Genomic DNA, 83,052 nt, shown 5'->3' with positions numbered 1-83,052 from the left:
GCATTTGCAGATGCAGAATGGAGTATCGCATTACTTCGCTATTTCAATCCATTTGGTGCACACGAAAGTGGGCGTATCGGAGAAGATCCAAATGGAATCCCAAATAATTTAATGCCATATGTAACGCAAGTAGCAGTAGGTAAGTTAAAAGAATTAAGTGTATTCGGAAATGACTATCCAACGAGAGATGGAACAGGAGTCCGTGATTACATCCATGTTGTGGACTTAGCAAATGGTCACGTAAAGGCGCTTGAGAAAGTACTGAGTACAACAGGAGTAGATGCTTATAACCTGGGCACAGGCATGGGCTATAGTGTACTAGAGATGGTTGAAGCGTTTGAAAAAGTTTCGGGCAAGAAAGTCCCTCATAAAATTACAGAGCGTCGCCCAGGTGATGTGGCAGTATGTTTTGCTGATGCATCGAAAGCAAAGCGTGAATTAGGCTGGGAGGCAAAACGCGGATTAGAAGAAATGTGTGCAGATTCTTGGAGATGGCAGTCTGAAAATAAGACTGGATATCAGAAAGTTAGTAACTAGAGAATAGGTTATAGGTGCTAAAACTTTCATTGAGTTATCAATATAGTTTGGCTTAAAAATTGAATTAGATGTATAATGTATTTTATATTTTGTAGTCATAATAATTTGATAGCGGTACCTGAAGAAAGAAGGTTAAAAGCATGAAAAAGAAAATCTTATTTTGGATATTAGGAATCATAGGAGTATTAATTATAGGTGGAGGAGCTTACGCTTATAATATATATTCTTCTGTTTCAAAAACATTAGATGAAGTTCATAAACCATTAAAACGTGATCAAAGTAATAAACAAGAAGAAAAAATCAATAAATCTGAACCTGTTTCAATTTTACTATTAGGTGCAGATGAGCGTGGTGGAGATAAAGGACGTTCAGATTCTTTAATGGTCATTACATTAAACCCTAAAAACAATTCAATGAAAACAGTAAGTATTCCTCGTGATACATATACAGAAATTGTTGGAAAAGGTAAAAGTGATAAAATTAATCATGCGTATGCATTTGGTGGCGTAGACATGTCTGTAGCGACAGTAGAAAAATTCTTAAATGTTCCAATCAATTACTATATTGAAGTAAACATGGAAGGATTTAAAGATATTGTAGATGCAGTAGGCGGGGTCGATGTTAATAATGATTTAGAATTCTCCCTGGAAGGGAAACACTTCCAGAAAGGGAATATTCACTTAACGGGTGACCAAGCTCTAGCATTCACACGTATGCGTAAAGCAGACCCACGAGGTGACTTCGGTCGTCAAATGCGTCAACGTCAAGTGATGCAAGCTGTTATTAAGAAAGGCGCAAGTTTCTCTTCTTTAACAAGTTATGGTGATGTATTAACAGCAATTCAAAAGAATGTGAAGACAAACTTAACGCAAGATCAAATGTTTGATATGCAAAAGAATTATAAAGATTGTCTGCAGAATAGTGAAGATATTCAAATCCCAGGTGACGGCCACAAAGCTGCTGATGGTATTTGGTACTACTATGTTCCAGATGCTGCAAAACAAGATTTAACGAATAAATTAAGAGCACATCTTGAAGTGACTAAGTAGTATGTAATAACCCAACTCCTTTGGAAGGAGTTGGGTTTATTTTTGCATGAATTTATATTAGTATTATATATTGTGAGATTAATAGATGAGGTGAATCGATGAATAAGAAAGCAGTGCTTGTCCTTGTTGTTTTTGTATTGTTTGTTGCTTCGATTGTGAGCGGTAAATTGTACTGGAATAAGAAGATTGCGAATGCAACAGGACAAACGAGTGAAGTAACGAAAACAAAGGCTGAAGTGAAAGATATCGGAGCAAAGAAAGAAGAGAAAAAGGAAGAGAAAAAACAAGATGCGAAGTCATCTTTTAATGAAGCATACGCGAAGAACTTGCCAGATGCAGTGAAAGAGAAGTTAAAGAAAGCTGCTGAGGATAAAAAGGCAGTAAATCTTGTTATTGTTGGTGATGAAGCTTCTTCATCTGAAAAAGGTGCTTGGGCAGCTAAGTTAACGACTAATTTAGAAACTGCTTATGGTAAAGGTTTATGGAATGTGACTGTAAAGGAATATAAGGGTGAAAGTACAGAAGAGTTAATCGCGAATAAGCGTGATAAAGAGATTGCGAAAGAGAATCCAGATGTGATTTTATTTGAGCCACCATTTATTACTGATAACGGTAAAACTGGTAATGGGAATTCTGTTGCGAGTACACAGAAGTTTGTTCAAGCACTTTCTACTAGTGCAAAGGGCGCTACGATTATGATTCAGCCATCAAATCCAGTGTATGGTGCGAAAAATTATCCGAAAGCGATTGAAGCATTAAAACAATTTGCGACGCAAAATAATTATACATACATTGATCATTGGGGAGCATGGCCGGATGCATCGACAAAGGCTATCCTACCATATTTAAAAGAAGAATTTGGTTTCCCAACTGCTAAAGGTCATGAAGTTTGGGCACAATATGTAACGGATTATTTTGTAGCTAAATAATAAAAGGGTAGAGGGTATCGTCGACAAAATATGTTCGACAATACCCTCTCTTTTTTTATAGGATTTTTGCTATACTAAACTGTACTATAATACATGATGGAAGGAGGAGAGTAATGAAAATACTTGTGGTTGATGATGAATCGAGTATTCGTAATTTGATTCGGATGCAGTTGGAGATGGAAGGTTATGAAGTATTGGCAGCGGCTGATGGGAGAGAAGCTTTAGAGCGATGGAATGAAGGGCCGGATGTATTGATTTTGGATGTTATGCTTCCGGATACGGATGGGTATGAGTTGCTTCGTTTGTTCCGTGAGAGGGATAGGGATATTCCGGTGCTTATGTTAACGGCAAAGAGTCAGATGAATGATAAGTTGCTTGGCTTGCAGCTTGGTGCTGATGATTATGTGACGAAGCCGTTTAATTATGCGGAGCTTATTCTTCGGGTTAAGAATATGGCGCGGCGTGTAAAGAAGACGGAGACCGCTGTAAGTCATGAAGTAATTGAGGCTGGAGAGATAGTGATTTGTCCTAAGGAAAGAAAGGTACATGTGAGTGGACAAGAGATTCAGTTAACGTACCGAGAGTTTAATTTATGTCAGTTATTTGTTTCAAATCCGCAGCGTGTGTTTATGAGGGATGAGTTACTTGAGAAAGTATGGGGGTTTGAGTATATCGGAAATACGAGAGCAGTTGATATTATGGTGCAGAGACTTCGAAAGAAGCTTGGTACGAGCGGAGAATATATTAAGACAATTTATGGCGTTGGCTATAAACTGGATTGTTGAGTGGTGATGGTATGTCTTTAAAGCGAAATATGGTGTTTGGAATAGTTGGGCTGTTAATTCCGATTTTTGTTCTTTTATATGCAGTTGTTTATATTACGTTAGAAAAGAATATGTATCATAACGCAGCAGATTCTTTAGAAAAGTTAAGTGTAGAAGCACAAATTTATACGATGAATTATTTAGAGAAGGAAGCAGAAGTGGATACGCTTGGTCCTAATTCACTTTTAATTGCGTCGTATTTAGCGAAGCGTATGGATGTCCGTGTGCAGATGATCGGGAAGAATGGCGATGTTGTTGCAGATACAGAAAAAGGAGCATTGCTTCACCGTAACATCGACATTGAGAGTTCCTTGAAGGGAAAGAAGTCTTACGTTTTTGAGGAGGCGGATCCAGCTCCTATTCTTTTGTTTTCAAGCCCGGTTTATTATGGAAACGATGTCATTGGAAGTATTCGTTTTATAAATGAGTTAACGGGTGAGAAGGAAGTTTTAACGAATGTGAGCTGGACGTTCTTAATGACATCTCTTTGCCTAGTAGCAACCGGTATTTTCTTTGCGATTCGTTTGGCGAAGTCTCTTCATAAACCAATTGATCAGTTGAGACAAATGGCACAGCGGCTTGCGAATGGTGATTATAAGAGTAAGATTGAGTTAAATGAGTACGTGGAAATCGCTCAGCTTTCAGCATCTTTTAACGCGATGGCTGATGGAATTGAGCTGCATATTAAGCAATTGCAGGAGGAGAAAGAGAAGCAGAAAGATTTCCTAGACCGCATTACGCATGAATTAAAAACACCGCTAACGGCAATTATCGGTTATGTTGATTTAATTCCGAAGTTACAGTCGAAAGAAGATGTACAGGAAAGTCTTCGTTATGTGGCTGTGGAAAGTGAGCGTTTATTATCACTTGTAGAGGAACTGCTTAAGTCTTCGAAATATGGGACGAGTACGTTTGAAGTGTCACCTACAGTTGTGAACATAAAGGAATTGGCAGAAGAAGCCGTTTCAATTGTGAAACCTCGCCTAAATCAGTTTGAAATTGAAGTGATAAATGAGTTAACGGATGTACATGTTGTTGCGGATTTTGATAAGACGAAGCAAATTTTCTTAAATGTGCTTGATAATGCAATTAAGTATAGTGATGCTTCGCACATTCGTATGAATGTAATTGTAAATGAGCATGAGGCGAAGGTTTTTGTTCATGATGATGGGATCGGTATAGACGAAGTGGTGCTTGCAGAGTGGAATGAGTCTCCGAAAGGAAAGGCACTTCCTTCTAGTTACGGGAATGGTTATGGTTTATATATTTGTCAGGAGATTATGAATAAGCAGGGCGGAAGCATGCGGATTGAGAGTAGTGAAGAAATAGGTACTACAATATTCATTACATTTTTGCTTCCGAGAAGGATGGAAGACATAAAAAACTTGAAAGCGGTTAAATGATACATTTATGAAACAATTATGCGGTATTTTCGAAACAACGTTTTTTTATCTTGGAGGTAGGCAGAAATGAAAAGGCTATCATTTCAAATTCTTATGTTTGTCATTTGTATGATTGTTTCTCTTGTTTTGTTTTATGTTATGGAGAAGCAAATCTATAATCGAATCAACATTGTAAATGATAAACAAGCCGTTTTACAAAGGGTGAATGAATCTCTTCCAATTGAAGTGAAAGTAAGACATGAAAAGTGGGGAGAAATCGTTGTAACGGATGAAGTTCGTTTGCATACGATTGTTTCATTCTTTGACCGAATTCGAATAGAACCAGGGGACGTTAAGAGCCAAGAACAAGTATTTACTGGAGAAGTAACGTACTTGAATGGACATAAGCGTACTTTTGCAGTAGGTGACTTGTTCCAGTATGGGGAAAATGTATACGGAAAGAATGGCATGGATCCGATGATTTCAGCACTTCAAACGTATTTATTAAGCCTGTATTACACGCCAGAGCGTATTAGTGATTTCTTTGCTTCGGCAAAGGATATCGTAGTACGTCAAGGCGATGTGGTACGTACTATCAATCTTACGCACATACTTGATTCTATTCGGTACGCAAAGCAAATTACAGATTACGGAGAAATTCAGAAGTTATTACAATCGCAGAATGAACCGATTGCTTATATTACAGCTTATAAAACAGGTAAGCGTGTAAAGAATGATCGTGAAGATATTCTTACGATTTCTGTGTATCCATCGTACTTTGTTGTGCAATATCTCGGTGATAATAACGGGAATGTCATGTATATGAAAGGCTCTCTAGCAGAGTTATTCGTAAAGGAGAATGCGTCATGAGAAAGATAGCCTTTTTCTTCTTTTTGCTAGTAATTGGAGGAGCGATGTCTAGTTGCTCTCGAGATACAACCTCTATTAAATATAGTAAAAATGGTCTCCCTATTTTGGATGATCGTCATATTGTTGCGTATGTAGCGGCTCGTGAGGAAGTTGGTGAAGCGTTACTTTCATCATTTTGTAAGCCACGCGGATGTACGTATGAATTTATTCGTCTTTCAACAGAAGAACTTCTTCGTAGAGTGGAAGAAGAAGCTGGAAATCCGAAGGCGGATATTATTATTGGCGGTACAGTAGATGCGCATCAAATGATGAAGCAAAAAAATCTTTCTATTCCTGTGATAAGCCAACATGCAAATCGTATTTCAAAAACTGTTAAAGATAAAGATGGTTATTGGTACGGTTATGAAGTGGAGAAGCTGGCAATTGCGATTAATAAAGAGCGGTGGAACGAGGAAATAGCGCCGCTCGGTCTCTCGTATCCATTAAGATGGAAAGATTTATTGAATCCAGTATATAAAGGAAAGATTGTCATGCCCGATCCAAATGTTTCAGGTACAGCATATACGTTTTTCCAGTCACTTATTGATACGTTAGGTGAAGAGGAAGCGAAGGAATATGTGAAGAGTCTGGCAGAACAAGTTGGAGAAGTAACAGTGAATGGTTACATCCCAGCAGAACTTGTTGCGAGTGGTGAATATATGATAGGCATCAACTTTATGGGAGATCAGAGAATGCTTCAAAAACAAGGCTTTCCTATTTTAAGTAACGAACCTCAGCAAACAGGGTTATCTGTTAATGCGATTTCTAAACTAAAACGTGCACCGAGTGGTATTATTGCGGATTTATTTATTGATTATTGTTTATCAGAAGAAGCGGGTCACATTTTAGAAAAAGTGTCGTTTGGCGTACCAACGATGTTTGCGAAGAATGAGAAAGAAATAGAAGGTCAGCCGGTTAGAAGGACGAACCAAAATATATCAAATAGCGGGATAATCGAGATATGGAATAGACAGCGTCTCTCTCTGAAGTGAGAAAAGGAGACGAAAATATATGTTTAAATGGCTCAAGCCAGCACCTGCAATTGAAAGATTGCCAGCGGATATGATCGACCGTGTATATCGATTACTACGTATTCGTGTGTTAATCGGGATTTCAGTTGGATATGCTGCTTATTATTTAGTTCGTAGTAACTTTACGTTATCAAGTACGTACTTAGTACAAGAATATGGTTTTAGTACAGCTGAAATTGGTCTACTAGGTTCAGTAATGGCAATTGTTTATGGATTTAGTAAGTTCTTTATGGGGAATTTATCAGATAAAGCTTTCGCCCAGCGCTTTATCGCAGTCGGTTTATTCTTATCAGGGCTTGTAAATATTTGTTTTGGCTTTGCATCATCATTTGGGATGATTGTTACATTACTTGTTGTTAATGGTATTGTACAAGGTATGGGAGCACCACCTTGTAGTATTGTTATGACGAAATGGTTCTCAAAGAAAGAACGTGGTACGAAAACAGGTCTTTGGAATATTTCACATAACGTTGGTGGAATGCTTGTGCCACCACTTGTCGGAATTGGTGTAGGTATTTTTGGTGAAAACCATTGGCAAGGCGGCGTGTTTATTTTCCCTGCAATTATCGCAATGGTAATTTCAGTTCTTGTTTGGATTAATGCGAAGGATACACCAGAATCTGAAGGTCTTCCTCCAATTGATGAGTATCGTAATGACTATGAAAATCTTGAAAAAGCAGATAATGCTAACAAGATGTCACCAAAAGAAATTTTAATGAAGTATGTAGTGAAAAATAAATTTGTATGGTTCTTATGTATTGCGAATGCTTTTGTTTATTTAATTCGTTTCGGTGTTATTAACTGGGTACCACTTTATTTAACGACAGTTAAAGGATTTTCAAAAGCAGAAGCGCATGCGGCATATGCAATCTTTGAAGGTATGGCAATTCCAAGTTCATTAATCGTTGGTTTTTTAAGTGATAAATTATTTAAAGGAAAACGTATGCCATTATGTATTATTAGTATGGTTGGCGTTGTTATTGGTACGTTTATATATTGGCAAGCAACTAGCGTACTTGTTGTAAGTATTGCAGTTTCTATTATCGGTTGTTTAATTTATGTACCACAGTTCTTAATTGGTTTAAGTGCGATGGAATTAGTACCGAAATTTGCAGTAGGTACGACAGTTGGTATGTGTGGTTTATTCGGTTATGTAGGCGGAAGTCTTGTAGCTAACGCAGCAATTGGTGTTATTGTTGATCGTTCTGGCTGGGATGGTTGTTTCATCTTACTATTAACAGGTGCGGTTTTATCAACAATTTTCTTATTTATTGTTCAACGTGGACATGAGAGAAAAGATCCTAAAGTAGCGTAATATTTTGTTTGAAAAAGCTATCCAATTGTGTGTGATTGGATAGCTTTTATATTAGAAAAAACAAACAGTATGTAAAATTGCAGTTTAATATATAAATGATTTTTGTTAATTAATATAATTTTTTTAGATTTAATAAACCAATTACGTACATAGTTAGACCGAAAAATCCGCCGCCACAGATGAAAATTACAACCTTAAATAAAGAAATAGAGATTTCTTCTGAGCCTACATAGGGAAGGATATAATTCATAAAAACAAACATTTGAAAGCCCCAAAGCACACCTGCTTTTAAGCCAGCTTTTCTTAATTTTTTCTTGAGTTGTAAATATTCTTCTTTTGTTGCACATTCAGTATCACTTAAACCTTTTTTCTTGAATTTAAAGGCTAAGTAATTAGCGTAAATCATATTAGATAGAAAAATAAATATTGTCCCTATAGATATTGTGTGATTCATAGTATCAACAAGTAACATAATAAGCATTACCAACATATTTAACCACCACAAACCAATTCCAGCTACAGATAACTCTTTATTAATTTCTTGTTTTTGATATTCATCTCTCTCACTTAGTGTTCCAACAAAACTATTATAAACTCTTTCTTTCCATTCAATTTTCATCATTTAATCTCCCTCCCAAAATAGACTATTTAAATCTGTTTTTAGTGCTTTTGCTAATTCGATACATAAGGCTAAAGAAGGGTTATATTTATTGTTTTCAATTAAATTTATTGTCTGTCTCGCCACATTAACTTTTTTAGCTAACTCTAGTTGCGATAGCCCTTCAGATTTTCGATATTGTTTAACGTTATTCAAATATAACCCTCCCATTGATGGTTGTAGACCCCGTGTACCGAAATGTCATTTATATGTGACATTTTATAATTGAATAGATGAAATGTCAAATATATATGACAAAATAGTGATGGTGCAATTAGGAAAATGATTTTAATGATTCATCTTGGCAAGAAATTTGTTAATAAAGAATGGCTTCCATTCAATTAAAATTGCCCTTTTTCCTTTCCTTAAATCTATCTTAAAAGATATAATGTCATATTTCTAATCATTGGAATTTTTGTTACAATATAAATGGATGTGTAAAACTTTGTAAAAATAATGTAATAATATGTAATCTGTTTTCAGAAAGTTTTATACAATTTTTATATTAAACTATTAAGTTATAAAAGGGAGCGAGAATATGTTACCAAATACGGTTCGTACTCCAAACAAGAAGAAGAAATGGATTATTATTGGGGTTATTGCACTAATTGTTATTGTAGCGGCAATTAATATTTTTGTTATGCAAGGGAAGAAGAAGGGTGCATCAACAAATGCTGATGCTGTAAGTTTTGAGAAAGTGACAGAGCGTAAGCTGAATAATACGAAGTTAATTTCTGGTCAGGTGAAGCCTGGTAATATTGAAAGCTTCTATGCAGATCCGGCCAAAGGGAAAGTGAAAGATATTGAGGTAAAAGAAGGACAAGAGGTAGAAAAAGGTACGAAGTTATTCTCTTATGACAATGAAGAGATTAATCTTCAAATGAAGCAAGCTGAGCTTGATCAGAAGATGGCGGATATGCGTTATGATCAAGGGAAAAAGAAGATTGATTCGCTAAAGAAAGAAATTAAGAAGGCGAAAGATAGCGGAGCTGGGAAAGAAGTAACGGATCCGATGGACGAACAAGTAAGTGAGCTGGAAATTGCTCAAAAGACAACTGATCTTGAGAAAGAAAAAGGAAAGTTGCAGAAAGAAGAGTTAAGTAAGAAGCAGAAAGAGCTTACGATTTATAGTAATTTCGCAGGTGTTGTTCAAAAGTTAGATAAAGATGCGGCACAAAGTTCATCTCAAGCGTTAGGTGGTCAAGGAAAAGCGTTTTTACAAGTAGCTTCTAAAGATCCATTCCAAGTTCAAGGTACGTTAACTGAGCTTCAGAAGTCACAAATTCAAAAGGATCAAACATTCACTGTAACTGCAAAAGCAAATAGCAAGAAGAAGTGGACAGGTAAGATTACAGAGGTAAGTGAGTTCCCAACGAGCGCAGAGATGGCGCAAGCTGGCGGCGTGGGTGAAGCAACTCAAAATATGTCTCAGTATACATATAAAGCAAGCCTTGATAGCCAAGACGGTTTATCTCCAGGTTACCACGTTTCTCTGCAAGTAAACTTAGAGAATAAGACGATGATTGCTGTTCCAAGTAAAAGCATTGTAGAAAAAGGCGATGATGCATTTGTTTATGTTGAGGAAAAAGGGAAGCTTCGTAAACAAAATGTGAAAAAAGGTTCTACTGATGGAGACTGGACAGAGGTTGTAGAAGGCGTAACAGTGGGGCAAAAGGTGGTTAAAAATCCTTCCGACGATGTGTATGACGGAATGGAAGTGAAAGAGAAATGATTACGTTAAATAATATTGCTAAAACGTATTATCAAGGAAAATTGGCGGTGCCGATTTTGCATGGTATTAGTTTAACGATTCAGAGCGGTGAGTTCGTTTCTATTATGGGGCCATCCGGTTCTGGTAAGTCAACGCTTATGAATATTATCGGTTGTTTAGACCGTCCAACAGAAGGCGAATATGTGCTGAATGACGTGAATATCTTAACAGCAGACGAGTCAAAGCTTGCTTTAATTCGTAATGAATATATTGGATTTGTATTCCAGCACTTTAATTTACTGCCTCGTCTTTCCGCGGTGGAAAATGTTGAGCTTCCGCTCGTATATGGTGGTGTGAAGAAAGCGGAGCGTCGCAAGCGTGCTTTGGAGGCGTTAGGTAAAGTTGGATTGGCAGATCGCGTGCATCATTTACCGAATGAGTTATCAGGTGGACAGAAGCAGCGTGTAGCGATTGCAAGAGCGATTGCAAATAATCCAACGTTCATTATGGCCGATGAACCGACTGGTGCACTTGATACGAAGTCTGGTGAGCAAGTTATGGATATTTTCACGAAGCTTAATGCAGAAGGCACGACGATTGTTATGGTTACGCATGAAGAGGAAGTAGCAGCGTATTCTTCCCGCCGCATTGTACTGCGGGACGGGAAAGTTACAGAAGATAGAAGGTGTGCGGTATGAGTTTACTAGATAGTATAAAAATTGCCCTCTCTTCTATTTTAGCTCATAAATTGCGTTCAGCTCTTACGATGCTCGGTATTATTATCGGGGTAGGTTCAATTATTACTGTTGTTGCGATTGGGCAAGGCGGGGAAGCTGCATTGAAATCGCAGTTTGTTGGGGCAGGTAATCAAACGGTTCCGATTCATTATAGTGCAGATATAAACGATCCTTTCGGTATGGGAATGGTAGAAGCACCGAAGATAACTGAAGAAGACATTTTTGAAATTAAAAAAATTCCAGAAATCGCACATGTGGTAACAACAAATTCAACCATGGAACCACTTGATATTGAAGATAAAAAAGAAATGGTGAGTATTACTGGATTAGATAGTGAGTACTTTGCAGTAAATAAAGTAAAGTTGTTAAAGGGACGTTCTTTACAAGAATCAGATGTGGATCAAGGTAATAACGTTGTTATGATTAGTAAACAAATGGAAGAAAAGGTGTTTAAGGATACCAATCCAGTCGGTAAAATTATTGAAATGAAAGGTCAACCGATGCAAATTATTGGTGTCTACAAATCAGATAATGAGTTTATGGGAATGGGACCATCAGAAGCGCTAGTTCCAATTTCATTATGGCCGACACTGTATGGAAAAGATGAAATTCAAAATATTTCTGTTCAAGCAAAAAATGTAGATAATCTAGAAAAAGCAGGTAAAAAAGCTGCAGATGTTTTAAATAGTCGTAAACCAACTGATGCAACTGGTAAATATGAAGTTATGAATTTAAAAGAAATTCAAGAAGGTATTTCGAAGATGACCGGTATTATGACAATGATCATCGGTGGTATCGCTGGTATTTCATTAGTCGTTGGTGGAATTGGTGTTATGAACATCATGCTTGTATCTGTAACGGAGCGTACGCGTGAAATTGGTGTACGTAAAGCACTTGGAGCAACGCGTAGTAAAATTTTATTACAGTTTTTAATTGAAGCAGTTATGTTAACACTTCTAGGTGGTTTGATCGGAATTGGTCTTGGGTATGGCGGAGCATATATCGTTTCTACATTCGCAAAATGGCCACCACTCGTTTCATGGGAAGTTGTCGTTGGAGGCGTACTGTTCTCGATGACACTTGGTATTATTTTCGGATTAATTCCAGCGAACAAAGCTGCGAAATTAGATCCAATTGAAGCATTGCGTTATGAGTAATTAATAGTGTAGTAGAACTACACATTACCGTTCTAGTGGGCGGTTCGTAGCCTCTTGCGAGGAAGTGAACCGCCCGTTAGAACGGGTTATATAAATAGAAGGAGGCGTTATAATGGAAGCAAATATTAATACGCAAGATGTAGGTGCAAAGAAGCCATCATTATTAGGAATGATTACTTCTCCAGGTGAGCAATTTGAGAGAATGAAGACGAGTAATGCAGTTTGGGGTGCATTTTGGCTACTCGTTTTAATAGCTGGGCTTGTTGGTGGATTTGCTGCTTATGTATATTCTCTAACACCTGAAGCAATTGAGCTTAATAAAGAATTAGGTGTTACTGTTTCAGCTGCAATGACATATGGTATGGGATTTGGGATAATTGCTATTAGTATGGCATTCGTCTTTCTACTTAGTGCTGTGGTGTATAAAGTGTTAATGGTGTTTATAAGCAATGATACTTCTTATAAAAAATTATTAGCGATTACTGTATATTCAAGTGTTATTTCATTACTGGGTTTATTAATAAATACGATTTTAGCATATATCTTAGGTGGATCGGGTCAAGAAATGTACACTGGTCTAGAACCGATTTTTACTTCAAGTAGTGGTGTTGTAAAAGGTATTGTAAGTAAATTTGAAGTGTTTACAATTTGGGGATATGCAGTTACATGGCTAGGTCTTCAAATTACAGCAGGTTTAACTAAAAAGCAGGCAACAATTATTACTATTGTTTTCTTTGTTTTAACTCTCGGAATGGGTGCTTTACAAGGTATGTTCCAATAAGGAAATAAAATAGAAAAGGTGACTCTTCAAAGGAGTCACCTTTTTTATTTTTACCCTTACTTCAAATACCGCCAACAAAATTTCAAATACTACATAGTGTAATTTCAAATTCCGTCGGTAGTATTTGAAATTACTCACAGTGAAATCTTTTCTTTATTTTTATATTGTGAAGGTACCGCGGAATACTAGAAAGGTATACCTTTTAGAAACGGGTACTGTGTGAAGCCAGCGACTTTTAAAGAGGCAGTTGTTTTGTATGAAGGGATGATTGTAAATCAAATAAAGAAATTAGGTATTCGTAAAGATTATGAAGAGTATTATCAATGTGGTTTAATTGGTCTTTGGCATGCGTATGAAAGGTTTGATGCAAAGAAGGGGTGTTTCCCTGCATATGCAGTTGTAACGGTGCGAGGTTATATATTAGAGAGATTGAAGAAAGAGTTCACAGTGCAAGAAAGGTGTGTATGTGTAGGAGAGTATGAGGATATCTTTCATTTTGAAGATGTTGAAATGAAGGTGAAGGATTTTATGAGCGTGCTAGATGAGAAGGAGAAGTATATTATTTTTGAACGCTTTTTTGTAGGAAAGACGATGGGGGAAATCGCTTTAGAGACGGAAATGACATATTATCAAGTAAGATGGATGTATCGGCAAGCACTCGAGAAAATGCGAGATAGTGTAAGGGGATAAATATTAATATAAGAATGGAAGGCAAGAGATGTTGCTTTCCATTCTACTTGTTAGTTTAATGTAGTAAATGCAACAAGGGGTTTTTAAATTGTAGTGAATCTTGCATGTTCATACGAGATAGTATGTATCCAGCTTTTAATAATTGTTGCTGCAATTTATGGGGACTAATAGATATTGTTGTAGTAGTGCCATTTGAAAAATGTATTTTAGCCTCTTTAATCTTTTGGCAAAACTCTATATCATGTATGTGGTTATAAAATAGCCATATACAGTTTGGAGATGAAGGAGATTCTGTTGGAAAAGTACAAATGTATTCCCGATGATTAATTGGAATTGGAACGTTTTGTTTGAATCTAAAATTTGTTTGGACTGCATTACGCCTACCTTGATAAGTAGAATGAACCTGGGTTAAGCAAGATTTCTTAATGAGTTGTAGTGCGGTTTGGCAGGAACAAAGATCATTTCCGCTACTGTCAATAATTTTTGTACGGTAATAAGGGTGATTGTATGGAACAAGCATCATAGTAGAACTAGAAATAATAATGTTATTTTCATCATTCATGATTTTAAGTCCTCCCTTATAAAATTAATATTTCGAATATAATTATATACGGAATAAGTAAATTTATTGTTAATATTTTGTTTTGTATTGTAAATCTTGTTTATTCGTTTACAATCAATAGTTGATAGTCTTTCTAATTTGCATCGCTTGTACATATATATGAAAATAGAAAAGAGTAGGCGGTGATATAGTATGAAGAAAAAGTATATTATTATGGCTTTAGTTGTCATTCTCCTAGTATATTTAGCAAACAGTAATCCGAGTAAAGGAGAATATACAGAATGGGCAGCGAAGCAGTTTATGAAGCGTAATGATGTGAGTAAGAAGCTAGATGAAGTTCAAAAAGAGAATGAAGAGGGTCTCCTTGGCGACTTGGCATCGGCCGGTAAAAAGTTAGCGAAAAAGTATGTTGAGCCACAAGTTGGGTTATTAATTGATCATTATACGAAGCGAAATGATTATATATTCTTCTCAACATATACGACTGAGTTTGATATAGGGGAAGAACATTATAAGTACGTATGCGTCGGTTTTTCAAAGATTTTTATTCCGATTGAAATGCCGAAGAAAAAAGACGAATCTGCAAAATGATGCAGATTCGTCTTTTTCATTTTATAGAGTAATTGGAACTTCAGATACATTTTTTTCTACAAGGCGAGCTCCCTTTTTTCTTGTATTTTCATCAATGGATGAAAATACAGATGAGGCAAGGATTGTATCCATGACTTGATTTACGACTTGTGCATCGATTGGTGTGATGGGCGTATCGATAGAAAAAACGACTGTTTTTCCATCTTCTTTCGCGAAAATTAACTCTAGTACTTGCATGTGTTATTCCCTCCTTTGTATTTATCCCGCTATTTACGGGACTCGGGTCTGCTGGTTAAATTGTGGCTAATAATCAGCGGGGATGAATAAAATCCCCACTGATCCGAGTTTTACTTTATAGTTTAGAAAGATCTGATGTGCTTACAAGTTGTACAGCGTGAAGTGGTGATGCTTGTAAGGAAGCAAGAGCATGAGCTACGTTGTGTACTTGATCTAAGCTCGCATTTGTTTTAACACGTTTAAATTGTTTGCTCTTGAAAACTGTTTTGCCGTTCTTATCTAATCCGTTGTTTAAGACAAGACGTAAAGTTAAATCCATTACGATTGTTTCAATTGCCATGTGTATCACCTCCTTTCATTTTATAAATAGGGTACAAATGTCATGTTTTGGCGTGAAATTTTTTCTTTTTTTTGGTACCCTTAAAAGATTAAGAGAGGAGAATTCTGGATAATGAATCGTAAATGGTTATTTTGGATTCCTGTATTACTATGGATGGGGCTGATTTTCTATTCTTCGGCACAACCATATAAAAAGCAGGATATGCGTTCAGATATTGAACAATATGTAAATGTTGAATTTGTAAAAGAGCATTTTTCATGGGTATCTATCGATTATGGTGGAGGAACCCCTGTTAGTATTGCGAATAAAGGTGTAGGCGGATTTATTGAGTTTTTCCTTCGTAAAGGTGCTCATTTTATGGTGTTCTTTATGCTAGGTTCATTGATTTATTACGCTTTTCATCGATCAGGTCATTCGAGGAAAAGATGTTTTATATATGCCCTTCTTTTCGTTGCGGGTTATGCAACATTTGATGAGATTCACCAATGGTATACGGGTGACCGTACACCAATGTGGCAAGATTCATTGCTTGATACGTGCGGCGGATTAACGGGAATTATAATAAGTAATTGGTTTTGGAATAGAAAAAAGCGCTAATCTCATTTCGAGATTAGCGCTTTTTTGCGGGTAGTAAAACTTCCGGTAACCGACCTGATTCAAGTTTCACTTTATACACCAAGTAATTCTTTTAGTTCGTCTGTTGATAGTTCAGTCATCCAGCTATCGCTTGTGATGACCGCATTGTTTAGAGATTGTTTTCTTTCTAGCATTTCATCAATTTTTTCTTCTAATGTTCCTGTAGTAATGAGTTTGTGAACATGAACAAATCTTTTTTGACCAATGCGATATGCGCGGTCTGTTGCTTGATTTTCCACAGCTGGATTCCACCAACGATCGTAGTGAATGACATGGTTGGCAGCAGTTAAGTTTAATCCTGTTCCGCCGGCTTTTAAGGATAAGATGAAAATGTCATACGTTCCGTTTTGGAACTCCTCAATCATCTTGTCACGATCTTTTTTCGGTACACTACCGTTTAAGAAGAGGACACGCTGGCCAAATTGTTCTTCTAGCACACGTTTTAGCATGTTTCCCATGCCGATGTATTGAGTGAAGATGAGGCAACTTTCATTTTGATCTTTTATATTTTCGATGAGCTCCATTAACGTTTTTGTTTTCATAGAGCGTTCAACGACATTTTGTGGTTCTTCTTCTTTTAAATAAAGAGCAGGATGATTACAAATTTGTTTTAGCTTGTTCAACATAAGTAATATAAAGCCGCGTCTTTCAATTCCGCTTAATCCTTCTACATTTTGCAGTGTATCTTGAACAAGTTGTTCATATAAGGAAGCTTGTTCACCAGTAAGAGGACAGTAAGCTTTTTGTTCTTGTTTATCTGGTAAATTTAATGCAACTGTTTGATCTTTCTTCGTTCGGCGCAGTAAAAATGGTGAGATAAACCGTTGAACTTGCTGGATTTTTCCTTCATCACGATCTTTTTCAATCGGTGTGACGAAGCGGCGTTGGAATTGTCCTAAGCTTCCGAGATATCCATGATTAATAAAGTCGAAAATGGACCAAAGTTCAGCGAGGCGATTTTCCATTGGTGTACCAGTTAAAGCGATTTTGTGATTTGCTTGCAAGTTTCGTACTGCTTTCGACTGTTTCGTATGTGGGTTCTTAATATTTTGTGCTTCATCCAAAATAACAGCATCCCAGCATAATGAAGTCAGTTCTTCCTCATCGAGTTGAGCCAATGCATAAGATGTTAATACAACATCTGCTGATTGAAGGAAATCTTCAAATGAATTGCCCTTATCTCTATTACTTCCGTAATGTAATTGGACACGTAAATTCGGTGCGAAACGCTCAAATTCTTTTTGCCAATTTCCAAGAACAGATGTCGGCGCTACGATTAATGCAGGGCCTGTTTTGAGATTGTTTTCTTTTATATATAGTAAGTAAGAGATTGTTTGAATACTTTTCCCGAGTCCCATATCGTCAGCTAGCAATGCTCCAAATCCAAGCTTTCGTAAATATAATAACCATTCAATACCGTGTTGTTGATAGGGACGAAGTGTTGCGTTTAGTGAAGTAGGGACATCTACCTTTGGAATATCTCCAATATGAAGCAGCTTTTGGAATAGTTCCTCATAATATCCATCTAGTTCGATTTCAATATCAGTAAACGGACTATCATCTTCTACAATTTCTGTTTCAGCCGTATTTGATAAATGTTGCTGCAGGACATCTTTCATCTCTAGTCCGTATTTATCGGCACGGTTCATGAGTTTCCTTACTTCTTCGATAAAGGCTGGATCTAGTCGCATCCATTGACCGTTTATATTAAATAGACGTTTGTTTTGTTCAACGAGCTCGAAAAATTCGCTTTCTGATAAATCAATGCCGTTCGTCGAAATGCGCCAGTCAAAATTAACGAGCGTATTCATACCGAAGAACGATTGTGTTTGTGCTGTATTTTGCTTCAACTGGACACGTAATTTCGGTTTTGTTGCTTTTAAATTTTGCCACCATGATGGTAGTAAAATTGTAATGCCGGCTGCAAGTAATTCGTTGCTTGCATCTGTTAAGAAGTTCCAAGCTTCTGTTTCAAAGAGCTCATTTCGGAATGTATCTCCTTCTTTTAACCACGGTATGAGCTTACTAAAACCTTCTTGTGTTTCTGTAATCCGTTCTTCGTAATCGTGCCATCTTTTCGGTAAGGAATCGATGTTTTCATATACATATATGCGATGAGCTCCGCGCTTTGGTGTCACAATTGTTTCAAGCTTCCACATTTCAAATTCTTCTTGTGGTTCTTGTAGTCTTAGTCCGATTGTAAACGGAAGATCATCTTCAATATAACCAATTTTTCGAAGCCAATCTTCTTCATGTAGTGCTGTTTCCAATTGTCTTTTCGTAAAGTCGTAATGTTCATATAGCCTTTTGGCATCTTCCCAGCCGTCATTCGAGCGATTATCTTGTAATATGCTTTCATTAACTGCTGCTGAGAAAAGAGATGCTAATGTGTCATCTTCAATTGGTGTATTTTGAACTTTCCAAGATGGTTGTTTAGGCCAATGAGTCATATCTGGTACGAAGCTACCACTTGTAAAGGCGTCCCATAATTCATTTGCATCTTTCGTAAGTGCTGTAATAGGTCCGTTTATTTGCATATGTGCAAATGAATTCATTGGTTTGTTTGCAATGTATTCAAAGGCTTGTGCATTTGTTAGTAGCACACCTTGTTTTCCTTCGAAGGTTGCTTCTTTTAGAGAAGTACCGTAGAAAGAAGTGGAGTGCCATGTGAATGCATTTCGTTTCCAACTTGTTACGGATAATGGAGTACCGCTGTCATCTTCTCCCCAAAGGAACCAACCTTGACTAACATGCTGGAGCCTAATTGTTACTTCAGTTTGATTGATCATCGATTAATTTTCCTTTCCGTAATTCCTCTTGTAGTGCACGCAGACGTGAATGGAGATTGGCGATGTGAATAATGAAAGCATCCCATTCATCGGTGCGTTTTAATCGTTTATACAATGTACGTAATTTCTTTAAGTAACGAACTGCGCGTTTATATGATTTACGATTTCGTTCTTCAATCGCCTCTACAGCAGCAAGATGGTAAAGAGGAAGTGCCACTTCTGGCGCTTCTTTTTCAATATCTTTCAGTGGCTCTTTCAACAGCTCAATTGCTTCAAATCCATATAGGAGATGAAGCTCTGCCCATGTACGATACTGTTTTTTCGCGAGTACGTACTGTTCATAGTTTGTGAAACTATACGGTAATAGTTCTTGTAAGATCATTTCGAAACCAGCTTGTTCATTTGTATGTGTTGCATATGTTTCATACATGATTACAAATAGCCGAACGACATCTTTTATGAAAATCGTATTTTCGTGATCTTGGATCGTTTTCTTTACTTGTTTATACGTAAAGGAAAGCCAGTTTTTTGCACGATCCCAATGCATGGCACTTAATAGTTCTTCTAACCAATAGAAGTATAGACTCACAACAGAAGCAGGCTGTTTTTTTAGTAAGTTCATCGCTAGTAGATCTTCGTCATTTAAAAAGAGAAGATGAGAAGACGCTAACGCTTTGGATAGTGGATTGATTTTCGTATCAATTCGTTTTTCTTCTTCTTGTATTTTCTCTTTATTGTTTAAAAGTTCACTCCATATGTGACGATAAATGAAAAATCGCTCTTGCGTATAAGCGTCGGTAGAGAAGAATACTTCATGAACGAGACGAGCTGTTTCTTGCAAAATTATTTCAGACTCTGAAGGAATCGCTTCTGATTGTAAGTCCCGAACGATGGATTCCACTTTGTCTACAAATAGGCGAATGACATTAACAGGTTGGTGATAAGAATACGTTTTGTTAGCTTCGAATGCCTGAATTTCTTCTAATAATTTTTGAAAGCAGTACAGTGCTGCGTGTAACCTGAATAATTCATGTATCGCAATGACACGCGGAGCTTTCCGCTCAAGTTTCGTATAGAAATCTGTAAAGATACTCATAAGAAAATACATTTGTTTATAAGTAAGCCGAGCTTGTTCTTTTTTAAATGAATCATATTCTTTTTCAAAATATGATTGCCAACTTTTATAATCAGTTTCTTCAAAAGCTGATGATTGCAATACTTGTCTTGCAGTTCGAATAGGAGGAAGGGAAGGTTTCGTATTATTTTTAAATAAAGTTAATACATCTCCTACTTGCCCGAAACTAGACGCTGCAGATAGTAATACAGCGAGCATATGCTCACATTGTGTTGGTGCGAAGCAATCACAATAGCTTTCAGCGACGTTACGAATCGGAATATGAACGCTATACACGTTGCCTTCCGCATCTACAGTTCCTGATAGTGTATAACCATCAAAGTCAACGTTATAGACAACACCACTACGATATAGGTGCCGAGCTGTAGCGACATGTTCCTGATCAGCTGTTTGCTGTGGATCTAGTCCTTGAACGAACTCATTCGCAATCATCATAATTTCATCTTTCGTAATTGAGTGTTGCAGCATAATATTCCTCCGTACACATATTTCTTTCCTTTACCATTATAAACAAAAAATGCTCAAAACAGAAAAAATGAAATTTGGATTACATAACTTGAAAATCATGGTAATATATAAAATGTTAATTTCGTATATTACTATATATTTATAGGAGGGGAAGTTGTGTCAGATTTACAAGCGAAGTTTGGTAATGGTATGAACAAGTTGCAAGAGGGAATTGAGCAAGGAAAGATGAAGTTGCAAGTTGCACAAGAGGTTGCACAACTAAAGAAAATTACGCAGGAGAAGTTACAAGTGAAAACTGAAATTTTGTTGGAGCTTGGTCAAACTACATATATGCAACTGCGCAATGATGAAGTTCGAATAGAGGTATTGAAAGGAATTGTAGAACCGGTACAAGAGCTTGATATTGCTATTTATAACATGCGTAAGCAAATTGCTAATTTGCAGAATCAAGGTCAGAAAGGGCAGTGTAGCTGTGGTGGCTCATTATCATTAAATGATAAATTTTGTGGACAGTGCGGGAAAGAAAATGAGTTACTCCTTCAAACAAACAATGTTGAAAATGAATCATGTTCTTCATGTAGTGAACAAATCGCAACAGAAGCTATATTCTGTCCAGTTTGTGGTATGAAGCAAAGTAAGGAGTGAGGAACATGTATTGTAAAACTTGTGGTTTAGAACAGTCTGATGTATCAAATTATTGTACGCATGATGGGTCTAGTACAGGTGGTGTAGCGAGTCATATTATATTAGCGCCTAAAGACTCAAAATATTGCCGAACTTGTGGAGTGGAAAGTAAAGAAACTGCTACATATTGTGAGAAATGCGGCGATTCCTTACTAGTAGGTATTACGAAAAAAGAAATGAAAACGAAATTACCAGACCAGGGTGTACAACTAAATGTGGGTTCATCTGGAATTGCTTTGAAAAAAGGCTTACTTGGTGGTGGTCTGGCAATTATATGCATGTTTTTGGCTGGCTGGATTAGTAGTTTAATTATCGATGCAGCGATGAATGATTTAATGAGAACGATGGTTACAAATACGAACGGTATGCTGGATATGACTACTATTAATCAATCTTTCATTGGCATAGCGCCATTAATTTTAATGTATCATTTAGTGGGTCTTGAAGTCAGTGGAAGTGGTACATACATAATGTCATTTATTCTTCATGTCCCATTGTTCATTTTATTAACTATTCCAGCACTTATATTAGGTGGAATTGGCTTTTTTGTAGAGAAAAAAAACCCGTCTATTGTTTGGCGTGAGAAGCTAGTAACAGCATGTATTATCGGTATTGTATATGGAATTTTCTTATGTGTTATAAGTTTTGTAGCAAGTTCTTCTACGACGATTTCTCAATTCTATGAAACAATGACAATTAATGTTAGTTATTCTCATATTATTAGTTTGTTGTACGGTATTATATTTGGTTTATTATTTAGCTTTATTGGCATGAGTATTGCAGCGGGACCACATCGTATGCTTTCCGCAATTAGTCAAAGTGTTCCATATGCAGCATCTATTTATTATAGTGTAGTAACTGTTTTAAAAGGATTAATCATTACATTTGGTATTATACTTATTACGATTTTATTTAGTAGTTCAAAATCAATGGGACCAATTGATTTCCCTGAGAAAACATATAAAGCATTAATTTCATTAGAAGCAACACCGTATATGTGGAACATGGCTCACTTTGCTCCAACTGCAATTGAATGGGCGAACATGGAGAAAGAAATACAGAACTATCCAAGAGGAAAAGGGCCCTTACATTTATCATATACATCAGGCATATCATTAAATGGTACGTCTTTAAAAGATGTGGCAATTGCTAATGGTGCTTCTGTTAAAGAAATTAAATATATGGATGATTTCAATTCCTACATGCATTGGTGGGGTTTATTAATTTTAATACCATGTATCTTACTATTTAGAGCTGGAATGAAATTAGCTCAATATCCAATGAAAAATATATATGTAACGATTGCGATGTTTAGTGCGGTTTATACTGTGATGATGCTTTGTGTAAATGGATTAGCAAAAATCCAAATCGAAGCTTCAGGTAGTAAGGAAATTATGAAGGAATTTACGGGGATTTCTGGTCCGCTATTATCGATTCAAAGTAGCACAATGTATTTAATAGTAGGTAGCTTTATTCTTTCTTACGTATTAGTGTTTGCTGGGATGAAGTTGGTAAAAAAATAAGGGGGAGAATCGCTTGAAGTTTTGTGGAATATGTAATGAAAAAGTTGCAGACCATTTAAATTTTTGTCCAGAGTGTGGAAGTAAGATAGAAGAAATAGCTGATCAAACAGCTTCTTCTCGTTCAGAAATACAACGGGAAACAAAGCCGGTGAAAAGTAAGAAGAACATATTTTTACTGCTAGGTTTTCTCGTTATTTTTGCTATATTGTTCGGAGCATATAAATTTGGTGCAAGCAAGTTTTCAAAGGAAAAACAAGTAAACGTTATGATTGAGGCGTTTCAAAAGAAAGATGCGAATGCAATTGATGAGTTTGTAAAGGTAGATGATCCGAGCTTAAAGATTAAGGCAGAGGATATTAAGGCGTATATCCGTTATTTAAAAGACAACCCTTCATATAATAAAGAGCTGCTGTCTTATTTACAAAGAGAGACAGTGGATCAAAAACTAGCAAGTGATAAAGCATCGTTTAAAGATGGACAAATTATAGAAGACGGAAAAGAATGGTTTTTATATCCGAAGTATAAATTTAGCATGAAATCTTATTATATGAATGTAAGTACAACTGCGAAGAATGCAGAAATATATGTGAATGATAAGAAAGAAGTAGAATTGTCTAATGACAAAACTTCAAAAGAAATTGGTCCATATTTTCCGGGTTCTTACGTTGTAAAGGCAAAAGCAAAGTCAGAGTTAACTGAGTTAGAAACAGAAAAAGAAGTAGATTTAGCAGATGAAAAAAGTGCGAAGGTAGATGTAAATTTATCATTAGAAGGCAATTATGTAACAATTTCCTCTGATGAAAATGATGCAAATGTAGTTGTGAATGGTAAGAAGCGTGGGAAGTTAAGCCGCGGAAGTTATAAACTTGGTCCTGTACCAACAGATGAAACGGTAGAAGTGCATTTAGAGAAAAATGCTGAGTTTGGCTTAATTAAATCAGAAAGCGTTAAAGTGGGAGATCAAAGTACATATTACTTAAGATTCCCGAAAGAAACTTCGAGTTCGGCCGTTGGAGACTTTGTAAGAAATCACATTTATAATAATGTACGTGCCATTTCGTTAAATGATTTTAGCTTGATTGAAAGTGATTATGATAAGAGTGGGAAATCTTATAAAGAAGATCGTGATTATCTACAATATTTAAATAAAAAAGGAATTACAGAAGACTTATTAACGATGGAAGTTCGTAATGTAGAGCGTCAAAGTGCTACGAAATATAAAGTAACGACATATGAAGAATACCGTATTCGTTACGGGGATGGATCTGTTAAATTTAAGAGCTTTAGTAATGACCACATTGTAACAGTTAATGGGAATGGAAATATACTATATCATTCTCTTGGTGCAAATAATACGTTGAAATCAGAAGATGTATCTGGTCCAACTCGTTAATATGAGAGAAGCTGTTCAATATTTGAACAGCTTCTTTTTTGTAGCTAAATCGATATTTCGTGTCGAACCGTTGATATATTTTTTTACAATTATGAGTGCGTTTCCTTTAATATCGCTTGTACATAGGGATCATGTAATATTTGCTCTATAATTGGCAACATGTTTTTTTCAAATGGAATGTCGATAGGAAATGGCTTTTGAGATCCTGGTTTTATTCCATATTGCACAATTTTGTAATGTGTATTGTTTTCAGACTTGAGCACAATTAGCTTATAGCGATTATCATCGCCAGCGAGTGAGAAATCAATAGAAGTAGCGTTATATGTTACTTCATCTTTATATATGTACGGTTTTGGCGTACCAATCCAGTCTACTTTTGCTTGTATATTCATGGGCATAGCCTCCTTATATGTATTATAAATAAATAAAAGCCAGCTCTCAATAAAGAGAACCGGCTTGTAATTTAGCAGTCATTGGTTATTTTAAAATTTTCACTTTAACAGTTTTGCGTCCCCATTTTTGAGCAGCGCTATCTGATCCAAGTAAGATATCGATACGGTTACCTTTAATTGCACCACCAGTATCTCCAGCGATAGCTTCTCCGTAACCTTCTACCCATACTTTAGATCCTAATGGGATTACTTTCGGGTCAACAGCGATCATTTTCATGTTTGGATTCGCAGTTAAATCATGACCCATTGCGGTTAATACACGGCCGCCATATGTGCCACCGTTTTCGCTCGGGTGAGCTGTATATGCTGTAGCTACAACTGTTAACTCACGACCACCAGATGGTTCGCTAGTTTCAGCAGCTTTCACAGCAGGCTTAGCAGCTGGTTTTGCTTGTGCTGCAGGTGTTTGAGCCTTAGCTGGTGCTTCAGCTTTAGCAGGAGCAGTTGTTTCTTGTTTCTCAATTACAGGTGCTGTACCTGTTAAGAAAGGAACATGAACATAAGCTGTTTTCCCGTTATATTCAAATTGTAACCACTCATTTTGTACTTGGTTCGTTGTTTCGATTACATCGTCTTTCTTCAACTTTCCAAGAATTTCTGAGTTTGTGTTCGCTTCAGCACGTACGTTTAATACGTTAGCTGTTACGTAGTAGATGCTTTTTGTGAACTCTGCACTTACGAATGCGTCTTTACCGTCTAAAGTAACTTTTGACCATCCGTTCTCTGTATTTTGAACATCTATTTTATTACCGTTTAGTAATTTACCGACAACTTTTGATTCCGTAGTAGGGTTTTCGCGTACGTTTAGTACGTCTGTTGTTACAACAGTTTCTGCATTAGCAGATGATGTGAAAATCCCAAGACCAAAAACTGCTGCTGTTGCTATACCAATTAATTTTTTCATGATAGCCTCCATTGCGTTTGTTTTCGTGTCCTCATTATAGCAACAGATTTTTTCGGATTTGGGGAAAACACACAATTACAAACCATTCGTAATAAGTCGTTAACATCCTGTAATATAACAAAAAATATAGGAAAGCGTTTTTCATTCTATATGACTCATAGGTTTCTAGTTATATTCAAAATATTTAATACAACATGTTTTTTTCGACGTAAATAAAAATGTTACAGTAATGTTACATGATGTTTACTAAACGATTACATTCCTTGAGTATTTTACCGTTTTATGGGTAATATAGTTATATAAACATAAACATTTTGTTTGTGAAGCTATAAACACGTGCTATATACTAGCAAAAAAACCGCATAATTGTTACAAAACGAAAGGGTTGTAAGGAAGAAATTCGCCCTTTTTTACATATGTAACACATCCTTTTTTAGGAAAATACATTCCTATCCGCGTTTTTCTCACACAATTTGACAGCAGTATTTCTAACTTGTAGCTCTTGCAGAGTGAAAAGGTTATACGAAAGGTAAGGCTGTCCATAAGAATTCGAATTGGTGAAGGTGAAAGTAAGAAAATCACCGCAAAATTATAGTTTTCTATCCGATTTTACATATCGGAATTTATGTTATTTACAAAAACGAAACCTACGAAGGGGGATTTGATGAGGAAACTGACAAAAACATTCATCGTTTCATTAACATTATGTATTGCATTTACAATTTGGGGGATTATTCCCGAATCTATTATTGGAAAAGGTAGCTTAGGAAATGTAACAACCGCAATTCAAACTGCATTAGTTAGTAAGTTTGGGTGGTTTTATATTATTTCCGTTTCTATTATTTTAGGTGTGTCTATCTTTTTAATTGTTTCGAAATACGGTTCTATTCGTTTAGGTAAAGATGATGACGAACCTGATTATAGTTATATGACATGGTTTGCTATGTTATTTAGTGCTGGTATGGGTATCGGCTTAGTTTTCTGGGGCGTTGCCGAACCATTAAACCATTTATACGCACCTCCGTTTGGAGAAGGTGCAACTGAGGAAAGTGCGCGCCTTGCACTGCGTTTTTCATTTTTCCATTGGGGGTTACATCCTTGGGGACTATATGCGTTTGTAGCGTTATGTATTGCTTATTTTACCTTTAGAAAAGGAAAAGCAAGTACGATTAGTGCGACAGTAGGTCCGTTATTTAAGGGCGGGGAACACGGACGTATTGCTCATTCATTTGATGTGTTAGCTGTTTTCGCAACTGTGTTTGGTGTTGCAACGTCATTAGGTCTTGGTGCAAAACAAATTGCAGGTGGTGTTAGCTATTTAACATCTATCCCGAACTCATTAACGACACAGTTGGTTATTATTGCAATCGTAACAGTTCTTTTCATGTTATCTGCACAAACAGGTCTTGATAAAGGAATTAAATATTTAAGTAATACGAACATTATTTTGGCATTTGCACTTATGATCATTGTATTATTTGCAGGTCCAACAAACTTTATTATGAATTACTTCACTTCAACAATTGGTTCTTATATTCAAGAATTGCCAAGCATGAGTTTCCGATTAAGTCCTTTAGATGAAGGCGGAAATCAATGGATTCAGTCATGGACAATTTTCTATTGGGCATGGTGGATTGCGTGGTCACCGTTCGTAGGTACGTTTATTGCTCGTGTTTCACGAGGTCGTACAATTCGTGAGTTTGTTATCGGTGTGTTACTTGTACCGACTGTAATTGGTGCACTTTGGTTCTCAGTTTTCGGTGGGACTGGTATTCATATGGAGCTATTTGGTGATGCACATATCTTCGACAAAGTGAAAGAAATGGGAACAGAAGTAGGATTGTTTGCTATGTTTGATCAGATGGGCAGCTTTGGATCAGCTTTATCAGTTTTAGGTATTTTACTTATTGCAACATTCTTTATTACATCGGCAGACTCTGCAACATTTGTTTTAGGAATGTTAACGACACATGGTAGTTTAAACCCACCAAATCGTATTAAAATGATTTGGGGTATCGTTCTAGCCGCGATAGCTTCTACCTTATTATATATTGGCGGATTAGAAGCCTTGCAAACAGCAGCTATCATTGCAGCATTCCCATTCGTCTTTGTTATTTTCTTTATGATGGCAGCATTATTTAAAGAGTTACAAAAAGAAGGGCGTATGAAGCGTCATTAATAATAGAAGGAAAAGGGCTGATTTTATATCAGCTCTTTTTTTAATCCCTCTATTTGTTGGGCTGCCTGTAAAAGTCCGATTGGTGATGGCTGATTAAAGTTTCACTTTAAATAGAAGGAATTTGAAATGCGGGTAGGGAAATAAAATACTTTACCATATAAGTAGTATGCCTTTTATACGAAGAAAAAACGATGGGTTTCGACAATATTCGATATCTTACGAATTCTATTCGTATTTTTGTCAAAAATATGTCGGAAATGTGTTGTCACTTTTATGTATATGTGCTATATTATTTCCTGTAAGCGATTTCAAATAGTTTTAAAGCGCATTCAAGGGGGACATCTAGAATAATGAAACGTTACGAAAGAAAGTGGAAGCATATTTGTTTGAAACGTGTGGCACATCGTAGTGTCCAAGAAAGCACGGAACCTAAGACTGAAACGCGCAAAGAACAGCAAGAGAAGCAATTGGTTCTACAAAAATAGCAATCACTTTTTCGTATATAAATGAAGGTCGATCGTTCGTTGGGGGATGGACGTGAAATTACTTTCAGCTAAGGGGTATTGTCTGATATATAATTTATACGGCAATAAATAAGCACAGAGCATACGGCGCTCTGTGCTTATTTTTATTTATCTTTTTTAAATCGAACTGTCTTATCCCAGCCGATGACTTGTTTCTTGCTCTTTGCACGTAAATATAAGATTAAGCTGCGAATAAATAAGTACGTAAAGAGCTGTGCATACGTAAAGTACATAATAACGCTAATAAAAATATTAGTCGGTGTAAAGGTTCGTTCGACACTCTGGGCACTAAATAATTGTGAAACATATGTAATATATGCGACATACCACATAAATAGTAGCGGAATGCTATATTGAATTTGGAATATCCCGAGTAGCCCAATTACAAACCAAACGTTTGAAATGATTAGGAATAGCCAAAATACAACATACACTAGAACTTGTTGTAAGGAATGAACGAGCAGTTTTCCTTTAAAGAAACTTAATGACGAGAACATTTTTTCTAAAATGTATAAATTTCCTTGGAGCCAACGTGTACGTTGTTTAATAAGAATTTTTAAATGCTCTGGTTCTTGTTCCCAAGTAACTGATTCTGGGACGATTGGTAAGAGATAACCTTTTTGTGTAATTCGTAATGTTAATTCAGCATCTTCTGCAATTGCATAAGGGTCATAGCCACCAAGCTCTTCTAGTGCTGAGCGACGAAGAAGCATATTTGTTCCTGTTAGTGAACCCGTTTGGAATAGTAACCAGCGTCCAGATTGCATAAGGAGCTGGAAGATTTGAAATTCCAGCGAAATCATTCGTGTCAGCCAGTTTCTTTTTTCGTTTACAGTACGAACATGTCCAACAGCTCCAACAGCATCCTCAGTTGTTTCAGCGTGCTCTACAAGCATTCGTAGTGCGTGTGGTTCAGGTTGGTTATCTGCATCATAAACACAGAAGTATTCACCATCTGAAATACTAAGGCCGTAGTTTAATACGCGTGATTTACCCTTCGGTTCACCGGATGGAACACGAATGTGACGAATATGGGCATAAGCTTTGTCGAAATCATCGCCGATTTCAGGTGTTTCATCTTGAGAGTTATCATTTAATAAATAAATGGTTAGCTTTCCTGGATATTCAATCTTCGCCATCGCCTCTAAAGTATCTTTAATAACGACCCCTTCATTATGAGCAGGTATGAAAATATCGACGCTCGGATAATGTTCTAATGTACGATCTTTTCGTTTACTATTTCGGTGAATTAAGCCCGCGATTGTTAAGAAAGAGTAGTAAACGAGTAAGCCAGAGAATAGAAAGGCCGTAAAAATAAGTACATATTTAATTGAAAATGTGATACTGATCCAAAAAACGAGTACGCAAAACAGAAGGAATAAAAGAAGTATAACGAGAGTCATCATAACAATGTCTGTCCTTTGTTTCCAATTTGCTCGCGTGAAATTTTTATATCTTGGATTGCTTCAGCTGCAAGCCATTTTTCTAATTTTGGCTGTAGACGGTTCATTACTATATCTGCACCAGCCTCATTTGTGTTCTGTAATAAAATAACTAAGGTACTCTCATTATATTCAGCAGCAAGGTCAAAATCATTCCTTACCGTTTCAACTAATAAGGAAGCTACACGGTCCATAACACTTTCCTTCGTATAATTACTAAAGGAAGTGAAATCAAAATAAACAATAACGCCTGTTTCATTACGACGATTCATTGCAGTCGTTAATAACGCTTGGCGTCTCTCGAATTCTTGTCTTGTTAGTAATTTTGATTCTCCAATATATTGTTCTAATGTTCTCACACGCTCAGTTAAAGTTTTATTTTCATGAATCACTTTTTTCAATAGGTGAGTTGTTATATATACAATGAAGAAGTTAGCTACCATCAGGAAGTGGGTAATGATATATTGCCATTGATCTGATGTACTCCATAAATGAAGCCATGCTTGATAAAATAAATAAAATACGGAAATAATGGTTCCTAGTATGAAGAAAATAAATGCTGTTTTGTCAGCTAAAAATAAGAATAGTACATTTACGAGTACGTATATTATTGTAAAAATGAGCGCATGCTCATAATTCGTCACATGTACAGTAGTAAAATAAAATACAATTTGTAGAATCCACATAGAGAGGATTTTATAGAACTTATCTTTCACAAAACTTTCCTCCTTAAAGCTATTTCATCCATAGATACTTGTAGTATGCGCAATTATTAAGAAATTGACTATATCGTTAAATTCTTTTGAAGGGCAACAACAAGTAGTATTTCTATTTTCATCAGAAAAATAAAAAGATCTAAACATTATTGTATCATAATGTTCTCATGTTTGGGATAAGGTGCTTGATAGATATATATAATACGTTTGGATTGCATGAAAAAAGTCTTCTCTTGGAGAAAGAGAAGACTCTGTATAAGTTTATAGGAACATCATACCTGCAACTGCTGCGTTTAAGAAGTTCGCTAATGTACCAGCGATAACTGCTTTAATCCCTAATTGTGCAATTTGTTTACGGCGAGTAGGAGCTAGCGTTCCTGTTACACCTAATTGAATTGCGATAGAAGAGAAGTTTGCGAATCCACAGATTGCGAATGTTAAAATTAGATTTGTTTTGTCAGAGAACTCTGCCATATGTGGTCCTAAGTTTGCGTATGCAACGAATTCGTTGATTGCAAGTTTTTGACCGATAAAGCTTGCTGCTTGTACAGCTTCACCAGGAGAAACCCCGATTAAGATTGCGAATGGTGATAATAAGTAGCCGAAGATTAAATCAAGGCTAAGTTTAATATCGAACAGAGAACCAACCCATCCTAATAATCCATTTAATAAAGCAATTAATGCGATGAAAGCCATTAACATTGCTGCTACGTTAATAACAAGCTGCATACCTTCAGATGCACCGCGTGCAGCTGCATCGATAACGTTTGCATCTTCACGTTCTGTAGAAAGTTCAACGTTATTATCTACTTTTTCTGTCTCTGGCATGATTAGTTTTGCAATTAATAAGCTTGATGGAGCTGCCATAATTGCAGCTGCTAATAAGTGCTCTAACGGAATACCCATTGCTGCATAGCCGACAAGAACTGATCCGGCAACAGCTGTCATACCGCTTACCATAATAGTGAAGAATTCACTATTTGTTAAGCGTGCTAAGTAAGGTTTAATTAAGATTGGAGCTTCAGTTTGTCCTAAAAATACAGTCGTTACTGAGTTTAAGCTTTCTGCTTTAGAAGTGCCAAGAAGTTTACTTAATGCACCACCAACGACGCTAACAAATTTCTGCATAATACCAAAATGATATAAGATTGCTACTAATGAACTAATAAATACGATTGGAAGTAGTGCTTGAATAAAGAATACAAATCCCCAAGGTCCTTTTGCGTTGACTAAATCCCCAGCAACGAACTTAATTCCCTCGTAAGAAAAATTAATTAATCCTTGAACACCGTCAGCAGCGTGTTTTAAACCTGCTTTACCAGCATCCCATCGTAATACGATAAATGAAAATGACATTTGTAATGCTAGCGCGATTAAAATTGTGCGCCAATTAATAGCTTTGCGGTTGGAAGATAGTAAGAAAGCAATTGCTAATACCCCAATCACGCCGCCAATTCCCCATAAAAGATTCATGCAGTGTATGCTCCTTCCTCATAGTAAAAACAGTGTATAAACCAGTTGTCTATACGTTTACGAATATAACATCTTAAGTAACTTATCATAATGGACATCGGAGGTCAAACGTCTGATGAAAAGTTTAAATAAAAAGAAAATTCTTCAAAAAAACACATATAAAATAAATAGACATGAAATAGGTTATGTTTTTTATGAAAATATATACATTATGATAACGTTATGCATTGTTTTTGCAGAATAAAGTGTATGAAATGGAAGAATAGATACATTATTTTTGTAGAGGGAAAGCTAGGGGAAAGGGAGTAATGTGTTGAAATCGTACAAAAAAGCCTTCTAGTAAACTAGAAGGCTTTGAAACTATTAATTAAGGTGCTTTCGTGTATCCTAAGAAGTGGCTCTTCCAATAAGAGTTACTTAATGAAGCGATTGCTACACCTTTATCTCCAGCTTGGATAAATGATCCGCCCCCAAGGTAAATACCCATGTGAGAAGGACCTGATTTATAAGTGTTTTGGAAATAAATTAAGTCACCTGGTTGTGGATTTGAAGTTTGTGGTAGGCTACTCCAATATCCCGCAACACTTTGACGGCTAATGTTATGACCAAATTTCTTAAATACGTGGTAGATGTAGCCACTGCAGTCTACGCCGTTAGCAGAAGTTCCGCCCCAAACGTATGGTACACCTTGCATTGATTTTGCATATGCAAGTACGGAAGAACTGTCGCCACTATTATTGCCTGTATTATTATTGTTATTGTTTTGATTGTTATTTTGGTTATTGTTAGGCTTATTATCTACTGCGCCTCCAACTGGTGTTTTAGATAGGTAACGTGTTCCGATATAACCAGTTTGACCGTTGTAGTTAATTTTGCTCCATCCAGAGTTTTCAGAGATTACTTGAACCTTCTGACCTTGTGGAAGTGCACCTATGATTCTATAATTTGTACCTTCGCCGCTACGTACATTTAGTGCAGAAGCATTAATGTAATAGTCGCCAATTGCACCTTGGTTAGGTTTTTCAGGTTGTTTTGGTTGCTCAGGAGTAGTAGTGCCACCTTTAACGAATTTTACAAATTCGCTACTAACAAAGCCTGTTTTTCCTTGGTAATTTACTTTAAACCAACCGTTTTCAGATCCAACTACGTTTAATGTTGTACCGTTTAAAACGCCACCAATTACACTATGGTAAGCAGCAGGGCCTGTACGAACACGTAAAGATGTAGCGTTAACTACGTAAGAACCGCCAGTTTGAATAGTTCCATTATTATTGTTTTGCTCTTGTTTGTTGCCTTCTGTAACGTTTTCGTTAGAACCGCCTTTTGTTACGTAGTCTTTGCTTATATAAGCAGTTTGTCCTGCGTAATTGATTTTGAACCAATCTTGAACTTCGCCAACAACTTGTACTACTTGTCCTTTTGTAACAGAACCTACAGTTGTGTGAGAAGTGCTAGGACCTGTACGAACGCGAAGGGAAGATACATTTACTGTATAGTTTCCGCTTGCTGGTTTTACTTCTTGGTTGTTATTATTCGTATTGTTGTTTGAAGAACCTCCATTAGAAGAAGCGCCAGATACGAATTCGCCACTTACATAACCTACTTGTCCATTATGGTTAATTTTCACCCAACCATTTTCTTGTCCAATTACGTTTAATGTTTGTCCTGCATATACACGTCCAGAAACAGAACTAGAAGTGTTAGGAGCTGTACGTACACGTAATACATCAGCAGTAACTTTATTGTTTCCACCTGTGCTTACATTGTTGTTTGTTGCTCCACTTTTTGATACAAATTCGCCACTAACAAAGCCTGTTTTTCCGTTAATGTTAATTTTGAACCAACCATTTTCTTCGCCAATCACGTTTAGTGATTGACCGTTATAAACGCGTGAGATGATGTCGTGAGAAGTGCTTGATCCCGTACGAACATGTAATACGCTCGCGTTTACCTTATAAGATGAGTCGTTTGATGCAGAAGCTTGGACAGTTGTAGCAGCTTTTTGTGTATTTTGTTCAGGTGCAGCTTGAACACTATCAAGTGTAGGTGCTGCTCCTCCTGCTACAGACACTGCCGCAAGACCGGCAAGATACTTTTTCATAATTTGTCGATTCCTTTCTGTCTGTAATGTAGTGAAGAAATATTTACCAACTGTTAAAAATTCTAAAGAGCATGTCGATTACTGTCAAGACTTATGTAGGAATCTGAATATGACAAAAAGATTACAAGAAAAAATCAAGGCATAAATTTACACCTTGATTTCCATTTAAATGCATATATTGAATATGAAAGGACAGAAATGATTCGTGTTTAAGAAGATGCCATATTGGATTGTAACAAGATTTGATTAAAAGATTTTTGCAGTTTTTTGGTGATAGGCCCAACTTGCCCATCTTGAATCGCGGTTCCATCAAGGTGGGTCATTGGTAAAATTTCAATCGTTGTGCCTGTAAAAAAGCATTCATCTGCTTGATAAACGTCACGAACGCTGAAAAGTTCTTCCTGTACAGGAATGTGAAGAGTATTCGCTAAAGAAAGGACATATTGACGAATAATGCCATTTAGAATAAGGTGATTGGCTGGATGTGTGTAAAGAGTTCTGTTTTTAATTAAAAAGAAGTTGGAATGGCTTCCTTCCGTTACGATACCATTCCTTACGAGAAGTGCCTCTTTACAGCCTTTACGTTCAGCTTTCGTAGCAGCTAGTACGTTTGGTAATAAATTTAATGATTTAATGTCACAGCGTAGCCATCGAGTATCAGGTTCTGATATAGCGCGTATACCATATTCAATCCATAATGCTGGTCTTTCTTTTTTTGTAATATAGGCATAAATTGTCGGAGGGGTGTCATATGAAAATACATGTGTGCGAGCTTGTACACCGCGAGATACTTGCAAATAAATTGTGCCATCTTCGTGGAAATGGTTTCGTTCAATTAATTTGTAAAGTAAAGTGATGAGTTCAGCTTTTGAGAAAGGGAGCGATAATTCTACTTGTTCCATGGATCGATATAATCTTGTTATGTGCGGATCTAATAAGTGAAAGTTCCCTTTATATAGGCGAATAACCTCGTAGACACCATCTCCGAACTGCGAACCTCTTTCTTCAAGTTCTATGTACGTTTGTTGTTTTGTTGTATCAATAACTTCATCATTCCAAAGTACAAATTTTTCGTATGCCAATTTCCGTCCCATCCTTTCGTAAGTACGTAAATAAAGTGAAACTTTCATTCATGCTTACATAAAAGTCATTATAGTAATTTTTATGTAAGCAATTCCCTACATATGACCGTATATGTATTTGTAAATCATAGAGAAGTAAGGACGATTTCCCCCGCATTAACGGGCAGTAAAACTCCCATTTGAAAATTTGGTTAGCAAAGAAGTGAAGTGGGCGAATAACTGCCCGATTGGTGAGGGCTGATTAAAGTTTCACTTTACAGCATTTTGTATATACAAATTCGAAAATAAGAAATGAGAATCCTGCTTTTAAATAAAAAAAAGCAACATTCTTATGGAATGCTGCACAAGGAGGGTAGCTATCTTTCATAGGGACATTGTCTCGTTGAATGTTTTGTGTATGGAAACAAAACATGTTGAAAGACAATTATAAGAAAGTAGAAACAAAGGATTTACACATTTCTTTAAGGGATCTTACGAAAGATGAGAGATAAGAAATATGTAGAACCTTGTTTACATATTTTATTATAGAGATTCTTCATTAACCCTATGTGAATATTTGGTAAAGGTTCTGTAATTTTAAAGTTAATGAATATAAGCAGTTGTATGGAAGAAAATAAAAAAAGAGGCTGAGATTACTCAGCGCTCTTCTTTTCTTCTTTAATAGCTGTTTTTACTTCACCAGTTTTGATCTTATTACTTTCAGAGAAGCGAAGTAAGTCACCTTCAATGATTTTATCAGACATGTTCAATTCATTTTGGGCACGATCAATTAGTGGTTGAGATTCTTCTTTCGGTAATTGTACAACTTCGCCAGTAGCACGGTCATAGAATGTACTGTTTGTGTACATGTATTTATCTGTAACGAAGCTACCGTCACGAAGAACAACAAATCCTTTATTATCAGGTGAGAATACATCATGACCGAATCGAACGTCATTTGTAGAATCTACACCAAGTAAGTTTAGAATAGTTGGTTTAATGTCAATTTCACCAGTTGGTTTCGAAATTGTTTTACCTTCTTTTTGACCTGGAACGTGAATAAACATCGGTGTTTTTTGTAAGTTCATATGGTCAAATGCAGTGATTTCTTCTTTTCCTAAGAACTGTGCCATTGCACGGTTATGGTTTTCAGAAATACCGTAGTGGTCACCGTAGAATACGATTACTGAGTTGTCGTAAATACCTTCTGCTTTTAGACGCTCAATAAAGTGTTTCATTGCTTCGTCTAAGTAACGAGCAGTTACCATGTAACGGTCAAATACTCCATCACCAGAATTATATTCGTCGATTAATTTTGTACTGTCATCGTAAGTGAATGGGTAATGATTCGTTAAAGTAAGGAAGCGAGTATAGAATGGTTGCTTCACTTCTTTCAACATATCAATAGATTGATCGAAGTATTCGATATCTTTTAATCCCCAGTTTAATTTTGTTTCCGGCGTAATCTTGTAATCAAGCTCGTTGTAGTAACGATCATAACCAAGTGCTGGATACATAATGTTACGGTTCCAGAATGTTGCGTTGTTTGCGTGGAATACCGACGTGTGATACCCTTGCTGACGTAAAATTTCTGGAGTTGCTGTATATTCATTGTTACCGTGTGTGAAGAATACAGCACCGCGGTCTAGTGGATATAAAGAAGTATCTACTAGGAATTCAGCATCAGATGTTTTACCTTGCCCAGTTTGATGGAAGAAGTTATCAAAGTAATAACTTTCTTTCGTAAATTGGTTTAAGAACGGTGTAACTTCTTGTCCGTTAACTGTTGCGCCAATTAAGAATGTTTGTAATGACTCAAGAGAGACAACAATTACGTTTTTCCCTTTTGCAGTACCGAACATATTTGGATCTGGTTTACTTTGTGTTGTTTTCACGTAGTTTTCTGTTTCTTGTAATTTACTACCGTCAGCGAATGCTTTTTGTGAACTTGATTTCGCTTGTAAGCCAAGATCGTATACTTGGTGTACATATAATCCTAAGTTTTTAACAAGCATAACGCGGTCGAATGAACGTGTTAATAGTTCTGGGCGTTCAGCTTCTGCAAGCCCTAAGTTTGCGAAGAAAATAGCAACTGTTGATACGAAGTATAGAGAACGCATCGGGCGTGCTACACGCTCTGTAGGTGCAAAGTTTTTCATTTTCTTCAATAGAACGAAGAATACGATAATGTCTGCGAATGCAAGAATAATTTTGTAGTTAAATAATTCTTTCACACTAGAACCTAAACTTCCGAAGTTAGATGTTTGTCCGAGTACTGGTAAAGTAACGAAGTCATTGTAGAATCCGTAGAACATTACGTTACCAACAAGAACGATTGTTAAGACAAAATTAATTCCAAGTGCTATATAGTTACGTTTTTTCCCTTTTGCAAATAATGCAAGACCAACAAGCAGTAATGATGCTGCTAATGGGCTAAGGAATAAAATGAATTCTTGCATGAAAGATTCAAGTTTTAAATCAAAGCTTGTGCGTGTAATAATGTAAGTTTTCAGCCATAAGGCTAAAGCTACGAATACAGTGAAACGCACATTTTGAAATTGCGATTTCAAGGTTTCTTTCATTCATTTCCACCCTTTCTCTATCAGGCTTGGTCGATTTTGGAGCGAAAAATGCTAAAATAAAAAATACATAGTTTTCTTGGCCATAATTAAAGGTTCTATATTCACCCATATACGACTATAACTATGCATACCCTTTTGGTTTCTTTTGTTGCTCATAAGCATAACGTCATTTCTGTATTATACAACAAAATTCATTTCTGAGAAACACTATAACATTTTACATTTTTTGTATAAGGTTTGTCACTACCAGAGAAAACTTTAACATTCGTTTATATGTCCGTCAACTAGAAAATATAACAAAGATAGAGCAGGATGTTAAGTGGAAGTGAAAATTTCTTTGTTGAGAAATAAGAAACGAAGATGGATAAGGGTTATCTAGAAATCTATTATATGAAGGAAATCGTGTAAAAATTAACGAACACTTGTTCTTTTTTGGTTTGTTTGTTACAATGAAAGTTCATTGATAGGTTTTGTGTAATTTCCATGAACTTTTACTGATAACATATTGTAGCTTATTTCTTTTTAAAAATAGGGAGGCTTTTACATGAAACAAAAATTTTCAGTTGAAGCGTTTTGGAAGAAAGTAAAACATGTTGCAAAGCAAGCAGGGCAGTCGGTCATTTATGCAAGTTTATTACTGTTTTACGTTTTGCAAAGACCCGATGTTCCAAAACGAGTGAAAATTATTGTAATTGGAGCACTTGCTTATTTTATTGCACCGATTGATGCGATTCCAGATTTCGTTGCTGGAATTGGCTATACGGATGATTTAGGGGCGTTAACGGCCGCACTAATACAGGTGTCGTTATACGTCAATGAAGATGTGAAAGATAAGGCACGAGTGAAGTTGGCAGAATGGTTTGGTTCGGATATAGACACAACATTTATCGATCAGAAATTAGGTCAATAGGTGAAATCTGTCATAAGGTGACAGGACGAACGTAAGCGAGGAAGTGCATTATGCCATCAGGAAGAACGCATACGAAAATAAACTTAATATCCCTTCCGGTTGTTTTGTTTTTGCTCTTTTCGTATGGATTAACAAATTTTGATTTTTTATTAACTTTTGCAATTGGTTTTTTAGTAGGTACTTCATTTTTAACACCAGATTTAGATACGTACAGTAATGCTTATAACAAATGGGGTTTCTTACGTATATTTTGGTATCCTTATAAGAAAGTAATGCCACATCGATCTTTCTTTACGCATACGATTATACTTGGTGATGTGATTCGTATTGCGTACATGTTAATCGTCTTTTCTCCATTTTTATTCCTATTAAATGTAATCGCACTGGATGGTAATTTAATAGAAATTGCGAAGAAACATGAGGTTGAAATTGTAACGTTCTTAATGGGAATTGTTGTGGCAAGTACGCTCCACATTATAGCGGATAAGGTGAATACACGCCGAAAGAAAATGATGAGAAAAAAGAAGAAACGCAGAAGGTAAAGTGAACTAATCTGGAAAAGGACCCTTGCAATTTGCAAGGGTCCTTTTTTAAACAAACGTTTGTTTAAAATTAAGCTTTCAGTACTTTAATTCCTTTTACAATGTTCCAGATGAAGTAGTATAAGCTGATGATTCCGCAAATAGCTAAGACAATCATTGCTCCAATTCCAAGTGTTACATCTGGTTGGTCAGATCCTATGCCCATAATTCCTAAAATGGTTAAGCCGATAAATGTAGCGATACTTGGAATGATGTGTGTCCATAGAGCACGTTTTGCGTGTGGCTTTGTTTCAGCGTCTCCTACAATCCAAACGATAATAGGGAATAAGATAGGGGCAAATAGTACACTAAAGTACGATAAAGCAGCTAATATTTTGTTTCCATTCATATATATCACCTCATAAATAATGTCCGTTGTTATACTATTATTATGCAATAATTTTTGCAAGCTTTCTATCGATGAACATTACAGGAACATGACGATTTTGTAAGATTTTTTTGTTAAATGATAAAATTTTCAAAAAAATCTTTTTTAATGGAAATTGTTATGGTACAGTATAAATGAAAGTTGTTGAAAACGTTTTCTTAAACGTTTTTTTATTTTTAGACTTAAAGGTATGATGACCTGATAGTCTATTGATAAGGTTGTATTTATTTAAAAGGGGATTCTTTAGGGGGAGAGGACAATGAACACATGGACACAAGTTTATGATCCGTTCGGTAATATTTGGATTTCAGCAGCAGTAGCACTTATTCCGATTATCTTTTTTTTCTTAGCTTTAGCGGTTTTTCGCATGAAGGGGTATGTGGCAGGATTTATTACAGTTGTACTTACAGTTTTAGTAGCGTTATTCGCTTATAAAATGCCGTTCACGATGGCAATGGCAGCAACCGGGTACGGTTTTTTGTACGGGTTATGGCCAATTGCTTGGATTATCCTTATGTCGGTATTTTTATATAAAATTTCTGTAAAAACAGGTCAATTCGATGTGATTCGTGCATCGGTATTATCGATTACGAACGATCATCGTCTACTCGTTATTTTAATTGGATTTTCATTTGGAGCATTTTTAGAAGGAGCGGCAGGATTTGGGGCACCAGTAGCGATTACAGCAGCGCTTCTTGCGGGTCTTGGGTTAAATCCTTTATACGCAGCAGGTCTTTGTTTAATTGCAAATACTGCACCAGTGGCGTTCGGAGCGATGGGAATTCCGATTACAGTTGCTGGACAAGTAACTGGTATTGATCCACATAAAATTGGACAAATGGCTGGACATCAATTACCGTTCTTATCATTATTTGTTCCATTCTTTATCGTATTTTTAATGGATGGATTTAAAGGGGTAAGGCAAACGTGGCCTGCGTTACTTGTAGCGGGTAGTTCATTTGCGATTACGCAGTTCATTACAGCGACATTTTTAGGGCCGGAACTTCCGGATATTACGTCAGCACTTGTAAGTTTAGTGAGTTTAGCACTGTTCTTAAAAGTTTGGCAGCCGAAAGAAATTTATCAATCCGGGCAAGCAAATAATGAGGTAGCGGCAACAACGACAGCAGCATCGATGCCGAAATTAACGTTTGGAAAAGTAGTGAAGGCATGGTCCCCATTTATCGTATTAACGGTTATGGTAGTCATTTGGAGCCAAAGTTTCTTTAAGGCATTATTTGCTCCAGGAGGGGCTTTAGAAAGTCTTGTATTTAAGTTTGAAATTCCAGCTCTGCATAATCTAGTAATGAAAGCAGAGCCAATTGTAAATAAACCAACGCCTTACGAGGCAATTCTGAAGTTTGATGTATTATCGGCAACTGGAACAGCGATTTTAATTGCTTGTATCATTTCCATGTTTATTTTGAAAATGAATGTAAAAGATGCAGTAGTAACATTTAAAGAAACGTTAAGCGAATTAAAAATGCCAATTCTATCTATCGGATTCGTACTAGGGTTTGCATTTATCGCAAACTATTCTGGTCTATCTTCCACGTTAGCGTTAGCATTAGCCGGAACGGGCGGACTATTCCCGTTCTTCTCACCATTCTTAGGCTGGATTGGCGTATTCTTAACAGGGTCTGATACGTCAGCAAATGCACTGTTCTCGAATTTACAAGCCATTACAGCGCAGCAAGTTGGTGTATCTGAAGTACTTCTCGTTGCAGCAAATACAACGGGCGGTGTAACAGGAAAAATGATTTCTCCGCAGTCGATTGCGATCGCTTGTGCAGCAGTTGGTCTTGCTGGAAAAGAATCAGATTTATTCCGCTTTACAGTGAAGCATAGTTTATTCTTCGTAATTATTGTTGGTATTATGACGTATGTGCAGGCGTATTATTTAACGTGGATGATTCCGTAAAGAGCAAAAGAAATAAACTTTTCATTTTTCAGATTATCGTGTATGATGGGAAAGTATTGAAAATTAAATCAGTGATAAACTAGGGGTGCCTAACGTATGCGTAGGCTGAGAGAGAAGCGCGTGAACTTCTTAACCCTTTGGACCTGATCTGGCTCGTACCAGCGTAGGGAAGTTAACGGCTTTACATAATGATGTCTTTATGAGCCAGGTCCTTATTTTTTTATGGACCTGGCTCTTTTTATTTTGGCATACGCTGGCCATATCTCGTCCTTGTCACGTACAGGGGGGCAACAAAGGTTATGAAACAATCTGTTTCATCTGAGCAAATTGAATTGAAATTGAGTTTACCGGGAAGTAAGAAAGTATATGTGGATGGGCCACGCGCGGGTATGAAAGTGCCGATGCGTGAGATTGAACAAAGCGAGACGAATGGCGTTCCGAATCCGCCAATTCGTGTGTATGATACGAGCGGTCCTTATACAGATCCTGCGTATAAAGTGGAGCTGGAAAAGGGGTTGCAGGCGCCGCGCCACTCTTGGATCCTAGAACGCGGGGATGTAGAAGCATACGAAGGGCGCGAAGTGAAACCAGAGGATGACGGTGTGAAGGTAGCTTCGAAACATACACCTGTTTTCCCGCAAATGGGTCGCAAACCGCTTAGAGCGAAGCAAGGTGCAAATGTTACGCAAATGCACTATGCACGTAATGGCATTATTACGTCTGAGATGGAATATGTTGCGATCCGTGAAGGAGTAGAGCCTGAGTTTGTTCGTAAGGAAATTGCGGAAGGTCGAGCTATTTTACCAGCAAATATTAACCATCCGGAAGCAGAACCGATGATTATTGGACGTAACTTCCATGTGAAGGTCAATGCAAATATCGGAAACTCTGCTGTATCTTCTTCTATCGCAGAAGAAGTAGAGAAGATGACGTGGGCAACGCGCTGGGGTGCAGATACGATTATGGATTTATCTACAGGTAAAAATATTCATACGACACGTGAGTGGATTATTCGTAACGCGCCTGTACCAGTTGGAACTGTACCGATCTATCAAGCGCTGGAGAAAGTAAATGGAATTGCAGAAGATTTAACGTGGGAAGTATATCGTGATACGTTAATTGAGCAGGCGGAGCAAGGCGTTGATTACTTTACGATTCACGCTGGTGTATTGCTTCGTTACATTCCAATCACGGCAAAGCGTACGACAGGTATCGTTTCACGCGGTGGTTCGATTATGGCGCAGTGGTGTTTATTCCATCATAAAGAAAACTTCCTATATACTCATTTTGAAGAGATTTGTGAAATTATGAAGCAGTACGATGTTTCGTTCTCTCTTGGAGATGGATTACGTCCAGGGTCTATTGCAGATGCAAATGACGAAGCGCAATTCTCTGAACTTGAAACACTTGGTGAATTAACGAAGATTGCTTGGAAGCATGATGTGCAAGTTATGATCGAAGGACCTGGACACGTACCGATGCACTTAATTAAAGAGAATATGGAGAAAGAGCTTGATATTTGTCAGGGCGCGCCATTTTACACGCTTGGGCCACTAACGACAGATATTGCACCAGGTTATGACCATATTACATCGGCGATTGGAGCTGCGATGATCGGTTGGTTTGGAACGGCGATGCTTTGTTATGTAACGCCGAAAGAACATTTAGGTTTACCGAATAAAGATGATGTACGCACGGGTGTTATTACGTACAAAATTGCAGCGCATGCGGCTGATCTTGCGAAAGGACATAAAACGGCTCATCAGCGTGATGATGCACTTTCAAAAGCACGTTTCGAATTCCGTTGGCGCGATCAATTTAATTTATCTTTAGATCCTGAACGTGCGATGGAATATCACGATGAAACGTTGCCTGCAGAAGGGGCAAAGACAGCTCACTTCTGTTCCATGTGTGGACCGAAGTTTTGTAGTATGAGAATTTCACATGATATTCGTGAATATGCAAAAGAAAATGATTTAGAAACGACAGAAGCAATTGAAAAAGGAATGAAAGAGAAAGCAGAAGAATTTAAAGAAGCTGGTAGTCATTTATATCAATAGCACGTTACACCTCTTTACTTGATTGATCACATTGTAGTACCTAACTTTATTATAGAAGAATCCCCATTTGCTAAGACGGTAGCAAATGGGGATTCTGTTATTTAGAGGGCGAAGAAGAGGTGTACCCAGTAGAATAAGAGGAATAGTGTGACGACTGTTGTGAGCGGGATAACGATAAGGGATACACTTAAATAGTCTTTCCATTTTACTTTAATTTTGTTTTGTTTCAGAATATACATCCAAATGAGTGAAGCTAGCGTACCAATTGGTAGTAATAGTGAACCGATGTCACTACCAATGATGTTTGCGAGATAGATTGTTTTTAATGTGACTGGATCTAGTCCCATTTCTGTTAATGTGATTGTACCAATCATAAGGGCAGGATGGTTATTGAAGACGTTAGAGAGGATGGATACAAGTCCGCCCATCGCAAAGCTAGCATAGAGTAGATGCTGATTCACAACTGGCTCGAGCCATTGTACAAGTGCAGCTGTTAATCCTGCGTTGTGGAGTCCGTAAATAATGACGTACATAGAGAAGGCGAAAATTAAAATGTGCCACGGTGTCTTTTTCAAAATGTCGACAGGATTTGTTCGTAAGTAGTACCATCTCCAAATGAGAAGAATGAGTGAACCAAGTACCGCAACGATTTCAATTGGGATGGATAAGAAGGATGCAACGAATAGAAGACAGCGCATAAGGAAGACAAAACCTAATACTTTTAACATGAATCTTGTCCGTTTTTGTTTCGTATCAACAGAATTATTTCCTTTTAGTGGATGGAAGTTTTTCGTGAAGAAAATTTCTTCAATATCATATGAAGAAACAGGTAATTTTTTCGGAAGTTTTTTCTTCAAAACTGTATACATGAGCCATGACATAAATAATAAGCCTAATGTTGCAGGTACAAACATCATAGCAGTATGCATATAAAGAGTCATATTAACGATATTTAATGCAATTAAGTTTACAATATTACTTACACCAATTGGTGCACTAGACGCAGTAGCGATTAAAGCACCACTTAATAAATAAGGAATTTGTTGATGTGGTTTTAATTGAAGGTTTTTTAGAAGGAGAATTAAAATGGGAGTTGTAATTAAAATACTACCGTCATTATTAAATAAAAGAGTCATAAGAAAACATAATAATTGAATATACCAGTATAGACGGCGTCCAGAACCTTTCGCTAGATTTGCCAGTTTCGCTGCGGACCAATGGAAGAAGCCGAAGCTTTCTAATATAACTGCCATAACTATGGTCGCTAATATTGTTATGGAGGCCCCTCCTATTTTACTAACAATATCTATGACGTCTGGTTTTGATACGATTCCTGTAATGAGGATAATACCAGCGCCGACCGCTGCTGGCCACGCCTCATTTAAACCTCGAGGCCGCCAAAAGATAACAATCATTGTTAAGAAGAATACAATAATAGTAATCCATATTTCAATGCTCATATTTTGCCTACCTTTCTATTTTCCCTTAAACAGATGTAGCTTGTCTCAAGTTTATATTGGTAGTATATTCAGCAAAAAATAAGAAGAACTAGACGTATAACGAGATGAAGCGAATATGTGTTTTTCAAGCTAAAGGACAAGTGTCACTAGTAGTGAAATAACTATTGTGATAGGAGTCTATAAATTGATTGGGCAGTAAGGTGGGAAATGAGATTTATATCGGCGATTTTTAAAATATATCGACTTAACAACAAAACATAACATAACAAGAGGAGTCTATCCCAAAATGCCCTTTGGAACAGACTCCAAGGCTATATTATTTTTCCTTCAAAAAAGTGCGATCCTTCAAGAATAAATTCCAGAAGAAAATAAATCCAGGTAGTAAAATTGCGATTCCAATTGCGTATAGAATGAGCAGTGCATAGAACGTTTCTTTCGTTGTAAAGCTTGTAAATACAGTTACGTCAGGATAAATAATATACGGTAAATGCGCGACCCCGTAAGCATAGCTTGCAAATGCATATTGAGCGACGACAGCTAAAACAGCAATGCGAGGGAATCCTAGTGTGCTATACTTCTTGTTTGTCCACCAAAGGGACGAGTACCCGATAACGAATAAAACGATAGAAACGGTAAACCATGGGAATTGCTTTATTAATCCTTGCATAAGCCAGTGCGTTTCTGGATCCATTACAACGAGAGCGATAATCGCCGTAACAAGTGTTGCAGGGCCAAGTATGATGGCATTCCTTCTATAAAGTTTGTATGCATCTTCTGAACCTTGCTCTCTCGCAAAATCAGCAAGAAAGAGAGAGGAGAGAAATAGTTCAGACGTTAGTCCAAATAGCATATAACAATAGATAACGGGGCTAGAAAGAAGTTTTCCATACAGGAGTACTTCTTTTCCTTCAGACATTGTAATATAGGCTCCCTCTGTAACGGGTAAAACGGTAATTAATAGTGCTGGAATTAAGAGACCAGTAATACCTGAAATAACCCGAAGAAGGTACTGATATTTTGGCAAGGAGTAAGCAAATACCATAAATGTACTACGTACTGCAACGAGTACTAAAATTAACATAACTGGTACGAACATAACGGTTGCAAGGGTAAAGGCAGCTTTCGGGAAGAAGCCGAGAAATGCGACAACTACGAAAACGAGAAACGTATTTGTTACTTCCCACGTTGGTGATAAGTACCGATTGGCAAGTTTGGCAGCGAGCGTTGGATGTTTTGCGTATACCATGCCCCAAAAACCAGCTCCAAAATCGATGGACCCTAATATACTGTATACGAAAATAAGGGCCCATAAGATGATGATTGCAATACTTTCCTCATGCACGAGAATCGCCTCCTTGGTGTTGTAAATCATTCTTTAATGGATGTCTTCTAAAGAATGTCCGTAGAACAATGACTGTTAAAATAGCGAGTCCAATATATAAAATGATAAATAAAACAAATAAAGGACCGACGAAATCAGCGCGAGTAGAAGCATCGACTGTACGTTGCATACCATAAATTGTCCATGGCTGACGACCGCTACAACTGAAAATCCATCCGAATTCAATACCGAGCATCATAATTGGTCCGCATGCGGCAGCCCCCCAAAGTAGCCACTTCGGCAGTTCCGTTCCTTTTTTTCGGTAAACGAAGTACCAATATAAGAGAGCAATTGCTGCAACTGCAAAGGTAAACGCAGCAGTGCCGACCATTAAGTTGAACAGTGTATGTGTATAAAATGGTGGCCATGTTTCTTGTGGGAATTCATTTAGACCTTTTACGACAGTGCTAGGGTCTAGTCCCACTAATAAGCTAAGCATGTTTGGAATTTCAAGTGCATAGTTTAGTTCAAGTGTATTAGGATCCACAACCCCGCCAATGGATAGCGGTGCGTGTGATGTTGTTTCAAATAAAGCTTCAGCAGATGCAAGTTTTTCAGGTGAGTGTTTATGTAGGGCGATTGCCGATTCGTGCCCTGAAAGCCACATCGTAGCGCCTGTAATAAATGTCACGACAAGCCCTAATAGTAGCCCCTTTTTATGATAAGCTACTTCACGTTCACTTAAATTCTTCTTTAATAACTTAAATCCAGCAATAGAAGCAATGACAGCCGCACCAGTTGCATAAGCCGTAATAACGACATGGAATGCACTTGTGCCAAAACTCGGATTAAAGAAAGCTTTCCACGGATCAACGTTAAAAACAGATCCATCTGGATTCATTGAAAAGCCTGCTGGTGTATTCATCCATGTATTTGCTGATGTAATAAGTACGGCGGATGCCGTGGCACCAAGCATGACGAAAAATAGCGAAATCAATCTCATAAATGGAGGAAGTTTATCGGCTGCATATACGTAAATCGACATGAATAAAGCCTCCAAAAAGAAGGCGAAAATCTCAATTTGGAAGGGAACAGAAATAACTTGCCCAACAATTTTGGCGAAACCAGGCCAAAGAAGTGAGATTTGCACACCAACTATTGTTCCAGTTGGAATTGCTACACCGAGAAGAATAGCAAACGCCTTTGTCCATCTTTTCGCCATAATGGCATAGTCGGAGTCTTTCTTCCAGTGATAGAGTATTTCGCTTATAAAAATCATTAATGAAAGTCCAACGCCAAGTGTTGCAAAGATAATGTGGAATGCTAATGAAGAACCAAAAAATGCTCTTGCTAATGTTACCGTATCCATATGTAAACTCCTCTTCTTTTTTGCCATTATTTTCTGATTGAATTGGAAGATTTATTCAAAAAAACTACCAAAAATATATATGTATTTAAAAAGTGAATATGATAATATAATGTTGTAATATTTTGAATAGAAAGAAATAAATAGTTGCTCATGTTTTGTTTGTTTTTTGCACAGGAATCTTTTATAATCTTTTATGCGAACATAAGTTCTGTTTTTCAAAAAAAGAAGTTTATGTGAAATGGAGAGGGTGTTTTATGTATCCTGAAGTCATTAAAAAGATGGCATTTTCAAAAGAGCATAGAGATTTATTATTGAAGCTATATAATAAAGAGATTACACGTCGTGAATATGATCGACTTGTACAATCGCTATATAAACCTTCTAAAGAGGTTTGCGAGGGATAGAAATGGGGGAGACAATCTAATAGATTGTCTTTTTTAAATTTATGTATGTTCTGATAAAATTAAGGTTAGCCTTACTAGGGAGGTGAAAAGATTGCGGAAACGTTTATATATAGGGATTGGAGTTATCTTCTTAATCGCTTTAGGTGGAATTGTATTTTGGTCAGCTTTACAAGGAAACCGTACAGAGAATTTTATTTTAAGACATATGGTGAATGAAAATGGAACGCTTGCCACGTATCGTTTAGTAGATACTAAGGCAGGTACGGGTGAAGCAAAGGGACGTGAAGCTTTATCAGAATCGGCAGGATTATGGTTACAATATACACTTGATAAAGATGACCAGGCGTTATTTGATGAGCAAGTAAAGGTTATTCAAGATAATTTCGTATATAAGAATCATATCGTTTTATGGAAACTCTCTGAAAAGGGAGAGAGGCAGTCAGCTACAAATGCACTTATAGATGATCTTCGTATTATAGAACAATTATATCGTGCTTATGAAATGTATAAGGAAGAGCGTTATAAAAACCTTGCCGATCAATTAAGTGATGCTGTACTTCGTTATAATAAAAAAGATAATTATTATGTTGATTATTATGATGCAGATGCAGGGAAACAAAATAATTTTGTAACAACATCATACATAAATCCACGTGCATTCTCCTATATGAAGAAGTACGACAAAGTTTCTGCTCAGCAATATCAGGAAGTCGTTCAATTTTTAGCTGATTATCCAAGGCATGGCTGGGCATTCCCGAAAGAGTATAAAGAAGATGGTACATTTACGTACGATAAAGAAGTGAATCTTATTGACCAATCATACGTTGCATATCATCGAAGTTTAGGTGGTCTTTCATCAACTGCTTATTTGGAATTTATAAAGAAGAAATTCCAGGAGGATGGAAAGCTATACGGTCGTTACAATTTAGAAACGGGAAAACAAACTGTGAATTATGAATCGCCAGCCGCATACGGATTAACGATTTTGTACGTACTACAAACAGGTGATAAAAAGTTTGCGAAAGAATTGTATGATCATATGGCCACATTCCGAAATGATAACGTATTTAGTAGATATTACGGTGGATATGTAACAGGTGAAAATAATAATACGCATATTTTTGATAATGTACTACCACTTTTAGCTGAAATGGAATTAAAAAAGAGTGAACAATAAAAGGTGCCACCATATGAGGGTGGCACCTTTTATTTGTTGATATAATTTTACGTCCTAATATTAGAAAAGTAGTCAATCACGAATTCACGGAATTGCTGAGCTGTTTTTGATAAGTATCGTTTTTTTGACCAACTTAATCCGATGGTTCGCTTACAAGCGGGTTCAATAATACGCAACTTGTTTGCTGCTAAAGTAGAGTTTTTTAATAAAGTTAAACTTGGAACAAAAGCGATGCCGAGACCTTGCTTAATGAGGTCGCTAATCACGGTCGGTTCATCTACTTCAAAAGCAATATGCGGAGTGAAACCAGCTTCTTTACAAAATTCATCCGTTAAGTGCCGAAATCCATAGCCAGTATTCATACTAATAAACGGTTCGTCTTTTACTTCATGCAGGTGGATACTTTCGCGGTTTGATAACCGATGGCCTGAAGGAACGACTAAGAAAATTTCTTCTGTAATAAGTGGTTCCCAAACAATTTCTTCTCCTTCAACTGGTACAGAGGAAAGACAAAAGTCAATTTCCATATTTTCCAGTTGTCGTTTCATAGAAGGAGTAGACGCAAGAAATTGCTGGAATCGAACATTAGGATGTTCTAGTAAAAAAGAACCTAGTAGTTCTGGTAATATTCTTGGAATAGAAACGGCCATTGTAATAGAGCCTTGTTGTAATTCGGCTAAATCTTTAATTTCTCGTTCCCCTTCACTTAATTCATGAAAAATACGTTCTACTCGTTTTAAAAATACTTTTCCGAAAGAATTTAAAGTAATCTGTCGGCCTTGGCGATCAAATAAAGGGACGCCTAAATCCTTTTCGAGTCTAGCTATTGTTTTGCTGAGTGAAGGTTGTGCGATATGCAATTCTTCAGCTGCCTTTGTCATATGTTCTAGTCGTGCGACTGTCTGAAAGTATTTTAACTGGAGCAGTTCCATTTCGAATCCCCTTTCTATAGACCAAAAGGAATGAATTGATAATTAAAGATGTATTATACAGTATGGAAAGTGACGTGTATAGTAAATCTGTTAAACCATTCGAAGGGTGTTAAATTAGAAGAGGAGTATGTTTCATGAAGGGAATTAAACTTATATTTAAAGATTGGAAAGCGATGTGGCACCATAAACATGGACGTATCGCTTTAATTTTTTTATTAATCGTTCCGTTAATTTATTCAGGATTCTTTTTAGCTGGATATTGGGATCCGTACGGAAAATTAGATAAATTACCTGTTGCGGTTGTGAATTTAGATAAGGGTGCTGCGATGGATGAAAAAACAATTCATGCAGGAGACGATTTTGTTAAAGATTTAAAAGAGAATAAGGAATTGGCTTTTCATTTCGTATCAGAAAAAAATGCTGATGAAGGGTTAAAAGAAGATAAATATTATATGGTTGTTACGATTCCGGAAGATTTCTCTAAAAAGGTAAGTACACTTATGAATGAGAAACCAGAGCCGGCACAATTGCAGTACAAAGTAAATCCAGGTAAAAACTTTGTAGCGGCTCAAATTGGAACGACAGCTGTTGAAAATATGAAAACAAAAATCTCGAATAGTATTACGAAATCATATACAGAAGGTGTTTTTTCAAAGTTTCAAGATTTGGCACAAGGGTTGAGTGATGCAAGTAACGGTGCTGGGAAGTTACATGAAGGAACGACCGATGCAAAAAATGGAGCAAGTCAGCTTGCAGATGGTATTCATGGTTTAAGTGACGGGACATCGAAATTGAAAGAAGGAAGTGACAAGCTTGCGTCTAGCCAATCTGCCTTAACGGGGGGAGCAAATGAGCTGAGTCAAGGAGCGACATCACTTCATAGTGGTATGGAGTTATTAGCACAAGGTGAAAAAACGTTACAATCAGGAGTTAGTGAATTAAGTGCTGGTACAAATGAATGGGTGAGCGGAAGTGAGAAGCTTGCTGAAGGCCAAGTAAAAGCGGATGGTGCGGCTAATAGTATGAAACAACAATTAGAAGAGTACGTGAAAAATCATCCAGAAGTGCAGCAAGATCCCGCTTTTCAAAAAATTGTTGCTACGTCTAATGGACTAGCTAAAGCAACAAGTACTTTAAATAATAGCCAACAACAATTGACACAAGGTGCGAAGAAGCTTACTGAGGGTCAACATAAGATTGAAGAAGGCATGAATACATTCGGAGTTAAGTTAAATGAAGCTACTTCTGGAACGAAAAAGATAGCAGATGGTGCATCGAATTTAGCTGATGGATTTACGAAGTGGGGAAATGGATTTACATCATTGCAAGAAGGTGTAAATCAGCTTGCGAGTGGTGGAACGGAGCTGAATAACGGTGCTAGTAAATTAACAAATGGACTTGTTAAACTTGATGATGGTGCGAAAGAACTTTCTACGAAATTAGGAGAGGGCGCAGAGAAGATAGCGGATGTTCGTAATGATGATGCACGCAATACGATGTTCTCAGAGCCAGTTCAGTTAGTGAAGTCAACAGTTTCTGACGTTCCTAACTACGGTTCAGGCATTGCACCATATTTCTTATCACTTGCATTTTATGTTGGCGGAATTATGGCATCGAATATTTTACCTCTTGGCCGCAGACAAAATATGAAGGTAAGCGGAACGGTACATTTTATTAATAAACTAGGATTGGTATATTTAATTGGACTCATTCAAGCGCTACTCGTAGATGTAGTTGTGCTAGGAGTTATGAGATTAGAAGTTGCAAGTGTGCCACTTTTTGTTTTATCAAGTATTGTTATTTCCTTTACGTTCATGACATTTATTCTTATGTTAGTCACAGTATTTGGTCTTGTTGGAAAGTTCTTAGCGGTAACGCTTCTTGTCCTGCAATTAGCGACGAGCGGAGGTACTTTCCCAGGAGAATTAAACATAGCTGTTCTTAGCAAAATTGGACAGTTTCTCCCAATGTCTCATTCTCTTAGAGGATTACAAGATGTTATTTCTTTAGGGGATTGGTCGCAATTACAAATGCAAATTTTAATATTGTTATGTTATCTCGTTGTTGCCGGTGGAATTGCTTGGATCACGAGCCATATACAGCATAGAGAAACGAATGCAGAACAAGTTTCTTAAAATGAAAGAAGCTATCCGATTTTTTCGGATAGCTTCTTTTTTATTTACGTTCCATTACTGCAAAGTAATTATTTTCATTATCAGCAAAGTTGAATGCTCTACCAGTAGGTAAATCTACAACCTGTCCAACTGTGACATTTTTCTCAGAAAGATCTTTATACAGTTGATCTAAGTTATTAGAGAAGAACATAAGTGAAGGTGTATTTAAGTTTAATTCAGGTTGCATCTTCGCAATTAACGCTTTATCGTGAAGGACGATGCTTGTGCCTCCTTCTTTCGTTGGTGCAATTTCAATCCAGCGAAAGCCTTGTCCGTTATTTTCTTCCGCAATAATTTGGAATCCTACTGTCTCAGTCCAAAATTGTACTGCTTCATCTTGATTATTTACATATAACATAATTTGTCCAATTTGATTAATCATAGGTGTGTCCTACTTTCTTTTCTTGTATGGAATTCTATTATATCAAAGATATGGTTTGAATACTTTTTTGTGATTTTTCCGAAGTACAATCTTAGCCCATTTCATATTTGTCGTAGGGGAAGGCCCTGTAATCCATGTATGAAATGGTAGTGTACTGCAAATGACCATTGCTGAAATCGAGATTGTGGCCGTTATTGTAAATAATAATAAGCTATACAATATTGTGTTTTCTTGCAGCGTGAATAAGGAAAGAAGTTTTGTGCATAGTTGCAAGAAGAATAAATGAGCTAAATAAGCACCATACGTGTAATTTCCAATGAAACGTAACGTTTTATATAAGAAACCACGATGCTGTACTATCATAATAGATAACACATACAGTATGATAATTTCGCATACGATATATAAAAACATAGATGGTTTTAAATAGGTAGAAACAGTTAAATGAATAGAGTTTGCTCCGTAAAAACTAAACAACTCATAATTGATGAATAAAAATAAGATGAAAAATAATATTGTTATAAGCGGGATATGTTTCATGACGAATAGACGCCAAGTTTTTAGTGCTACAGCGGCAATGCCGCCCATAACGAAATAGAATGAGTAGAATAGAAATGATCGATCTGTATAATGTAAAATTGTTGAACTTGTTAATTTTTCTCCATTAAAAATATAGTGAGAAGAGAACCACATTAATAGAAAATATAGGCAAGCGAAAAAGGTCATATATTTATATATGTCTTTTTTATTTTCTGTTCGTTTTTGAAACCAATAAAAAAGTGTGCATAGTAAAGGGAACAATAAGTGAATTTGGAACATCATAATAACGTACCAAAGATGGGGCGCGGCTGTTCCAAGTAATAAACTTTTTATTCCGCCTTGTAATGTAATAAGATCATTTGTTGTTAATAAGTAAAGAATAGACCAAAAGAAATAAGGAATGAGTAAGTGTGTCGCTTTTTCAGAAATATATTCTTTATATACTAATTGCTTCGTATAGTGACGAATTAAGTGAAATCCAACTATAAATATGAATGCGGGTGCTGAGAATTTTGCAAGATTAAATAGCATACCCATAATGAGGGATTGCTCAAGTAAGACATTTCCTTGATTCATTGTATATAATAAGGAACTTTGCAAAACGACAGCGAGAAATGCAATGCTTTGCAAAACTTTAAATTCTGGTGCGCTTTGAGTCATTAGGTCCATCTCCTTTTCCATACATGATTATAGTACGGAGAATGGATAATGGATGTGGAATATTTGTGAAGATTGTAACAAATTTGTGGCGAGAGGGAATAAGTGTTATCGAATAATCAATAAATAACGATAGAAAGAGGATGCTCGTTTAGAGCATCCTCTTTCTATCTATTAAGCAAATTTGTTTTTGATCCAATTCTTACCTTCTACAAGGCGAGCTGTCATTACGGCACAAGCGTTATCTCCTGTTACGTTTAACATCGTTGCAGGTGGATCAATGATTGTACTAATTGCTGCGATAATTGGCAATGCTTCTGGCGGGAAGCCGTATAGAGAAACGATTAACATTTCACCAATCATACCTCCGCCTGGAATAGCACCCATTACTGTTCCTACTAATAGAGAAACAACAAGCGCGATTGCTAATGTTTTTGGTCCTTCGAATTCCATGTTGAAAATACCGAATAAGAAAGCAATTTTTAATACGCCACCTAAAACAGATCCGTCTTTATGAAGAGTAGATCCGAGAAGGACAACTGTTTCACGAACGTCTGAAGAAATACCCATTTTCTTCGTTGCTTCTAAGTTCGCTGGAATACTTGCGGCACTACTACAAGTTGCAAGTGATGTAACTGTAGGAGAGACCATGTTCTTCCAAAATAATTGTACACCTTGCTTGCGACCCGCAAGGTATGCATAGAACGTGAAGAATACAAAGAAGTAAATTAGAGACGCTGGATAGTATACCATTGCTGCTCGGAAATAAGTTCCAAGAAGTTGTGGTCCGAATTCACCAACTAATGCCGCGAAGTAAGCAGCAAGTCCGATTGGAGCGTAGTACATAATGAAAGATACAACTTTCATTGAAATTTCTGCACCAGCTTGTAAGAATGTAGCGAATGGTTTTCCTTTTTCACCAACTGCTGAAGTTGCAACCCCCATTAAAATAGAGAAGAAAATAAGAGCTAACATATTTTCACGAGATAGTAACTTCGAGAAATCAGATACTGTTATAATACCGACAATTTGATCCGCAACACTAACAGCTTTTTCAGCTTTATCGGGCTGCGTTAGTTCTAATACAACACCTTGTGCTGGCGGGAATACTTTCACGACAATAATCATAAAAATAGCAGCTAAAATACTTGTAAATAAGAAAGTTCCAGCCATACTAGACATAATTTTACCGAAACGTTTTAATCCATCCATATTAGCAATAGATGACGCGATGCTAAAGAACACTAAAGGTACAACAATCGTAAACATTAAGTTTAAGAAAATGTCACCAAGCGGCTTTAAAGCAACGGCATCGGCACCCATGAAATAACCAATGAAACCACCAATTAGGATAGAAGATAATAAAATAAGCGGAAAGCGATATGCCTTCATAAATATATCCTCCTATCAATTAAAAAAATCATACTGAATTATTATAGCGAGTTAGAGTCCTCTTTACTAGGAGAATAATGATAGATGGAATAGCGTGAAAACCGAGAAATTTTTGTTTTTAAGCTCGGCATACAGCAGGAAATCTAGACATATATATTTGTAACCTAGTGGTGGCAAAGGATGCGCCGTAACTTAGGTTTGGAAAAAGGGGGAGGGAAGCGGAATGAATATTTTGCTTTGCTGTGCAGCGGGAATGTCTTCCAGTTTGATTGTTACAAAAATGGAGAAAGCAGCAGAGGCAAGAGGGATAGAGGTAAAGATTTGGGCAGTATCAGGTTCTGAAGTAAATAGTCACATAGATGAAGCTGATGTACTTTTACTTGGACCACAAGTACGTTATTTATTACCGAAAATGAAAGAGTTATGTAAGGAGAAGGGAGTACCTGTTGATGTCATTCAATCGGTCCATTACGGGCTTTGTAATGGAGAAGCTATCTTACAAGCAGCTTTGTCAATGAAACCATGAGGAGAGTGGGATAGATGATACGGTTTTTAGAGAAATATGTAATGCCAGTAGCGGGAAAGGTTGCAGAGCAGAGGCATTTGCTAGCAATTCGTGATGGACTTGTATTGACGATGCCTTTCTTAATTATAGGATCATTTTTCCTCATCATTAGCGCTTTACCAATACCAGGTTATAATGATTTTATGGCAGGTTTGTTTGGGGAGAATTGGCAGAGGGCTTTGGGGTATCCAGTTAGTGCAACTTTTAATATAATGGCTTTAATAGCTGTTTTTGGAATCGCTTACAGGCTTGGAGAATATTATAAAGTGGATGCTTTAGCATCCGGGGCATTGTCGCTTGTGACGTTTTTACTTGCGACGCCATTTCAAGTTGCATATATTATACCAAGTACAAAAGAGAGTGTACTTGTAGAAGGTGCTATCCCAGCTGCATTAATGGGAAGCCAAGGGTTATTTGTAGCAATGATTATTGCACTTATATCTACTGAACTTTATCGGTTTATTGTACAAAAAAAGATAATTATAAAGATGCCAGAGACAGTTCCGCCAGCTGTGACACGTTCATTTGCCGCGCTTGTTCCAGGATTTATTGTTGTAACGGTTATTTGGATTTTACGCTTAATTATAGAAAATACTTCTTTTGGCAGTATCCATAATATTGTGGGGCAAATTTTACAGGAACCACTTAGTGTACTTGGTGCTAGTCTTTGGGGCGCAATAATAGCTGTTATTCTCGTTCATGTTCTTTGGTCATGTGGAATTCATGGAGCTACTATTGTTGGTGGTGTAATGAGTCCGGTTTGGTTGTCGTTAATGGATCAAAACCGAGTTGCTTACCAAGCAGGGCAAGATATACCAAATACGATTACTGCACAGTTTTTTGATTTATGGGTTTATATGGGCGGATCTGGTGCAACGCTTGCTCTAGTTGTCGGAATGTTACTATTTGCACGAAGTCAACAATTAAAAAGTTTAGGGAGATTGTCAATTGCACCTGGTATATTTAATATTAATGAGATGGTAACTTTTGGTATGCCGATTGTAATGAATCCACTGTTACTAATTCCATTTATATTAGTTCCAGTTGTGTTAACAATTGTTTCTTACTTTGCAATGGAATGGGGATGGGTCGCACGTCCGAGTGGGGCCGCTGTACCTTGGACGACACCTATTCTTTTTAGTGGATATTTAGGATCGGGCGGGAAAATTTCAGGTGTTATTTTGCAACTTGTTAACTTTGCGCTAGCATTCTTCATTTATTTACCGTTCTTAAAAATATGGGATAAACAAAAACTGGCGGAAGAAAAGGGGGAGTAAAGAACTAAAATGGATACGATAGAGACGAAAGCTTTTCATTTAATCTTGCATGGGGGAAACGCGAGAAGTTGTTCAATGGAAGCAATTGATTGTGCGAAGCGTGGGGAGTTTACAGAAGCTGAAGCTAAATTACAAGAAGCACTAGAGGAATTAAAAGAGGCGCACCGTGTACAAACGGAGCTTATCCAGAAAGAAGCTGGTGGTGAAAAGACCGAAGTTACTCTTTTAATGGTACACGCACAAGACCATTTAATGAATGCAATTACGGTGAAAGAATTAGCGAGTGAGTTTGTAGAGTTATATAGGAAGATGTCGGTGGATGAATGAACCTTGCTTATGCAAGGTTTTTTTATTCCGCATTAACGGGCAGTAAGACTCCCACCTCAAAATTCAATGAAAGCAAAGACGTTAGGTAGGGGATCAACTGCCCGTAAAAGCCCGATTGCTTTAACTAAATAGTGGGTTAAAATAATGAGTTGTTTTTCACTGAAAAAGTTTTTTTAGTGTTTTTTCATATTAAACATAACTAGACAACTAAACACTAATCTATTTTCATACAGTTATGTGTTAAAAGCTTGTTGTTTTATAACACACTGTGTGTTTTTTGAGTAACACACTAATTGAAAGCGTTAACACACAAAGAAAATGCTCGAAAAAGCACTGATTTTAGTGCTTTTAAAAAGTTGGCACGCTAATTGCATTAATAAATAGTGTAAAGAAAAATAAATAAACATAAATTTTTTATACTACACAAGGGGGATTTTCAAATGAATATTTTATTATGTTGCTCAGCAGGGATGTCTACAAGTTTACTAGTTACAAAAATGGAAGCGGCTGCAAAAGCTCGCGGTCTAGAAGGAAAGATTTGGGCTGTATCTGGGGATGCAGTAAAAAACAATATCGACCAAGCAGATGTGTTATTACTAGGACCACAGGTTCGTTACATGCTCTCTTCAATGAAAACGCTTGCTGACGAGAAAAATGTTGGAATCGACGTTATCAATCCAATGCACTACGGCATGATGAATGGAGAAGCAGTTTTAGATCACGCATTAACACTTAAAAAATAATTAGGGGGGAAGTAAAATGCAAAAGTTTATTGCATTTATGGAGAAGTACATGGTTCCGATTGCTGGTAAAATCGGATCGCAACGTCACTTAGCTGCGATCCGAGATGGATTTATTGCAGTTATGCCACTTATTTTAGTTGGTTCGATGGCAGTACTAGTTAATGGTTTACCAATTCCAGCATTCCAAAATTTTATGAAAGATTTATTCGGTGAAACTTGGACACAAATTGGAGCTGGTATGTGGACAGGGTCCTTCGGGGTATTAGCTCTGATGGTGGCGGTTACCATAAGTTATAACTTAGCAAAATCTTACGGTGTTGATGGATTGTCAGCAGGTATTATTTCGTTTGGTGCATTAATTATTCTTACACCAACAACACCAAAAGAAGCTGGAATAAATATGCTTTGGACAGGCGCACAGGGTTTGTTCGTTTCACTTATTGTCTCCATACTCGTAACGGAGATATTCCGCTTCTTTGTTCAAAGAAACATTACAATTAAAATGCCTGACGGTGTACCACCAGCAGTAATGAAATCTTTCGCTGCTTTAGTTCCAGCATTTGTGATTTTAACAGGTATTGCAAGTATTCAATTAGCAGTAAAACTAGCAGGTACAAGTGTTCATGAGTATATCTTTAATACATTACAAGTTCCATTACAAGGTTTAGCGGGTACGTTACCAAGTGCAATCTTTATTGCGTTATTAGTACATGTACTTTGGTTCTTCGGTTTACATGGTCCAAATATTGTTGGTGGTATTATTGAGCCACTTTATTTACCAGCATTAGAGAAAAATATTAAGTTATTCCAAGATGGAACATCTGCATTTGATGTTCCAAACATTATTACAAAACCATTCTTTGATACTTTCGTATATCTTGGTGGTTCTGGTGCAACATTAGCGTTTTTAGTAGTTGTATTAATTGTAGCGAAAAGTGCACAATTACGCGGTGTATCTCGTCTATCAATTGGACCTGGTGCATTTAACATTAACGAACCAGTAATCTTTGGTACACCAATCGTATTAAATCCAATTTTATTCATCCCGTTCGTATTAACACCTGTTGTGTTAGTTATTACATCTTATACAGCAATTTACTTAGGATGGGTACCAAAAACAGTAGCGATGGTTCCATGGAACGTTCCACCAATTATTAGTGGGTATCTTGTAACAGGTTTACATCCTTCTGGTGCGATTTTACAATTATTCAACTTTGTTGTTGCAATGGCGATTTACTTCCCATTCGTTGTCGCATGCGATCGTTCAGTTATCCGTACTGAGAAAGCAGCACAAGGAAATAACAACTCTGTACCTATGTAACATAATAATTGTTCTCACAGATAACATGATCTGTGAGAACAATTACCTTTATATCATGTTCAAAAAGATGATACTCATCTACAAGAACACCAAACTATCATTCATAAAATAATAATTTAATAGACATGTTCAAACTGAAGGGGTATTTTAATCGGTTGAACCTTATAGAGAGGGCGGTAATTATGATGACTACAGCAGAACAAATTCCATTCCAATTAATTTTAAATAGTGGTAATGCACGAAGCTTTGCGATGGAGGCACTTCAATTTGCCAAACAGGGGAAAATGGCAGAGGCTGATGAAGCGATGGTAAAGGCGAAAGAAGCGATTAATGAAGCGCATCATTTCCAAACAGAGCTCATACAATCAGAAGCAAGAGGAGAAAAAACAGAGGTTAGTGTCCTTTTAATTCACGCACAAGATCATTTAATGAATGCGATTACAGTAAAAGAATTGGCAGCAGAATTTATTGACCTTTATAAAAAATTAGAAGCGAAAGGGGAATAAAGCATGACTGGAATTAAAATTGCTACAATCGGCGGTGGATCTAGTTATACACCAGAGTTAATTGAAGGATTTATTAAACGTTATGATGAGCTTCCTGTTCGTGAAATTTGGTTAGTAGATATTGAGGCAGGAAAAGAAAAGTTAGAAATCGTTGGTAACTTAGCGAAACGTATGGTGAAAAAATCAGGTTTACCAATTGAGATACATTTAACATTTGATCGCCGTGAGGCATTAAAAGATGCTGACTTCGTAACAACACAACTTCGCGTTGGTTTATTAGAAGCACGTGCAAAAGATGAAGCAATCCCGTTAAAATATGATGTAATCGGTCAAGAAACGAATGGTCCTGGTGGTTTATTCAAAGCATTGAGAACGATTCCTGTTATTTTAGATATTTGTAAGGATATGGAGGAACTTTGTCCGAATGCATGGTTAATTAACTTTGCAAACCCAGCTGGTATGGTAACAGAAGCTGTCCTTCGTTATACAAATATCCAAAGAGTAGTTGGTCTATGTAACGTTCCAATCGGAATCCGTATGGGTCTTGCGAGATTACTTGAAGTAGATGCAAGTCGTGTACACGTTGACTTCGCAGGTTTAAATCATATGGTATACGGACTAGATGTATACTTAGATGGCGTAAGTGTAATGGACCGTGTGTTAGAGCTTGTGACAGATCCAGAAAAGCAAATTACGATGGAAAATATCGCAGCGCTTAACTGGGAACCAGACTTTATTCGCGGACTTCGTGCAATTCCATGTCCATACCATCGTTACTACTACAAAACACGTGAAATGTTAGAAGAAGAAAAAGAGGCTTCTGTTGAAAAAGGTACACGTGCAGAAGTAGTAAAACAATTAGAAAATGATTTATTTGAGTTATATAAAGACCCGAACTTAGATATTAAGCCACCACAATTAGAAAAACGTGGCGGAGCTTATTATAGTGATGCAGCATGTAGCTTAATTACGTCTATTTACAATAATAAAGGTGATATCCAGCCTGTTAATACACGAAACAACGGAACAATTGCAAGCTTACCACATGATTCTGCTGTTGAAGTGAACTGTATTATTACGAAAGAAGGTCCAAAACCAATTGCAGTGGGAGATCTTCCAGTACCAGTTCGCGGTTTAGTACAACAAATTAAATCATTCGAGCGCACAACAATTGAAGCTGCTGTTACAGGGGATTATCATAAGGCGCTGCTTGCTATGACAATCAATCCACTTGTACCATCAGATAAAGTTGCAAAACAAATTTTAGATGAAATGTTGGAAGCACATAAAGAGTATCTTCCACAGTTCTTTAAAAAGGTAGAGAAGTAAAAGCGGCGCTATTTAGCCCGCTTTTTTTATTCTATTAGGAGGTATTAGGATGATTAAGTTAATTGTAAATGCAGATGATTTCGGTCTTACAGAAGGTACAAATTACGGCATTATTGATGGGCATATAAATGGACTTGTAAATTCAACGACGATGATGATGAATATGCCAGGAACAGAGCATGCGGTACGCTTAGCGAAAGAATACAACCTACTCGGAGTAGGCGTACATCTCGTATTAACAGCAGGGGAACCACTGTTAAAGGATGTGCCGTCACTCGTAGGGGCAAACGGGTCGTTTCATAAACAAAGTGTTGTAAGGGAAGGGAATATAAATCCAGAAGAAGTTGAGAGAGAATGGACTGCTCAAATTGAGAAGTTTTTATCTTACGGATTAACACCAACTCATTTAGATAGTCATCATCATGTGCATGGTTTACCGATTTTACATGATGTTCTTGAGAGATTAGCGGCTAAATATAATGTTCCGATTCGTCGTTGTGAGGAAGATAGAGCGGTGCATCCATTTTCTGATGTGTTTTACAGTGACTTTTATGCGGATGGTGTGACGGAAGATTACTTTGTGAAGTTAAAAGAAAGAGTACAAGGTGAACAAACGGTAGAAATTATGGTTCATCCAGCTTATATTGATCCAGAGCTTGTGAAGCGTTCTTCTTACGTAATGGATCGTGTGAAGGAATTGCGTATTTTAACAGAGAGTGAGTTGCCAGAAGGAATAGAACTTGTGAAATTTTAATAGAAAAAACGACGGCTACATCATGCCGTCGTTTTTTCTATTTATAAAATGGACAGAATATATCCGCCAAAGGCTCCGAGTATAACGATAACCCAAGGTGGTGTTTTCCAAAAAGCTAGTAAGCAAAAAAGAAGCGAAGCGAAAACGAAATCTGAAGCATTTATAATTGTACTCGTCCAAATGGGATCGTAAAAAGCGGCAATTAAAATACCAACAACTGCGGCGTTAACACCAAGTAGTGCGCCTTGTATGAATGATATTTTTCTCACACTGTTCCAAAATGGTAAAACACCAATAACGAGTAAGAAAGCAGGGAGGAAAATCGCAATTGTTGCGAGTGTTGCCCCAAGCGTCCCGTTTAACACTGCTCCTATATAAGAGGCGAATGTAAATAGTGGTCCTGGTACTGCTTGTGTTAATCCGTATCCAGCTAGGAACTGTTCTTTCGTCATCATTCCGTTTTGTACGAACTCACCTTCAAGAAGAGGCAGCACGACGTGTCCTCCTCCAAATACAAGTGCGCCAGAGCGATAGAAACTATCAAATAAAGCGATGTAATAAGAGAACGGTCTTAATATTGGTAGCAGTAGTAATAGTCCAAAGAATAAGACGAGACAAGAAACTGCTATCTTTTTTGAAATAGGTACTTTTATATTTTGAGATTGGCTAATTGGTTGGTTGCGATATAAAAACCAGCCGATAAAGCCACATATTATAATGAGGATGACTTGTGTCCAACTACTTGGCCATAATAAGGTGATTGCGGCAGTTACAATCGCAATCGTCGCACGGTTGCGATCTGGAGTTAACTTTTGCGCCATTCCCCATATGGCATGAGCGACAATAGCGACTGCTACAAGTTTTAGTCCATGAATCCAGCCAGCACTTCCAAGATCGAACTGATTAAGGAATGAGGCGAAGAAAACTAAAACAAGTACAGACGGTAAAGTGAATCCAATCCATGAAATAATAGCTCCTAATAACCCGCCCCTTAATAATCCAACCCCTATACCGACTTGACTGCTGGCAGGACCAGGAAGGAATTGACATAGCGCTACTAAATCTCCATAGCTTCGTTCATCCATCCATTTTCTTTTTTGCACGTATTCGTGGTGAAAATAGCCGAGATGAGCGACAGGACCGCCGAATGAAGTAAGTCCTAATTTAAATGAGACGAGAAAAATCTCTAATAATGTGTGAAAGATGTGTTTGTTTTTTTTCAAAATAACCTCCTATAATGTTTTTCTATGTGCATTATACAAGAGACTTTCAATCTACAGGAACGATTTTAATGTAAAGATTTTGTGAATCTTTTCTTTGTAATTAAAATTGAAAAAGTCATAAATGATTATGTCTAAACCATAAAGTAGTAGAAGTAGTGCTGGGAAATTTATATAAGGAGAATGCCTTATGACAACACATTTCTTTGCCAGGTTAAAAGGTAAGAGGGAAGTGCCTCCTGTAAATACAGAAGCTTTTGGGGTAGCAGAGTTTATTTTTAGTGATGATTTAACGAAATTGCATTACAGAGTAATACTAAAAAGTATAGAAAAGGTTACATCGTGTCAAATTCATTTAGGGAAGTCTACTCAAATTGGTCCTGTTGTTTTATATTTGTATGGTCCACTGGAGCAAGGGATTAGTTTGAACGAGGGAAGTATTACTGGTGTAGTGAATGTAGAGGATTTTGAGGGACCTTTACAAGGGAAATCATTTGTACATTTACTTCAAGAAATTATTCAAGCAAATGTATATGTTAATGTCCATACGAAATCACAAAAAAGAGGAGAAATAAGAGGGCGAGTTAGAAAAGTAAAGAAGTAGAGGAAAAGGCTGTCCATATGTTGGAACAGCCTTTTCTTCTTAATATAAGGTGCTAGTTTTAGCGATTATTGTCGGTAAATCGATATATTTTGAAAATCGCTGATATAACTCGCGTTACGGTCGATATTTTTAAAAAATGCCTCGATTAATTTTTCGCAGGCTGATTTTTAATAAAGAAGTCCATAACGTAAAATACTTCGTCATCAGGTATTTGTATTTCAAATGTATTTTCAATTGGTTGCAATGCTTTTTTTACTTTCATATACATCCAGTATTCATCTTGTCTTCTTTTCTCTTTATCAGGGTGAGGAAGAAGGCTTTCTCCTTTTTGAAGACGGTCAACCATACAGCTCATATGCAGAATAACACCCATTAAGCTATCAGGAGTTAGCTGTAAGGAGATTAATTCTTGAATTGTATTTAATGCGTAACGAATTGTTTTGATAAGTAATGCCCCATCGTTACGCTGCATTTGTTGTTCAAGAATATCCGCCATTTTTGCATATGTTTCTTCATACGTAATTAATTCTTGAATGGGCTGAATCGCTGTGTAGTTTACGATGTCTTGGAAATGATATGTTAAGCACGGCACTTGCACATCGAAATTCGTGACGATACAAATGATGTTACGCTCTTTTTTTATGTTCTCGATCATTTTCGTTAAATCTTTTTCATGCACGATACTAATCGGAATAATTTCAATTAAGTCTTTATCAAATCGTAAATAGTTCTCTAACATTTTTTGAATAGCTAAAGCACTTCCTTCACCAGTTAAACAAGCTGTTAAAATAACAGATTTCATTGGAGAGAGAGGTTTTTTCTTTTCTTCTTGTACGTTTAAGTAAAACGGTGTTAAATTTTTTACTGTTTCATATAGCGCATCTAATGAATAACCGAGCTGGGCTTTTCGAGCTGCTTCTAGTGCGTGTGGTGTGCTCGTCATCGAGAGAACACGTACAGGAATTTTGAACTCCGTTTCTAATATGTCACCGATATAAGCAAGTGACCCCATATCGACAAGTAAGAGAAGCCCATTTACATTTTGTAGTGTTTTCATATACACTTTCACACGTTCTAAGAAATCTTTCGGTGATTCGTGTAACGGCATATCAATACCGGTTACTTCCTCAATGCCGAGAAGTTCGTTTGCAACGTTTGCCATTTCAGTTGCGATGCCATTACCGTGTGCTAATATTAATACTTTTACTTCTGTTTGTGAGGCAGGAATTGGATCAACAACGAAGAACATTGTTAAAAAGCCAGCTTCATCAATAGGCATTGTTATTTGTAATTCTTCTTCCAGTAGTTGAATGCCTTGCATAGCTACGGAAAAGGCTTCTTTATATTTCGTACGAATTTGATTTAATTGTGGGTGATGTATTTGTTTTCCGCTTTGTAAACGTTGTAGAGTTGTCTGTACATGTAAACTTAAAGCGAGAAATACTTTTTCATCAAACGTCTTAGATAAATACTTTTCCGCAAGTTCCGCTATTTTTTCACATACGGAAACGATATTACGATCCACAATTTTAAAAACATTTTCATGGCTTGTTTTTTTTGATATTTGGTTAAAATATTGTACGAAAAAGCTTTGAACATCATTTTCTATTAGTAATTCTAATTCTTCCTCTTCAATACCGCGTGCTTGAAGTTCTTCGTATTTATAATCAATATAATCGTAAATAGAAGAACGTTTTTCATCTTCTGTTTTATGATTACTCCAACCTTCATCACCTGTAAATACAAATGTTTCATTTGGTATTTGGTATAAGTGACGGCTCTTCCTTTCAATGAACAGCCCTTCTTTCATATACCAAGGTAAGTCTGTACTTGAAACATAGACAGAATCACGTTTCTTTGTCACGAATTCAGAATAGGCTTTCGCACAGGCAATTTGTACATCTGTTTTTAATTGACCAATGTTATTGGGACAATTGTAAAAGACGAAAGCACGCATTGCATTCGGACTAACGTGAATTTCTTTTCGCAGACGAATTGCTTCATTTGTAAAAAATAGCTGTAGTAAAGCAAAGCGTTCTTTATGTGTACGCTCACGAAGTGGTGGCAGCGTGACAGTCATCGGTATACGTCTTGTAAATGTTTTTAATAAAAATGAATTTGGTTCTTCTGTTGTTGCAGTAATGATTAATACTTGTGCTTTACGCTCGTTTTCTGTTTCTCCAAGGCGTCGGTATACTCCGCGGTCAATAAAGGTGAAAAGCATTTCTTGTCCCTCTGGAGGCAGGCGATGGACTTCATCTAAGAAGAGAATCCCTTCATGAGCTTTTTCAATTAACCCTTTTTGATCACTTGCACCTGTGTAAGCTCCTTTTTTAATTCCAAATAACTGTCCAAGTAGTAGTTGTGGATTATTTGCATAATCAGCACAGTTAAATACGATAAATGGTGCATCTTTGGGAAGCTGTTCAACTTCAATCGCATATTCGTGCATTAAAGAAGCAAACATAGACTTTCCCACTCCTGTTTCTCCGAGCAGTAAAGTATGCATACCGTTTGGAGGATAGAGAATAGAAGCTTTCGCTTTTTCAATTGCGATTTTAAGGCTTGTATTTTCAATTGCAAATGTATCTAATGAAGTTACTTCTTTTGAATGCGTTTCCAACGAAGCGTTCGTTTCTATGTAAAAACGAACAGGACGCGTATTTGTTTTTAATAAACGTTTGTCTTTTACAAGTTTGTTTAAGTCGCTACTTACATTGGCGCGATCTAGTTGCAACAGGGTAGCTAGTTCTGATGCGGTTACACCTTCTGTATAATTGCCTTTTTGTATTGCGTTAAAAATGAGATCTATTCGTTTCATTTCTATTCACCTCGAAACTTCATCACTATCTAAAATTTTACACAAAAATGGGAAGGGTGGGAAGAGAAAAATAAAACAGCTTTAGTACATAAGCACTAAAGCTGTTACAATCTTGTGTCTTTCCAAAAATTTACCTTAAGATGAGAAGAAGGATTATAGGGAAGAAGTTTGTATCCTTGTGACTGTAAATAATCAATTACTTGTGGCAGTATTTGTACGGTTACACTCGAATCATGCATTAAAATGACTTCTACTTGTTCATCACTTTGATTACGTACTCTTTCGAGTATGGCAGAAGGATTGTCATAGCTTTTCCAGTCGTATGTATCGATTGTCCAATCCCACATTTTATACTGGGCCGATACAAGTGCGTCACGGTAATTCTTTTTTAAGTAAGGCATACTACCATACGGAACGCGAACGAGATGTGTATTTAATTTCGTAACTTGCTGGACAATGTTTTGTGTTTGTTCCATTTCTGTAATTAAAGCAGATGGATCGCCAGTGTAAAGGCGTTTTACATCGTGTGACATACTGTGAAGTCCGATATAATGTCCGTCTTTAATTAATCGCTGCATTGTTTTTTTATAATGTGGTACTTTTCCACCAATAACAAAGAAAGTTGCTTTTCCGTTCTTTTCTTTTAAGATGTTTAAAATTTGTGTAGTATATTTGTTTGGTCCGTCATCAAATGTTAAGTACGCGATTTTTTGGGTAGAAGAGGTAGTTTCAGTATTTGGATGATGTTCAGCAGGGGTAATTGTAGTTGCTCCTGCATGAGATGACGCGTACATAGTAATCGTTAAAAATAAAATAGTGTATTGAAATACTCGCTTGATCATAACATTCACCCTCAGTTTGACAATCAAGATGTAAAAAGAAAATATAATCCTTTTCTTATTATGTATATCTTTCTCCAATAGTGGAACTCTCAAACAAGCTATATTTTGGAAATGTAAAATAATGAATAAAAAATAGCATCCTCTTATAAGAAAGAGGATGCTATTTGAATATTTCATAATGGTAAAGGCTATACTACAATTAGTCTTCGCGTTTTTTCACTTTTTTATAAAAGGAAATAAGTGGTTTGTAACGTTCATGTACAAGCCCGATTATTTCAGCAATGATTTCTGTGAAGAAAATCAAAGCGAAAAGAAGAATAATGGATAACCATAACGTTGCACTAGTGAAAATAATGGCATTTACACTAAAGAAAATACCGAATGCGTATATAATTAGTACCGTTTTGCGATGAGAGAATCCCATTGCAAGTAAGCGGTGATGTAAATGCGATTTATCTGGTGCTGAAATAGGTTTTTTATTTACGATACGACGGATGATTGCAAATATCGTATCAAATATAGGTACACCTAAAATGATAATTGGAACGATAAAACTGAATAACGTTACACTTTTGTATAATCCAAGCAACGATATAACAGAAATACAGTATCCTAAAAATAGTGCTCCTGTATCTCCCATGAAAATTTTTGCTGGATGGAAGTTGTAGAATAAAAATCCAATTGTACTTGCTAATATAATTAATGCGAGTGGCAAGATAATAGCTGTTCCAGTACCCCATGGGCTAGTGAAGGCCATATATGCTAGCGTTGCAAGTACGATAGATGAAATCCCAGCAGATAATCCATCTAAGCCGTCAATTAAGTTGATTGCATTCGTAATACCTACAAGCCAAAATACTGTGATTGGATAAGCAAGCCATCCAAGTTCAGTATCCCCAAGGAATGGAATATATAATACTTGCACTAATAATCCACTTTTTACAATCATAATGGCAACTAACAGTTGTCCACCGAATTTTACTCTCGCAGATAACTCGTACATATCATCTAAAATTCCGATGATTACAATGATAATCGCACCTAGCGTTATCGATAACATTCTTTGCTCATATAAGCCACCGACAACAAATCCTACAGCTACACCAATAAATATTGCTAACCCGCCAAGACGTGGCATAATCTTTTGGTGCACTTTACGTGCGTTTGGCTTATCTGTCGCTCCTATTTTAAAAGCTAATTTAATAACTAAAGGAGTAACGACGAGTACAGTGATAAAAGATGCCAAAATGGCATAAATCACTTGTGAGTCCATTAATACCCCACCCTTTATAGTCTAACGTAATTTTTTTTTTGAAAATATATTTATCTGAAAATTATGATGTTTATTTACAGGCTCATAACATATGGTATCACAAAAAGATTAGAATTCAATCTTTTTTTCTTTTTACGGTTAATGGAAGCGGATAGAATATATGACAATTGTATATAGAATATTGAATCATATGAGAAGGTTAATCGTACTGGACTTTGGAATATGACATTTCCTCTTTTTCTTCGATAGTGAATACTTTTAGTTCAGTATTATAAGTGTTACACGTAGAAATGAGTAAGTTTCGTGTTAAAATGTGGGAATTTATCTCACGTCAACTAGTAGCCCCATTCCTACTAATTAAAATTTTACTTTATCCCACATTAACGGGCAGTAAGACCCCCACCTCAAAATTCAGCAAAGCAAAGAAGTTAGGTGGGGATCAACTGCCCGTAAAGGCCCGATTGGTGAGGGCTGATTAAAGTTTCACTTTATATTATAGTGCATTTAATTTTACAAAAACTTTAAAAAGAATGAGAGAAGTAATTCATATAATGAAAAAGGAAAAGAGTTTTCTCATTTTTAATGTGAGAGGGGGAAGCACAGGGAGAATTCTATATTTCATATCTTTTCTATTGTATGTTCCTGTGCGAAAAGGAAATGAAAATTACGATAGTAGGTACTGGATATGTTGGATTGATTACAGGAGTAGGATTGGCAAAGTTGGGGCATTCAGTTACATGTTTTGATATAGATGATGAGAAAATTGAACGGATAAAACAAGGGGATTTACCTATTTATGAGGTTAGATTACATGAATTAATAAATCATGCATATGAGAATAATGCTTTAACTTTCACATCAAATAAAGAAGAGGCATTTGAGGATGTAGAGTTTATATTTATTGCAGTTGGAACACCACCTTTATTAGATGGGACGGCGGATTTAACGTATATTCAGAGTGCTTGTAACGATATTGGATTATATGCGACGAACGATATTATTGTTGTTACGAAAAGTACAGTTCCAGTAGGTACAAATGATGTAATGAAAGGATGGATTGAGGAGGAGTTAAAGGGGAGGTATACATTACATATCGTATCGAATCCAGAGTTTTTGCGTGAAGGTTCAGGAATTTATGATTTCTTTCATGCAGATCGTATTGTAATTGGAGCGGATAGTGACGAAGTAGCAAGAAGAGTAGAGAGTTTGTATGGTGAATTACGCTTAGAAACGTATATTACAGATATTAAAAGTGCAGAGATGATTAAATACGCGTCGAATGCCTTTTTAGCTACAAAGATTAGTTTCATTAATGAAATTTCAAATATATGTGAGAAGGTAGGCGCAAATGTATTGGATGTTGCTAAAGGGATGGGAATGGATAAGAGGATCGGTGCATCTTTTTTAAATGCAGGTATTGGATACGGGGGATCATGTTTTCCAAAAGATACGAAAGCGCTGGTGCAAATTGCGGGAAATGTTGCTCATGATTTTCGTTTGTTAAAAGCGGTTATTGAAGTAAATAATAAGCAACAACTGCTATTGATTGAAAAAGCGAAAAAAGTCATGAACATGAATAAAAAGCGGATTGCAGTTCTTGGCGCATCCTTTAAACCGAATACGGATGATATTAGAGAGGCATCATCTCTTATTATAATAGAAGCATTAATTAATATAGGTGCAGATATTGTTCTTTACGACCCAAAAGCAATTCAATATGTGAAAAATATATTTGGAGATGCTATACAATATAGTAGATGTATAGATGTATAGATGAATCGATTAGAGATGCGAGTGCGGTTTTTATCGTAACAGAATGGGAAGATATTCAAACTTATCCGTTAGAAAAGTACGTACAACTTATGAGGGAGCCTATTTTATTTGATGGGAGAAATTGTTATACTGATGAAGATGTTAAGAAACAAAAGATAGATTATTACTCGGTGGGAAGAAAAAGTATTTGTAATAGAAAAGTTTCTGTTATGCGTTAAAAAGGGATGTACTCATGCATATTTTTATATGTCATAATAGAAGCTGTAATTAGTGAAAGAAAAGAGGCAATCACATGACTGAACGTTTAAAAGTAATGACAATTTTCGGGACACGTCCAGAAGCAATTAAAATGGCACCTCTTGTATTAGAGTTGCAAAAACACCCAGAAAAAATTGAATCGATTGTGACTGTAACAGCACAGCATCGCCAAATGTTAGATCAAGTATTAAGTATCTTTGGAATTACGCCAGATTTCGATTTAAATATCATGAAAGACCGCCAAACTTTAATTGATGTTACAACGCGTGGTTTAGAAGGTTTGGATAAAGTAATGAAAGAAGCGAAGCCGGATATTGTACTTGTACATGGTGATACAACAACAACATTTATTGCAAGCTTAGCTGCTTTTTATAATCAAATTCCAGTAGGTCATGTTGAGGCGGGCCTTCGTACGTGGGATAAGTATTCTCCATACCCAGAAGAGATGAATCGTCAATTAACAGGTGTAATGGCGGATCTTCATTTCTCACCAACAGCAAAATCAGCAACGAACTTACAGAAGGAAAATAAAGATGAGTCACGTATTTTCATCACAGGAAATACAGCGATTGACGCGCTACAAACGACTGTAAAAGAAACATATAGTCATCCTGTACTAGAGAAACTTGGAAATGATCGTCTTGTACTTATGACAGCTCACCGTCGTGAAAACTTAGGTGAACCGATGCGTAATATGTTCCGTGCAATTAAGCGTCTTGTTGATAAGCATGAAGATGTACAAGTTGTGTACCCAGTTCATATGAACCCTGTTGTTCGTGAAATAGCAAATGAAATTTTAGGTGAACATAACCGTATTCATTTAATTGAGCCGCTAGATGTAATTGATTTCCACAATGTTGCAGCTCGTTCATACTTAATGTTAACGGATTCTGGTGGTGTACAAGAAGAAGCTCCATCACTTGGGGTACCAGTTCTTGTTCTTCGTGATACAACAGAGCGCCCTGAAGGTATTGAAGCAGGTACGCTGAAATTAGCAGGAACAGACGAAGAGACAATCTTTGGTCTTGCTGATGAGCTGTTATCAGATAAAGAAGCTCATGATAAGATGGCGAAAGCATCTAACCCTTACGGTGATGGTCGTGCATCAGAGCGTATTGTAGAAGCGATTTTACAACACTTTAATAAGTAAATAAAAAAAGGCCCAATCGGATAGATTGGGCCTTTTTGTTACGGCTGATTGCGCATAATCCACTCTGCATGAGCATTTGTAGAAGGTGGCGGATCAGTTGGTGTTTTATTTTGGTTTGTCTCTTTTTTTGTTTGTTCGTTAGAGTTAGAACTTGAATTTGAATCAGGATTTGAGTTGTTTTTTGTAGTTGGATTTTTTGCTTTTTCTCCTAATTCTTTTTCAATTTCGTTACGCACCGTTTCTACACTGATTGGATCTGGAAGGAAGTAATAAATACCGCCTATCTTTTTGTCTTCGCCTTCAAGCTTTAACGTTTGCATTGTAGAAGGATCAAATCCAGAAAGTTTATTGTAAAGAGCAAGTCCGTCTGAAATAGGAATGTCGGTTTTTATATATTTTCCAACGACAGCTGTTAAATCTTTAATTTTAAATACAGTAGAGGTGGAGTTTAGTTTATGAGCAACAGCGGCCAGTAATTGTCTTTGTCTAGCAGCTCGACCATAATCGCCATTTGGATCTTGCTTTCGCATACGGACGTAAGCAAGTGCTTCTTCACCGTTTAAGTTTTGCTGTCCTTGCTTAAATTGAATTTTTTTGTAGTAATCCACGTCAGAGCGCTCCCAGAAATCGAAGGGTACGTCAACAGTAACACCGCCAACAGCATCAACGATACCTTTAAAGCCTTGGAAATCAATTTTCAGATAATGGTCTACAGGAACTTTTAGAAAGCCTTCGACAGTTTTGATTGCCATTTCTTCTCCGCCGTAAGCATGGGCAGCGTTAATTTTGTCTTCCTTATTTTTGCCAACAATTTTAACTCGAGAATCACGAGGAATACTCATAAGTGAAATCTTTTGCGTTTTTGGATTGACTGTTGCAAACATTAATGAGTCTGTACGACCATTTTGACCATCTGTCGCATAATCTTCTATACCCATAATGAGAATTGTAAAAGGTTCCTTTGTAATTTCTACATCTTTGTTTCTTAAATCCGATTTTTCACGAGTAAAACCACTATACATCCCCATAAGAGAAGAGTAAGAATTTAACACATAAACTCCTATACTGCCAAATAAAAATGCGAAAATAAGGAAGAAGAAAAGTTTCCTTCTTCGCTTCTTTTTTATTCTGCTATTTTGGAGATGATAATAACGTTCTTCCATATATAATCTCCTTAGTTCGTTAGTCCATTTGTAGGGAAGTAATTCACTACATTAATCTTTGAAGGTGATAAATGGGTTATGCTTAGATAACATCTTGTTCTAAGTACAACATATCTCCTTCTGTAATTGTACATTTCCCGTTTGTTAATTCAATCATCCAATCTGTAAATGCTTGTTTACCGTCTTCTTCTACATACGTATCAAATGTGACATTTTCTAGATAATGTATATCTTTAATAGCATATTTTGAATTGCGTAATTCATTTTCCGCTTTGCCAAGTAATGTGTAATCAATCTCGGTTTGCATCACACGCATTAGTTTTCGCTGGACAACACCGACATGATTAATGCCTTCGCTTGTACACTTTCCATATGCACGAATTAAGCCACCTGCGCCAAGTTTAATGCCACCAAAATAGCGTGTTACGACGACGACGGTATCTTTTAGTCCACGTTTTTTAAGTACTTCTAGCATTGGTACGCCAGCTGTACCGCTAGGCTCACCGTCATCATTTGCCTTTTGAATATGATCTTGTTCGCCAATTAAATAAGCGGAACAATTATGTGTTGCATTCCAATGTTGTTTTTTTATTTTTTGTATAAATTCTTGAGCCTCTTCCTCAGTCGTTGCTCGGCTAATATAACAAATAAATCTTGATTTTTGAATGACGATTTCGTGTTCGCCGTAGTCTTTGATTGTTAAATATTGTAATAGCACTTGTGTACGCCCCTATCTATCAAAATGACTAGTACTTTCCATTTTAAAAGCGAGTCTTTTTATATTCAAACATTTTTTCTAAATATGCTGAAGTTTTTGGTGAGTATTTTATCTTTTTGTTGTAATTTGTCGAGATGGTAGGTATAATTTCAACCGGCATTTTCATGTATGGATGCACCATTTGTAGTTTTCGTGTAAAATTAGGAAATAAAACTTTTTATAAGGCAGGTACGAAAATGAAAATAGCTATTGTTACTGATAGTACGGCATATATACCGAAGCAAATTCGTGATGAACTCAATATATATATGATTCCATTAAACGTTGTGTTTGGAACAGAATCTTATCAAGAAGAAGCTGAAATTTCAGCAGATGATTTTTATGTGAAAGTACGTGAACAAGAGGAACTTCCAAAAACTTCTCAACCAGCAATCGGAAAGTTTGTTGAGCTATATGAAGAGCTAGCTAAAGATTATGATGCAGTTATTAGTATTCACCTATCAAGTGGAATTAGTGGTACATATCAAACATCAACGACAGCTGGACAGATGGTAGAGGGTATTGATGTATATACGTATGACTCTGAAATTAGTTGTGAAGTACAAGGGTTTTATGTGCGTGAAGGTGCAAAGTTAGCAAGTGAAGGAAAGAATCCAAAAGAGATTATCGCTCGTTTTGATGAAATGAAGAAAACGATGGACGCCTATTTTGTAGTTGATGATTTACATCATTTGCAACGTGGTGGTCGATTAAATAGCGCGCAAGCTTTCATCGGCAGTCTGTTACAAGTGAAGCCAGTTTTATATTTTAGAGATAAAATCATTATTCCGTTTGAAAAGATTCGTACACGTAAAAAAGCATTAAAACGTATCATTGAAATTTTTGATGAGCAAGCAAGTAAAGGTGTACCTATGGAAGCAGTTATCATTCATGCGCAACGTGAAGAGGAAGCGAATGAATGGAAGAAAGAATTAGAAGCAAAATATCCTCACGTCACAATTCGTACAGGTTATTTTGGAGCTGTAATTGGTACGCACTTAGGTGAAGGTGCATTAGGTCTTGGATGGTATACGAAGTAATAAAGATATAAAAAGCTCTCTTTTTAAGAGGGTTTTTTTACGGGTATGTTACGTTTAGTTGACAAGTTAATATTTGGAAATGGTAAAATGTACGTAAAATAAAATAATGAGGAAAGTTTTATAACTTACTTTTTACAAGAAACTATATTATAATAGAAGAGAGGTGAAACATATGGAGCATAATTCTTGTTTATGTCCAAAGTTTGAGTCAGCTTTTACTTTGCTTAGTAAGAAATGGACTGGCTTAATTATTAAATCTTTGCTTGAAGAGTCGAAACGTTTTAGAGAAATCGCAGATATTATCCCAAATATGAGCGATCGTATGTTGTCAGAGCGTTTGAAGGAATTGGAAAGCGAGGGCATTGTAGTTCGTAATGTCTATCCAGAAGTACCAGTTCGAATCGAGTATGGCTTAACTGACAAGGGAAAAGCGTTAGAAAGTGTTATGGATGAGGTCCAAAATTGGGCTGAGAAATGGATGAAGTAGCATTTCATTTGTATTCGTATATTTAATAAAACGTAAGGGATTCCTTGCGTTTTTTCTTTGTTTACAGAAGTGAGAAAAGTATATAAATTTCTACACATACATACAAAAATATACGAATTTTGCGCTAGAGCTACAAATAATATTACATTTGTTTTACAAAAGCGTAACATTAGCAAAAAAAATCCCGAATTATGGTATAAATTTTATAGGTTATATACGGAAAAAGAAAAAAGAAAGCGGTGTAAAAAATAAAATGAAAAAGCTAAAAATGGCATCTTGCGCATTAGTTGCAGGGTTAATGTTTTCAGGACTAACACCAAATGTATTTGCAGAAGATAAAATTTCTGACGTGAAATCACAAATTAACACACAAAATGACACTTTACATAAACAACAACAAGAACGTGATGAATTACAAAAACAAATGAATGACTTAAACAAAACAATTCAAGGTTTAGATAAATCTGTTCAAGAGAATGCTGCAAAGCTTGATGAAACAACGAAAAAAGTTTCTGATACTGAGCAATTAATTGAAAAGAAAAATAAAGATATTGCAGAATTACAAACAAAGATTGCAAAACGTGAAGAGTTATTAAGAAAGCGTTTAGTTGCACTTCAAGAACAACCAAATACGAACGTTGTAACAGAAGTTCTTGTAAACTCTAAAAACGTTGCAGATTTAGTTGATCGTTTAACTTCTGTTTCTAAAATTCTTGAGTCTGATGAAGATATCATGAAAACACAACAAGAAGACCAAGCTAGTGTGAAAAAAGATGTTGCAACGGTAAAAGAGAAACAAAAAGAATTAAAAGAAGCACAAGCTCAAATTGAAACTGCTAAGAAAGAACTTGACGCTGAAAAAGAGAAAAAAGCAACAGCGGTAAACGATTTAAGCGGTAAAATGGATACAGTTGTAACTACAATGACAAGTACGGAAAGCCAATTAAAAGAGCTTGAACAACAAGCATTAAAATTACAACAAATTGCTGAAAAAGAAGCGCAAGAAAAAGCTGCACAAGAAGCTGCTGCTCAAAAACAAGCAGAGCAAGCTGCACAACAACCAGCAGCGGCTCAACCAGCACCAACACCAGCTCAACCAGCAGCTCCAGCAAATAATGCTGTACAAGCTCCAAAAGAAGAGTCTAAAAAAGAAGAGCCTAAAAAAGAAGAAGCGAAAAAACCAGCTCCAACTCCAGAAGTACCAGGTGATACTAAAGGTGGCGGTAGACAAGATGTTGTCGAAAAAGCTAAAGGTTTAGTAGGTCTAAAATACGTATGGGGTAGTGCGTCAATTTCAAACGGTGGTTTTGACTGCAGTGGTTTAATCTCTTACGTTTATGGTTTAGGTCGTCAAGATACTAGAAGCCTGTGGAGTTCTGTACAAAAGATTAGCGCATCTGAAGCAAAACCAGGAGATCTTATCTTCTTACAAGGTACATATAGAGAAGGTGTATCTCACGTTGGTATTTATATTGGTGGCGGTCAAATAATTCATGCTGCTGATGAGTCAACAGGTGTTACTTACGGTAGCGTAAATAGCTCTTACAATCAAAAACATTTCTTAGGTTACGGAAGATTATAGAATTATAATTCAATAAAAAACGTGTATAAAGTCGATAGCTTACTATTTTATAAGTAGGTTATCGGCTTTTTTGAGTTTTTACGGGATTTGAAGAAGGTTTTATAGTAGTGCTGGAGGTGATTGTTGATGCTAGCGGGGAAACAGTTGCTATTAGACGAACTTTCTTCAGATTTACAGAGGGAATTAAATGATTTGAAAAAGAAGGGAGAGGTCGTGTGTGTACAAGGTGTAAAAAAGAAGGCTTCTAAATATGTATGTCAGCGCTGTGGAAATATAGAGCAGCGGCTATTTGCGTCGTTTTTATGTAAAAGGTGCAGTAAAGTGTGCGCATATTGCCGGAAGTGTATAACGATGGGGAGGGTAAGTGAATGTGCTGTACTTGTTCGTGGGATTGCTGAAAGAAAGAGAGAAAAGAATTTAAATTTGTTACAGTGGAACGGGACGTTGTCTACTGGTCAGAATCTGGCGGCACAAGGTGTTATAGAGGCTATTAAGCAAAAAGAATCATTTTTTATTTGGGCTGTATGCGGGGCTGGGAAAACAGAGATGTTGTTTTACGGTATTAACGAAGCGCTTCAAAAAGGAGAAAGAGTTTGTATCGCAACGCCGAGAACGGATGTTGTTCTTGAATTAGCACCGAGATTGCAAGAAGTATTTCCATATATAAAGGTAGCGGCTTTATATGGAGGGAGTGTGGATAAAGAAAAAGATGCAGTACTAGTCGTTGCGACCACGCATCAATTATTACGTTATTATAGGGCGTTTCATGTCATGGTTGTAGATGAGATAGATGCTTTTCCATATTGTGCAGATCAAATGTTACAGTACGCGGTAAAACAAGCGATGAAAGAAAGAGCGGCGCGTATTTATTTAACTGCGACTCCAGATGAAACGTGGAAGCGAAAATTTAGAAAAGGTGAACAAAAAGGTGTTATTGTTTCTGGACGATATCACCGTCATCCTTTGCCAGTTCCTTTATTTTGTTGGTGCGGGAATTGGAAAAAAAGCCTCATTCATAAAAGAATTCCTCGAGTTTTACTACAGTGGTTACAAACATACTTAAATAAAAAATATCCTATTTTTTTATTCGTTCCCCATGTGCGATATGTAGAAGAAATAAGCCTGTTGTTAAAATCATTAAACAAGCGAATTGAAGGTGTACATGCAGAAGATCCGGGGAGAAAAGAAAAAGTAGCAGCTTTCAGAAAGGGAGAAATCCCATTATTAGTTACAACGACAATTTTAGAGCGAGGCGTAACGGTGAAAAATTTGCAAGTCGCGGTTTTAGGGGCGGAAGAAGAAATATTCTCAGAAAGTGCACTCGTACAAATTGCGGGCCGAGCCGGGCGGAGCTTTGAAGCACCGTATGGAGAGGTCATTTATTTTCACTATGGTAAGACAGAGGCGATGGTGCGCGCGAAAAAACATATTCAAGGTATGAATAAAAATGCCAAAGAACAAGGATTGATCGATTAATGCATTGTTTACTTTGTGACGAGTGTTTTGTAGAAAAGGTTAGTTGGTACACTTTTTTGTAAAGTGTCATAGAAAATATATATGTGATAGATGTGAGCAGAAACTTTCCTATATTATAGGAGAAATTTGCATGGGATGTGGGCGGCCTTTAGAATTTGTTCCTGCCTTATTTCAAGAAGACGGTATTTGTATAGATTGTATAAGGTGGATGAAAGAGGAGAAGTATCGTCCTTTTAAAAACCGTTCGTTATATATGTATGATGATGGGATGAAAGAAATAGTAGCGCAGTTTAAGTTTCGGGGGGATGCAGAGTTAGTGCGCATTTTTTATCGTCCTTTTCGAAGTTTATTTCAAAAGCATTTTGCCAATGTTTCAACCGTTATCGCTGTTCCGCTTAGTAAGGAAAGGGAAGTTGAACGTGGTTTTAATCAAGCTGAGTTATTAGCAACTTGTTTGCCTGTCAAACTTTCTTATCCATCATTAAGAAGAAGGGAAACAGAAAAACAAAGTAAGAAGACACGTAAAGAAAGGGTGTCAGGAAGCAATCCTTTTTATTTTCAGGGAAAAGAGATGTTTCATGAGCAACATGTTTTAATCGTGGATGATGTGTATACGACAGGAATTACTGTTAGACAAATTGGAAGCCTTTTGTATGATCGAGGAGCTAGAGAAGTTTCTTGTTTGACGCTTTGTAGAGGTTAATATGTGAATGTCGAAAGGAATAATAAAAAGACGACAAATCTTCTTTGACTAAAAGTCTTGTCATTCGTTATAGTCAGAATATGGGGTGAATGCCCTGATTTTTAGAGTGAAGGGAATGGAATGAACATGCAAGGACGAGTGAAATGGTTCAATGCAGAAAAGGGATTTGGATTTATTGAGCGCGAAGATGGTGATGATGTATTTGTCCATTTTTCTGCTATTCAACAAGATGGGTATAAGTCGTTAGAAGAAGGGCAACAAGTAGAGTTTGACATTGTAGATGGAGCACGTGGACCACAAGCAGCTAATGTTGTGAAACTGTAGGGGATATTGTTTTGGGAAGAGAAAGCTGCGTTTGTGGCAACGTTATATATATGTAGTAGAACCTCTTGTTTTTCGCAAGGGGTTTTTTGTTATAGGGTAAGTTGTCAAAAAGTTGTTTCTTTTCTGTAACGAATTGTCCACAGTTATATTCGTTATTCACGATGTTAATAGGATAAAATAAAGATAGAAACGATGCATCTTTTCATTTCAACAAAAAACGATAAAAAAATCGCAATTCCACTAATTTTTTTAAAAAAGTTAGAAGGAATTTTTAAGCCAGTGTCGAAATTATAGTACATAGGCTTGAAAGGAGGAATTCATCTATGAAATTCAACATTCGTGGTGAAAATATTGAAGTAACTCCAGCATTAAAGGAATATGTAGAGAAAAAACTAAGTAAGTTAGAGCGTTATTTTGATACATTCCCAGAGATTAAAGTTAATTTAAAAGTATACTCTGACAAGCAACGTGTCGAGGTAACAATACCATTTACTGATTTATTACTTCGTGCAGAAGAAACTAATAGCGATATGTACGCTGCTATCGATTTAGTAGTTGATAAAATTGAGCGACAAATTCGTAAACATAAAACAAAAGTAAATCGTAAGTTACGTGAGAAAGGTTCTATGAAAACGAACTTTATCCTTCCAGAAGCAGTAGCTGTTATGGATGAGGTAGAAGAAGATGAATTAGAACTTGTACGTACAAAACGATTCGATTTAAAACCGATGGACGTTGAAGAAGCGATTCTACAAATGGATATGCTAGGACATAATTTCTTCGTCTTCACAAATGCTGATACAAATGAAACTAATGTTGTATATGGCCGTAAAGATGGGAAATACGGTTTAATCGAAACTAAATAATAATTCGAAAGCGCAGCCGAAATGGCTGCGCTTTTTTTATGTTTTAGTTTTTTCTTTTCGAAAGGTGAAAGAATTTATAAGTAGCCCATTTCATTAAGACGTGATTTTTAGACAGTGTTTCGTCAAAACAGCATGGGGAAATTAAAAGGCGAGTTACTCTTTATGATTTGGAACAGGCGTAGGTAAGTAGTTATCTCTATAAGTAATTTGTTGCTAGGAGTGTATTATTATTTTTGTTAATTTGGCAAAATGTTTACAATTGCAAATATAATATTAAATATTCTGAAATGTATTGAAGGTGTGTTGAGAGAATGATATTGTAATATTGTATTATAATGATTTATTTTATTTCTTCAGTGAAAAAATAAAATCAATATAATGCTACAAATTATCGGAGGTGCTTTTAGTGAGTATTAAGAAAAAAAGTCGTTTTATGTTTGGATCTGTTTTATCTTTAGGTATTTTAGCTAGTACTTTTGCTTTAACCGAACCTGCTAAGGCTGATACAAGGGATGATCATGTAGAATTTACCTTTAGACTTTGGAGTGCATATGATTTTACTAATGCACGTCCTAAAGAGAACCCTACTTCTATGTATATGCGTGTGAAGAGTAGTGAGAAGGGCGGTGGTTCTTTTAACGTTTGGACAGAAGCGGATAAAAATAAAGGTAAAGGTGATAGAGATTGGGTAAATGTTTCAGGTAAGCATGAAGGAGAAGTGCAACCAGGTAAAACATATCTTTTCCAAAATTATGCATATGAACGATATAGGAAAAATGTTCCTGTTAGATTTGGTGGTTATTCTAGAGAAAATAATGCTTATCCTACTGATTGGAGTCCTGATAGTGTAAGACCTAATGGACCTTACATTGAATATTGATTTAGAAATTATAAATTGAAATTATTTATTTTGTAGCGCTAGAAAAAGTCGTCTAGTTCCGAATCTGAATTATACGACTTTTCCTGCTATTTCATTTTAAAAATAGGAGGAGCTGTAATGAAACTTATTTTAAAATATATTGTATTCTGTTGTTTTATATTGAGTATTAGTTTCTTAGTTTCTTGTCAAAAGAAAGTAGATGAACCTATTGTAAATATTGAAGATACTTTAACGGAAAAATATAATTTGAAAAGTATTCAGTTGCAAGAAATTAAGAAAAATACTATTTATGAACAAGTATTTTCGGGGAATAAAAATGGTAATGATTTCTTTCAAGGTCAAATAGATAGAAATGATATTGCAATAGAAGATAGGCTTTCAGATAAAAATTTAAAGTCAGGAGTTATACCAGAAAATTATTATGTGTTTTTATCGGGTGTTACGAATAAGAAAAAACCAACGTATCTTTTGGGACGGATTGAACAAACTGATGGGAAAGTAATTGAGTGGAAACAAGAAGTTAAGAGTGTAAAAAGAAAAGGTACAAATGATGTTTATCAGTATGAAGTTGAGTTTCCTAAATTTGAAGGAGAGAGAGCAAATGTTGCTTTTCGTTACATCTGGTTAAATAAAGAAAATAAATGTTATGGTGTTGCGGATCAATTGTTCATATTAAAAAAGGTTTAAATTTAATTAATGGTTTATGGAGGAGCTGTAGATGAGTTACTTTTTAGGAAGGATTTTAAAAGGTAGGATGTTTTGGTTGTCTTTATTTATTATGTTAATAATTGTTACTGCTCAATATATTGCTATGTTTGTGACAACTAAAGGATTTAACGATGCTGGGATTATAAAGGTATCCCCATATTTATCTAATATTTTACATTTTAATAGATTGTCATTTTATAGTGAGTTTTATCTACTTATATTTCCTATGCTTTCTGCAATGGCTGTAGCAGGGATTTATAGAATTGATAAAAATTATGGATTTATTTATCCTGTTATTTCTAAAATGGGAACAGGTTATTATTTTAAGCTACTTTATTTTATTAATTTTAGTGTATCTTTTTTTATTATAAGTTTCCCTTTACTATTTAATTTTTATTTATATGCAATGACTTATCCAACAGTCGCTCCGCATCCAATATTAAATTATATGGCTGCTACTGTCTCACCAACAGCTCAATTTAATACAGTTTATTATGAGTACCCTACTTTATATTTTCTAATGTATGTATTTTTAAATGGTTTATACGGTGCGGTTTTTTCGAGTTTGGCTTTATCAGTTTCATTTTTTATAAAACGAGTTTATTTTATTTATTTAGTTCCATTTGTTTTACATATTTTTTGGCTTGGTATTGGAAAAGGGATTCTCAATCCTAAAGATTATGTAATTAAAGATTTCGGCTTTTTTGAATTACAAATTTTTCTTAGTGTCTTGTTATGTATTTGGTTTTGTTCTGTAGTTCTTTATTTACGGGGGAGTAGGAAGCATGTTCTTTTATAATGTAATGAAAGAAACTATAAGGATGAAGTACGTTTGGTTAAGTATTCTTTTTTTACTTAATGTTAGTATCATTGGTTGCTTGTTCAATTATTTTGAACAGGGCATTGTAAAAGAAAAAATGAACGAATTAGAAACTTTGTATAAAGTTATGTCGTTTTATAATTTGTCGACTATATTTATTCCTTTAACCATCGTTTTTTCTGTATATTCTATGTCGAATTTTTTTAGTATTTATGTAGTTTATCGAGTGAATAATGCAATGAAATTAGTTTCTATATATTATTTGAAACTATTCGTTTTTGTTTGTTTTTTCGCTGGGAGTATGATTTTACAG

75 protein-coding genes, 3 pseudogenes and 1 riboswitch (1 of these 79 running past the window's edge) are annotated in these 83,052 nt (G+C 36.4%); of the genes and pseudogenes, 49 read left to right on the top strand and 29 right to left on the bottom strand.

Annotated elements, in window-relative coordinates; translation table 11 throughout:
* The 8 genes and pseudogenes from C4S65_RS16795 to C4S65_RS16760 all read left to right on the top strand — a co-directional run.
* The coding region (locus C4S65_RS16795; protein WP_142391542.1) for a GDP-mannose 4,6-dehydratase at positions 1-537 on the top strand (537 nt) is incomplete at its 5' end.
* 122 nt (positions 538-659) lie between these two features.
* A pseudogene (locus C4S65_RS16790) lies at positions 660-1,586 on the top strand (LytR family transcriptional regulator); the annotation flags it as partial.
* Positions 1,587-1,684: 98 nt separating this feature from the next.
* A complete protein-coding gene (locus tag C4S65_RS16785) occupies positions 1,685-2,515 on the top strand; it encodes an SGNH/GDSL hydrolase family protein (protein WP_086407162.1) in 831 nt (276 codons plus the stop codon).
* Between the two features lie 113 nt (positions 2,516-2,628).
* On the top strand, positions 2,629-3,300 hold the full coding sequence (locus tag C4S65_RS16780; RefSeq protein ID WP_000699556.1) for a response regulator transcription factor: 672 nt from the start codon (positions 2,629-2,631) through the stop codon (positions 3,298-3,300).
* A gap of 11 nt (positions 3,301-3,311) precedes the next feature.
* Positions 3,312-4,742, top strand: coding sequence for a HAMP domain-containing sensor histidine kinase (locus tag C4S65_RS16775; RefSeq protein ID WP_103945297.1), 1,431 nt, complete (start codon positions 3,312-3,314; stop codon positions 4,740-4,742).
* Between the two features lie 66 nt (positions 4,743-4,808).
* Positions 4,809-5,591: a DUF3919 family protein gene (locus tag C4S65_RS16770; RefSeq protein ID WP_086407163.1), complete on the top strand. Its 783-nt coding sequence runs from the start codon at positions 4,809-4,811 to the stop codon at positions 5,589-5,591.
* Positions 5,588-6,622 (top strand): ABC transporter substrate-binding protein, encoded by a 1,035-nt coding sequence (locus C4S65_RS16765; RefSeq protein WP_086407164.1) that lies wholly within the window; start codon positions 5,588-5,590, stop codon positions 6,620-6,622. The genes C4S65_RS16770 and C4S65_RS16765 overlap by 4 nt, the downstream gene beginning before the upstream one ends.
* Positions 6,623-6,641: 19 nt before the next feature.
* Complete coding sequence (locus C4S65_RS16760; protein ID WP_000477603.1) at positions 6,642-7,976, top strand: MFS transporter; 1,335 nt, start codon at positions 6,642-6,644, stop codon at positions 7,974-7,976.
* A 109-nt stretch (positions 7,977-8,085) separates the two neighbouring features.
* Here C4S65_RS16760 and C4S65_RS16755 read toward each other — a convergent pair whose 3' ends face one another.
* Positions 8,086-8,598 carry a DUF3278 domain-containing protein gene (locus C4S65_RS16755; protein WP_000975593.1) on the bottom strand — a complete coding sequence of 171 codons (513 nt, stop codon included), beginning with the start codon at positions 8,596-8,598 and terminating at the stop codon, positions 8,086-8,088.
* Positions 8,599-8,790: a helix-turn-helix transcriptional regulator gene (locus C4S65_RS16750; RefSeq protein ID WP_001067016.1), complete on the bottom strand. Its 192-nt coding sequence runs from the start codon at positions 8,788-8,790 to the stop codon at positions 8,599-8,601.
* A gap of 382 nt (positions 8,791-9,172) precedes the next feature.
* On the opposite strand from C4S65_RS16750, the gene C4S65_RS16745 reads away from it, so the two are divergent.
* From C4S65_RS16745 to C4S65_RS16725, 5 genes are all read left to right on the top strand, one after another.
* On the top strand, positions 9,173-10,366 hold the full coding sequence (locus tag C4S65_RS16745; protein WP_061667809.1) for a biotin/lipoyl-binding protein: 1,194 nt from the start codon (positions 9,173-9,175) through the stop codon (positions 10,364-10,366).
* Positions 10,363-11,043, top strand: coding sequence for an ABC transporter ATP-binding protein (locus C4S65_RS16740; RefSeq protein ID WP_000631630.1), 681 nt, complete (start codon positions 10,363-10,365; stop codon positions 11,041-11,043). Before C4S65_RS16745 ends, C4S65_RS16740 begins: the two co-directional genes overlap by 4 nt.
* On the top strand, positions 11,040-12,239 hold the full coding sequence (locus C4S65_RS16735) for an ABC transporter permease (protein WP_006922891.1): 1,200 nt from the start codon (positions 11,040-11,042) through the stop codon (positions 12,237-12,239). The genes C4S65_RS16740 and C4S65_RS16735 overlap by 4 nt, the downstream gene beginning before the upstream one ends.
* 112 nt (positions 12,240-12,351) lie before the next feature.
* Positions 12,352-13,020 carry a Yip1 family protein gene (locus C4S65_RS16730; protein ID WP_086407168.1) on the top strand — a complete coding sequence of 223 codons (669 nt, stop codon included), beginning with the start codon at positions 12,352-12,354 and terminating at the stop codon, positions 13,018-13,020.
* A 219-nt stretch (positions 13,021-13,239) separates the two neighbouring features.
* Positions 13,240-13,710, top strand: a complete 471-nt coding sequence (locus C4S65_RS16725; RefSeq protein WP_003308200.1) for a sigma-70 family RNA polymerase sigma factor — start codon at positions 13,240-13,242, stop codon at positions 13,708-13,710.
* A 55-nt stretch (positions 13,711-13,765) separates the two neighbouring features.
* On the opposite strand, the gene C4S65_RS16720 is transcribed toward C4S65_RS16725, so the two are convergent.
* A complete protein-coding gene (locus C4S65_RS16720; protein ID WP_097820873.1) occupies positions 13,766-14,272 on the bottom strand; it encodes a competence protein ComK in 507 nt (168 codons plus the stop codon).
* Between the two features lie 192 nt (positions 14,273-14,464).
* Between C4S65_RS16720 and C4S65_RS16715 the strand changes: the two genes are divergently transcribed.
* Positions 14,465-14,863 carry a DUF4359 domain-containing protein gene (locus C4S65_RS16715; RefSeq protein WP_000731400.1) on the top strand — a complete coding sequence of 133 codons (399 nt, stop codon included), beginning with the start codon at positions 14,465-14,467 and terminating at the stop codon, positions 14,861-14,863.
* Positions 14,864-14,884: 21 nt separating this feature from the next.
* Here C4S65_RS16715 and C4S65_RS16710 read toward each other — a convergent pair whose 3' ends face one another.
* Both C4S65_RS16710 and C4S65_RS16705 read right to left on the bottom strand, forming a co-directional pair.
* Positions 14,885-15,100, bottom strand: a complete 216-nt coding sequence (locus tag C4S65_RS16710; protein ID WP_001197593.1) for a DUF2922 domain-containing protein — start codon at positions 15,098-15,100, stop codon at positions 14,885-14,887.
* Positions 15,101-15,215: 115 nt separating this feature from the next.
* Positions 15,216-15,440 carry a DUF1659 domain-containing protein gene (locus C4S65_RS16705; RefSeq protein ID WP_000963861.1) on the bottom strand — a complete coding sequence of 75 codons (225 nt, stop codon included), beginning with the start codon at positions 15,438-15,440 and terminating at the stop codon, positions 15,216-15,218.
* Between the two features lie 111 nt (positions 15,441-15,551).
* On the opposite strand from C4S65_RS16705, the gene C4S65_RS16700 reads away from it, so the two are divergent.
* On the top strand, positions 15,552-16,037 hold the full coding sequence (locus C4S65_RS16700; protein WP_001080707.1) for a VanZ family protein: 486 nt from the start codon (positions 15,552-15,554) through the stop codon (positions 16,035-16,037).
* Between the two features lie 71 nt (positions 16,038-16,108).
* Here the strand turns inward: C4S65_RS16700 and C4S65_RS16695 are convergent, their stop codons facing one another.
* Positions 16,109-18,865, bottom strand: a complete 2,757-nt coding sequence (locus tag C4S65_RS16695) for a DEAD/DEAH box helicase (protein ID WP_086407171.1) — start codon at positions 18,863-18,865, stop codon at positions 16,109-16,111.
* On the bottom strand, positions 18,849-20,468 hold the full coding sequence (locus C4S65_RS16690) for a hypothetical protein (protein WP_098838520.1): 1,620 nt from the start codon (positions 20,466-20,468) through the stop codon (positions 18,849-18,851). The genes C4S65_RS16695 and C4S65_RS16690 overlap by 17 nt, the downstream gene beginning before the upstream one ends.
* 156 nt (positions 20,469-20,624) lie before the next feature.
* Between C4S65_RS16690 and C4S65_RS16685 the strand changes: the two genes are divergently transcribed.
* The 3 genes from C4S65_RS16685 to C4S65_RS16675 are packed head-to-tail and all read left to right on the top strand — an operon-like array spanning position 20,625 to position 24,068.
* Positions 20,625-21,113, top strand: a complete 489-nt coding sequence (locus C4S65_RS16685) for a zinc ribbon domain-containing protein (RefSeq protein ID WP_001281739.1) — start codon at positions 20,625-20,627, stop codon at positions 21,111-21,113.
* 5 nt (positions 21,114-21,118) lie between these two features.
* Positions 21,119-22,675, top strand: a complete 1,557-nt coding sequence (locus tag C4S65_RS16680; protein WP_098838519.1) for a zinc ribbon domain-containing protein — start codon at positions 21,119-21,121, stop codon at positions 22,673-22,675.
* A 13-nt stretch (positions 22,676-22,688) separates the two neighbouring features.
* Positions 22,689-24,068, top strand: coding sequence for a hypothetical protein (locus C4S65_RS16675; RefSeq protein ID WP_098317890.1), 1,380 nt, complete (start codon positions 22,689-22,691; stop codon positions 24,066-24,068).
* Positions 24,069-24,157: 89 nt separating this feature from the next.
* On the opposite strand, the gene C4S65_RS16670 is transcribed toward C4S65_RS16675, so the two are convergent.
* Together C4S65_RS16670 and C4S65_RS16665 are read right to left on the bottom strand one after the other, a co-directional pair.
* Positions 24,158-24,460 carry a DUF3910 family protein gene (locus tag C4S65_RS16670; protein ID WP_001025273.1) on the bottom strand — a complete coding sequence of 101 codons (303 nt, stop codon included), beginning with the start codon at positions 24,458-24,460 and terminating at the stop codon, positions 24,158-24,160.
* Positions 24,461-24,545: 85 nt separating this feature from the next.
* Positions 24,546-25,424 (bottom strand): cell wall-binding protein EntA, encoded by an 879-nt coding sequence (locus C4S65_RS16665; RefSeq protein ID WP_000733339.1) that lies wholly within the window; start codon positions 25,422-25,424, stop codon positions 24,546-24,548.
* 664 nt (positions 25,425-26,088) lie between these two features.
* On the opposite strand from C4S65_RS16665, the gene opuD reads away from it, so the two are divergent.
* Both opuD and C4S65_RS35200 read left to right on the top strand, forming a co-directional pair.
* Positions 26,089-27,603 (top strand): glycine betaine transporter OpuD, encoded by a 1,515-nt coding sequence (gene opuD, locus C4S65_RS16655; protein ID WP_001230119.1) that lies wholly within the window; start codon positions 26,089-26,091, stop codon positions 27,601-27,603.
* 350 nt (positions 27,604-27,953) lie between these two features.
* A complete protein-coding gene (locus tag C4S65_RS35200; protein ID WP_000833067.1) occupies positions 27,954-28,088 on the top strand; it encodes a hypothetical protein in 135 nt (44 codons plus the stop codon).
* Positions 28,089-28,231: 143 nt separating this feature from the next.
* Here the strand turns inward: C4S65_RS35200 and C4S65_RS16645 are convergent, their stop codons facing one another.
* From C4S65_RS16645 to C4S65_RS16615, 6 genes are all read right to left on the bottom strand, one after another.
* Entirely contained in the window at positions 28,232-29,533 is a 1,302-nt protein-coding gene (locus tag C4S65_RS16645) for a glycosyltransferase (protein WP_000988755.1), read from the bottom strand.
* Entirely contained in the window at positions 29,530-30,285 is a 756-nt protein-coding gene (locus tag C4S65_RS16640; protein WP_098323992.1) for a diguanylate cyclase, read from the bottom strand. Before C4S65_RS16640 ends, C4S65_RS16645 begins: the two co-directional genes overlap by 4 nt.
* Before the next feature lie 261 nt (positions 30,286-30,546).
* The gene (locus C4S65_RS16635) at positions 30,547-31,758 is read right to left on the bottom strand and encodes a NupC/NupG family nucleoside CNT transporter (protein WP_001051019.1); all 1,212 of its coding nucleotides are present in this window, start codon (positions 31,756-31,758) and stop codon (positions 30,547-30,549) included.
* A 367-nt stretch (positions 31,759-32,125) separates the two neighbouring features.
* On the bottom strand, positions 32,126-33,859 hold the full coding sequence (locus C4S65_RS16630; RefSeq protein ID WP_098838518.1) for a C40 family peptidase: 1,734 nt from the start codon (positions 33,857-33,859) through the stop codon (positions 32,126-32,128).
* A gap of 209 nt (positions 33,860-34,068) precedes the next feature.
* Positions 34,069-34,953, bottom strand: a complete 885-nt coding sequence (locus tag C4S65_RS16625; protein WP_086407178.1) for a D-amino-acid transaminase — start codon at positions 34,951-34,953, stop codon at positions 34,069-34,071.
* Positions 34,954-35,573: 620 nt separating this feature from the next.
* On the bottom strand, positions 35,574-37,502 hold the full coding sequence (locus C4S65_RS16615; RefSeq protein ID WP_000665345.1) for an LTA synthase family protein: 1,929 nt from the start codon (positions 37,500-37,502) through the stop codon (positions 35,574-35,576).
* A gap of 544 nt (positions 37,503-38,046) precedes the next feature.
* On the opposite strand from C4S65_RS16615, the gene C4S65_RS16605 reads away from it, so the two are divergent.
* Together C4S65_RS16605 and C4S65_RS16600 are read left to right on the top strand one after the other, a co-directional pair.
* Positions 38,047-38,412, top strand: a complete 366-nt coding sequence (locus C4S65_RS16605) for a YkvA family protein (RefSeq protein WP_000810377.1) — start codon at positions 38,047-38,049, stop codon at positions 38,410-38,412.
* Between the two features lie 50 nt (positions 38,413-38,462).
* On the top strand, positions 38,463-38,954 hold the full coding sequence (locus tag C4S65_RS16600) for a metal-binding protein (RefSeq protein ID WP_001139059.1): 492 nt from the start codon (positions 38,463-38,465) through the stop codon (positions 38,952-38,954).
* A gap of 70 nt (positions 38,955-39,024) precedes the next feature.
* Here the strand turns inward: C4S65_RS16600 and C4S65_RS16595 are convergent, their stop codons facing one another.
* Positions 39,025-39,342: a DUF4870 domain-containing protein gene (locus C4S65_RS16595; protein ID WP_001014091.1), complete on the bottom strand. Its 318-nt coding sequence runs from the start codon at positions 39,340-39,342 to the stop codon at positions 39,025-39,027.
* A gap of 298 nt (positions 39,343-39,640) precedes the next feature.
* Between C4S65_RS16595 and lldP the strand changes: the two genes are divergently transcribed.
* Together lldP and thiC are read left to right on the top strand one after the other, a co-directional pair.
* On the top strand, positions 39,641-41,302 hold the full coding sequence (gene lldP / locus C4S65_RS16590; RefSeq protein ID WP_061667803.1) for an L-lactate permease: 1,662 nt from the start codon (positions 39,641-39,643) through the stop codon (positions 41,300-41,302).
* 71 nt (positions 41,303-41,373) lie between these two features.
* Positions 41,374-41,489, top strand: a riboswitch (TPP riboswitch).
* Between the two features lie 112 nt (positions 41,490-41,601).
* The gene (gene thiC, locus C4S65_RS16585; RefSeq protein WP_103945295.1) at positions 41,602-43,362 is read left to right on the top strand and encodes a phosphomethylpyrimidine synthase ThiC; all 1,761 of its coding nucleotides are present in this window, start codon (positions 41,602-41,604) and stop codon (positions 43,360-43,362) included.
* Positions 43,363-43,463: 101 nt separating this feature from the next.
* Here thiC and C4S65_RS16580 read toward each other — a convergent pair whose 3' ends face one another.
* The 3 genes from C4S65_RS16580 to cydA form a co-directional block, all read right to left on the bottom strand.
* The gene (locus C4S65_RS16580) at positions 43,464-44,822 is read right to left on the bottom strand and encodes an arsenic transporter (RefSeq protein WP_000021147.1); all 1,359 of its coding nucleotides are present in this window, start codon (positions 44,820-44,822) and stop codon (positions 43,464-43,466) included.
* A 316-nt stretch (positions 44,823-45,138) separates the two neighbouring features.
* Complete coding sequence (locus C4S65_RS16575; protein WP_000544184.1) at positions 45,139-46,164, bottom strand: cytochrome d ubiquinol oxidase subunit II; 1,026 nt, start codon at positions 46,162-46,164, stop codon at positions 45,139-45,141.
* Positions 46,157-47,512 (bottom strand): cytochrome ubiquinol oxidase subunit I, encoded by a 1,356-nt coding sequence (gene cydA, locus C4S65_RS16570; protein ID WP_000381972.1) that lies wholly within the window; start codon positions 47,510-47,512, stop codon positions 46,157-46,159. The genes C4S65_RS16575 and cydA overlap by 8 nt, the downstream gene beginning before the upstream one ends.
* Before the next feature lie 254 nt (positions 47,513-47,766).
* On the opposite strand from cydA, the gene C4S65_RS34395 reads away from it, so the two are divergent.
* Together C4S65_RS34395 and C4S65_RS16565 are read left to right on the top strand one after the other, a co-directional pair.
* Positions 47,767-47,916 (top strand): hypothetical protein, encoded by a 150-nt coding sequence (locus C4S65_RS34395; protein WP_000283179.1) that lies wholly within the window; start codon positions 47,767-47,769, stop codon positions 47,914-47,916.
* Positions 47,917-48,007: 91 nt separating this feature from the next.
* A complete protein-coding gene (locus tag C4S65_RS16565) occupies positions 48,008-49,093 on the top strand; it encodes a transcriptional regulator (RefSeq protein WP_140348263.1) in 1,086 nt (361 codons plus the stop codon).
* 47 nt (positions 49,094-49,140) lie between these two features.
* Here the strand turns inward: C4S65_RS16565 and C4S65_RS16560 are convergent, their stop codons facing one another.
* Positions 49,141-50,025, bottom strand: a complete 885-nt coding sequence (locus C4S65_RS16560; protein WP_086407181.1) for a LysR family transcriptional regulator — start codon at positions 50,023-50,025, stop codon at positions 49,141-49,143.
* Between the two features lie 134 nt (positions 50,026-50,159).
* Here C4S65_RS16560 and C4S65_RS16555 point away from each other — a divergent pair, with 134 nt between their 5' ends.
* Positions 50,160-52,160: a YhgE/Pip domain-containing protein gene (locus C4S65_RS16555; RefSeq protein WP_086790555.1), complete on the top strand. Its 2,001-nt coding sequence runs from the start codon at positions 50,160-50,162 to the stop codon at positions 52,158-52,160.
* A 40-nt stretch (positions 52,161-52,200) separates the two neighbouring features.
* Here the strand turns inward: C4S65_RS16555 and C4S65_RS16550 are convergent, their stop codons facing one another.
* The 3 genes from C4S65_RS16550 to C4S65_RS16540 all read right to left on the bottom strand — a co-directional run bounded on the left by C4S65_RS16550 (position 52,201) and on the right by C4S65_RS16540 (position 55,170).
* A complete protein-coding gene (locus C4S65_RS16550) occupies positions 52,201-52,581 on the bottom strand; it encodes a VOC family protein (protein WP_046960095.1) in 381 nt (126 codons plus the stop codon).
* 42 nt (positions 52,582-52,623) lie between these two features.
* A complete protein-coding gene (locus C4S65_RS16545; RefSeq protein ID WP_086407183.1) occupies positions 52,624-53,781 on the bottom strand; it encodes an acyltransferase in 1,158 nt (385 codons plus the stop codon).
* Positions 53,782-53,952: 171 nt separating this feature from the next.
* On the bottom strand, positions 53,953-55,170 hold the full coding sequence (locus C4S65_RS16540; protein ID WP_061667797.1) for a dicarboxylate/amino acid:cation symporter: 1,218 nt from the start codon (positions 55,168-55,170) through the stop codon (positions 53,953-53,955).
* Positions 55,171-55,393: 223 nt separating this feature from the next.
* On the opposite strand from C4S65_RS16540, the gene C4S65_RS16535 reads away from it, so the two are divergent.
* The 8 genes from C4S65_RS16535 to chbG all read left to right on the top strand — a co-directional run bounded on the left by C4S65_RS16535 (position 55,394) and on the right by chbG (position 61,992).
* The gene (locus C4S65_RS16535; protein ID WP_001023539.1) at positions 55,394-55,696 is read left to right on the top strand and encodes a PTS sugar transporter subunit IIB; all 303 of its coding nucleotides are present in this window, start codon (positions 55,394-55,396) and stop codon (positions 55,694-55,696) included.
* 14 nt (positions 55,697-55,710) lie between these two features.
* The gene (gene celB, locus C4S65_RS16530) at positions 55,711-57,012 is read left to right on the top strand and encodes a PTS cellobiose transporter subunit IIC (RefSeq protein WP_061667796.1); all 1,302 of its coding nucleotides are present in this window, start codon (positions 55,711-55,713) and stop codon (positions 57,010-57,012) included.
* 9 nt (positions 57,013-57,021) lie between these two features.
* Positions 57,022-57,339 (top strand): PTS lactose/cellobiose transporter subunit IIA, encoded by a 318-nt coding sequence (locus C4S65_RS16525; RefSeq protein ID WP_000379645.1) that lies wholly within the window; start codon positions 57,022-57,024, stop codon positions 57,337-57,339.
* A 440-nt stretch (positions 57,340-57,779) separates the two neighbouring features.
* Positions 57,780-58,082: a PTS sugar transporter subunit IIB gene (locus C4S65_RS16520; protein WP_001023563.1), complete on the top strand. Its 303-nt coding sequence runs from the start codon at positions 57,780-57,782 to the stop codon at positions 58,080-58,082.
* A gap of 16 nt (positions 58,083-58,098) precedes the next feature.
* Complete coding sequence (gene celB / locus C4S65_RS16515) at positions 58,099-59,403, top strand: PTS cellobiose transporter subunit IIC (RefSeq protein WP_001168858.1); 1,305 nt, start codon at positions 58,099-58,101, stop codon at positions 59,401-59,403.
* A 182-nt stretch (positions 59,404-59,585) separates the two neighbouring features.
* Positions 59,586-59,909: a PTS lactose/cellobiose transporter subunit IIA gene (locus C4S65_RS16510; protein WP_000989055.1), complete on the top strand. Its 324-nt coding sequence runs from the start codon at positions 59,586-59,588 to the stop codon at positions 59,907-59,909.
* Between the two features lie 3 nt (positions 59,910-59,912).
* A complete protein-coding gene (gene celF, locus C4S65_RS16505; RefSeq protein ID WP_086407184.1) occupies positions 59,913-61,238 on the top strand; it encodes a 6-phospho-beta-glucosidase in 1,326 nt (441 codons plus the stop codon).
* A gap of 49 nt (positions 61,239-61,287) precedes the next feature.
* Positions 61,288-61,992 carry a chitin disaccharide deacetylase gene (gene chbG, locus C4S65_RS16500; RefSeq protein WP_000593495.1) on the top strand — a complete coding sequence of 235 codons (705 nt, stop codon included), beginning with the start codon at positions 61,288-61,290 and terminating at the stop codon, positions 61,990-61,992.
* Between the two features lie 41 nt (positions 61,993-62,033).
* On the opposite strand, the gene C4S65_RS16495 is transcribed toward chbG, so the two are convergent.
* The gene (locus tag C4S65_RS16495; protein WP_086407185.1) at positions 62,034-63,215 is read right to left on the bottom strand and encodes a chromate transporter; all 1,182 of its coding nucleotides are present in this window, start codon (positions 63,213-63,215) and stop codon (positions 62,034-62,036) included.
* A 187-nt stretch (positions 63,216-63,402) separates the two neighbouring features.
* Between C4S65_RS16495 and exsM the strand changes: the two genes are divergently transcribed.
* Positions 63,403-63,816 carry an exosporium regulatory protein ExsM gene (gene exsM, locus C4S65_RS16490; RefSeq protein WP_086407186.1) on the top strand — a complete coding sequence of 138 codons (414 nt, stop codon included), beginning with the start codon at positions 63,403-63,405 and terminating at the stop codon, positions 63,814-63,816.
* A 145-nt stretch (positions 63,817-63,961) separates the two neighbouring features.
* Here the strand turns inward: exsM and C4S65_RS16485 are convergent, their stop codons facing one another.
* From C4S65_RS16485 to C4S65_RS16475, 3 genes are all read right to left on the bottom strand, one after another.
* A complete protein-coding gene (locus C4S65_RS16485; protein ID WP_000820979.1) occupies positions 63,962-66,637 on the bottom strand; it encodes a sigma-54-dependent transcriptional regulator in 2,676 nt (891 codons plus the stop codon).
* Between the two features lie 104 nt (positions 66,638-66,741).
* Positions 66,742-67,479, bottom strand: a complete 738-nt coding sequence (locus C4S65_RS16480) for a polysaccharide deacetylase family protein (protein ID WP_000597169.1) — start codon at positions 67,477-67,479, stop codon at positions 66,742-66,744.
* A gap of 199 nt (positions 67,480-67,678) precedes the next feature.
* On the bottom strand, positions 67,679-68,752 hold the full coding sequence (locus C4S65_RS16475; RefSeq protein WP_000378320.1) for an MraY family glycosyltransferase: 1,074 nt from the start codon (positions 68,750-68,752) through the stop codon (positions 67,679-67,681).
* Between the two features lie 657 nt (positions 68,753-69,409).
* Here C4S65_RS16475 and C4S65_RS16470 point away from each other — a divergent pair.
* Both C4S65_RS16470 and wecB read left to right on the top strand, forming a co-directional pair.
* A pseudogene (locus C4S65_RS16470) lies at positions 69,410-70,743 on the top strand (UDP-glucose/GDP-mannose dehydrogenase family protein).
* A gap of 74 nt (positions 70,744-70,817) precedes the next feature.
* Positions 70,818-71,933, top strand: coding sequence for a UDP-N-acetylglucosamine 2-epimerase (non-hydrolyzing) (gene wecB / locus C4S65_RS16465; protein ID WP_000140145.1), 1,116 nt, complete (start codon positions 70,818-70,820; stop codon positions 71,931-71,933).
* Between the two features lie 38 nt (positions 71,934-71,971).
* Here wecB and C4S65_RS16460 read toward each other — a convergent pair whose 3' ends face one another.
* Both C4S65_RS16460 and C4S65_RS16455 read right to left on the bottom strand, forming a co-directional pair.
* Positions 71,972-73,096, bottom strand: coding sequence for an LCP family protein (locus tag C4S65_RS16460; RefSeq protein ID WP_000392797.1), 1,125 nt, complete (start codon positions 73,094-73,096; stop codon positions 71,972-71,974).
* An 82-nt stretch (positions 73,097-73,178) separates the two neighbouring features.
* Complete coding sequence (locus C4S65_RS16455; protein ID WP_086407187.1) at positions 73,179-73,814, bottom strand: YigZ family protein; 636 nt, start codon at positions 73,812-73,814, stop codon at positions 73,179-73,181.
* Between the two features lie 236 nt (positions 73,815-74,050).
* Here C4S65_RS16455 and C4S65_RS16450 point away from each other — a divergent pair, with 236 nt between their 5' ends.
* The 11 genes and pseudogenes from C4S65_RS16450 to C4S65_RS16395 all read left to right on the top strand — a co-directional run.
* A complete protein-coding gene (locus tag C4S65_RS16450) occupies positions 74,051-74,893 on the top strand; it encodes a DegV family protein (protein WP_000684725.1) in 843 nt (280 codons plus the stop codon).
* Between the two features lie 172 nt (positions 74,894-75,065).
* Positions 75,066-75,380, top strand: a complete 315-nt coding sequence (locus C4S65_RS16440; RefSeq protein ID WP_000400857.1) for a helix-turn-helix domain-containing protein — start codon at positions 75,066-75,068, stop codon at positions 75,378-75,380.
* Positions 75,381-75,528: 148 nt separating this feature from the next.
* On the top strand, positions 75,529-76,962 hold the full coding sequence (locus tag C4S65_RS16435; protein WP_140348261.1) for a C40 family peptidase: 1,434 nt from the start codon (positions 75,529-75,531) through the stop codon (positions 76,960-76,962).
* A gap of 126 nt (positions 76,963-77,088) precedes the next feature.
* Complete coding sequence (gene comFA, locus C4S65_RS16430; protein ID WP_086407188.1) at positions 77,089-78,438, top strand: ATP-dependent helicase ComFA; 1,350 nt, start codon at positions 77,089-77,091, stop codon at positions 78,436-78,438.
* A pseudogene (locus C4S65_RS16425) lies at positions 78,438-79,141 on the top strand (ComF family protein). Before comFA ends, C4S65_RS16425 begins: the two are co-directional and overlap by 1 nt.
* Positions 79,142-79,267: 126 nt before the next feature.
* Positions 79,268-79,465 carry a cold shock protein CspC gene (cspC, locus tag C4S65_RS16420; protein WP_001990088.1) on the top strand — a complete coding sequence of 66 codons (198 nt, stop codon included), beginning with the start codon at positions 79,268-79,270 and terminating at the stop codon, positions 79,463-79,465.
* A 323-nt stretch (positions 79,466-79,788) separates the two neighbouring features.
* Positions 79,789-80,331: a ribosome-associated translation inhibitor RaiA gene (raiA, locus tag C4S65_RS16415; RefSeq protein WP_000671187.1), complete on the top strand. Its 543-nt coding sequence runs from the start codon at positions 79,789-79,791 to the stop codon at positions 80,329-80,331.
* Positions 80,332-80,737: 406 nt separating this feature from the next.
* Positions 80,738-81,211 (top strand): hypothetical protein, encoded by a 474-nt coding sequence (locus C4S65_RS16410; protein WP_000023376.1) that lies wholly within the window; start codon positions 80,738-80,740, stop codon positions 81,209-81,211.
* 117 nt (positions 81,212-81,328) lie between these two features.
* Positions 81,329-81,898, top strand: coding sequence for a hypothetical protein (locus tag C4S65_RS16405; protein ID WP_000767072.1), 570 nt, complete (start codon positions 81,329-81,331; stop codon positions 81,896-81,898).
* A gap of 31 nt (positions 81,899-81,929) precedes the next feature.
* Positions 81,930-82,718, top strand: coding sequence for a hypothetical protein (locus C4S65_RS16400; protein ID WP_000120041.1), 789 nt, complete (start codon positions 81,930-81,932; stop codon positions 82,716-82,718).
* Positions 82,705-83,052, top strand: the beginning of a protein-coding gene (locus tag C4S65_RS16395; protein WP_000466502.1) for a hypothetical protein. 348 nt of this gene lie beyond the right edge of the window; only the first 348 of its 696 coding nucleotides appear in the window; it begins with the start codon at positions 82,705-82,707; its stop codon lies off the right edge, out of view. The genes C4S65_RS16400 and C4S65_RS16395 overlap by 14 nt, the downstream gene beginning before the upstream one ends.

Origin of the sequence: Bacillus sp. ok061 (assembly GCF_900108285.1) — a bacterium.
Lineage (GTDB): Bacteria > Bacillota > Bacilli > Bacillales > Bacillaceae_G > Bacillus_A > Bacillus_A thuringiensis_S.
The sequence above is the reverse complement of the archived record's forward strand: the minus strand, read 5'-3'. Positions and strand labels throughout refer to the sequence as shown.

Bases quoted from the DNA above. Each gene is read 5' to 3' on its own strand.
- comFA (WP_086407188.1), top strand. From the start codon at position 77,089: ATGCTAGCGGGGAAACAGTTGCTATTAGACGAACTTTCTTCAGATTTA.
- C4S65_RS34395 (WP_000283179.1), top strand. From the start codon at position 47,767: ATGTATCCTGAAGTCATTAAAAAGATGGCATTTTCAAAAGAGCATAGA.
- C4S65_RS16595 (WP_001014091.1), bottom strand. From the start codon at position 39,342: ATGAATGGAAACAAAATATTAGCTGCTTTATCGTACTTTAGTGTACTA.
- C4S65_RS16605 (WP_000810377.1), top strand. From the start codon at position 38,047: ATGAAACAAAAATTTTCAGTTGAAGCGTTTTGGAAGAAAGTAAAACAT.
- C4S65_RS16785 (WP_086407162.1), top strand. From the start codon at position 1,685: ATGAATAAGAAAGCAGTGCTTGTCCTTGTTGTTTTTGTATTGTTTGTT.
- C4S65_RS16645 (WP_000988755.1), bottom strand. From the start codon at position 29,533: ATGATGACTCTCGTTATACTTCTTTTATTCCTTCTGTTTTGCGTACTC.
- lldP (WP_061667803.1), top strand. From the start codon at position 39,641: ATGAACACATGGACACAAGTTTATGATCCGTTCGGTAATATTTGGATT.
- C4S65_RS16765 (WP_086407164.1), top strand. From the start codon at position 5,588: ATGAGAAAGATAGCCTTTTTCTTCTTTTTGCTAGTAATTGGAGGAGCG.
- C4S65_RS16670 (WP_001025273.1), bottom strand. From the start codon at position 24,460: ATGAATATACAAGCAAAAGTAGACTGGATTGGTACGCCAAAACCGTAC.
- C4S65_RS16665 (WP_000733339.1), bottom strand. From the start codon at position 25,424: ATGAAAAAATTAATTGGTATAGCAACAGCAGCAGTTTTTGGTCTTGGG.
- C4S65_RS16550 (WP_046960095.1), bottom strand. From the start codon at position 52,581: ATGATTAATCAAATTGGACAAATTATGTTATATGTAAATAATCAAGAT.
- C4S65_RS16600 (WP_001139059.1), top strand. From the start codon at position 38,463: ATGCCATCAGGAAGAACGCATACGAAAATAAACTTAATATCCCTTCCG.
- C4S65_RS16715 (WP_000731400.1), top strand. From the start codon at position 14,465: ATGAAGAAAAAGTATATTATTATGGCTTTAGTTGTCATTCTCCTAGTA.
- celB (WP_001168858.1), top strand. From the start codon at position 58,099: ATGCAAAAGTTTATTGCATTTATGGAGAAGTACATGGTTCCGATTGCT.
- C4S65_RS16635 (WP_001051019.1), bottom strand. From the start codon at position 31,758: ATGAATCTTTTATGGGGAATTGGCGGCGTGATTGGGGTATTAGCAATT.
- C4S65_RS16775 (WP_103945297.1), top strand. From the start codon at position 3,312: ATGTCTTTAAAGCGAAATATGGTGTTTGGAATAGTTGGGCTGTTAATT.
- C4S65_RS16555 (WP_086790555.1), top strand. From the start codon at position 50,160: ATGAAGGGAATTAAACTTATATTTAAAGATTGGAAAGCGATGTGGCAC.
- C4S65_RS16485 (WP_000820979.1), bottom strand. From the start codon at position 66,637: ATGAAACGAATAGATCTCATTTTTAACGCAATACAAAAAGGCAATTAT.
- celB (WP_061667796.1), top strand. From the start codon at position 55,711: ATGATACGGTTTTTAGAGAAATATGTAATGCCAGTAGCGGGAAAGGTT.
- opuD (WP_001230119.1), top strand. From the start codon at position 26,089: ATGAGGAAACTGACAAAAACATTCATCGTTTCATTAACATTATGTATT.
- celF (WP_086407184.1), top strand. From the start codon at position 59,913: ATGACTGGAATTAAAATTGCTACAATCGGCGGTGGATCTAGTTATACA.
- chbG (WP_000593495.1), top strand. From the start codon at position 61,288: ATGATTAAGTTAATTGTAAATGCAGATGATTTCGGTCTTACAGAAGGT.
- thiC (WP_103945295.1), top strand. From the start codon at position 41,602: ATGAAACAATCTGTTTCATCTGAGCAAATTGAATTGAAATTGAGTTTA.
- exsM (WP_086407186.1), top strand. From the start codon at position 63,403: ATGACAACACATTTCTTTGCCAGGTTAAAAGGTAAGAGGGAAGTGCCT.
- C4S65_RS16510 (WP_000989055.1), top strand. From the start codon at position 59,586: ATGATGACTACAGCAGAACAAATTCCATTCCAATTAATTTTAAATAGT.
- C4S65_RS16735 (WP_006922891.1), top strand. From the start codon at position 11,040: ATGAGTTTACTAGATAGTATAAAAATTGCCCTCTCTTCTATTTTAGCT.
- C4S65_RS16745 (WP_061667809.1), top strand. From the start codon at position 9,173: ATGTTACCAAATACGGTTCGTACTCCAAACAAGAAGAAGAAATGGATT.
- C4S65_RS16705 (WP_000963861.1), bottom strand. From the start codon at position 15,440: ATGGCAATTGAAACAATCGTAATGGATTTAACTTTACGTCTTGTCTTA.
- C4S65_RS16615 (WP_000665345.1), bottom strand. From the start codon at position 37,502: ATGAAAGAAACCTTGAAATCGCAATTTCAAAATGTGCGTTTCACTGTA.
- raiA (WP_000671187.1), top strand. From the start codon at position 79,789: ATGAAATTCAACATTCGTGGTGAAAATATTGAAGTAACTCCAGCATTA.
- C4S65_RS16520 (WP_001023563.1), top strand. From the start codon at position 57,780: ATGAATATTTTATTATGTTGCTCAGCAGGGATGTCTACAAGTTTACTA.
- C4S65_RS16450 (WP_000684725.1), top strand. From the start codon at position 74,051: ATGAAAATAGCTATTGTTACTGATAGTACGGCATATATACCGAAGCAA.
- C4S65_RS16405 (WP_000767072.1), top strand. From the start codon at position 81,329: ATGAAACTTATTTTAAAATATATTGTATTCTGTTGTTTTATATTGAGT.
- C4S65_RS16740 (WP_000631630.1), top strand. From the start codon at position 10,363: ATGATTACGTTAAATAATATTGCTAAAACGTATTATCAAGGAAAATTG.
- C4S65_RS16710 (WP_001197593.1), bottom strand. From the start codon at position 15,100: ATGCAAGTACTAGAGTTAATTTTCGCGAAAGAAGATGGAAAAACAGTC.
- C4S65_RS16560 (WP_086407181.1), bottom strand. From the start codon at position 50,025: ATGGAACTGCTCCAGTTAAAATACTTTCAGACAGTCGCACGACTAGAA.
- C4S65_RS16720 (WP_097820873.1), bottom strand. From the start codon at position 14,272: ATGAATGATGAAAATAACATTATTATTTCTAGTTCTACTATGATGCTT.
- C4S65_RS35200 (WP_000833067.1), top strand. From the start codon at position 27,954: ATGAAACGTTACGAAAGAAAGTGGAAGCATATTTGTTTGAAACGTGTG.
- C4S65_RS16630 (WP_098838518.1), bottom strand. From the start codon at position 33,859: ATGAAAAAGTATCTTGCCGGTCTTGCGGCAGTGTCTGTAGCAGGAGGA.
- C4S65_RS16700 (WP_001080707.1), top strand. From the start codon at position 15,552: ATGAATCGTAAATGGTTATTTTGGATTCCTGTATTACTATGGATGGGG.
- C4S65_RS16780 (WP_000699556.1), top strand. From the start codon at position 2,629: ATGAAAATACTTGTGGTTGATGATGAATCGAGTATTCGTAATTTGATT.
- C4S65_RS16525 (WP_000379645.1), top strand. From the start codon at position 57,022: ATGGATACGATAGAGACGAAAGCTTTTCATTTAATCTTGCATGGGGGA.
- C4S65_RS16475 (WP_000378320.1), bottom strand. From the start codon at position 68,752: ATGGACTCACAAGTGATTTATGCCATTTTGGCATCTTTTATCACTGTA.
- C4S65_RS16480 (WP_000597169.1), bottom strand. From the start codon at position 67,479: ATGATCAAGCGAGTATTTCAATACACTATTTTATTTTTAACGATTACT.
- C4S65_RS16730 (WP_086407168.1), top strand. From the start codon at position 12,352: ATGGAAGCAAATATTAATACGCAAGATGTAGGTGCAAAGAAGCCATCA.
- C4S65_RS16760 (WP_000477603.1), top strand. From the start codon at position 6,642: ATGTTTAAATGGCTCAAGCCAGCACCTGCAATTGAAAGATTGCCAGCG.
- C4S65_RS16625 (WP_086407178.1), bottom strand. From the start codon at position 34,953: ATGGGACGGAAATTGGCATACGAAAAATTTGTACTTTGGAATGATGAA.
- C4S65_RS16680 (WP_098838519.1), top strand. From the start codon at position 21,119: ATGTATTGTAAAACTTGTGGTTTAGAACAGTCTGATGTATCAAATTAT.
- C4S65_RS16545 (WP_086407183.1), bottom strand. From the start codon at position 53,781: ATGACTCAAAGCGCACCAGAATTTAAAGTTTTGCAAAGCATTGCATTT.
- cspC (WP_001990088.1), top strand. From the start codon at position 79,268: ATGCAAGGACGAGTGAAATGGTTCAATGCAGAAAAGGGATTTGGATTT.
- C4S65_RS16440 (WP_000400857.1), top strand. From the start codon at position 75,066: ATGGAGCATAATTCTTGTTTATGTCCAAAGTTTGAGTCAGCTTTTACT.
- C4S65_RS16695 (WP_086407171.1), bottom strand. From the start codon at position 18,865: ATGATCAATCAAACTGAAGTAACAATTAGGCTCCAGCATGTTAGTCAA.
- C4S65_RS16755 (WP_000975593.1), bottom strand. From the start codon at position 8,598: ATGATGAAAATTGAATGGAAAGAAAGAGTTTATAATAGTTTTGTTGGA.
- cydA (WP_000381972.1), bottom strand. From the start codon at position 47,512: ATGGATACGGTAACATTAGCAAGAGCATTTTTTGGTTCTTCATTAGCA.
- C4S65_RS16460 (WP_000392797.1), bottom strand. From the start codon at position 73,096: ATGGAAGAACGTTATTATCATCTCCAAAATAGCAGAATAAAAAAGAAG.
- C4S65_RS16690 (WP_098838520.1), bottom strand. From the start codon at position 20,468: ATGCTGCAACACTCAATTACGAAAGATGAAATTATGATGATTGCGAAT.
- C4S65_RS16400 (WP_000120041.1), top strand. From the start codon at position 81,930: ATGAGTTACTTTTTAGGAAGGATTTTAAAAGGTAGGATGTTTTGGTTG.
- C4S65_RS16770 (WP_086407163.1), top strand. From the start codon at position 4,809: ATGAAAAGGCTATCATTTCAAATTCTTATGTTTGTCATTTGTATGATT.
- C4S65_RS16535 (WP_001023539.1), top strand. From the start codon at position 55,394: ATGAATATTTTGCTTTGCTGTGCAGCGGGAATGTCTTCCAGTTTGATT.
- wecB (WP_000140145.1), top strand. From the start codon at position 70,818: ATGACTGAACGTTTAAAAGTAATGACAATTTTCGGGACACGTCCAGAA.
- C4S65_RS16540 (WP_061667797.1), bottom strand. From the start codon at position 55,170: ATGAAGGCATATCGCTTTCCGCTTATTTTATTATCTTCTATCCTAATT.
- C4S65_RS16580 (WP_000021147.1), bottom strand. From the start codon at position 44,822: ATGAGCATTGAAATATGGATTACTATTATTGTATTCTTCTTAACAATG.